This is a genomic window from Rhodanobacter sp. FW101-FHT13A11, from assembly GCF_058790335.1.
On record NZ_JBYTCN010000001.1, the window covers coordinates 305039 to 397780 of the forward strand.

General features: G+C 65.0%; 84 protein-coding genes and 1 pseudogene (1 of these 85 running past the window's edge). 35 read left to right on the forward strand and 50 right to left on the reverse strand.

The window, feature by feature from the left end; all coding sequences use genetic code 11:
* The 3 genes in view from AC3WRN_RS01355 to AC3WRN_RS01365 are tightly spaced (at most 12 nt apart) and all read left to right on the forward strand, a layout consistent with a single transcriptional unit that may run on beyond the window.
* Nucleotides 1–636 carry the 3' portion of an FTR1 family protein gene (locus AC3WRN_RS01355; protein ID WP_492621571.1) on the forward strand. The gene continues 1308 nt to the left of window position 1, outside the view, so the window shows 636 of its 1944 coding nt (coding positions 1309–1944); its start codon lies off the left edge, out of view; it ends in the stop codon at nucleotides 634–636.
* A gap of 12 nt (nucleotides 637–648) precedes the next feature.
* On the forward strand, nucleotides 649–1272 hold the full coding sequence (locus AC3WRN_RS01360) for a cation efflux transmembrane domain-containing protein (RefSeq protein WP_492621572.1): 624 nt from the start codon (nucleotides 649–651) through the stop codon (nucleotides 1270–1272).
* A complete protein-coding gene (locus AC3WRN_RS01365) occupies nucleotides 1269–1838 on the forward strand; it encodes a phosphatase PAP2 family protein (RefSeq protein WP_027485207.1) in 570 nt (189 codons plus the stop codon). Before AC3WRN_RS01360 ends, AC3WRN_RS01365 begins: the two co-directional genes overlap by 4 nt.
* 211 nt (nucleotides 1839–2049) lie before the next feature.
* Here AC3WRN_RS01365 and AC3WRN_RS01370 read toward each other — a convergent pair whose 3' ends face one another.
* The 10 genes from AC3WRN_RS01370 to AC3WRN_RS01415 all read right to left on the reverse strand — a co-directional run bounded on the left by AC3WRN_RS01370 (nucleotide 2050) and on the right by AC3WRN_RS01415 (nucleotide 11013).
* Nucleotides 2050–2955: a cation diffusion facilitator family transporter gene (locus AC3WRN_RS01370; protein ID WP_043795557.1), complete on the reverse strand. Its 906-nt coding sequence runs from the start codon at nucleotides 2953–2955 to the stop codon at nucleotides 2050–2052.
* Nucleotides 2955–3575 (reverse strand): cation efflux transmembrane domain-containing protein, encoded by a 621-nt coding sequence (locus tag AC3WRN_RS01375; protein ID WP_027485206.1) that lies wholly within the window; start codon nucleotides 3573–3575, stop codon nucleotides 2955–2957. The genes AC3WRN_RS01370 and AC3WRN_RS01375 overlap by 1 nt, the downstream gene beginning before the upstream one ends.
* Before the next feature lie 133 nt (nucleotides 3576–3708).
* Entirely contained in the window at nucleotides 3709–4038 is a 330-nt protein-coding gene (locus AC3WRN_RS01380) for a P-II family nitrogen regulator (protein WP_027485205.1), read from the reverse strand.
* Complete coding sequence (locus tag AC3WRN_RS01385) at nucleotides 4035–7169, reverse strand: efflux RND transporter permease subunit (protein WP_063107839.1); 3135 nt, start codon at nucleotides 7167–7169, stop codon at nucleotides 4035–4037. Before AC3WRN_RS01385 ends, AC3WRN_RS01380 begins: the two co-directional genes overlap by 4 nt.
* Nucleotides 7169–8230, reverse strand: a complete 1062-nt coding sequence (locus AC3WRN_RS01390; RefSeq protein WP_407071447.1) for an efflux RND transporter periplasmic adaptor subunit — start codon at nucleotides 8228–8230, stop codon at nucleotides 7169–7171. Before AC3WRN_RS01390 ends, AC3WRN_RS01385 begins: the two co-directional genes overlap by 1 nt.
* Nucleotides 8231–8262: 32 nt before the next feature.
* Nucleotides 8263–9441 (reverse strand): TolC family protein, encoded by a 1179-nt coding sequence (locus tag AC3WRN_RS01395; protein ID WP_043795569.1) that lies wholly within the window; start codon nucleotides 9439–9441, stop codon nucleotides 8263–8265.
* A 212-nt stretch (nucleotides 9442–9653) separates the two neighbouring features.
* Entirely contained in the window at nucleotides 9654–9977 is a 324-nt protein-coding gene (locus tag AC3WRN_RS01400; RefSeq protein WP_492621573.1) for a hypothetical protein, read from the reverse strand.
* Nucleotides 9978–10153: 176 nt separating this feature from the next.
* Nucleotides 10154–10369, reverse strand: a complete 216-nt coding sequence (locus AC3WRN_RS01405) for a GDCCVxC domain-containing (seleno)protein (protein ID WP_027485201.1) — start codon at nucleotides 10367–10369, stop codon at nucleotides 10154–10156.
* Nucleotides 10359–10646 (reverse strand): heavy-metal-associated domain-containing protein, encoded by a 288-nt coding sequence (locus AC3WRN_RS01410; protein ID WP_027485200.1) that lies wholly within the window; start codon nucleotides 10644–10646, stop codon nucleotides 10359–10361. Before AC3WRN_RS01410 ends, AC3WRN_RS01405 begins: the two co-directional genes overlap by 11 nt.
* A gap of 10 nt (nucleotides 10647–10656) precedes the next feature.
* A complete protein-coding gene (locus tag AC3WRN_RS01415) occupies nucleotides 10657–11013 on the reverse strand; it encodes a mercuric transporter MerT family protein (protein WP_492621574.1) in 357 nt (118 codons plus the stop codon).
* A 40-nt stretch (nucleotides 11014–11053) separates the two neighbouring features.
* Here AC3WRN_RS01415 and AC3WRN_RS01420 point away from each other — a divergent pair, with 40 nt between their 5' ends.
* Nucleotides 11054–11452 carry a MerR family DNA-binding protein gene (locus tag AC3WRN_RS01420; protein WP_492621575.1) on the forward strand — a complete coding sequence of 133 codons (399 nt, stop codon included), beginning with the start codon at nucleotides 11054–11056 and terminating at the stop codon, nucleotides 11450–11452.
* A 231-nt stretch (nucleotides 11453–11683) separates the two neighbouring features.
* Here AC3WRN_RS01420 and AC3WRN_RS01425 read toward each other — a convergent pair whose 3' ends face one another.
* The 6 genes from AC3WRN_RS01425 to AC3WRN_RS01450 all read right to left on the reverse strand — a co-directional run bounded on the left by AC3WRN_RS01425 (nucleotide 11684) and on the right by AC3WRN_RS01450 (nucleotide 15624).
* Nucleotides 11684–12871 (reverse strand): MFS transporter, encoded by a 1188-nt coding sequence (locus tag AC3WRN_RS01425; protein ID WP_492621576.1) that lies wholly within the window; start codon nucleotides 12869–12871, stop codon nucleotides 11684–11686.
* 86 nt (nucleotides 12872–12957) lie between these two features.
* Nucleotides 12958–13653 carry a cytochrome c biogenesis CcdA family protein gene (locus AC3WRN_RS01430; RefSeq protein WP_492621577.1) on the reverse strand — a complete coding sequence of 232 codons (696 nt, stop codon included), beginning with the start codon at nucleotides 13651–13653 and terminating at the stop codon, nucleotides 12958–12960.
* A gap of 1 nt (nucleotide 13654) precedes the next feature.
* On the reverse strand, nucleotides 13655–13915 hold the full coding sequence (locus tag AC3WRN_RS01435; protein ID WP_492621578.1) for a thioredoxin family protein: 261 nt from the start codon (nucleotides 13913–13915) through the stop codon (nucleotides 13655–13657).
* Nucleotides 13916–13919: 4 nt separating this feature from the next.
* Nucleotides 13920–14342, reverse strand: a complete 423-nt coding sequence (locus AC3WRN_RS01440) for a heavy metal-responsive transcriptional regulator (RefSeq protein ID WP_492621579.1) — start codon at nucleotides 14340–14342, stop codon at nucleotides 13920–13922.
* A gap of 91 nt (nucleotides 14343–14433) precedes the next feature.
* A complete protein-coding gene (locus AC3WRN_RS01445) occupies nucleotides 14434–14700 on the reverse strand; it encodes a thioredoxin family protein (RefSeq protein ID WP_492621580.1) in 267 nt (88 codons plus the stop codon).
* Between the two features lie 363 nt (nucleotides 14701–15063).
* Complete coding sequence (locus AC3WRN_RS01450; RefSeq protein ID WP_492621581.1) at nucleotides 15064–15624, reverse strand: hypothetical protein; 561 nt, start codon at nucleotides 15622–15624, stop codon at nucleotides 15064–15066.
* 128 nt (nucleotides 15625–15752) lie between these two features.
* On the opposite strand from AC3WRN_RS01450, the gene AC3WRN_RS01455 reads away from it, so the two are divergent.
* The 16 genes from AC3WRN_RS01455 (at nucleotide 15753) to AC3WRN_RS01530 (ending at nucleotide 33682) form a co-directional block, all read left to right on the forward strand.
* A complete protein-coding gene (locus tag AC3WRN_RS01455) occupies nucleotides 15753–16082 on the forward strand; it encodes a DUF2933 domain-containing protein (RefSeq protein ID WP_492621582.1) in 330 nt (109 codons plus the stop codon).
* Nucleotide 16083: 1 nt separating this feature from the next.
* Nucleotides 16084–16755, forward strand: a complete 672-nt coding sequence (locus tag AC3WRN_RS01460; RefSeq protein WP_492621583.1) for a methyltransferase family protein — start codon at nucleotides 16084–16086, stop codon at nucleotides 16753–16755.
* 195 nt (nucleotides 16756–16950) lie between these two features.
* Nucleotides 16951–19428 carry a heavy metal translocating P-type ATPase gene (locus AC3WRN_RS01465; protein ID WP_492621584.1) on the forward strand — a complete coding sequence of 826 codons (2478 nt, stop codon included), beginning with the start codon at nucleotides 16951–16953 and terminating at the stop codon, nucleotides 19426–19428.
* A gap of 26 nt (nucleotides 19429–19454) precedes the next feature.
* Entirely contained in the window at nucleotides 19455–20840 is a 1386-nt protein-coding gene (locus tag AC3WRN_RS01470; RefSeq protein WP_492621585.1) for an MBL fold metallo-hydrolase RNA specificity domain-containing protein, read from the forward strand.
* A gap of 2 nt (nucleotides 20841–20842) precedes the next feature.
* Entirely contained in the window at nucleotides 20843–22357 is a 1515-nt protein-coding gene (locus AC3WRN_RS01475; RefSeq protein WP_492621586.1) for a thymidine phosphorylase family protein, read from the forward strand.
* Nucleotides 22354–23268 carry a ribose-phosphate diphosphokinase gene (locus AC3WRN_RS01480; protein ID WP_492621587.1) on the forward strand — a complete coding sequence of 305 codons (915 nt, stop codon included), beginning with the start codon at nucleotides 22354–22356 and terminating at the stop codon, nucleotides 23266–23268. The genes AC3WRN_RS01475 and AC3WRN_RS01480 overlap by 4 nt, the downstream gene beginning before the upstream one ends.
* On the forward strand, nucleotides 23265–25724 hold the full coding sequence (locus AC3WRN_RS01485; protein WP_492621588.1) for a phosphoketolase family protein: 2460 nt from the start codon (nucleotides 23265–23267) through the stop codon (nucleotides 25722–25724). Before AC3WRN_RS01480 ends, AC3WRN_RS01485 begins: the two co-directional genes overlap by 4 nt.
* Nucleotides 25724–26020: a hypothetical protein gene (locus AC3WRN_RS01490; RefSeq protein ID WP_492621589.1), complete on the forward strand. Its 297-nt coding sequence runs from the start codon at nucleotides 25724–25726 to the stop codon at nucleotides 26018–26020. The genes AC3WRN_RS01485 and AC3WRN_RS01490 overlap by 1 nt, the downstream gene beginning before the upstream one ends.
* Complete coding sequence (locus AC3WRN_RS01495) at nucleotides 26017–27606, forward strand: ABC1 kinase family protein (protein ID WP_492621590.1); 1590 nt, start codon at nucleotides 26017–26019, stop codon at nucleotides 27604–27606. Before AC3WRN_RS01490 ends, AC3WRN_RS01495 begins: the two co-directional genes overlap by 4 nt.
* On the forward strand, nucleotides 27603–28763 hold the full coding sequence (locus AC3WRN_RS01500; RefSeq protein ID WP_492621591.1) for a hypothetical protein: 1161 nt from the start codon (nucleotides 27603–27605) through the stop codon (nucleotides 28761–28763). The genes AC3WRN_RS01495 and AC3WRN_RS01500 overlap by 4 nt, the downstream gene beginning before the upstream one ends.
* Complete coding sequence (locus AC3WRN_RS01505; protein WP_492621592.1) at nucleotides 28760–29242, forward strand: hypothetical protein; 483 nt, start codon at nucleotides 28760–28762, stop codon at nucleotides 29240–29242. The genes AC3WRN_RS01500 and AC3WRN_RS01505 overlap by 4 nt, the downstream gene beginning before the upstream one ends.
* Nucleotides 29239–30099, forward strand: coding sequence for an alpha/beta fold hydrolase (locus tag AC3WRN_RS01510; protein ID WP_492621593.1), 861 nt, complete (start codon nucleotides 29239–29241; stop codon nucleotides 30097–30099). The genes AC3WRN_RS01505 and AC3WRN_RS01510 overlap by 4 nt, the downstream gene beginning before the upstream one ends.
* A complete protein-coding gene (locus AC3WRN_RS01515; protein WP_492621594.1) occupies nucleotides 30096–31283 on the forward strand; it encodes an MFS transporter in 1188 nt (395 codons plus the stop codon). The genes AC3WRN_RS01510 and AC3WRN_RS01515 overlap by 4 nt, the downstream gene beginning before the upstream one ends.
* Before the next feature lie 233 nt (nucleotides 31284–31516).
* Nucleotides 31517–32479, forward strand: a complete 963-nt coding sequence (gene cfa / locus AC3WRN_RS01520; protein ID WP_492621595.1) for a cyclopropane fatty acyl phospholipid synthase — start codon at nucleotides 31517–31519, stop codon at nucleotides 32477–32479.
* 13 nt (nucleotides 32480–32492) lie between these two features.
* Entirely contained in the window at nucleotides 32493–33140 is a 648-nt protein-coding gene (locus AC3WRN_RS01525; protein ID WP_492621596.1) for a DUF6629 family protein, read from the forward strand.
* A 32-nt stretch (nucleotides 33141–33172) separates the two neighbouring features.
* Nucleotides 33173–33682, forward strand: coding sequence for a DUF1269 domain-containing protein (locus AC3WRN_RS01530; protein WP_492621597.1), 510 nt, complete (start codon nucleotides 33173–33175; stop codon nucleotides 33680–33682).
* Nucleotides 33683–33872: 190 nt separating this feature from the next.
* On the opposite strand, the gene AC3WRN_RS01535 is transcribed toward AC3WRN_RS01530, so the two are convergent.
* Complete coding sequence (locus AC3WRN_RS01535) at nucleotides 33873–35168, reverse strand: hypothetical protein (protein ID WP_492621598.1); 1296 nt, start codon at nucleotides 35166–35168, stop codon at nucleotides 33873–33875.
* Between the two features lie 44 nt (nucleotides 35169–35212).
* On the reverse strand, nucleotides 35213–36508 hold the full coding sequence (locus tag AC3WRN_RS01540) for a type II restriction enzyme NmeDI-related protein (RefSeq protein WP_492621599.1): 1296 nt from the start codon (nucleotides 36506–36508) through the stop codon (nucleotides 35213–35215).
* Nucleotides 36509–36608: 100 nt separating this feature from the next.
* Here AC3WRN_RS01540 and AC3WRN_RS01545 point away from each other — a divergent pair, with 100 nt between their 5' ends.
* Nucleotides 36609–36887, forward strand: a complete 279-nt coding sequence (locus tag AC3WRN_RS01545) for a metal-sensing transcriptional repressor (RefSeq protein ID WP_492621600.1) — start codon at nucleotides 36609–36611, stop codon at nucleotides 36885–36887.
* Here AC3WRN_RS01545 and AC3WRN_RS01550 read toward each other — a convergent pair.
* The 4 genes from AC3WRN_RS01550 to AC3WRN_RS01565 all read right to left on the reverse strand — a co-directional run bounded on the left by AC3WRN_RS01550 (nucleotide 36877) and on the right by AC3WRN_RS01565 (nucleotide 42747).
* Nucleotides 36877–38709: an NADH:ubiquinone reductase (Na(+)-transporting) subunit F gene (locus AC3WRN_RS01550; protein ID WP_492621601.1), complete on the reverse strand. Its 1833-nt coding sequence runs from the start codon at nucleotides 38707–38709 to the stop codon at nucleotides 36877–36879. The two genes, AC3WRN_RS01545 and AC3WRN_RS01550, sit on opposite strands and share 11 nt — an antisense overlap.
* On the reverse strand, nucleotides 38706–39401 hold the full coding sequence (locus AC3WRN_RS01555; RefSeq protein WP_492621602.1) for a PepSY domain-containing protein: 696 nt from the start codon (nucleotides 39399–39401) through the stop codon (nucleotides 38706–38708). The genes AC3WRN_RS01550 and AC3WRN_RS01555 overlap by 4 nt, the downstream gene beginning before the upstream one ends.
* A gap of 85 nt (nucleotides 39402–39486) precedes the next feature.
* Nucleotides 39487–42207 carry a TonB-dependent receptor gene (locus AC3WRN_RS01560; RefSeq protein WP_492621603.1) on the reverse strand — a complete coding sequence of 907 codons (2721 nt, stop codon included), beginning with the start codon at nucleotides 42205–42207 and terminating at the stop codon, nucleotides 39487–39489.
* A 123-nt stretch (nucleotides 42208–42330) separates the two neighbouring features.
* Nucleotides 42331–42747: a CopL family metal-binding regulatory protein gene (locus AC3WRN_RS01565; protein WP_492621745.1), complete on the reverse strand. Its 417-nt coding sequence runs from the start codon at nucleotides 42745–42747 to the stop codon at nucleotides 42331–42333.
* 94 nt (nucleotides 42748–42841) lie between these two features.
* On the opposite strand from AC3WRN_RS01565, the gene hutC reads away from it, so the two are divergent.
* From hutC to hutG, 4 genes are read left to right on the forward strand one after another with little or no spacing between them, the layout of a single operon-like run.
* Nucleotides 42842–43567, forward strand: a complete 726-nt coding sequence (gene hutC / locus AC3WRN_RS01570; RefSeq protein WP_449425563.1) for a histidine utilization transcriptional repressor HutC — start codon at nucleotides 42842–42844, stop codon at nucleotides 43565–43567.
* 26 nt (nucleotides 43568–43593) lie between these two features.
* A complete protein-coding gene (hutU, locus tag AC3WRN_RS01575; RefSeq protein ID WP_492621746.1) occupies nucleotides 43594–45270 on the forward strand; it encodes a urocanate hydratase in 1677 nt (558 codons plus the stop codon).
* Between the two features lie 7 nt (nucleotides 45271–45277).
* Nucleotides 45278–46807 carry a histidine ammonia-lyase gene (gene hutH, locus AC3WRN_RS01580; protein ID WP_492621604.1) on the forward strand — a complete coding sequence of 510 codons (1530 nt, stop codon included), beginning with the start codon at nucleotides 45278–45280 and terminating at the stop codon, nucleotides 46805–46807.
* Entirely contained in the window at nucleotides 46807–47754 is a 948-nt protein-coding gene (gene hutG / locus AC3WRN_RS01585; RefSeq protein WP_492621747.1) for a formimidoylglutamase, read from the forward strand. The genes hutH and hutG overlap by 1 nt, the downstream gene beginning before the upstream one ends.
* 259 nt (nucleotides 47755–48013) lie before the next feature.
* Here hutG and AC3WRN_RS01590 read toward each other — a convergent pair whose 3' ends face one another.
* From AC3WRN_RS01590 to rpoZ, 21 genes and pseudogenes are all read right to left on the reverse strand, one after another.
* Nucleotides 48014–48361, reverse strand: coding sequence for a copper-binding protein (locus AC3WRN_RS01590; RefSeq protein WP_492621605.1), 348 nt, complete (start codon nucleotides 48359–48361; stop codon nucleotides 48014–48016).
* A gap of 3 nt (nucleotides 48362–48364) precedes the next feature.
* A complete protein-coding gene (locus AC3WRN_RS01595) occupies nucleotides 48365–51541 on the reverse strand; it encodes an efflux RND transporter permease subunit (RefSeq protein WP_492621606.1) in 3177 nt (1058 codons plus the stop codon).
* Nucleotides 51538–52833 carry an efflux RND transporter periplasmic adaptor subunit gene (locus AC3WRN_RS01600; protein WP_492621607.1) on the reverse strand — a complete coding sequence of 432 codons (1296 nt, stop codon included), beginning with the start codon at nucleotides 52831–52833 and terminating at the stop codon, nucleotides 51538–51540. Before AC3WRN_RS01600 ends, AC3WRN_RS01595 begins: the two co-directional genes overlap by 4 nt.
* Before the next feature lie 11 nt (nucleotides 52834–52844).
* Complete coding sequence (locus AC3WRN_RS01605; RefSeq protein ID WP_492621608.1) at nucleotides 52845–54119, reverse strand: TolC family protein; 1275 nt, start codon at nucleotides 54117–54119, stop codon at nucleotides 52845–52847.
* Nucleotides 54120–54202: 83 nt separating this feature from the next.
* Nucleotides 54203–54616: a hypothetical protein gene (locus AC3WRN_RS01610; protein ID WP_492621609.1), complete on the reverse strand. Its 414-nt coding sequence runs from the start codon at nucleotides 54614–54616 to the stop codon at nucleotides 54203–54205.
* Between the two features lie 143 nt (nucleotides 54617–54759).
* Nucleotides 54760–57105, reverse strand: a complete 2346-nt coding sequence (locus AC3WRN_RS01615; RefSeq protein ID WP_492621610.1) for a heavy metal translocating P-type ATPase — start codon at nucleotides 57103–57105, stop codon at nucleotides 54760–54762.
* 45 nt (nucleotides 57106–57150) lie between these two features.
* Nucleotides 57151–57693 (reverse strand): DUF411 domain-containing protein, encoded by a 543-nt coding sequence (locus tag AC3WRN_RS01620; RefSeq protein WP_492621748.1) that lies wholly within the window; start codon nucleotides 57691–57693, stop codon nucleotides 57151–57153.
* 11 nt (nucleotides 57694–57704) lie between these two features.
* Nucleotides 57705–58817 (reverse strand): c-type cytochrome, encoded by a 1113-nt coding sequence (locus AC3WRN_RS01625; RefSeq protein ID WP_492621611.1) that lies wholly within the window; start codon nucleotides 58815–58817, stop codon nucleotides 57705–57707.
* 11 nt (nucleotides 58818–58828) lie between these two features.
* Complete coding sequence (locus AC3WRN_RS01630; RefSeq protein WP_492621612.1) at nucleotides 58829–60112, reverse strand: copper resistance protein B; 1284 nt, start codon at nucleotides 60110–60112, stop codon at nucleotides 58829–58831.
* Nucleotides 60109–61884: a copper resistance system multicopper oxidase gene (locus AC3WRN_RS01635; RefSeq protein WP_492621749.1), complete on the reverse strand. Its 1776-nt coding sequence runs from the start codon at nucleotides 61882–61884 to the stop codon at nucleotides 60109–60111. The genes AC3WRN_RS01630 and AC3WRN_RS01635 overlap by 4 nt, the downstream gene beginning before the upstream one ends.
* 575 nt (nucleotides 61885–62459) lie before the next feature.
* Nucleotides 62460–62789 (reverse strand): hypothetical protein, encoded by a 330-nt coding sequence (locus AC3WRN_RS01640; RefSeq protein WP_492621613.1) that lies wholly within the window; start codon nucleotides 62787–62789, stop codon nucleotides 62460–62462.
* Between the two features lie 108 nt (nucleotides 62790–62897).
* Complete coding sequence (locus AC3WRN_RS01645; protein WP_492621614.1) at nucleotides 62898–63269, reverse strand: HU family DNA-binding protein; 372 nt, start codon at nucleotides 63267–63269, stop codon at nucleotides 62898–62900.
* A gap of 29 nt (nucleotides 63270–63298) precedes the next feature.
* Nucleotides 63299–64651: a site-specific integrase gene (locus tag AC3WRN_RS01650; protein WP_492621615.1), complete on the reverse strand. Its 1353-nt coding sequence runs from the start codon at nucleotides 64649–64651 to the stop codon at nucleotides 63299–63301.
* Nucleotides 64648–66660 (reverse strand): DEAD/DEAH box helicase, encoded by a 2013-nt coding sequence (locus AC3WRN_RS01655; protein ID WP_492621750.1) that lies wholly within the window; start codon nucleotides 66658–66660, stop codon nucleotides 64648–64650. The genes AC3WRN_RS01650 and AC3WRN_RS01655 overlap by 4 nt, the downstream gene beginning before the upstream one ends.
* Nucleotides 66661–66683: 23 nt before the next feature.
* Nucleotides 66684–67292 carry a hypothetical protein gene (locus AC3WRN_RS01660; RefSeq protein WP_492621616.1) on the reverse strand — a complete coding sequence of 203 codons (609 nt, stop codon included), beginning with the start codon at nucleotides 67290–67292 and terminating at the stop codon, nucleotides 66684–66686.
* On the reverse strand, nucleotides 67289–69577 hold the full coding sequence (locus AC3WRN_RS01665; protein WP_492621617.1) for a hypothetical protein: 2289 nt from the start codon (nucleotides 69575–69577) through the stop codon (nucleotides 67289–67291). The genes AC3WRN_RS01660 and AC3WRN_RS01665 overlap by 4 nt, the downstream gene beginning before the upstream one ends.
* Nucleotides 69574–72159 carry a hypothetical protein gene (locus AC3WRN_RS01670; RefSeq protein WP_492621618.1) on the reverse strand — a complete coding sequence of 862 codons (2586 nt, stop codon included), beginning with the start codon at nucleotides 72157–72159 and terminating at the stop codon, nucleotides 69574–69576. The genes AC3WRN_RS01665 and AC3WRN_RS01670 overlap by 4 nt, the downstream gene beginning before the upstream one ends.
* Nucleotides 72160–72198: 39 nt before the next feature.
* Nucleotides 72199–73140, reverse strand: a pseudogene (locus AC3WRN_RS01675) (ATP-dependent DNA helicase RecG); the annotation flags it as partial.
* An 82-nt stretch (nucleotides 73141–73222) separates the two neighbouring features.
* The gene (locus AC3WRN_RS01680; protein WP_068092601.1) at nucleotides 73223–73606 is read right to left on the reverse strand and encodes a RidA family protein; all 384 of its coding nucleotides are present in this window, start codon (nucleotides 73604–73606) and stop codon (nucleotides 73223–73225) included.
* Nucleotides 73607–73776: 170 nt separating this feature from the next.
* On the reverse strand, nucleotides 73777–75942 hold the full coding sequence (locus AC3WRN_RS01685) for a RelA/SpoT family protein (RefSeq protein ID WP_068092600.1): 2166 nt from the start codon (nucleotides 75940–75942) through the stop codon (nucleotides 73777–73779).
* 127 nt (nucleotides 75943–76069) lie between these two features.
* Nucleotides 76070–76360 carry a DNA-directed RNA polymerase subunit omega gene (gene rpoZ, locus AC3WRN_RS01690; protein WP_068092597.1) on the reverse strand — a complete coding sequence of 97 codons (291 nt, stop codon included), beginning with the start codon at nucleotides 76358–76360 and terminating at the stop codon, nucleotides 76070–76072.
* Between the two features lie 199 nt (nucleotides 76361–76559).
* Between rpoZ and AC3WRN_RS01695 the strand changes: the two genes are divergently transcribed.
* Nucleotides 76560–77390 carry an MlaA family lipoprotein gene (locus AC3WRN_RS01695; protein ID WP_068092595.1) on the forward strand — a complete coding sequence of 277 codons (831 nt, stop codon included), beginning with the start codon at nucleotides 76560–76562 and terminating at the stop codon, nucleotides 77388–77390.
* A gap of 81 nt (nucleotides 77391–77471) precedes the next feature.
* Here the strand turns inward: AC3WRN_RS01695 and AC3WRN_RS01700 are convergent, their stop codons facing one another.
* The 7 genes from AC3WRN_RS01700 to AC3WRN_RS01730 form a co-directional block, all read right to left on the reverse strand.
* Nucleotides 77472–77780 (reverse strand): STAS domain-containing protein, encoded by a 309-nt coding sequence (locus AC3WRN_RS01700; RefSeq protein WP_068092593.1) that lies wholly within the window; start codon nucleotides 77778–77780, stop codon nucleotides 77472–77474.
* Nucleotides 77777–78448, reverse strand: a complete 672-nt coding sequence (locus AC3WRN_RS01705) for an MlaC/ttg2D family ABC transporter substrate-binding protein (RefSeq protein ID WP_068092590.1) — start codon at nucleotides 78446–78448, stop codon at nucleotides 77777–77779. Before AC3WRN_RS01705 ends, AC3WRN_RS01700 begins: the two co-directional genes overlap by 4 nt.
* A gap of 50 nt (nucleotides 78449–78498) precedes the next feature.
* Nucleotides 78499–79350 carry an outer membrane lipid asymmetry maintenance protein MlaD gene (gene mlaD, locus AC3WRN_RS01710; RefSeq protein WP_492621619.1) on the reverse strand — a complete coding sequence of 284 codons (852 nt, stop codon included), beginning with the start codon at nucleotides 79348–79350 and terminating at the stop codon, nucleotides 78499–78501.
* A 48-nt stretch (nucleotides 79351–79398) separates the two neighbouring features.
* Entirely contained in the window at nucleotides 79399–80175 is a 777-nt protein-coding gene (gene mlaE, locus AC3WRN_RS01715; RefSeq protein ID WP_492621620.1) for a lipid asymmetry maintenance ABC transporter permease subunit MlaE, read from the reverse strand.
* Complete coding sequence (locus tag AC3WRN_RS01720) at nucleotides 80172–81008, reverse strand: ABC transporter ATP-binding protein (RefSeq protein WP_492621621.1); 837 nt, start codon at nucleotides 81006–81008, stop codon at nucleotides 80172–80174. The genes mlaE and AC3WRN_RS01720 overlap by 4 nt, the downstream gene beginning before the upstream one ends.
* A 78-nt stretch (nucleotides 81009–81086) precedes the next feature.
* The gene (gene gmk, locus AC3WRN_RS01725; protein ID WP_068092580.1) at nucleotides 81087–81716 is read right to left on the reverse strand and encodes a guanylate kinase; all 630 of its coding nucleotides are present in this window, start codon (nucleotides 81714–81716) and stop codon (nucleotides 81087–81089) included.
* 82 nt (nucleotides 81717–81798) lie between these two features.
* Nucleotides 81799–82656, reverse strand: a complete 858-nt coding sequence (locus AC3WRN_RS01730) for a YicC/YloC family endoribonuclease (protein ID WP_068092577.1) — start codon at nucleotides 82654–82656, stop codon at nucleotides 81799–81801.
* A 92-nt stretch (nucleotides 82657–82748) separates the two neighbouring features.
* Between AC3WRN_RS01730 and rph the strand changes: the two genes are divergently transcribed.
* From rph to cydB, 9 genes are all read left to right on the forward strand, one after another.
* Complete coding sequence (rph, locus tag AC3WRN_RS01735; protein ID WP_492621622.1) at nucleotides 82749–83477, forward strand: ribonuclease PH; 729 nt, start codon at nucleotides 82749–82751, stop codon at nucleotides 83475–83477.
* Between the two features lie 19 nt (nucleotides 83478–83496).
* On the forward strand, nucleotides 83497–84096 hold the full coding sequence (rdgB, locus tag AC3WRN_RS01740; RefSeq protein ID WP_492621751.1) for an RdgB/HAM1 family non-canonical purine NTP pyrophosphatase: 600 nt from the start codon (nucleotides 83497–83499) through the stop codon (nucleotides 84094–84096).
* Nucleotides 84093–85304 carry a radical SAM family heme chaperone HemW gene (gene hemW, locus AC3WRN_RS01745; RefSeq protein ID WP_492621623.1) on the forward strand — a complete coding sequence of 404 codons (1212 nt, stop codon included), beginning with the start codon at nucleotides 84093–84095 and terminating at the stop codon, nucleotides 85302–85304. Before rdgB ends, hemW begins: the two co-directional genes overlap by 4 nt.
* Before the next feature lie 90 nt (nucleotides 85305–85394).
* Nucleotides 85395–87686, forward strand: a complete 2292-nt coding sequence (locus tag AC3WRN_RS01750; protein WP_492621624.1) for a DUF1631 family protein — start codon at nucleotides 85395–85397, stop codon at nucleotides 87684–87686.
* Nucleotides 87683–88033, forward strand: coding sequence for a PilZ domain-containing protein (locus AC3WRN_RS01755; protein ID WP_068092561.1), 351 nt, complete (start codon nucleotides 87683–87685; stop codon nucleotides 88031–88033). Before AC3WRN_RS01750 ends, AC3WRN_RS01755 begins: the two co-directional genes overlap by 4 nt.
* Before the next feature lie 177 nt (nucleotides 88034–88210).
* Nucleotides 88211–89527, forward strand: a complete 1317-nt coding sequence (gene pepQ / locus AC3WRN_RS01760; protein ID WP_492621625.1) for a Xaa-Pro dipeptidase — start codon at nucleotides 88211–88213, stop codon at nucleotides 89525–89527.
* A gap of 208 nt (nucleotides 89528–89735) precedes the next feature.
* Nucleotides 89736–89966 carry a cytochrome oxidase putative small subunit CydP gene (gene cydP / locus AC3WRN_RS01765; RefSeq protein ID WP_068092552.1) on the forward strand — a complete coding sequence of 77 codons (231 nt, stop codon included), beginning with the start codon at nucleotides 89736–89738 and terminating at the stop codon, nucleotides 89964–89966.
* Nucleotides 89963–91534 carry a cytochrome ubiquinol oxidase subunit I gene (locus tag AC3WRN_RS01770; RefSeq protein ID WP_492621626.1) on the forward strand — a complete coding sequence of 524 codons (1572 nt, stop codon included), beginning with the start codon at nucleotides 89963–89965 and terminating at the stop codon, nucleotides 91532–91534. The genes cydP and AC3WRN_RS01770 overlap by 4 nt, the downstream gene beginning before the upstream one ends.
* A 10-nt stretch (nucleotides 91535–91544) precedes the next feature.
* Nucleotides 91545–92675 carry a cytochrome d ubiquinol oxidase subunit II gene (gene cydB / locus AC3WRN_RS01775; RefSeq protein ID WP_492621627.1) on the forward strand — a complete coding sequence of 377 codons (1131 nt, stop codon included), beginning with the start codon at nucleotides 91545–91547 and terminating at the stop codon, nucleotides 92673–92675.
* The last annotated feature ends 67 nt before the right edge of the window (nucleotides 92676–92742 follow it).

The following is a 92742-nucleotide window of genomic DNA, read 5'->3' on the forward strand; positions in this document are numbered from 1 at the left end:
GCCATCTCCATCAGTGGTGCCGGTCGTGAATTGACCGAGGGACTGTCGTCGCTGTTTGCGGCGTTCGTACTGCTCGGGGTGGGTCTGTGGATGCACCAGAAGAGCATCGGCGGTCGCTGGCAGGCGTACCTGAAGGAAAAGATGGCGGCCGCGCTCAATCGACGTTCGGCGTGGTTCCTGTTCGGGCTGGCCTTCATCTCGGTGTACCGCGAGGTGTTCGAGAGCATCCTGTTCTACGCCGCGCTGTGGAACGACGGCCAGGAAGTGGGGCTACTCGGCGGCATCGCCGCCGGTGCGGCAGTGCTGGGGCTGATCGCCTGGGTACTGCTGCGTACCAGCCGGCGACTGCCGATCGGCACGTTTTTCTCCGCCAGTTCGGCGCTGATCGCCGTGCTCGCCATCGTACTGACCGGCAAAGGTGTCGCCGCCCTGCAGGAGGCTGGTTGGGTCGCGGTGAGCGTCGCGCCGGTGCCGCATATCGAACTGCTGGGCATCTATCCGACCTGGCAATCCTTGCTGGCCCAGTTGACGATTCTGGTGCTGCTGGCGGTCGGATTCGTGTTCAATATCCGTCGTGGCCGTCAATCATCACCGTCAGCCACAACTGCCAGAGAAGTTCTCCCCGATGCAGAGTGAAGGCGATCCGGCATGAGTGAGTGTGGCTGCCACGCGCAAGCGACCAATGAGGCGGAACGCCGGATCCTGCGCTTGGCCTTGGGACTCAATGCCACGATGTTCGTGGTCGGCATCGTTGCGGGTCTGATCGCCCAGTCGATGGGACTGATCGCCGATTCGCTGGATATGCTGGCCGATGCGAGTGCCTACGGCATCGCCCTGCTGGCGTGGGCGCGCAGCGCGAGCTTCAAGGCCTCGGCGGCACAACTGAGCGGAACACTGCTTTTGGTGCTGGGGCTAGGCGTCTTGCTCGGTGTCGTGTGGCGCCTTGTGATGGGAAGCCACCCCGAGGGCTTATGGATGACGGGCATCGCCTTGGTGGCTCTCGTCGTCAACACCACGGTGCTGCGCTTGCTGGAACGCTTTCGTCATGGTGAGGTGCATTTGCGAGCGACTTGGCTATTTACCCGGGTCGATGTCCTCGCGAACTTGGCGGTCATCGTCTCCGGTGTGCTGGTGCTTCTATGGCACAGCGCGGTGCCTGATCTGGTGATCGGTACGGCCATCGCCTGCTATGTACTGAAGGAGGCGCTGGGCATTCTGCGCGAAGCGAAGGAAGCGCGGGTTGCCGCCAGCGAATCGATCGTCAAACCATGACCGCTCCGGCATTGGGGCTTGGCCCGGTGGTGTATGCCGTTGACCTTCGACTGTTCCACGCCATCCATCCGTCTACACCGCCGTCGCCCGCGATGCTGCATCTGGCGCGCGGTCTGGCCGATGGGCCGTTGATCCTGACCGCTGCTCTCCTTGGGACGATGCTGATGTTTCCTCGGTGGTCGATGCGCTCGATCGCCCTGAAAGCGGTGGGTGTCGCTGCCGTGGCACTACTCCTGAATCTGGTCATCGGCGCTGTCTGGGATCGAGCGCGCCCCTTCGTGGCCGGTGTCGGCCAAGCATGGGTCTCCCATGCGGCGACCGGCAGCTTTCCCAGCGACCACCTGACCGTGCAGTGGGTCGTCGCCGGCATACTGTTGCTGAATCAACGCAGCCGAGTTTGGGGCATCGGGATCGCACTGCTTGGTCTGCTCATGGCATGGGCACGCATCTACCTGGGCGTGCATTATCCCGGCGATATGCTGGGAGCCCTCGCGATAGGTGGGCTGGCCATGCTGAGTGGCTGGGCTGGGGTTGCGAGCCAGCCCCACGCCGTCCAACGGCGGTGACCACGTAGCCGCGCATACTGTCGGCCTTCCACCGTGGCCAGCGTCGCCAGCGGCGCACGCGATCGCCCAGGTTCATCGGCATCGCACGCACAATGACGTGCGCAGGCTTGAGACAGGACGACGGTTCCCGTCGCAGCCACGCCACGCCGACGGGGAGTCATCGCGTGGAAGCGGCACCGGGCTCGCGGTTTGGCAAAGCGACTGTGTGAGGTCAAACCTTTTGCGGCTCCTCGCACCCCAGCCCGCACGACGTTGTTTCGACCTGCAGCGTCACGTGATGGATGTCAAAGCGCGCCTCCAGCATCTGCGCCAGCCGGAGCCGCAGCGCTTCTGCGTCTGATGCGTCGCCATCCATGATCACATGCGCCGCCATCGCCGAACGCGTGCTGCTGAGCGCCCATACGTGCACATCGTGCAGCGCAGCCACGCCCGGAGTGGCCAGCATTTCGGCGCGGACCCGTTCAGTATCGACGCCACGAGGCGTCCCCTCCATCAGGACATTCCCGGCCTCTCGCAGCAATGTCCATGTCCGCGGCAGCACCCACAGACCAATCAACACGGCGATGATTGGATCGGCAATGTAAAAGCCGGTGAACTTGATGATCAACGCGCCGATGATTACGCCGACCGAACCGATCATGTCGGCCCAAACTTCCAGATAGGCGCCTTTCACGTTGAGGTTTTCACCGCTGCCGGCCTTGAGCAATCGCATCGAGATGAGGTTGATCACCAGCCCGAGCACCGCGATCACCAGCATGCCGGTGGAGGCCACCGACGGCGGTTCGCTGAAACGCCGCACCGCCTCCCACAAGATGTAGCCGGCGACGAGGAACAGCAAGCCACCATTGACGAGTGCGCCGATGGCTTCCATGCGCGCGTAACCATAGGTGCGTTTCGCATCGGGGGGACGTCGTGCCAGGCGCACGGCGGTCAGCGAGATCGTCAGCGCGATCACATCGGTCGCCATGTGTGCCGCGTCCGACAACAAGGCCAAGCTGTTGGTAAGCAGACCGCCGATGATCTCGGCGACAAGAAACATACTGGTCAGGCCGAGTGCCCACCACAGCGGCGTCTCGTGCCTGATCTCCGTACCCACATGATCGTGCCCGGCATTCATCAGTTGTCTCCACTCACGTAGCTTCGCCACGCCATGCGGAACACCCGCCATGCCGAGCGCAGAAACATCAACAACAACGCCGACGCAACCAGCAGATCGGGCCAGCCGGCGCCGAAGAAGCCGACGCCGGCGGCCGCTGCCAGCACGGCGACACCTTCGAACACGTCATTGCGCGAGCATTCCCAGGCCGAGGCCATGTTGACGTCGCCTTTGCGGTAAGGCAGCAGCAGGCGCAGGCATGCGGCATTGGCGACCAGGTTCAGCAAGGCGGCGATACCGATCGCCTCGAAGATCGGCACGCCAGGATGCAGGAGACGCCAGCCAATCTGGATGGCGACTGCAAGCGCCGCACCAAGAATCAGTGCGCCCTTGAACAGCGCCACCCGGGCCTTCGCGCGGTCACTGGCACCAACAACCGCAAGGCTCAAGAGGTAGGTGAGCGCATCCCCAAGATTGTCCAACCCGCCGGACAGCAGCGACGACGAACCGCTGTAGATCGCCGCGGCCAGCATCATCGTGAAAGTAGCGAGGTTGATCGCCAGAACGATCATCAACACCCGACGCTGCCGCGCCTGCAACGCGGCAATATCGATGGTGGTGGCACAACACGTATCAGACATGAGCCGGTAACCCGATGGATTGGATGCATGCTTCAGGTATTGGAATCCCTCATGGCGGCGACCACTCTACGCGGCCGCCGCCGTGTTATGAAATGACACCGATGCAGCGACGTGAGTACTCCCGCTGCCCCGATTAGTCGTTATCCACACGCCCGTCGATCGGCCACGCCCGATCCACCGTGCTCTGGTAGACCCAGCCCGCAACACTCTGGCCGGTGCGTCCGTGCAAACGGATCAGCTGCACGGCCCGTTCGGCTTGGTCGTCCTCGCAAAACACTTCGAGCTTGATCTGCTTGGTCACCCGTTCGCCCAGTTCCATCGAATAGATCTGTTCCTGGGCACTGAGCGCGGTCAACAACCCTTTGACGTCGCTCACCGAGAGATAGCGGAACCCACCGTCCTCCAGGGCATGGATGACGTCGACCACGCGGCCGCGATGGATGAATGCCTTTACTTCTTTCATGGGGTGTTCTCCTTGGCGAGGCGCCGGGCGGCGCGTTCTTCGATCCAGTCGTAGAGCACCGGCAGCAGCACCAGCGTCAGCAACGTCGAGGTGATCAGCCCGCCCACCACCACGGTGGCGAGCGGACGCTGGGTTTCGGCACCGACGCCGCTGGACAACAGCATCGGCACCAGGCCCAGGATCGCCACGCTGGCGGTCATCATCACCGGGCGCATGCGTAGCGCGGTGCCGCGGATCACCGCCTCGCGCACGGGCAAGCCTTTCTCACGTTGCTCGTTCAAGAAACTCACCAACACGATGCCGTTCAACATCGCCACGCCGAACACCGCGATGAAGCCGATCGCCGAGGGCACCGACAGGTACTGCCCGGTAATCGCCAGCCCGACGATGCCGCCAATAGTGGCGAACGGCACGTTGGCCAGGATCAGCGTGGCGTGCTTTACCGAGTTGAACGCGGTGTAGAGCAAGACGAAGATGAAGAAAATCGTCGCCGGCACGATCAGCGACAACCGCTTCAACGCCCGCTGCTGGTTCTCGAATGCGCCGCCCCATTCGCTGTAGTAGCCGGTCGGCAGCTTCACCTGCTGCGCGATGGCGGCATTGGCCTCCTTGACGAAGCCGTCGATGTCGCGACCACGCACGTCCATTTGGATCACCGCATAACGCTGCAGCTGTTCCCGACGGATGAACGAATAGCCTTCCGCATCACTGACCTCGGCCACTTGCGACAACTGCACCAGCGCGCCACTGGCCGTGCGGATCGGGATGCGCTGGATCGCCGGCAAGGACGCCTTGTCCGCATCGTCCAGCCGCACCGCGATGTCGAAGCGTTTCACGCCATCGAGCAGGGTCGTCACCGGTTCGCCACCGATGCCGTTCTTCACCACGGTCAACACGTCGTCGGCGTTCAAGCCATAGCGGGCCAGTGCATCGCGATCCACCTTGATGCGGATCTGTGGCTTGCCGATGTTTGCCTCCAGCGCGAGATCGGCCACGCCGGGCACCCCGGCCAGCGCGTTTTTGATGCGGCCGCTCAGGCGATCCAGCTCGCCCAGATCATCGCCGTAGATCTTCAGCGCCAACGTGGCGCGCACACCGGAGATCAGTTCCTCGATACGCATCTGGATCGGCTGGGTGTAACTCACCACCGCGGTGGGCAAGGCCGCCGACAGTTCTTTCTGCATGGCCTCCTCGATGCTCTCCAGCGTCTCGCCCTTGCGCCATTGATCCTTAGGCTTCAGCGGGGTGTACACCTCCATGTAATTCACGTCGGCTGTCTCGCCTTTCTCGGCGCGACCGATCATTGCCAGCGTGGTTTCCACTTCCGGAAACTTCTGTTTGATCAGCGTCGACACCTGTTTGGAGATGGCGATCGACTCGTCGAGCGATGCCGACGGGATCGAGGTGATCCGCCACATGATGGCGCCTTCCTTCAGGTTGGGCATGAACTCCTTGCCGAGGAACGGGAACAGCGCGAGGCTGCCGAGCAAGGCACCGGCGGCGATGCCCAACACCAGTTTGCGACGTGCCAACGCCCAGGCGAGCACCGTGGCGTAATGGCGTTTCAGGAACGCCACCAACCAGGTGTCCTTCTCTTCCTTCGGTTTCAGCACCAGCGCGGCGAGTACCGGGATCAACGTCAAGGCGAGAATCAGCGATCCCGCCATCGCGAAGCTGATGTTGAACGCCATCGGCTTGAACATCTTGCCTTCCAGTCCTTGCAAACTGAACAGCGGCAGGAACACCACGATGATGATCAGGATCGCAAACGCCATCGGATTGGCCACCTCGCGGGCAGCCGCCAGCACCGCGGCGGTGCGATCCACCGGGAGCCCATGCGCCTTGCGCTCGGCCATGATGCGGTAGGCGTTCTCCACCATCACCACCGCGCCGTCCACCATCATGCCGATGCCGATCGCCAGGCCCGCCAGCGACATCAGGTTGGCCGAGAGGCCGACCTGATTCATGCAGATGAAGGCGATCAGCATGGCCAGCGGGAGCGCCACCACCACCACGATGGCGCTGCGGAACTCGCCCAGGAACAGGAACAGGATGATCGCGACCAGGATCGAACCTTCGATCAAGGCACGCACGGCGGTTTCCACGGCCGCATTGACCAACTCGGTGCGTTCGTACACTGGCTTGACCACGACGCCGGGCGGCAGCGCCTGCTTCACCGTGTCGAGCTTGGCTTTCACCGCATCGACCACGCTCTTGGCGTTCTCGCCGATGCGGGCAAGCGCCTGGCCCATCACCACTTCCTTGCCATCGCGGGTCACCGCACCGGTGCGCGGTGCGCCCGCTTCGGTGATCGTGGCCACATCACGCACGTAGACCGGGGTACCGTCCTCGGTCTTGAGCACGATGTTGCCCAGATCCTTCGCGTTCTGGATCAGGCCCAGTCCACGCACCAGGTACTGCTCGCGGCCCACATCGACGAAGTTGCCGCCGACCTGGGCGTTGTTGGCCTGCAGCGCCTCGATCACGTCCTTGAAGCCGAGCTTGTGCGCGATCAGCTTCATCGGGTCGATGCGTACCTGGAACTGCTTTTCCTGGCCGCCCCAGGAGGTGACGTCGTCGACGCCGGGGGCGGTGCGCAGGATCAGGCGGATGGTCCAGTCCTGCAGGGTGCGCAGGTCCATGTCGTTCGGCGCGGTGCTGGCGGTAGCACCCTTGAGCTTGTTGTCGGCTCGCTCGACGGTGTACCAGAACACCTGGCCGAGGCCGGAGGTGTTCGGTCCCATCGCCGGTTTGCCGTAACCCGCCGGCAAGCGATCGCCGACCTGCTGCAGCCGTTCGTTGACCAGCTGACGGGCGAAGTAGATGTCCATGCTGTCGTCGAAGTACACCGACACGTAGGACAAGCCGAACAGGCTGACCGAGCGGATCTGTTCCACCTTGGGCAGGCCGGCCAGTGCCGACTCCACCGGCGTGGTCAGCAGTTGTTCCACGTCCTCTGCCGCAAGTCCCGAGGCTTCGGTGTACACATTGACCTGCACCGGTGTGACGTCCGGGAAGGCATCGATGGGCAGCTGACGCACCGCCTGAAAACCAAGGAAGCCGATCACCACGAAAACGATCAGCACCAGCACCTTGTAGCGCAGGGAGAATTCAACCAGACGTTCCAGCATCATTCTTCTCCCAACTGCGAGCGCAGCAAACGGGCCTTCAAGGCGAAGGCGCCCTTGCGCACGTAGGTGTCGCCGGCCTTGAGGCCCTGGGTGACCATCGTCCAGCCATCACGGGTGTCGCCGACCATCACCGGCGCCGGCTCGAACGTGCCGTTGCCTTTGGCCAGGAACACGGTCGGCTGGTTTTGCAGCAACACGATCGCTTCGGCCGGTACCGCCAGCTTCGGCACCGCCTCACCGACCGCGATGCGCGCTTCGACCAATTCGCCCGGGCGCAGGAGGTTGTTCGGGTTGGCAACTTCGATGCGCACCGGCACGGTGCGGGTGCGTTCGTTCGTCTGCGACGAACTCAGGATGACCTTCCCCGTCAGCGTCTGGTCGTGCGCCAGCACGCGCGCGTCCATGCCGGGTTGCGCGCGGGCCGCATCGCCCGGCGCGAGTTGCGCCTCGACCCAGACCGCGTCGTCGTTGACCAAGGTAAACAGGGTACGGCCGGGCTCGACGCGTTCGCCGATGAGGAACTCGTCACTGGCGATGCGCCCGGCGGTCGGCGCCAGCAATGCATAGCTGCCATCCGCCTTGGCGGAACCCGCGCGCAGCATGCCGCGGATCTGGCCGTCGGATAGCCCGTAGGCACGCAGCTTGGCACGCGCCTGATCGCGCTGCACCTTCGCTTCGTTGTAGCGTCGTGCCGACACCGCCTGCGGTCCCAGCGACGCGATCCGTTGCCAGTCCTGTTCGGCCACGATCAACGCGCCTTGCGTCTCGGCGACCTGCACGCTGGAGAGCACCACCAACGGCGCACCGGTTTTCACCACGTCGCCGAGCTTGGCCTTGCGGGCCAGCACCTGCGATTCGACGCGCGGCGACACCAGCACGGTGGAATACGCATCGGCTTTCACTTCGCCGGGGGCTTTCAGTTCATCGGTCAGGGCGCGCGTGGCGGCCTTGTCGAGCACGATGCCGGCGTCCTTGATCGCCTTGGCATCCAGCGCGAGCGGATTGGCGGGTGCGGGTTCCTGCGCCATGACAGGGCCGGCCAACGCGGCCAGCAGCGCCATGCCCAGCAGGCTGCGTTTCAAAAGAGAGAGATTCATCGGGGGATATCCTGATTAAGGCCGTCCTGAGTAGGACCGTCCTGAGTGCGGCCATCGAGCCAGTCGGTCAGACGGCCCGCAGCGGTGAGGTAGTCGAACCAGGTCTGCCAGGTTTGGCTTTCCAGTTCCTGGCCGGACAGCGCGGTGTCCAGGCTCTGTTTGAGCTGCACGAGGTAATCGGACGTGCTGATTTCGCCGGCACGCCAGAGCTTCTCCAGCAACGCGGTGCGATCCTCGAATGCAGCGGCCCGGCCGCTGCGAAAGGCTTCGGTCGCACTGCGCAAGGCGGCGTAACGGGCTTGCGCTTCCTGCAGTCCGGCGCGCAGCACAAACTGGCGTGAGCGCACACCGGCCGCCGCTGCATCGGCTTCCGCACGGGCGGCATCCACTTCGGCACGTCCGGTGTTGAGCACCGGCAACGGAATGGACACGCTCAGACCGATCACCTGATCGGTGCGCGGCCCGCTGCGTACCTGTCCGCCGGTCAAGCTCAGCGTGGGATCGGGGATACGTGCCCGGCGGGCGACTTGCACCCCGGCCTCGGCACTCGCTTGCTGGGCGCGGGCCTGGCGCAGTTCGGGCAGTTCATCGACGGGCAACGGCGTAACACTGCCCGCCGCCGGTGACATACCGTTGGGCAACGGTGGCAACGCGGTCAGTTGATCGCCACTGATGGCCAGCAACGCCGCACGAGCTGCCGCTTCATTGCCCGCGAGTGTGGCTTGTTGCACCTGCGCCTCACCGAGCGCCAAGCCGGCCAAGTCGCGTTCCGGACTGCTGATGTCGCCCACCTTCAACCGCTGTGCGGCCAAGTCATCGAAGCGCTTCATCAGCGCCAGGCGGCGTTGCCCCAGTTCGCTCTGTCGGGCTGCGAGTGCGGCCGTCGACCAGGCTTTCAGCCAGCGGGTGGCCACATCGCGACGCAGCAGGTTGTAGCCAGCTTCGGCCGCCAACAGGTCGGCCTCGCCCTGGCTGGCGCGAGCGCGGCGTTTGCCGGACAGATCCAGCGGCAGGCTGATGCCGGCCGTGCGCCGATTGGCGTCGGCATTCTCCGCATCAAGCGACAGCGAGGGGTTGTACAGCGGCTGCGCAGCGGCACGCGCACGGGCCTGGGCAGCATCCAGATCCGCGCGCGCGGCCTGCACCTCGGGACTGGCTTGCCAGATACGGCGCACCGCATCCTGCAAGGGCGACGTCGACAACGATGTCGGCAGGGGAGCTACCGGTGGGGAGAAAGGGGATACGGGCGCGGCACTGAGCATCGCCGCGTACAACAGACACACGGCGCCGATGGGCACCGAACGAAAAACAGACATGAAGCGATCTCCTGAAAACGGTCACGAAGCGACGAACTGCACCGGCGGTGGCGTCGCGTAACGGAGCGGTTTCAGGCGATCGGAGGGCGCAGCAGCGAGCCGGTCGTGGCCGGCGTGAATCCCGAATGGAGGGTGAGCGGTGCGAAGCGTGCTTCCATCATGGCGATGGGAAGCGATGCGCTGACGGGGAACGTCACCGAATGGGCACAGGCACAGTGGCAACTGCGCCCTTCACCCAGAAGACAGGAGTTCGCATCGTCAGCCGATACCGAACTGACGGCGGTGTCCGCCAACAGGGTGGTCGGGGCAGCAGCGGTCGCCGACGCGAATCGCGCTCCCGGTCCATCGCCCACGCAGATCGATCCGCTGACCAGTTTGATCAGCAACACGGCCACGGCCAACACCCACAATCCGCGGTGGCGGCGCAGGCGAGTCAGCAGTGATGGCGCAGACCGATACATCCCATGATCCTATACGACAGCCACGCTGTTAGACAATTTCACTTGGGCGCCGGTCGTGATGAATTCAGACAACCCCCTACCGGCACCGTTTGACCCCTATGAAGGATGGTCTACCCGCAGCACGACTTCTGTTGCTGGATCGGCGGACACGGCACGCTGCCGTACGAGCAGAACACGCAGCAGTCGCCCGCCTTGGGCCGGAGCAATTCGCCGCAGCCCTCACAGTCGTAGAAGAACTGGCAGGCGTCGGTCGGCATGGTCTCGGTGGCCTGATGGTCGCAATGCGGGCACGTCAGCGTGCTCTGCAGGATGGGCTCAACCGCCATGGTTTTGCGCCGTAGCCGGAAAACCCGCCTCGGTAACCGTGCGCGCCAGTGTCGACTCCGTCGTGCGATCGGCATCGAACGTCACAGTGACAGTCTCGGCCTTGAGATCGACCTTCGAGCTCGTGACACCCGCTATGCGGCTCAAGGCTTTCTTGATCGTCACACTGCAGCTCGGGCACGTCATGTTCGCCGCATGCAGCACGGCCGTGGTGGGTGTTGCCGCATGAGCCATGCCCAGCCCCAAGATGGCGACCATTACGAATAGCCACTGACGCATCGTTCGTCTCCTACAAAAACCAGCCAATGAAATAGGGAAACAGCAACAACGGCACGGTCAGCACGGTGGCTGTCCACAGCCAAAACCGCCGCCGCCGCAAGACCGTCGGCTCGACGCAGGTGCCCTCGGTGCGGCAACGCGACCATGGCCCATAAAGCATCCAGAACGCGAGACCCAGGCAAAACAAGGTGGCCGTGACGAACCATGGACGCCAGGGATCGAGCGCCGTGAGATGGGCGATCCACGCGCCACTGATGCCCATCAGCACCAGTATCAGTGGCACCACGCAACACACGGATGCACCGATCGCCGCAAGCAGTGCGACGATCACGGCGGGAAGCGACGATTTGGCCGGCAACGTAGTCATGAGCGCATACTAACTTCCGTACCCGACTACGGAGTCAAGCATGACTTCTGCTCTCACCATCGGCCGATTGGCCTTGGCCGCTGACGTGCACATCGAGACCGTGCGCTATTACCAGCGTGTGGGCCTGCTGCGTGAGCCCGAGCGGCCGTTAGGCGGTGTGCGTCGCTATGAACACCAGGATCTGGCGCGCCTTCAGTTCATCCGACGCGCCAAGACGATGGGCTTCACGCTGGGCGAAATTGCCGGCTTGTTGGAGCTCAAGGGCAAACGGGCCTGCGACCAGACCCGCCGACTGACCGAACACAAACTCCTCGACGTGCGCCGCAAGTTGGATGATCTGCAGCGGCTGGAAACGGAGCTCATGCAGCTCGCTGACGACTGCGCACATGCTCCGCGTGGCGGGCATTGCCCGACCTTGGATTTTTTGCATCAGGCGTAGCGCGAACCTCTGAAATGAGAATTCGGGCGCGTGCCAGTGGGCCGATGAGGAATAGTAAAGCGAAGGGGAAAGTATCTTGGCAGTCTGTTACGAGCCAGATAACACCGAACCATGGCTTCCCGATCACCACCCCCCTGCTGGAGCCAGCCGCTTAAGCAACGCGGCCCCGTCAACAGGCTCGTGATCAAGGATATGTATTCGGCGCACATCCGTGGGTTTCGCGCTGGCAGGCTACCTGTTGACCGGAACCTCCGCGCTGAACCATCCGATGGACAGCGCGGTCGCCAACGCTTGAACCATGACGAAGATGCCAAGCGCCATCCCGAACCCAAGCCGAAGCGCCTCGCCGAACAGGAGGCTACCCACGCCGAATCCAGCGAACAGTGCGAAGACGTTCAAGCCCATCGCCTGTCCCGGGCGCTTTCCTCCAAGCGCGGTGACGATGCCCCCGAAGAGGGGCTGCGTCATGTCGTAGCCGAGAGAAAGGACGGTCACGGCCACAATCGCGAGTATCAGGGGACCGTTGAAAATTAGGGTAGCGGCACCTAGGGCACCCAGCCCGAGCCCGATGGGCAACAACCTGGCGCGCCCCCAGCGATCGGCGGCCCGGCCGATCAGCGGGCCGAACAAGAAACCAGGAATCCCGTAACCGAGCAGGGCTACACCAATCCCTACCGGACCAAGACCGTAACGCTGCTCGAAATAGACACCGAGCCACGTGAAGACGCCAGAGTGAAAAATCGAATTGACGAAAACATAGCCATAAGTGCGCTGCCCTCGCGGAGTGCCGATGAGATCGCGATATCCGCGGAATAACTCTTCCATCGTCTCGGGAACAGCCTTCCTCGTCGACGAAATAAGTGAACGGTGGAGCAGCAACACCACGAACACACCCACGGCGGCCAAGGCGACCAAAAGAAAGAGGCCGCGCCAACCAAGCAGAGGCTCCAGCACAGCACCGAAAGTCGAACCGAAAGCCATGCCACCGGCCATCGCTCCGAACAGCCAGCCGAGGGGCCGTCCGCGTTGTTCGTACGGATACAGACCGCCGATGAGCACCAAGGCGAGCGGCACGACGCCACTGGCACCCAGACCGGTCAGGGCACGCCAGAGAGTCAGCTGCCCGATCGATTGCGCACCTGCGGTGAGTGCTGTGAGCACCGCGAACATACCCAGCGACGCAAAGATGAGACGCTGAATGCCGATTCGATCCGCAAGGAGACCGAAGGCCAGCACCGTCACGCCGTACGGGATGAGGTAGGCGGGAACAATCACGCCAGTCGCTTGGACGGACGTTCCAAAGCTCGTCGACAGCACCGGAATGATCGGCGCCACCATGTAAGCCTGAAAAAAGATAATGAAGGTTGCCAGCGCGAGCGCCCTGAGTAGGCGTTCGCGTTCGTCGCTGGTGGTCGGCATCAGGCTTCGCCTATGTGCGCAATCAAATTCATTCGCGAGGGACTGTCTGGTTCGCTCTACGGGAAGCTCGTGTCCTTGACGTCAATTCAGCTCGCCAAGGCCGGTAGCCAGAAGAAGTACGCATTGAGCATGTACAGCCCCGTAGCGATGAGGGTCGCTGCACCGGCAATTTCGAAGACACGACGGTAGGCCGAGACGAACCGGAGGTTCTCCAGCCAGCCCAGCGACCACGCACCCACGGCCAGCGGTACGGCACGCCCCAATGCAAAGGCCAGCAACAGCAGTGCGCCAAGCCAGGGCGATCCGAGACTTGCTACCACCCCCAACAGCACGGCCAACGCCGGCGTGCATATCGGGCAGATCGCGATTGAAAAAGGGACGCCCAGAAGGAACGCGCCGAAGGAACTGTTCGGGCGCTTCACTTTGAAGGCGAACGCTGGCAGCGGAATGCGTAGCCATCCCGGCCACATCAGTCCGAGTACGATCAGCGCCGGACCGATCAGCACGCCCCACTTGCGATCCAGCAGCTTCTGTACGCCCAAGCCGCCGAATCCGGCGACGAGGCCGAGCACGACATGGATCACGACCATCCCGAAAATGAACATGGCGGCGAAGACAAACGCCTGCCGGCTCGTGCGGGCTTTGGTCACATAGGCCAGCGAGACCGGGATGGCAGCCATCGCTACCGGGTTGAAACTGAAAACCAAGCCCGCAAGAAAACTGGCCACGACGGCCGCGGGACCGGCGTGTTCAAAGGCGAAGCGAAGCGAGTCGACGTCCACGTTAATTCACTTTCTTGCAGCGTTCGGAAAGCGCTACCCGGAGCTGCCGTCGGGTGGGCAACGAGGTGAAGACCAGCTCGCCGTCAATGGCAACCGCCGGCAACGTCAGAACGCCCAATTGCACGGCGTAGTCCAGCTCATCGAGCACATTGAGTTCCCGCCACTCCAAATCCGCGACGATCTCAAACGCAGCGGTCTTGAGGCCATCGCGCGCTTCGGCACAGCGGACGCAGCCAGGCGAGTAGAAAAGTTCGAGCTTCATGCAGTCATCGGCCAGTCGTCGTTGCAACCTTTGCTTTCTCCAGCGCAGCGAGGATCGGACACTCGACGACGGGATGACTTTCCTCGTTGCAATCGTTGATCAATTCGTCGAGTGCTTTCGACATCGATTTCATGAGCCGTATCTTGCCTTCGATCTGCAACTTTTTCTCGACGGCAAGTCGGCGCACATCCCCACAGCATGCGGCCTGCTCAGATCGCAACGCCAGCAGTTCGCGAATTTCGGCCAGCGTGAAACCGCATTGCTGCGCCTGACGAATGAAGCCGACGCGTTGCACGGACTCCGGCCGGTAGAGCCGGTAGCCGGCGTCGCTCTTCGCATCCGGCACGATCAACCCTTCCTGCTCGTAGTAGCGCAAGGCCTCGGTGCTTATGGTGGCGAGGCCGGCCAGTTTGCCGATCGTGAACATGATGATCTCGACGGTGATGGACAATTCAAAGAAATAAGTGGTGACCGGCCGCGGAGCGTTTCGGCGACTCCCCCCGCTGGTCACTCACCGGTTACGAGGCCCGACCCAGACCCGCAACGCGCAGGATCGCTTCATCGATCCCGCGCCCTTCACAGCAGGCCGCGAGCTTGCCATCGATGACCACGGCCGGCACCGATCGAATGCCAAGGGTCTTTGCCCGTTTGGCGGCGTAGATGTCCTTCATGTCGTGTACGGTGACCTCGCAGGACGAACAGGCCACACGCTCGACCAGCGCAACCGCCTCATCGCAGACTGCACAGCCGGCACTGAATACTTCCACTTTGCATTTCGTGTTCATGGTTTTCTCCTTGAATAGCTATGGCCCTCGACTCTCTCTCGGCACGGCAGCGAGGCGAACCGCTGTCGGGCCATATCGCGATAGTCACAGGCTAAACCTTCAAGGTAACCCCAGAGTCAAGAGGTTCTATTGGGTGCTCCTGCCAAAGGTGTCATCACTTCTCTGGGTCTACGACAACGCGCTCGCGGACACACCAAAGCGCCCTTCTGAGTGATAACCGGGCTTCACGCACCGATGGCGGATGGCAGGATGCGGCAGGCAAGACGCCGGTGAAGCGCATCGCCTGGATGTTGTAGCCACACCCTGGCCGCTCCGCCATGGCTGGCGCGGAGCATGCCTTGGCGGCATTGTCATCGCGTCCGTTCAGTCCGCGCGCCGCGCGTGATCGGTCCGCTTCGCCGTGCCCTGGGTCAACTCGGCACGCACGCAGTGCGCTTCGACGATCGACGTCACCGTGGCATACCCCGCCACCGCGAATTGTTGAAGGGGCAGTCCTTTGTTGGGAATCACGAAGGATGTCCGCATGACCTCCGGTCGCGCACCAACCGCTGGCAACGGCGTGACACGATAACAGACGTCCAAATGCGAGCCATCCAAATGGCCAACCCAACCATCAGTGTAAGAATCGGCCGCGTACGCGACACGGCCGATGGCGAGGCACGCGAGCAGCAGCGGAGGCTGAGACAAGCAGCAAACGATTTCATCGTCGTTCTCCGAAATGACAACCGCTACAAACACCGCCACGCGCACGCATAACGTGCGTGGCGGTACTACCTTCACGACCGCCGGCTGGTGCATGCAACGTTTGGATATTAGCAACCTTATCCACGCGCCATTGACCCAAGGTTTGCATACGCCGCTGCCTGATTGAGCACACGCGTTCGTTCGAACCAGGCAACCGTCGTTCCATTTGACGTCGATCAAGTTAGGTCTTGCGGCAAAGACCTAACATCGCAGTCGTAGCCAGCCGCACATTCCAGCGATGGCTTCCAACCCCAATTGCAGGGCGGCGCGATGGGACCCACCCGGCCGCCATAATCGGAGGACATGACATGTCTGCCACGCACGCGCGTTCCGCACCAACACCGGCTAGACGGTGGATATTCTGGTCACTTCTGGCACTGGCGGCGTTCTACCTCGTCGTCGAACACGGCGACCACCTCTCCGGGTGGATGAGCTGGCTGCCACTGGGCTTCCTGCTGCTGTGCCCCCTCCTTCACATGGGCATGCATGCCGGCCACGGTTCCCATGGCGGGAGCACCCGTCACGGGAATACCGAAGCATTCCCCAGTCGAGATGCCGACACCGAAGGATCGGATAACGGTGCGGTGGGCCACACCACACCGGCACGTCGCCCGGGCCCGCATATGGGAGGGCACTGACATGCACGGCGCCGCGTATGGCTATGACCTCTGGTTGCTCGCCCTGATCAATGTAGCGTTTTTTACGTTCTTTGCCTGGAGTTTCTATAAGCCGCTCACGCGGTGGGACTGGCGTGCCTTCAGCATGTTTACAGCCTTCATCGTGGCTCTGTTCGCCGAGATGTACGGCTTCCCGCTCACGCTGTACCTCCTGTCCGGCTGGCTCGCGGCGAAGTACCCGCAGGTGAACTGGCTCAGCCACGACGCCGGCCACCTGTTCGAGATGCTGTTCGGATGGCGTGCAAACCCACACTTTGGCCCGTTCCACATCGCGAGCTTTGTGTTGATCGGCGGAGGCTTCTGGCTGCTGTCAACCGCTTGGCCCGTACTCTATCGCGCCCAGCGCGAGGGGCGGATTGCTCGCGAGGGAATCTACGCACGGATGCGACATCCGCAGTATGTCGCGTTTGCGTTGGTCTTGACCGGCTTCCTGATCCAATGGCCAACGCTCATCACGCTTGTGCTGTACCCGGTATTCCTGTGGGCATACGCGCGGCTTGCGCGTCGGGAAGAGCGCGACAGCCTCGCTCGCTTCGGTGAAGACTATACCTCGTACATGCGTGAGGTGCCGGCGTTCATTCCCCGGCGGCGCACCGGCACGACAGGCCCGCGCGGCCACGTCCCTCGCACGTGAGTATTCTCCGATACCGCTCATTGGAACCCGCATGCACTGCCACAGGCCCACCGTGTCCATGTCCGGGCGCCCTGCGATGGTTACTACCCGCGGACTTGGCGCCACACCATGACGCCCATGTCTTTGTCCCTGCCACCCCATGCTCCACACCACGCAAGCGGTGACCGGCGCTGATGCCGTCGCCAAGGACCGTCGATGCTCCACGTCAACCAAACCCAACTCCGCCGCCACACTTGGCCCATCGGCGACATGGTGTCTACGGGCTGCGCGCGCACACTCGAACGCGCGGTGCAGGCACTGCCCGGCGTGCACGCGGTCGTCGCGCAGTTCACCACCGCACGGCTCGCGGTCAATTACGACCCCGCGCGCCTAGCACCCGGCGAGATCGCCGCCGCGGTCCGTGCGTGTGGCTTCCACTGCGACGCCGGCATGCCCGCTGGAACGAAGCATGAGGGAACGCACCCGTCCGCCGCGGTCGGTGCGAGTGCGAAACGGGCGGATTGCGTGGTGCAGGTCCCGACCGGGAAGGACCCTCACCACGGCCACGCCGCACATGAGGCGGAGTCGATGCGATCGGTGGCCGGATCCGCAGCTGGCGCCGTGCACGAGTCCCACCCGCCCCCATCGCATGACGCCGATTCCCATGCCGGTGGCGATCCACACGAAGGCATGCACCACGGCGGCGACCTGCACGCGGCGGCGCGCGACATGCGCCGCCGTTTCCTAGTCGCGCTCGCCTTCGCGATCCCGGTGTTCGTATGGTCGCCGATGGGTCTGACGGCATCACCACCGGTGCCCTTCGGCCTGCGCGCGAACATCTGGCTGTTGCTGCTAGCAACCGGCGCGGTACTGTATCCCGGCTGGCCGTTCTTCAGTGCGGCGCTCCGTTCTCTGCGGCGCGGCGTGCTGGACATGGCGGTGCTGGTGCTGCTCAGCGTCGGTACCGGCTACGGCTTCAGCATCGCATCGACGTTCTTCTTCGACGGCCCGAACTTCTTCGAGGCATCCGCGGTTCTGCTCACCTTCGTCCTGTTGGGCCACTGGCTGGAAATGCGGGCCCGCGCCGGTGCCTCGGATGCGATGAAGGCGCTGTTCAAGCTCTCGCCGCCGCGCGCGGTGGTGCGCCGCAACGGGCAGGATGTCGAGCTCTCGACCGCGGAGGTCGTGGTCGGCGACGTGGTCGTTGTCCGACCCGGCGCGAAAATCCCGGTCGACGGCACCGTGCTTGATGGCAGCTCGCAGGTTGACGAGTCGATGCTAACGGGCGAGTCGATGCCAGTGCGCAAGGATCCGGGCGCAGCGGTGGTCGGCGGCTCGATCAACAAGAGCGGGGCGTTCACCTATACCGCGACCAAGATCGGCAGTGACACCGCGCTTGCGCAGATCATCAAGCTGGTGCAGGACGCGCAGAACTCCAAGGCGCCTGCGCAATTGCTCGCCGACCGCGCCTCGCAGTGGCTGGTGCTTGCGGCGATCGTCATCGGCCTGGCGACCTTCGCGGTCTGGTTCTGGTGGATCGGGCAGACGCTGCTGTTTGCCCTCACCCTGACCATCACCGTCTTCGTGATCGCCTGCCCCGATGCGCTCGGCCTCGCCACGCCGATGGCGATCATGATCGGCACGGGCCTGGGTGCGCGCCACGGCATCCTGTTCAAGCACGCCGAGGCCATCGAGCAGAGCGCGCGGCTCGACGTCGTGATCTTCGACAAGACCGGCACGCTGACCGTGGGTGCTCCCGAGGTCGTCGACATGGCCCTGGCGCCAGGCTGGACGGCCGAACAGTTGCTGGCCAGCGCCGCCGCGGTCGAGGCGCATTCGGAGCATCCGCTGGCGCAGGCGATCCTCAAGCGCGCGGGCACCGTCGCCGAGCGCGCCGCGGCTTTCACCAACATCGACGGCCAGGGCGCGACCGGCGTCGTGGGCGGCCGGAGGGTGCTGCTTGGCAACCGCCTGCTGATGGACGAGCACGGCATCGACCTGTCCGCACTGGACACCGACGCCCAGAGCCTGGCCGGCGCCGGTCGCACCGTCATCTTCGTCGGCGTCGATTCGTCGCTGGCAGGCCTGTTCGCGATCGCCGATGCGATCCGCGAGACCTCGCGGGCCACCATCGAGGAACTGCACCGGCGCAACGTCAAGGTCGCGATGATCACCGGCGACAACCGCCCGACCGCCGAACGCGTGGCGCGCGATCTCGGCATCGACATCGTACTGGCGGACGTCCTGCCCGGTGGCAAGGCAGACGAAGTGAAAAAACTGCAGGCCCAGGGGCAGAAGGTCGGCATGGTCGGCGACGGCGTCAACGACGCGCCCGCGTTGACCCAGGCCGACGTCGGCTTTGCGATCGGTGCCGGGACGGACGTGGCCATCGAGAGCGCTGACATCGTGCTGATGCGCAGTGATCCGTACGACGTCGTGCGCGCGATCACCATCGCCCGCGCCACGCTGCGCAAGATGCACCAGAACCTGGCGTGGGCGGTCGGTTACAACGTCGTCGCTTTTCCGCTCGCCGCTGGCGTGCTCTATCCGTTCACGCTGTCGCCGGAGATCGCGGCGCTGTCGATGTCGGGCAGCTCGGTCATCGTCGCCGTCAACGCGCTGATGCTGCGGCGGGTACGGCTGGCGCCGCGCACCGAAGCGGCACCTTCTCGTTCACTCGAGGCTGCGGCCTGAGCCGCTTGCCTCTCACTGGAGTACCCATGAACGACTCAACGCCATCCACCCTGCAGTTTCTCGGCGCCGCCGGCACCGTGACGGGCTCCCGTTACCTGATCGAAGCCGGCGGGCACCGCGTGCTCGTCGACTGCGGGCTGTTCCAAGGCTACAAGCAACTGCGCGAACGCAACTGGGCGCCTTTTCCGGTCGAGCCGGCTTCCATCGACGCGGTGGTGCTTACCCATGCGCACCTCGATCATTCGGGCTATCTGCCGGTACTGGTCAAGCAGGGATTCCGCGGTCAGATTCACTGCACCGAAGGCAGTGCCGCCCTGTGCGGACTGCTGCTCCCGGACAGTGGGCACCTGCTGGAGGAAGAGGCGAAGTACGCGGCGCGCAAGGGTTATTCCAAGCACAAGGAGCCGCTCCCGCTTTACACCGAGCGTGACGCCGAGCTGAGCCTGCGGCAGCTGCAGGGGCACGACTACGAACGCGACGTCGAGGTGGTGCCCGGCATCCGCGCCCGCTTCCACCCCGCTGGCCACATCCTGGGCGCTGCCCATGTCAGCCTGGACGTGCATGGCCGGCGCCTGCATTTCAGCGGCGACCTCGGACGGCAACACGAGTCGCTGATGAACCCGCCCTCGCCGCTTCCCGCCTGCGACGTGCTGGTCTGCGAATCCACCTACGGCAATCGGGCGCATGTCCCCATCGACCAGGAGGCCGAGCTCGCGCCCATCGTGCGCCGCGTGGCCTCCCGCGGCGGCGTGATCGTGATCCCGGCGTTCGCCGTCGGCCGTGCCCAGGGGTTGATGCTGCATCTGGCTCGGCTGCGGGAGCGGGGCGAGATTCCGGCGGTGCCGGTCTTCCTAAACAGCCCGATGGCAGTAGACGCCACGCGGCTCTACCACGACCATCACGGCGAGCACCACGTGTCGGACGAGGAATGCCGGCGCATGTACGAGCTGGCGACCTTCGTCAACAGCGTCGAGGAGTCCAAGGCGCTCAACCGCCGGCGCGGGCCGATGATCATTATCTCCGCCAGCGGCATGGTCACCGGTGGGCGAGTGCTGCACCACATCGAAGCCTTTGGACCTGACGACCGCAATGCCATCCTGCTGGCCGGCTATCAGGCGGGCGGCACCCGAGGGGCAGCGCTGTCCGCGGGCGCGCGCACATTGCGCATGTTCGGCCGCGAGGTGCTCATCCGTGCCGAGGTCGTGCAGCTGCAGGGCTTCTCCGGCCATGCCGATGCCGATGAACTGCTGGCCTGGATGCGCACCGCGCCGTCGGCACCGGGCGTCGTCTACGTCACTCACGGCGAGCCGGACGCCGCCGACGCGTTGCGTGCCCGGATCCAGCGCGAACTGGGCTGGCGTGCGCGCGCGCCCGAGCATCTGGAGCAGGTGCTGCTGGAGGCAGCGCGCTGATCATGGACGTACTGACACATACCCGCCTGCGCGTCATCCGCGCCGGCATCGACACCTACCAGCAACCGGTGGTGTACATGCACCGCGACTGCGAGGTATGCCGCTCGGAAGGTTTCGCGGCCATGACCCGGGTGGAGATACAGGTGGGCGGGCGCTCCCTCATCGTGACGCTGAACGTGGTGGTCGGCGACTTCGTCTCCGTCGACGAAGTGGCGCTGTCAGAGGCTGCCTGGCTGGCCTTGGCGCCGGAAGCTGGTGCGCTGGCCAGCTTCCGGCATCCCGTTCCCGCCGCCTCGGCGGGAGCGCTGCGCGCCAAGGTGTTCGGTGCGCGCCTCGACGATGCGCAATACCTCGCCCTGATGCAGGACACCGTCGCCAGCCGCCTGTCGGATTTGGAACTCGCTGCGTTCGTTACTGCTTGTGCCGGCGAGCGCCTGGATCAAGATGAAACGACCTCGCTCACCCGCGCGATGGTGGCCGTGGGCCAGCGGCTCGACTGGGGCGTGGGCCCCGTTCTGGACAAGCACTGTGTCGGCGGCCTGCCCGGCAACCGCACCACGCCCATCGTCGTTGCCATCGTTGCCGCACTCGGCTATCGCATTCCCAAGACATCCTCGCGGGCGATCACCTCGCCAGCCGGCACCGCCGACACGATGGAGGTGATGGCACCGGTCGCACTTGACCTGCCGGCGATGCGCCGGGTGGTCGAGCAGGAGGGTGGCTGCATCGTCTGGGGCGGCAACGTGCGCCTGAGCCCGGCGGACGACATACTGATCCGCGTCGAACGTCCCATGGACTTCGACAGCGACGGGCAGCTGGTAGCGAGCGTGCTGTCGAAGAAGATCGCGGCGGGCTCCACCCACGTGCTGATCGACATGCCGGTCGGGCCGACTGCGAAGGTGCGCAGCGACGCCTCCGCCGACAGTCTTACCGTGCGCCTGGGCGGCACCGCCGCGGCGCTTGGCCTGCATCTGGGCGTCTATCGTTCGGACGGCACCCAACCAGTGGGCGTAGGTATCGGCCCTGCGCTGGAAGCGCGCGATGTGCTCAAGGTGTTGCGCAACGACGCGGATGCACCGGCCGACCTGCGCGAGCGCGCAATTGTCCTGGCGGGCGCGTTGCTTGACCTGGCGCCTGATGGTGTCGCCGGAACCGGCATGGTGCGCGCCCACGCCGCCTTGCAATCCGGGCAGGCCCTGTCGAAGTTCATGGCGATCTGCGAAGCGCAGGGCGGCTTCCGCGAGCCAACGCGAGCGCCATTCACGGCCGAAGTCGCAGCCACCATGAGCGGACGCATCGCCGCGATCGACAACCGCCGGCTGGCGCGCATTGCCAAGCTGGCAGGTGCACCCGCCTCGCCCGTCGCCGGCCTGGAAACGGCTTTGCGCATCGGCGATGTGGTCGCGCGCGGGCAGGCGCTGTTCAAGGTACACGCGCAATCGCGCGGAGAGCTGGCCTATGCACTGGAGCACGCTGCGAGAAGCATGCCGTTCGACATCGCCATGGAGGCCACATGAACCGTGTACTGATGTCCTTCCCGGCCGATGCTTCGCTGGCCGCCACGATCGCGCCGGCATTGCAGGCGCGTCTCGCCCCAGTCGGCTGGCGTCACTTTCCGGACGGAGAGTCGCTGGTCACCCTCGATGACTCACTGGAGGGCGCGGATGTCGCGATCCTGGTCAGCCTGCGCGATCCCGATCCACTGGCACTGCCGTTGCGCTTCGCGGCGCAGTCGGCGCGCGAGTTCGGCGCGCGCTCGGTCGGATTGATCGCCCCGTACCTGGCCTACATGCGGCAGGACAAGCGTTTCCACCGCGGCGAGGCGATCAGCGCACCGCTGTTTGCACGCTTCCTCGAAGAGAGCTTCGACTGGCTGGTGACCGTCGACCCACACCTGCACCGCTTCCATCGGTTGCAGTCGCTCTACAGCATCCCGGCGACGCACGTTTCAGCCACGCCTGCTGTCGCGAGCTGGATCGCGAATGCAATCCCCGACGCCATGCTGATCGGTCCCGACAGCGAAAGCGAGCAGTGGGTGGCCCGCATCGCCGCGCAGGCCGGAATGCCTTGGCAAGTGTTGAGCAAGCATCGGCATGGCGACTACGAGGTGCGCGTCAGCCTGCCGGATGCGGCTGCCGCGACCGGACGCACGCCGGTGCTGGTGGACGACATCGTCTCCTCGGGGCGCACCATCCTGGAAACGTTGGCGCACCTGCAGCGCCTGGCCTTGCCGCCGCCGGTGCTGGTTGCCATCCATCCGGTCTTTGCAGGCGATGCCTATGCGCAACTGCAAGCCGCGGGCCTGGCGCGCATCGTCAGTACCGACACCATCGCCCACCCGTCGAACGCAATCCCGCTCGGCGCCGCGCTCGCGGCGGCCGCGTCGACGCTGATGTCATCTTCGACCGATTCGCGGGAGGACTCATGAACCTGCATCTCAACTGCTGCACCGCCAACCAGCTGTCCGCGGCCGAACGCCAGCGGATCTCGGAACTGGCAGCAGCCCATCGGCAAACAGACCCCGCGTTCGCGCATTGGGCTGCCGGTTATGGCGTAATCCGTCACGATCCGCTGACCCAGATCCGAGTCCACCAGATGGTGGACGAACTTGCAGCCCGGGGCCGCACGCCCGACGCCGCCACCGCCTGGCAGCGTTTCGCCGCCGCCGACCGCATTGCCAGCGCCGGCATGTGGCTGGTTGCGCACATGACCTACGCCCAACGCGTGCACACCAATGGCGCCGCGCTGGACGCGACCGACTTCAAGGGCACGCCAGAAGGCCATACCGGCGGGTCGCTCAACATGGTGCCGGCCTACGTCGGCTACCTGCTGCTGGACGCGCTCGACGGCGTGACCCGCGCGTGGATGATGGGCCAGGGGCACTGCGTCGCCGCGATCGATGCGCTCAACCTGCTGGTTGGCAACATGACGGATGCACATGCGTCACGCTACGACCGCTCCGATGCCGGCCTGGGCCGCTTCGTCAGCGACTTCTACGCCTACACCCTCAATCCCGACGGCACTCCAGCCTCGCCGCTCGGCTCGCACGTCAACGCGCACACCGCCGGTGGCGTGCTGGAAGGCGGCTACCTCGGCTTCGCCGAGCTGCAATACGTTCATGCGCCACTCATGGGCGAGCGCCTGGTCGCGTTCCTCAGTGACGGCGCCTTCGAGGAGCAGCGCGGCAGCGATTGGGCACCGCGCTGGTGGCGTGCCGAGGACAGTGGTCTCGTCAGCCCGATCATCATCCTCAACGGGCGGCGCATCGAGCAGCGCAGCCAGATCGCCCAGCAGGGCGGCGAGCGGTGGCTCGACCGACACCTGCGCCTGAACGGTTTCGATCCGGTGTCGATGGACGGTCGCGATCCAGCCAGCATTGCCTGGGGCATTCACGCCATGGAGGCGCAGCTGCAGGCGCAAAGCCGTTCGCCCGAAGGCGATGTCCGCCTTCCCTACGGGATCGCGGAAACCATCAAGGGCTACGGATTCCCTGGCGCGGGAACCAACGCCGCGCATAACCTGCCACTGCCCGGCAACCCGGCGCACGATGCGCAGGCGCGTGCGCTGTTCAATGAAGGCGCAGCCGCGCTGTTCGTGCCGGCACCGGAGCTCGACCAGGCCATCGCCGCGCTCGACACCCACCAAGCCCAGCAGCGCCCACGCGAGCGCGATCATGCACTCGCCACGCGCCAGGTCGCGACGCCCCGGGTACCGTCGATCGCGGATCGGCCCCGCGGCGGCACGAGTTCGCCGATGTCCGCCCTGGACGAGCAGTTCGTCGCGATCGCCGAGGCCAATCCGGCCCTGCGCGTGCGCGTCGGCAATCCGGATGAACTGCGCAGCAACAAGCTCGACCGCACCCTCGATGCACTCAAGCACCGGGTGCAGGTACCCGAGCCCGGTGTCGCCGAATCGACGACCGGCGCCGTCATCACCGCGCTCAACGAGGAGGCCGTCGTGTGTGCGGCGCTTGGCAACAAGGGTGGGCTGAACCTTGTGGTCACCTACGAGGCGTTCGCGCCGAAGATGCTCGGCGCGGTGCGGCAGGAGCTGATCTTCGCCCGCCACTTGGCGCAGGCGGGGCGCCCGCCCGGCTGGCTGGGTGCGCCGCTGGTGCTGACCTCGCACACCTGGGAGAACGCCAAGAACGAGCAGTCGCACCAGGACCCCACCATGGTCGAGGCATTGCTTGGTGAAATGGCCGATGTCGCGCGCGTGGTGTTCCCGTGCGACGGCAACAGCGCAGCGGCCGCGCTGGCGCACGCCTACAGTCAGCACGGCACCATCACTGCACTGGTCGTGCCCAAGCGCCCGGTGCCGCACGTGCTGACAACAGCACAGGCGCAGGACCTCGCGTCCATCGGCGCCGTGCGTATCGAGGGCGATCCGGCAACGGCCGCGCTGCTGCTCGTCGCCACTGGCGCCTATCAATTGCAGGAAGTGCTGCGTGCGCAGTCGCGTCTGGTCGAGCGCGGGGTGGCAGCCGCCGTGATCTACCTCGGGGAGCCAGCCCGCTACCGCGCGCCCCGTGATTCCGACGAAGCCCGCTACGCGCATGCCGACGCGCGGGTGCAAGCGCTGTTCCCACTGAGTCGACCGCGGGTGTTCCTGACGCACACCCGTCCGGAGCCCTTTCTTGGTGCATTGCGCCGGCTCGACACCGGTCCGGCCACGACCGCAGCGCTGGGCTTCATCAATCGTGGCGGCACGCTGGACGTGCCCGGGCTGCTGTTCGCCAACCGCAGCACGTGGGCGCACGTCATCGAAGCAGCGGCGCGCGTGCTCGCTGCTCCGCGGGAGGACTTTCTGTCCACGGCCGAACTTGCAGCGATCGATGGCAACGGCGAGCCAGCCACGCTCCTGCGGACACAGGGGTCGGCGTAATGGCCGATTCGTTGCGATTGCGCAAACGCGCAGACCTGCTCTCGGTTGCGGGCGCGGCAGTCGCCGGCTTGGCTACTGGAGCGTGGCTTGCAGATGCGATCCAGCCGGTGTTCCTCCCGATGCTGATCGCCGGGTTGCTCGCGCACGCCGTGGGCATGACCACACGGCATCGCCTGGATCGCAAGTCCGGCGCATTGCCGGCCGTGTGGCAGTGGCTGTACGCGATGTGCTGGATTGCCATCGCCGCGGGACCCGTCCTGGCGGCGTGGCTGTGGCTTGGGGGTGGAGGCTCATGACTGGAACGATCACGCGAGGTCTGCAGATCGCAGGGGCGGCGCTGCGCCTGGGGTTCGATGTCCTGCGCCTGCGGCGACGCGCGCCCGAACAGCTGCCAGGACGCGTCAGCGCCACGCTGGTGGGCTTGGGTACGACCTTCGTCAAGCTCGGCCAAGGCCTGAGCCTCCGGTGGGACCTGTTGCCGGCGCCGTACCGGGAGGCGCTCTCCCGCCTGCACAGCGACGTGCCACCGTTTTCCGCAGAAGCCGCGGTACGGGCCATCGAGGCCGCGTTCGGGCAGCCGGTCGATACGCTCTTCGCCGCGTTCGACCGCACGCCGCTCTCGGCCGCCTCGGTCGCGCAGATCCACCGCGCGCGCCTGCCGGACGGGCGCGACGTGGTGGTCAAGATCACGCGACCCGGAATTCAGGCGCAGGTCCACGCCGATTTGCGCCTGTTGCGCCGCACAGTACGGATCGCGCAGGCGTTGTGGCCGCCGCTACGGCGCCAGCAGCCCGTGGAACTCGTCGACGAGCTGTCAGCATTCCTGCACGCCGAGATCGACATGCGGCACGAGGCGCAGAACATGCGCCGCATGGCTCCGGTGCTGGACGGGCAGCCAGACGTCGCGCTCCCTCACGTCATCGAGCCGCTTGTCGCTCGCGACGTGATGGTGCAGGAAATGAGCCATGGCCAGCGCCTCGAATCCGCTTACGGAACCCCGCAGGCGCCCGTGCTCGCCGAAGCGCTGCTCGGCACCTACCTGTATCAACTGTTCGACGCTGGGGTGTTCCACGCCGATCCACACCCGGGCAACCTGTTCGTGATGGACGACGGACGCCTGTGCTTCCACGATTTCGGCTCGATTGGTGTACTCGACGCCGGCTCGCGCCTCGCGTTCGCCGGGCTGCTCGAGGCGATCGGGGCAGGCGATCCACCGGGGGTGCTGGACGGCGCCATCGGCCTCGGCTTCTTCCCCGCCCATGTCGAGCGCCGCATCCACGAGCGTGAGATCGACCTGATCCTCGGCGAGCTCGCGAGCCGCCCGCTCGCGCAGTGGTCGGTCGCCGAGGCCGTCTGGCGCGTGGCGCGCATTGGCCACGGCACAAGCTTCCGCCTGCCGGCGCACCTTCTGGTCCTGATGCGCACGCTGTTCCTGGTGGAAAACACGCTGCGCACGCTCGATCCGCAACTCGACCTGCTGGGTGCGCTGACGCGCAGGGCGCCCGAGATCGCCGAGTTGCTCGACCGTGCGCGCCGGCCGGGACGTCCCATCGCCGTGCGCTTGGCCCGCGCGGCGCGCCAGTTGCCCGAGCTCGTGGCCGATATCCTGCGGCAGGCGCAACTGCACGGCGGCCGCCCCGCCTTCACCGTGCATCACCGGGGCCTGGCGGCCACCCAAGCCGCCGTCGCCCGCACCGGCAATCGCCTTGCGCTCGCGATGGTTACCCTCGGTTTGTACGTGAGCGGCGCGCTGCTTGCCCTGCACGACGCCGGTCCGCGCATCGCAGGCCACCTGCCGTGGCTGTCTGCGATCGCGTTCGCCGCGGCAGGCCTGCTCACGCTGCGCCTGGTCATTGCCATCAGCCGCTCGGGGCACCTGTGAACACGGGCCGCCTTCTTGCCTTCAATCTCGGCTCGGTCACGCTCAAGGCCGCCTCGTTCGCGTTCGACGCGCAGGCGCCCGCTGCCGACGCCGCATTTGGCGAAGACGCGCGGATCGAACTGGCCGCCACGGGCGACGCGGGTCGCGACCTCGAGGCTGCCCTCGACGCACTGCCGACGCATGCGCGAACGCCGGACGTCGTCGTGCACCGCATCGTGCATGGGGGCCCGTTCGAGGCCGGACGGGCGCTCGACGAGCCCACCTTCGAAGTCCTCGATGCACTCGCAGCTCTCGCGCCCCTGCACCAACCCGGGGGGTTGGCGCTGGCGCGCGCGGCGCGCCTGTGCTGGCCGCAGGCGCGGCACGGTGCGGATTTCGATACCGCATTCCACGCCCACCTCGCACCATGGAGCCGGCGCCTGCCGCTGCCCGCCGACCTGGACGCCGCCGGCGTCCGGCGCCATGGCTTCCACGGCCTTGCGTTTGCTTCAGCGCTGCGTCGGCTCGAAGCGCTCGCGCCCGGCGCCTCGCGCGGCCGTGTGGTCATTGCCCACCTCGGCGGCGGCTGCAGTGTGGCCGCGATCGAAGATGGGCGCAGCATCGACACCACGATGGGCATGACCCCCCTAGGCGGCGTGCCGATGCCCACGCGCAGCGGCGACCTCGATCCGGGCGTCATCTTCCACCTGCTGCGCGGCGGCGCCGATGCCGCGCTGCTGGAACAGCGCCTGCTGCACGAGGCCGGCCTCGCGGGCATCGCCGGGTACGGCGACATGCGCCGGCTGCTCGACGACACGCGGCCAGACGCCGTACTCGCCCTGGAGCAGTTCACCGTGCGCATCGCACAGGCCATTGCGGCGATGGCGATCGCGATTGGCGGCATGGATCACGTCGTGTTCTGCGGCGGCAGCGGCAGCCGGGCACCCCGGTTGCGCGATCGCATCGCCGCCCGGCTGCTGCCGCTCGGTCTCGTGCTCGATCCGGAGCGCAATCGCACGGGCGCGGCACGCCTCGATGCTGGCCGGGGCCCGGGCGCCTGGCGCGTGGATGTGGATGAAGAGCTTGAACTGGCCGAGTCGACGCGCGCATGGGCGTTCCCCGTGCCTGCATACGGCCCGTCCCCCCTGCCAGATGACACCACGGAGGTTGCACCATGAAGCGTGTCCTTGCCTTGCTGCTGACCGCACTGCTGTCGGTGCTTGCAGATCCTGCCCGCGCCGCAACGGTGCCCGTCGGCGGCTCCGTCCAGCAGGTCGGTGCCTACACACTTTACTTCGGCATGGTGCCGGTCGCGATCGCCGCGCCGGCGGTTGGCGGCCACAGCGAAGGGCCGCGGGACGCCCACGGGCTGCCGCGCGGGGACTATGCGCGCGAGCACCACCTGCTGGTCGCTGCCGAGCGTCGGCGCGATGGCGCGCGCGTGGCCGATGCACAGGTCACCGCGAGCGTGCCGATCGCCGGGCGGACCGTGAGCCGTACGCTGGCGCCGATGCCGATCAACGGTGTGATGAGCTACGGCGCCGTGTTCGTGCTCCCGGGCCCGGGGCGCTATGTCTTCACCACCGTCTTGCGCGTGCCTGGCGAACCCAAGTCGATCGTCGCCCGCTTTGCCTATACGCTGGCGCACGATCCATGACCCTGCTGCCAGGCTTCGCCGACCCCGCACATCCGCAGCGCCCCCAACGTCTGCATATGGAGTCTCTCGGCCGGGGACCACTGCGGGTGACCTTCCTGCCGGGCCTCGGTGGCACCACGCGCTACTGGACCTCGACGCCGGTGGCGCCGGTGTTCCGGCATGCGCAGACGGAACTGGTCGATCTCTACGGTTTCGGGCACTCGCCCCGGCCCTGGTGCCGCTATACGGTCGAGCGGCACGTCGACGCGCTCGCGCGCACCCTCCAACCAGGTGTGCCCCGCGTCCTCGTCGGCCATTCGCTCGGCGCGGCACTGGCGGTCGCCTTGGCCGCCCGCCACCCCGACCGGGTCCAGGCACTGTGCCTGCTCGGCCTGCCCGACTACGGCTCACGCGCCGGTGCAGTCGAATGGTTCGCCAGCCAGCGCGGCGGCTGGGTCTACACGAACATGCTGGCGACTGCACTCGCGTGCCTAGTCACCCGCCGAGTGGCGGGCCACTGGCTGCCGCATCTGGTGCGCGACGTCCCGCCGGAGGTCGCACGCGACCTTGTGCTCCACAATATGGCTTCGTCTACCACCTCGCTGTGGGAGGTGCTCTACCGGCATGACGTGCGCGTCGAGGCGGCGGCCCTACCACCCGGCCTGCCTGTGACGTGTGTACACGGCACACGCGACCTGACGGCACCGCCGGCGCGGGTAACCGAGCTCGCGGCGCGGTTCCCGCAGTGGCGCCATGTAATGCTGGACGCCGACCATCATCCCTGGCTGCGCGCTCCGGGAGCCTGCCATACGGAAGTCAACGTGCTCTGCGAAGCGGTATGGCCCCGCAGCGTTCGCGCCGGGGCGATCGCGCCATGACCGTGCGCGCACCCGGCGGCATCGTGAACACGTTGCCAGCCTTGGCAGCCAGCGCAGCGGTCGCGCTCGCCTACGCTGTGGTGCTGCCGGTCCTGCCCACAGTTGTGGCCACGGCGCAGTCGCCGGCACGCATGACGGCCGAGCTGATGGCGGTCTACAGCGCCGCCATGGTCGTAACCGCGCCGATGTGGGGAAGGGCCTGCCGCCGTCTCCCGGCACACCAGCTCGTGCGACTCAGTCTGCTTGGCCAGGCCGTCGCGATGACCATGCTCCTGTGGCCTTCCGGAACAACGATGCTGCTGTTCGCGCGCGGCCTGCAGGGCGTCTTCGCAAGTGCCGCGCTACCGGCACTGCAGACCGCGGCTTCGCATGCGGCCACGAGTGAAGGCGACCGTTCACAGCGGCTGGCCAATCTGAGCCGCGCCGCGCTCGTGGGCGGACTGTTCGGTCCCGGCGTGGGTGGCGCGATAGCGACCGACGGAGACCTGACCGCGCCGGTCCTAATCGCTGTCGCGGTACTCGTGCTGGCGGCCGCAGCACAGCTGCCGGGGATCTCGTCGACAGCCATTGTCTTGCCGGGCTTGAGTGCGCGCCCGCGCCATCGCGACGTCGCAGTGTTGCTCGCGCTGGCCGCACTGGCGGCCGCGGCAATGAGCGTCTACGAGGTAGGGCTCGCGACGCGGGCGCGCCTGGTGGAGGGCTTGTCCGCCCGCGAGGTCGGCTTCATGTTCACCGGCTGCGGGGTTGTGATGCTTCTCAGCCAATCGATCGTGTTCCGTCCGCACCACGATCCGCTGCGTGCATTCGGCTGGGTCGGGCCTGCCTTCGTTGCCACCGCCGCCGGCCTCGCATTGCTCGCTTGGCTTGGAGGAACGTGGCCGAGTGCGGGCGGGGTGGTCCTGGTGGCGGCTGGCGCCGGCGTGTTGCAGCCGGCACTCACTTACTGGATCTCCCGCGCAGCGGGTGACGCCCAAGCCACGAGCCTTGGCTGGCGCGCTTCGGTCACAACCGCAGGACAGACGCTCGGCAGTCTTGCAGGTGGCGTTGCCTTCGCCGCGACCATCGCTGGGAATACTGCCCTGGGGGCCCTTCTCGTGGCCCTGCTCGCCGCCGCCCTTCTCGCGCTGGCGCGACGGCGCTCGCCAGCTGGTCTTCCCCTTCCCATCCCGACCCACGCACGATGACCATGTCCCAGACCACTCTCCCTGCCGCCCACCGCGCCGCGCCCTCCGGTGACGCCCCCCATACCGCCCCACCGACGCGCAGCCCGGTTCCCGGCCAGGCTGCCGTCGCTGCTGTCCTTCTACGTGCCGACGTCCGCATCGACGGTCCGCGCCCTTGGGACATGCGCGTGCACGATCCAGGTATTCATCCCCGTCTCTTGCGGCAGGGCGCACTCGCGCTCGGCGAGACCTAAATGGAAGGCGCCTGGGACTGCGAGGCGCTGGACGAGATGCTTACGCGCCTGCTGCGCGCGGGGCTGGAGGAGGCCGTCATCGGCTGGGCCGACCGCTGGGATGCCTTGCGCGCGCGGCTGTTCAACCGCCAGAGCGGTCGGCGCGCATTCGAGGTCGGGGAGCGCCACTACGACCTGGGCAACGATCTCTACCGCGCCATGCTCGGCGCGCGCCTGGTCTACAGCTGCGCCTACTGGCCCGAGGCGAACGAACTAGACACCGCGCAGGTCGCCAAGCTCGACCTGATCGCGCGCAAGCTGCAACTCGCGCCGGGCATGCGTGTGCTCGACATCGGCTGCGGCTGGGGCGAGGCCCTGCGCCACTTCGCCGAGCACTACGGCGTGAGCGGCGTGGGCCTGACCGTCTCCAAGGAGCAGGCGGTCTTCGCGCGCGAGCGCTGCGCCGGGTTTCCAGTGGACATCCGTGTGCAGGACTACCGCGAGGCGCGTGGCGAGTTCGACCGGGTGTTTTCCGTCGGGATGTTCGAGCACGTCGGCGTGCGCAACTACCGCGCCTACTTCAAGACCGTGCATCGCTGCCTGCGGCCCAATGGCCTCACGCTGCTGCACACGATCGGTACAAACCGCTCGACCGACCGCACCGATCCGTGGATCGAGCGCTACATCTTTCCCAATTCGATGCTGCCGTCGGCGGCGCAGATCACCGGCGCCAGTGAGGGCCTGTTCGTGCTCGAGGACTGGCACAACCTCGGCGCCGACTACGACCGCACGCTGCAGGCCTGGCAGGAGAACATCGAGCAGGCGTGGGACCGGCTACCCGCACGCTATGACGAACGCTTCCGCCGTATGTGGCGCTACTACCTGCACGCCAGCATGGCCGCGTTCCGCAGCCGCCATGCGCAGCTCTGGCAGGTCGTCCTTTCCCGCGACGGCGTGCCGGGCGGCTACGCCGCACCCCGCTGACCGGAGATCCTCCATGTGCTTTTCCGCCACCGCCAGCGTCACCGCGAGTGTCGCGCTCACCGGCATTGGCGTGCTCGCGCTGCGCGCCGCACGCACTCGGGGCGAGCGCCTGTTCGCGCTGATCCCGCTCCTGTTCGCCGCGCAGCAGGCGACCGAAGGCCTCATCTGGATGAGTTATACGTGGGAGGCGCCCACGCTGCGTGCCTGGGCGACGCAGATCTATTCGGTCTTTTCGCACCTGCTATGGCCCGCGTTCGTACCCTGGACGGTGCGTGCGCTGGAGCCCGTGCCATGGCGGCGCCAGGTGCTCGCCTTGCTTGGTTTCGGTGGGCTCGTGAGTGCGCTGTTCCTGCTCGCGAGCATGGTGGCAACGCCTATCGAGGTCGCCCCGATCGGTGGCCACTTGGAGTACCGCTCGCCGCACTTCTTCCTGCCCCTATCGCTGACGCTGTACCTCGCCTCGACGACGCTTGGGCTGGGCATGTCGAGCCGCCCGGCAATCCGCTGGTTCGGCGTGCTCGCGTTGGTGTCGGCCGGCCTCGCCTACGCGGTGTACGCGCACTGGTTCATCTCGGTCTGGTGCTTCTTCGCCGCGGTGTTGAGCGTGATGGTCTACATCGCGCTCGCCTCGCGGCGGGCTGCCGCACCCGTTACACCCTGATACTCATCCCCCGGTCCACAAGGAGACTTGCCATGAAGACGCTGATCGCCGTGATCTACAACCACCGCCCCGACGCCGCCGCGCAGGTGCTGACGACGCTGCAGGACCTGCAGCGCGAATACCTGATCGACCTCGACGACGCCGTCATCGTACGGCGCAACGACAAGGGCAAGCTGTTCCTGCAGCAGTCGGTCAACCTCGCGGCTGCCGGCGCGTGGACGGGGGCTTTCTGGGGCATGCTGATCGGACTGATCTTCGCCGGCCCGCTCGGTGGCACGATTGCTGGCGCCGCGGGTGCCGGACTCGGCGCGCTTTCAGGCAGCCTCGACGACTACGGCCTTGACGATGAATTCGTCCTAGAGCTTGGCCACGAGGTTAACTCGTGCTGCTCGGCGCTGTTCGTACTCGCGCGCTCGATCACGACCGACAAGGTCATTGAAGCGCTCGAAGGCTCCGGCGGCCGTGTATTGCGCACGTCGCTACCGATGGACATCGAAGAACGTCTGCAGGCCGCGCTCGACGCTACGCCGAAGACCACTTGAACCCGCCGTCCGCCCCGAGCACGTGCGCTTGGCGCATCCTGGTGCCGATCCATCCACCGGGCCGCGCCCGGCGCCACGTGCAAGTGGCGGTCGAAGAAGAAGAAGAAGAAGAAGAAGAAGAAGAAGAACGAGCTGCTCGATCGACGCTATCTTGGCGCCGACCGCCGACCGCCGGCTCGGTTCCGCACCGCTATCCCCGTGGATCAGGCCGTGCTGCACGCGAGGTCAACACGGCCGCAAAGCCGCCGCTTGGCGTGCGCATGTTCGTGGTCTGGCCCTGGTAGAGTCTGGCCGCGAACAAAAGCACACCCGACTCTGACGCAAAACAGCGCACATCGGCTTTAAGCGAAACGTCGCCGTGCACGATGCGCGCACCCGGCGGTACGATGGCCTGTGCCACGTAAGGAGCCAAAGCCATGCTATCCCAGACCCGCCGGGTCAGTTTGTCGCCGCGGTAGCTCCCGCGACTACCAAATCCAGATGCAGGCTTGAAGAAATACCCGTTACGATTTCTCCACAGGGCTTCCCGGTTCCCGGGTACTACCTCGACGGTCGGCGGAATCACTTGCACCAGCCGTTCGGTCGACGCTGTATCGATCCCCCACCCCCGCAGCAGCCAGGAGTCGCCAAGCGCTATGAGATTGCGCTTGTCCGCGAACAGGGCATGCGCCCTGGGGTGCGGGGTCAGCGCGATAGCGCGTTTGAGATAGGCATTCTGTAATGGCGCACTCGCCGGATCCGCTAGCGCAAAGTCGGTCAGGCGGTTGTAGACGGCGTCGATTTGCCCGTGGGCGTCCCGCAGGCCCTTCGGGCTAAATGACAGAGCGTCGGGGGCCCGGATCACGCTATCCACCCCACGCTCCTGGAACGCCTGTGCATAGAGTTCGAATTCAGGAAACAAGAACTGCTCGCGCGGCGCGACGTCCACGACAGCCAGGCGCGCTGGCATCCGCCCGCACTGTTGCCGCGCATCCTCCAGCCAAGCCGTCAAGGCGGCCTCGCACGCCAGCGTTCTGCTCGTCCAGGGTGCCCAGGCAGCCGGCGCACAGGACCGGACGTCATCAAGTAGCAGCGCGTTGAGCAACAGCCCCCCTGGGTTCGTGTTGATTTCGATCAGTCGCGGACCTGCAACTGTCAAATGGAAATCCAGTCCAAGAACACCCCCTGCCGAGTTTGGGTCATGCCGGCCTATGGGAGGCGCCCAGCGCAGGACGTGCGCGATGTAATCGAGATTCTTGGCAACTTTGAAGAGGGCTGCCGCGACTGCGCCCATGGCCGTAAGGGCGGCACGGTCGACGAACAACGCATAAGGCGAGAAAAGATGTGCGTGCTTGTGGGGATCGACCGCGTGGGGGATTTGCAGGCGAGACAGTAATGTGTCGCGCACACGGCCTACATCGACCACGGAACAGGCACATCGTCGGTTGAGTACATCACCATGGGCGCTTGTGCAGTCGACGTCGCACGGCAGTGGGTCATCGGTCACCTGAATGCTCCCTTTTTTTCAACATCAGTACGGTGCTACGCTGTCTAGCCAGACGCAGCCACGTGCTGGACCATGGGTAGCGCGATGGCGTCGAGCGCCTTCATCCCGAAGCCGAAGCGTGCCATGGCCTCGCGATGCTCCTCCAGCGCGTTGTAGGGAAGGAATCGCAAATCGAGTTCGCTCACCCGGCTGAATGCCGGGCGGGCGAACTGGGCCCGTACATCATTCTCCCGTGTCTTGGGTGCCACCAAAAAGTAGCGGGCGCCGAAGTGGTCGGGCACGCCCAAGGCCAGGTCGAGCATCCGTACGATGCCGGAGTAGATGCTGGTGGTGTGCTCGACCTCGAAGGCCGCCACTACCTGGTCACTGATCGGGTCAAGCCAGAGCACGTCGATCAGACGGATCGCGTCGGCTGCGCGGTGTGTTTCCAATGCGGCAGGAAGGCACGGCAGGCAGCCCTCGCCAAGCGTGCCCTGGGCATGAGCCCGCCCTCGATCATTGGCGGCAATCCACACGGCATAGCCCAAGGCTCTTCCAAGGTCCCGTAGCCAGCCTTGCACTTGGGTGTGGGTCAGGTCCTCTTCCCGGGCGGCCGCCAATGCCTTGCGGCTGGCGACGCTTTCCTCGCGGACGCGGGCCAGATCCGCCTCCCACTGCGAAACCGCATCTGGTGTGTTGGCCCCCGACGGCAATGGGTACCGGCCGCTGCCGATGTCGAACAGGAAGCCTGCGATTGCCCCCAGGTCGTTGGAAAGCTGTGTCCGGTATTCGACGTTCAGGGCGAGGATGCCTTGGCGCATCGCAAGGTACGCCTCCCAGCGACCCAACTTCACCTTGGCGCCGGTAAGCGCGTTGTAGCCGTTGACGATGGCCGTGTTGAACGGCACCGCCAAGGTCGGATGCAGGAAGTAGAGAAGGTTGGCGGCGGCCGGGCCGAGACCCTTGATGGCCTGGCGATCCAGCTCATGGATGGCCTCGACCAGTCCTGCCTCCTCCGTACAGCACAGGCAGGCGCCAAGGAAGCGCCCGAAGGCTTGCTGGTTGCTCCGGTGTTCGTAGATGTCCGGGATGCGCAGCTTCGGCTTCCACAGGAAAGCATGATCCGCGCCTCGGAAGATTTGTCGCTGTTCGGCAATCGAGTGGATCACTGTCTCCAGCGAGGAGCCACGGTAGGCATTACCGAACGAGCCGGCCTCGATCTCCGCCACCACCGCCAGCAGGCCGCGGCGGATCGAGCGGAAATTCTTCAGGCGTTGATCCCACAGGAACCAGCTCTGGTAGGTGCCACCCGCATCATCACGCCAGTGCTCGACCAGCCGCCCGACTGCTTTCGTGTCCACCCTTGTTGCTCCTGTAACCTGGGAGGCTCTCGCCGCGAATTTCTATCATCGTACACGCGGGCGCACGCTGTCGCCGACAGGTATCACTACGGAGGCACCTATGAAACCGCTGGTCGTAATCCATAAGCAGCTCATTGCGTGCGTGCGCCGTATCGGCGGCCAGGTCGCCACACTGGAGCGCGGCTTGGAGACGCAGGCCGATTGCGGTGCGATTCTGCACTGGATGGCTGCCGTGCGGAGTGCGATCCAGGGCTTGATGGTTACCTTCTCTTGTGTCATCAAGGCCGGCACGAATTCAGGCCAGAAATCTACAGTGGTGGCAACAAAACGGGATAGCTTTCCCCGCTCGCTCCACGACCGGCCGCGTGTCAGATCTTGAAGTCATCGAAGGCTATGCGCTCATCATCAATACCCAGGCTTCGCAACAGCTTGATGGTGGCCGACAACATGCCTGGAGGACCGCACAGATAGAACTCGCAGGACTGCAGGTTCGGATGATCACGCAGCAAGCCCTCGTGGGTAGCCTCGTGTACCAGACCTTGAATTGACCCAGCACCCTGCCCGGCTACTTCCGACAACACGAGATGCCAGGTGAAGTTGGAATGACGCGACGCCAGTTCGGCCATCTCATCGATGTAGGGTGCCTCCCCGCGATGACGCGCTCCATACCAGAAATGGATCCGCTCCCGCCCCCCCTGATCGAGCCGAGAGTGGATCATCGCCCGCAATGGGGCCATACCCGCGCCTCCACCGATAAAGATCTTTTCGCGATCGCCCGGACGGAGAGCAAAGTCACCGAATGGTCCGCTGAAGCGAAGCGAATCGCCGGGTTTGAGCGAGTACAAATACGCCGAACCCTTGCCCACGAACTGACGTTTGCTGCTGGAGCTTCCCACACTGAAGCGGGCCAGCAAGGTCAAGTGTCCGTCGGCTTTCTCCACCGGCAGCGACAGCGAATACGAGCGCCGGATCGGCTCCTTGCTGACCAGGGTTGCCGGCAAATCCAGCGCGCTCCATTCGTCACGATGTTCTTCCGGGTGCGCAATGTGCTGTCGCGGCAATGCGTAGTCGGGAATGTGAACCTGAAGATACGAACCGGGCTGAAACTCTCGTCCAACGGGCGATGACGGCAACAGCCTGATCTCGCGCAGGAACGGGGTTACTGCGGTGATACGCTCGACGATTGCCGTCTGCTCAACCCACAGCTCGGCATCGCCGGGCACCTCCACTTCGAGATCGGCATGTACCGGCAAATTACAGGCCAAGCGATAACCGAGCTTCAGGCGGCTGGCAGTGAGGTGCTCGCGATCAGAGCTCGTTGAGGGAGGCGCATGGCCGCGCACACGGACCGCGCACAAGCCGCAACTCTGGCCGCCGCCGCAATTGGATGGCAGGTGCAGGCCGCTTCGCCCCAACGCCAGAAACACGCTGTCGCCTTCGCGCGACTCCACGAGTCGAAGCTTCGTTCCATCCGGCGCGTAGACCCCCAGGTCTCGCTTCCGACGCCAGCGAACCGGGGTGAACTCACTCAGGCGGAAACTTGCGATGAGCAGCCACATCCCCGATAACGCCATCCACAGTCCGCCGGAGCCAGCCAATATCGCCAAGGGATTGTTGAAGTTCTGTCGCCCCGAGTAGTCCATGAAATGCAGCATCATGACCGTATCGAACAACCGCCAGGTGGCGTTGCGGCGTTGAAGGATGCGGCCATCCTGAGCCGACAGATATATCGTCGTGTCATCGCCATCGGAAAACGATACGCGCCAGGCGGGGCCATCGTAACCACGGGTCTCGGTATTGGCCTTCGGCAGGAACTCCGGCGTCTCTGGCCTGCCGCCGCCGATGTAGTCGCGGGCGGCGATGATCGCCGCGACCGCGGCAGCCACGGTCACGCCGTGCCCGGTACGTGCATCCACCAGCCACACATCGGCCTTGTCGGCAAGCCGGTAGACCGGGCGATCCGCAAGCCATGTGGTTTCCAGCGTCTGCACCGGACGCCCCGCATCCGCCAGCACGCGTTGTGGTGCAAGCATGCCTGCGGGCCAACTCGGCATTTCACGCGGGTGGGCGCGGTGGACTCGACCTTCGACGGCGTCGTGATCGAGCAGGCTCATGATCAGGCCGCTTCCCGTCCAGATCGCGAATTGTGCCGCGATGATCAGGCCGACCCATTTATGCAATTTGCGGATCCATGGCTTCATATCGCCGCCTTCCGCTTGCGGAAACTGTAAATCAGCAGCCAGATCCCGCTGATCGCAAAAAGCAGGCCGACCGAAGCCGCCACTCGCATCAGGCCGTTGTTCACGTTTGAACGCGTCTCGTAATCCATGATGTGGAACATCCAGAGGAAATCGTACAAACGCCAAAAGCTGTGTCGCCGCGCAAGCAGTTCGCCCGTCGTCGCGGACAGATACAACGTCGTATGGCCGCGATCCGAGAAGTTGGCCTGCCACAGAGGGACAGGTCGCTTGGCCACCTCGCTCGGCGCTTCCTCCAGCAGGTGCATGGATTGAATGGTGCCGTCGCCGCGGTAGAACGACGACGCCAACTGTCGCGCCTGATGCTCGTCCAGCGGAGGCAGCTCGACACCGGTCGTGGAATCAACCAAGGTGGTTTTCCCGCCCTGATGCAGCTCGTATACCGTCTGCCCCATCAACTGCTTGAGCCTGAAACCAGTCAGGTCTGGATAACGCTCACTCAACACGCTGGTATCGGCCCGCACCGCCACCTCGGAAAGCGGTTCAGCTTCGACATGCGCCAGATGATCGCCATGGATAAGCTCGATCGGTATGGCGGTCATGTAAAGACCGCTCAGCATCCAGAGAAGTGCTTGCACACCCACGACAAGAGCGATCCATCGATGGGCGCGCCGCGCCCAAAATGCGAGTTTCATTGAAAATATCCTGCTAACAAGCAACCCAGAGATGCACGTGATCGGATAGCTGCCGGCACTATCACACCGGCAGCTCCCGACGAACTCACCAACGATAGGTGAGCTTCGCGTTCCAGCGCCGACCGAGCAGGTCATAGGTCATGGTGTCGGTATTTGCGTCGGTATAGCTCTGGATGAATGGCGCTTGCTTGTCCCAGAGATTGTCGATGCCGAAAGCAATGTCGAGGGACTTGTTCGCAACGTACTTCAATTGCACGTTGTGATAGGTCAAGCCCGGTGCGCGATCGCCGATGTCGCCGCGCGAGGCGTTGATGTCATCGGCAGCGCCGATGTACTGCACGCTATAGGAGCCTGACCATGACCCACGCATCATCGTCAACGAAGTAAACGAACGCCAATGCGTGTAGCTGCCGCGACCACCGGTGATTTTCCCTGCATAGTTAATGTCATCCGCACCCGGGAACGGTTTCACATCGTAGTTCTTCAAGTACGACACGTCCGCACTGATGGATGCCTTCCAACCGGCCAGATCGAACTGATAGATCGCCCCCAGGTCGATGCCCGAAAGCCTCTCGCTCGCCGCGTTGACCGGCTGAGCCGAAAGGAAATCGATCTCGCCGGTCTGCCGATTGCGGGTGAAGTTCGATGCAGAACAGAACGGATGCGAAAGACCGGGCGTGTTGTAGCACACCGCAAGCTTGGTCGAGCCGTCAATACGCTGAATCGCGTTGTCGATCTTGATCTTGTAGTAATCCAGCGTAACCGTCAGGTCGTTCACCAGGGTTGGCGTCCACACCACCCCTGCCGTCATCGTCTTTGCGGCCTCGGGCTGCAGTTTCTGGTTGCCACCGACAGTTGTCAGAACCGTATTTCCCAGCTGGGTATAACCAGTCGGTACGCCAGAAGCGCGACAATTCTGCGCAACCACCGATGATGCCGGCAGGTTGCTCCATCCATTGCAGGGATCGGTCGTGGTCAAATTCCCCTCCGAGACTCCACCGAAGAGCTCGGGCACATTGGGGATGCGAAATGCCGTGGCGTAATTCGCACGGAGCTTCAGCGACGGGACGACCTGCCAGTCCAAGCCAACCTTGTAGTTACTGTCGTTGCCGAAGATATCGTAGCTGGAATACCTCACTGCCGCGTTGAGATTCAATGACTGTGCGAGGAACTTGTCTTTCAATAGTGGAACTGCAACCTCGGCAAAAGCCTCTTTGGCCAAGTATTCGCCAGCTATCGGATCCTGCTTGTTGGTATTGGCGATGCCCAGCACCGTGAGTTGATCCGGGTCACGCCAACCGCGTTCCTTGCGGATCTCGATGCCGGTAGCCATGTCGACAAAGCCAGCCGGCACCTCAAACAGCTCACCACTGATGTTCGCCGTGAAACTCTTCTGATCGTTGCCACCATTGTCACGACTCTTGAAGAGAATATAGTCGAGCACCTTGGGAGTCAGGTTGCCGTAGCCGAGGTAGTTGCCACAGGGAATCTCCGCGCCGGGCGCATTGCTGCAGATGTTCGTATTCAACGTCTGATCGACGCGATCCAAATTGGCAATGTTGGTCGAGCCATCAACGCCTGTACTGCGTCCCCAATTTATCGCCGCAGACCAATCCCAGCCAGTACCGATCCGACCTTCCAGCCCTACCACCGTGCGAAAAGTGTCGACCTCCTGATAAAAGTGACGAGGACCCGACTCCTGCAACCTTCTGCGCTGCAACAAGAGATCCTGACCTGTCGGATTGGTCGGGTGATCGGCTGCGATGCGAATGGGGCGGTATATGCCTATTGCGCCCGGCGTGGCGAGCTGATCCGAACGCCGATTCGTATACATCAATTCGGTAAAGACACGAACTTCGTCCGTCAACGCGTAATTGCCGAACGAACTGAGGCTCAAACGCTTGATCGGATTGACCGCATTGAGGTATGGGTTGGAGTTGTAGTTGTCGCGTGCCGGTGAATAGGTGTGAAAGGCATTGGCCGCGCCGTTGGGATCCTGATTGAAATTGACTCTCTGTCCATCAGCCAGCAAGGCGCGACCGCCGATAGTGGAAGAGCTGCCGACGCATTCGAGCTTTCCATCGACCTCGCCGAGCGAGCATGGCGCGCGATCCGCCATGTTGACTGCCCCGGTTTCGGCGTAGTTGATCGCCGCCATCAGCGAGCCCCGGTCAGAGTTCACTCCCCAAGCCAGATCAATCGCCTTCTCGTCACCGTCCTGTTGGAAGGTCTGGCCGTAGCGAACCGATGCTTCGACACCATTGAATTTCTTCTTGGTGATGATGTTGACCACACCGGCCACGGCATCCGCACCGTAGATCGCCGAGGCGCCATCTTTCAGCACCTCGATACGATCGATCAACGCCACGGGGATATTGTTCAAGTCAACCGAGCTATTGGCTCCGGTGCCTCCGTTGACGATCCGCCGACCGTTGAGCAGAACCAGTGTCCGGTTGATGCCGAGGCCACGCAGATTCACCTGCGTGGTGCCATAGCCATTGTCGGCCCAATAGGCATTGGTCTGGTTGCCGGCAAAACCGGCCGAAGCTGGCAGCCGCTGAAGCAAATTTTCCACCGACACTACGCCGGAACGCGCGATTTCGTCGGCGTCAATGACGGTTACCGGGCCGACGCCGGAGATTTCGGCTCCCTTGATATGGCTGCCGGTCACCGCAACCGCCTCGAGATTGGTGGCCTGCGGCGAGGCGGGCCGCGTGTCAGTAGACTGGGCAAAGGTGGTGCTGGCAAAACCGGCGGACAACAGCGCGCCGATAGCCAGCGCAAGGTGATTGCGCTTGTAAGACATGAAAGGACTCCCCAATTCGGTCTGGAATGATCTGATCGGTGAACGCCTGCAGCACCGTCTGCGCAGCTGCGCGACAGAAAATTGCTCGGGCAAACATGCCGTCACAGAGGACGGCCGACGAGATCAACCGATAGGAGGTCGAAAGACGGAGGAGATGGCCGTGCGAACAGTACTCGTGACTGCCATCGTAGAGGGATGCGCATCGAGAGCGTGCTGGGCGGCAAATACTACAGCTTGGTCGACGGATGCGACCGGGGATACGCACATGCAAGTACAGCCCTGGGTGCAGTCACAATCCGTACCCGCCTTGCGTTCGCGCCCCGAGTCGGCACTGCTGTCACATCCGCTGTCATGCACCATCGAACGATTGCCGCTCTGGGCGTGTTGAACCTGTACTCCTGCCATCGCAGTCGAGCGCCATTGCACTGCACTGGCATTGAGGCAAAAAGCCGCAACCAGAAGGCACCGCAACAGTAGGACGCAGGGGGACATGAAGTGGTAGCTGCCGACTGGAAAGTTGTCTATACCATCTAGTACCATGCCCAAATTCAACCTGTCAACCCCCGGCTGCAACACATCGATCGATATGCGACGACGACTTCCACAAGTTGTATAGACATGCGATGCTGTGGCGATGAACGAACGTCCGCCGCAGTACCTCAAACTCAAGCGCCATATCCTGCGCCATATCAACAACGGCGACTGGCCGCCACTGAGTAAAGTGCCTAGCGAGAACGAACTAGTCTCCAAGTTCGGCATCTCCCGTATGACCGTCAACCGCGCCATGCGCGAACTGGCCGATGCCGGCATGGTCACCCGCACGCAGGGTGCAGGAACGTTTGTAGCCGAGCGCAAGGCCGAGTCGGCGATGTTCGAAGTACGCAGCATCCGAGATGAAATCATCTCGCGCGGACAGAAACATACCGTGGAGATCTTGATCCGTGAACTCGTTTCCGCGCGCCCCGTCACGGCGCGCCAATTTGCCATGTCTACCGGAACCGAGCTCTACCATTCACGCCTGCTGCATCGGGCCGACGATGAACCACTGCAGCTGGAAGACCGCTTCGTGAATCCGGTCTGCGCGCCGGACTATCTGGAGATCGATTTCTACAAGGAAATTCCGCATCAGTACCTGATGCGCACGGCACCCTTGCAGCGAATCGAGCATGCAATCGAGGCCGAGGCCGCGAGCAAACGACTGGCGCGCCTGCTTGCTGTCGAGCCAGGCAGTCCATTGCTGACACTGACACGCCGCACCTGGTCGCACGACCATGTCGCCAGTTACGTTCGCCTCAGCTACCCGGCCGGCAAGTTCCGCTTCGTCGGCGCCTTCAATGCCGGCGACTTCAAAACCTCCTGAAGGAAACACCCATGGATACGCTTGCCATGCCCAAGTCGGGGCCGCGCACGGTACGGGCGCCGCACGGTACCACACTGACCTGCAAGAACTGGCTCGCTGAAGCCGCCTACCGAATGCTGCAGAACAATCTCGATCCGGACGTGGCCGAGCGACCGGAGGATCTCGTGGTTTACGGAGGGATCGGTCGTGCCGCAAGGGACTGGCGCAGCTTCGACCTCATTCTCGAGTCGTTGCGCGTGCTGGAGGACGACCAGACACTGCTGGTGCAATCCGGCAAACCCGTGGGCGTCTTCCGCACCCACGTCGATGCTCCGCGAGTGCTCCTGGCCAACTCAAATCTGGTGCCGCACTGGGCCACGTGGGATCACTTCAACGAGCTCGATCGCAAGGGTTTGATGATGTACGGCCAGATGACGGCCGGCAGCTGGATCTACATCGGCTCGCAAGGCATCGTGCAGGGCACCTACGAAACCTTTGTCGAACTCGGGCGGCAACACTATGCCGGCGACTGGTCAGGCAAGTGGATTCTCACGGCCGGCCTGGGCGGCATGGGCGGCGCGCAATCGCTCGCCGCCGTGCTGGCCGGCGCGAGCTGCATCGTGATCGAGTGTCAGGAGTCGCGCATCGACTTCCGTCTGCGCACGCGCTACATCGATCGCAAGGCCCACACCATCGAGGAGGCACTGGCGATCGTTGAAAACGCGACCACGCCAGTCTCGGTCGGCCTCCTCGGCAACGCCGCCGAACTCTTGCCTCGCTTCGCTGAACTGGCGAAAGCCGGCATCGCGCGCCCCAGTGCCGTCACCGACCAGACCTCGGCACACGATCTGATCAACGGTTACCTGCCCGCTGGCTGGACGCTTGCCCAATGGGAATCCGCTCGCCGTGGCAACCCGGCGCAGCAACAGGCGCTGACCCGGGCCGCCGCCGCCAGTTGCGCAACGCACGTCAACGCGATGCTCGCTTTCCATCGCATGGGAGTGCCGACGATCGACTATGGCAACAACATTCGTCAGGTCGCGTTGCAACAAGGCGTCGAGGACGCGTTTGCCTTTCCCGGGTTCGTGCCTGCTTGTATCCGTCCGCTGTTTTGCCAGGGCAAGGGACCATTTCGCTGGGTCGCCCTGTCCGGCGACCCGGAAGACATCTACCGCACCGATGCGAAGATCAAGGAGCTATTTCCTGAAGACGCACACCTGCATGGCTGGCTCGATCAAGCGCGTGAGCGCATTGCCTTCCAGGGCTTGCCGGCACGCATTTGCTGGCTCGGCCTGGGTCAGCGCCATCGCGCCGCGTTGGCCTTCAACGAGATGGTGCGCACCGGAGAGCTGAAGGCTCCCCTCGTCATCGGTCGCGATCACCTCGATTGCGGCTCGGTCGCCAGCCCCAATCGCGAAACCGAAGCCATGCGCGACGGATCCGATGCCGTTTCCGATTGGCCGCTGCTCAACGCATTGCTGGCCACGTCCGGTGGCGCTACCTGGGTCAGCCTGCACCACGGTGGCGGCGTCGGCATGGGCTTCTCGCAGCACTCGGGCGTAGTGATCGTCTGCGATGGCACAGATGCAGCAGCCAGACGCCTGGAGCACGTGCTTTGGAACGACCCGGCAACCGGCGTCATGCGCCATGCCGACGCCGGCTATGAAACCGCGTTGCAGTGCGCACGCGAACACGGCCTGAACCTGCCCGCCATCACCGGATGATCATCCCATGCTGACTCTTACCCCCGGCCGGCTGATGCTGGCTCAATTGCGCGGTCTCGCCGCTTCGCACACGCCGATCGAACTGGCAGCGGAGTGCGAAGCACCAGTGCGCGCAGCCGCCGCCACTGTGCAAACCGTGGTCACCGCAGGTGTGCCGGTGTATGGCATCAATACCGGCTTCGGCAAGCTTGCCCACGTCCAGATTGCTGACGACCAACTTGAGCAATTACAGACCAATCTCGTGCGCTCCCATGCTGCAGGAGTGGGCCGCTTGCTCGAAGATGCCACTGTCCGACTGATCCTGGTGCTGAAGATCGTCTCCCTGGCTCGCGGCTATTCAGGCGTGCGCTGGGAGGTAGTGCAGACACTCGTTGCCTTGCATAACGCGCAGATATACGCCTGCATCCCTGCACAGGGTTCCGTCGGTGCCTCGGGTGACTTGGCCCCCTTGGCTCATCTGACCCTGGCTGCGATGGGCGAGGGCGACGTGCGCGTGAACGGCGTGCGGATGCCAGCCGCAGATGCCCTGGCGCAAGCCGGTATCACGCCGATACGCTTGGCCGCCAAGGAAGGTCTGGCCTTGCTCAACGGCACCCAAGTCTCCACCGGCATCGCGCTGATGGCATTGTTTGCAGCCGAGCAGGCGTTTTCCGCCGCCGTGGTCGCCGGCGCGCTCTCGGTCGACGCGGCTGCCGGCTCGGACATACCCTTCGATCCCCGCATCCATATCGTGCGTGGCCAGCCTGGCCAGATACGTGTCGCTGGGTTCTACCGGCAATTGCTGGCGGGCAGCGCGATTCGCGAGTCGCATCGACAGAACGACACGCGCGTCCAGGACCCCTACAGCCTACGTTGTCAGCCTCAAGTCATGGGGGCATGTCTGGATCTGCTGAACCAGGCAGCCACCACACTGCGGATCGAAGCCAACGCGGTTTCCGACAACCCGTTGGTCTTTCCGGACGACGGCGACGTGCTATCCGGCGGTAACTTCCACGCCGAGCCGGTCGCGTTCGCAGCCGACCAGATCGCCATTGCGATTGCCGAAGTCGGCGCGCTGGCCGAGCGCCGGATCGCGCTGCTTGTCGATGCCACGCTGTCCGGCCTGCCTGCGTTTCTCGTCGATGATCCGGGCATCAACTCCGGCTTCATGATCGCCCACGTCACTGCCGCGTCTCTGGCCAGCGAGAACAAGACACTCGCGCATCCGGCCAGCATCGACTCGATTCCCACCTCGGCCAACCAGGAGGATCACGTCAGCATGGCCACGTTCGCCGCGCGCAAGGCAATCGACGTGGCGACCAATGTCCGGCGCATCGTGGCGATCGAGTTGCTGGCCGCTTGCCAAGGCCTCGACTTCCGACGCCCGCTGCGATCCTCCGAACCGCTCGAAGCCGCCCATGCTCTCGTGCGCCGTGTAGTGCCACGCTACGCCAAGGATCGCTATTTCGCCGCAGACATCGCCCAAGCCGACGATTTGATCACCGTTGACGCCTTCGCGACGGTACTCGGGAATGTCTTTGTCGAGCCGTCCGCGTGATGGAGGGATGGCGGGGCCGTGTCGACTCATCTGACGACTCGGAGACGTTTCGTTGGCACCAAGTGGTGCGTCCAGTCACGCCAGGCGCCGCTCCCGGCATTGCACTGGCAGGTTTCGCCAGCGATGAGGGCGTCACACGCAACGGCGGGCGTACCGGCGCAGCGGAAGGACCAGTTGTACTGCGACAGGCATTGGCCAACCTGCCGGTTGTGCACGACGGGCCGCTATACGACGCCGGCGACGAAGTCTGCTCCGAGGGCAACCTCGAACACGCCCAGCACCAGTTTGCCGCACGCATATCCGCATTGATCGATGCCGGGCACCTGCCCATCGGGCTCGGTGGCGGACACGAGATCGCGTATGCGAGTTACCTGGGACTGGCCGGCAGCGCAAGCTGCCGCAGCCAGCGCATCGCGATCGTCAACCTGGACGCCCACCTGGATCTGCGTGACGGTCCGACGGCAAACTCAGGCACTCCATTCCTGCAAGCCATCCGGCACGCCCAGACGAACGGAATCGAACTCGACTACTTGTGTCTAGGCGTCAGCCCTTCAGCCAACACCCGTCGTCTGTTTGCCACCGCCGACGCCGTCGGCGCCCGTTACTGGCGCGATGAGGAACTCACCCTTCCCCAGGTGGAAGCGGTCATCGCCGCAATGATGGATCGATTGAACTCCGCCGACGTCATCTACCTCACGATGTGCCTGGACGTGCTTCCCGAAGCCACCGCACCTGGCGTCAGTGCACCGAGTGCACGAGGCGTCGCCCTGGAGGTCGTGGAGCCCATCGTGCACGCCATCGCGCGAACCGGGCGGTTGCGCCTGTTCGATGTCGCGGAACTTTGCCCGCGGCTGGATCCCGCAGGCGCCACGGCTCGTGTCGCGGCACGCCTGGTTCATGGCGTAGCGACGTATCGCCATGGCAACCAAAGCCAGCCGCGGAACTGACTGCGCAGCCGGGCATCATGACGACGGTACATGGAGGCGCCAACAAGCATCGGCCAGCATGATCTCCGCGACCGGACGTCCGCCATGCGGAAAAACCAGCGTGTACCGCAGAAACGAATTCGGCCAACATGCGGCCATCACGAGCTTCGATTACCGCAGATCCAGTCTCCGTCCACCGCGATAACCAGTGCCGGCACATTCGGGCGATGCAGCTCGTGACACGGAAGGCCACCTGTCACGAGCTGCGCAGGGCGCCTGCTTATTGCTGCTGCACCGGCTTGATCGCCGTCACCGTGCTGTTCATACCCGCCGGATGAAAGGTGAATTTCACCTTGTCGCCCACCTTCACGTGCGTCAGTAGCTCCGGCGAAGCTACCTTGAACGGCATCGTCATGGCCGGCCAGCCTATGGCGGCGATGGCCTCGTGCTGCAGCGTGACGGTGCCCTTGGCCATATCGATCGTCTTGACCACGCCGACGCCCTGCACATCGGCCGGTTTGGTGTCATGCATGCCGGCCATGTTGGGGTCCATCTGTTGAGCACCGACCATGGCGGAAATCGAGGCCAGGGCCGCGGTGAGTGCGATGGTGAGGATGTGCTTTTTCATGTATCAGTTTCCTTTCAGGTTGGGGTGGAAAGCGGGGTCCGTTTGCTTGGCTCGGCGCAGTCGGCGCAACACCAGCAAGTGGAACGCGGCGGGGATGACCAGCATCGACAGCAACGGCGCAGTGAGCATGCCGCCGATCATCGGTGCGGCGATGCGCTGCATGACTTCCGATCCCGCGCCGTGGCCGAGCAGGATCGGGAACAGGCCGGCGAGGATCACCGCCACGGTCATCGCCTTGGGCCGCACGCGCTGCACGGCGCCTTCGCGGATCGCTTCGTCCAGTGCTTCCGGGCCGGCGTGCGGGTCGAGCGCGAGCTGGTGATCCCAGGCATGGCGCAGGTACAGCAGCATCACCACGCCGAACTCGGCGGCGACACCCGCCAGCGCAATGAAACCGATCATCGTCGCCACCGACACCGCGTGACCGAGCAGCCAGATCAACCACAGCCCGCCGACCAGCGACAGCGGCACGCTGGCCATGATCAGCGCGGTCTCGCTCGCACGACGAAATACCACGTAGATCAGGCCGAAGATGATTAGTAGCGCCAGGGGTACCACCAGTTCAAGGCGCTTCATGGCGCTGGCCAGGTATTCGAACTGGCCCGACCAGGCCACGGTGACACCTGGTGGCAACCGGACTTGCTGCGCCACGGCGCGTTGCAGGTCAGCGACCACCGCACCGAGGTCGCGACCCTTGTTGTCAACGTAGACATAGGTGGCCAGCTGGCCGTTCTCGCTCTTCAGCATGGAGGGCCCTTCGTCAATACGGATGTCGGCGACCTGGGCCAGCGTGATCTGTGCGCCATTCGCAGCGACGATGGGAAGCTGCCGTAGCGCCGCCACCGAGTCACGCCGGACCCGCGGGTAGCGCACCACGATCGGATAGCGTTCACGTCCCTCTACCGTTTGTCCGATCGGATCGCCGCCAACGACGGCGGCGATCAGCTGCTGCAGTTGCTGCTGGGTTAATCCATAGCGCGCCGCCTCGTCACGGCGGATATGCACGTCCACATAGCGCCCGCTGGCGGCACGCTCGGCAATCGCCGAACCGACCCCGGGCACACCTTTCGCCACCACTTCGATCTGATCCGCGACCGTTTGCAGGACCGCCGGATCCGTGCCCAATACCTTGATGCCGATAGGGCTCTTGATGCCGGTGGCCAGCATGTCGATGCGATTGCGGATCGGTGGCACGAACAGGTTGGTCAGTCCCGGTACGTGCACGGCCTTGTCCAGCTCCGCCTTGAGCTTGTCCATCGTCATGCCCGGCCGCCATTGATCCTTCGGCTTGAAGGTGATGGTGGTCTCGAACATCTCCAGCGGGGCCGGATCGGTGGCGGTCTCTGCACGCCCGGCTTTGCCGAACACGTGATCGACCTCCGGCACGGTCTTGATCATGCGATCGGTCAGTTGCAGCAATTGGGCCGCCTTGCCGGCCGACAGTCCCGGCAAGGCGGTCGGCATGTACAGCAGCGTGCCTTCGTCCATCGCCGGCATAAATTCGCTACCCAGGCGGCTGGAGGGAACCACGGCGCTGAGCAGCAGGATTCCGGCCAACAGCAGCGTGGCTTTCGGATAACGCAGCACCGCCTCCAGGATCGGGCGATACAGCGCGATCAGGCCACGATTGAGCGGGTTGGTGCGCTCGTCGCGGATGCGACCGCGCACCAGATAGCCCATTAATACGGGCACCAGCGTCACCGCGAGGCCAGCCGCCGCGGCCATCGCATAGGTCTTGGTGAACGCGAGCGGCTTGAACAGCTTGCCTTCTTGCCCCTCCAGCGCAAACACCGGCACGAACGACAACGCGATGATCAGCAGGCTCACGAACAGCGCCGGACCCACTTCGGCGCTGGCCTCCGCGATCAGCGACCAGCGCGCGGCCCCCTGCGGTTCCTCGCCATCGTGCGCATGCCGCCAATGCTCCAGATGCTTGTGCGTGTTCTCGATCATCACTACGGCTGCATCGACCATCGCGCCGATCGCGATCGCGATGCCGCCGAGCGACATCAGGTTCGCCGTCACGCCCTGCAGGTGCAGCGCGATGAACGCGACCAGTACACCCAGTGGCAGCGTGATCACCGCGACCAGCGCCGAGCGCAGATGGCCGAGGAACAGCGCGCAGACCAGCGCAACCACCAGGAACTCTTCCAGCAGCTTGCCCCACAGGTTTTCCACCGCGGCATCAATCAACTGCGAGCGATCGTAGGTCGGCACGATTTCGACGCCTGCCGGCAGGCTGTGCTTGAGCTCGCTCAGCCTGGCCTTCACCGCCTCGATCGCGGCCTTGGCGTTCTTGCCCGAACGCAGCACGACTACGCCGCCGGCGACTTCGCCTTGGCCGTCCAGCTCGGTGATGCCACGGCGGAACGTTGGGCCACGGCGTACCGCCGCCACGTCGCGCAGCAGTACCGGCACACCGCCGACATTGCTGGCGATCGGCACCTTCTCGAAATCCTCCCGGCTGCGCAGATAGCCTTCGCTGCGCACCATCATTTCCGCCTCGCCCTGCTCGATCACCGAACCACCATTGGCGCCGTTCGCACCGTTCACCGCATCCACCAGTTGCGCCACGGTGATCCCGCGCGCCGCCAGCGCTTGCGGATCGGGCACGATTTGCCACGCGCGCTCCATGCCGCCGAGGCTGGCCACCTCGGCCACGTCCGGCACGGTCTTCAACTGATAGCGGAGAAACCAGTCCTGCAAGGCACGCAGTTGACCGAGGTCGTGCTTTCCGGTGCGGTCGACCAGCGCGTATTCATAGATCCAGCCCAGGCCGGTGGCGTCCGGGCCCAATGCCGGCGTGACACCGGTCGGCAGGCGGTCGCGCACCTGGCTCAGGTACTCCAGGACGCGCGACCGCGCCCAGTACAGATCGGTGCTGTCGTCGAACAACACGTAGACGAAGGAATCGCCGAAGAACGAATAGGCGCGCACGCTCTTCGCCCCCGGCACCGACAGCATCGTCGTCGCCAGTGGATAGGTGATCTGATCCTCGACCACCTGCGGCGACTGGCCCGGCCAACTGGTGCGGATGATCACCTGGGTGTCGGACAGATCCGGCAGCGCATCGACCGGCGTGCGCGTCACCGAGTACACGCCGATCAGGGCCAGCGTCAGCGCCGCCAGCAGCACGAACAGCCGATGCGCGATCGCAGCACGAATCAGGGCGGCAATCATGGGTGTGCTCCGTGCATATTCATGTTCGGCATCGGCGTGCCGCTGGCGGGGGCCGGGTTCGTCGCAGGATCGTTCAACCGCTCCAGCGCACCGGACAAACTCGCCTCCGAATCGATCAGGAACTGGCCGGAGACCACCACCTTCTCGCCGCCTTCGAGGCCAGCGAGAATTTCCGTGTAGCCGCCGGCCGCACGCCCGATCCGCACCGCGACGGCACGAAAGTGCCCTTCGGCATCGGCAACGATCACCCGTGCCTGGTTGCCGGTGGCAATCAACGCGTCGTCGGGTATCACCGGCATCGCGGCGCCGGGGGTCGGGTTGAGTTGCACGGTGGCGAACATGCCGGGACTCAACACGGCATCGGGGTTGTCGAGCACGATGCGCGCCCGCTGCGTGCGTGTCGCGCCGTCGATATCCGGCAGCACGGTTTCGACCGTGCCGTGGAACATGCGATCCGGCAGCCCATTGACCGTGACGGTGACCGGCGTGCCGCGGCGCACCGTCGCCGCCACCGCCTGCGGCAATGCCGCCTCAATCCACACGGTGGACAGGCCGTTCAAGGTCATCAGCGTCTGCCCCGCACTGACGCGCTGACCTTCGCGCACGTCCAGCGTGGTGACGACGCCCGCCGCCGGCGCATGCAGCGTGATCGCGGCACCCGCACCATGGCGCGCTGACCGGATGTCCGCCGCAGTGAGACCCAGCACCTGCAAACGCTGCCGTGCCGCAGCGCGCAGGTCGCGCGCATCGGCCGACTGTGCCTGCTCCAACGCTGCGTATTCAGCCAGCGCGCTGTTCCATTGCGGCGCCAGCAACTCGGCCAGTGGCGCACCGGAAGCGACCGCGGTGTACGGCGCACGCACATCGAGTCTGGCGATCACCGCATCGACCCGCGCACTGATCGTGCTGGCCTGGCGCAGATCCCAAGTGATGGTGCCGGGTACCTCGATCGCCGACGCCAGCACCCGCCGCTCGACCGGCGCCGTACGAACACCCAGATTTTGCACCGTGGCCGGATCGATCTGGATGCCGTCCTTGGCCACTCCTTCATCGGCATATTTGGCGATCATCTCCATGCCCATCGGCGACAGGCCTGGTTTGTCAAAATGCTGTTGAGGCACCATCGGGTCGTACCAGTACAGAATTTTTCTGTCGCCGGCCGACTTGGCCGACGCAACACTGCCGGTGTGCGCCGGTGTCGACGGTGCATGACGACGACCACCGAAATAGCCGACCACCAGCAGTACCGCCGCGAGCAAGACGCCGGCGAAAATCATCAGGACAGGTTTCATGGGCGCGCGCTTCATGGCGTCGTCTCCGAATTGGGTAGCAGATAAGCCAGCGCGGCCCACAGGCGCGCATGGGTCGCCAGCGCCTCGGCATAGGCCAGCCGCTGTTCGATTTCGTCACGACGGGCGTCGAGCCATGGCTGCATCGCACTGCCGCCACGGTATCCGGCGAGCGCCGTACGCGCGCGATCACGGGCGAGTGGAAGCAAGGTGTCTTGGTAACGCTGGATCTGTCGACCCCAACCCTGCCAACTGGTGATTGCGCGTGCGACCGCCTCGCGCTGGGCGCGGCGGGCATCTTCGTGGTCGGCCTGTACCGCGTCCCACTGCGCCTGTTTGGCGCTGATACCGCGATCCTGCCGGTTGCGGGTGAACAGCGGCAAGCTCACACCCACTTGCAATGTCACCATGTCGGGAAGCCCCGGCGCACGCCGGCCATAATCCACCGACACGTTCCAGTCTGGGTGTCTGGCCGCCCGCGCCTGTGCCAGCGCGGCCTGTGCCACCTGTTCGCGTGCCTGCCACGCCTGCATCGGCGCCTGTTGGTCGATGTGCAGCTCCAGGCGATCCGCCGTGACCGGCAGATGACCAAAATCCGGCGCCTCGGCTAGGACGGGAACACTTGGGCCCAGCCACCGCTGCAGGCCCGCTTGGGCGGCGATGAAATCCGCATCGACGGCCTCCAGCCGGTTGTCCAGTGTGGCCGCCTCGGTACGCGCTGCCAGCGCATCGGTGGCGCCGCCTTCGCCGCCGCGCAGGCGCGCCTGCGTGATCTGCACGGCCAGCGCGCTCTCGCTGCGCAACTCGTCCAGCAGCGCACGCTTCTGCTGCGTGGCCCACACCTCGATCCAGGCATCCGCAATGCGTTCGCGCACCGTCTGGGCGGCGGCCACATGCTCACTTTCGGCGGCATCGATTTGTGCAGCGGCCAGCGTGCGATCGGCAGCGCGCGCTGCCCGTGACGGGATGGTCTGTCCGATCCCGATCGTGCGCATGGTCATGCCGTCCGCGCGCAAGTTGAACGCCTCGGCGCCCGTCACCGGATAGTTGGAGAGCCCGGCCGTCAGCGACGGATCCGGCAACCGACCGGCGCGAACGGCTTCCTCGCGAGCAGCCCGAATATCGGCGGATCGGGCATCCAGCAAGGGCGCACGCGCCAGACCTTGGCGAACCGCCGCTTCGAGCGTCAGCGGCGATTGCGCGGCATGCGCCGTGACAGCCACGGCTCCGCAAAGAACCATGGCCAGTACCGACACCCTACGGCATCGGAAAACATGAGAGAACCACATGAGTCAACACTCCCGTGAACCTGCGACTTGCGACGCGCCCGTGCGGACACAACGCCACCTCGGCAATACCGCGGCGTGTCAGATCAGATCAGGAGTGAGCAAAACAACAATATGGGCGGCGGGGGTGGCGCTCGCAGTTCATCGATTCGTTGGATCGATCGATCCGACGGAAGCGCAACAACCGCTACCGACATCAGCAACGGCGGTATCGCCGTCAAAGTGCTGAGCGGCACGGACGCCGTGCGCGTGTCGACCTGGGTGACGCGGTCCGGCAGGCAATGTTTCTGGCACAGCGGGCTGGCGGAGGTGCCCTGCATCTGTGCGCAGCCGTCGTCCATGCTCGGCATCGAGTTCATCAGCGCAGCCGCCGACGTCGCTTCAGGCACCGTCGGACAAACGTAGGCAGCCAATGCCGTCTGCTGCCAAAGCATCAGCAGCGTCACCAACCAGATAAGGCGGCAACGTGTGGTGCGATGCATGCGGAAAGGACGGGCCATGAGCAACAATTTATCCCGAAATACCCAGGATTGCCTTGACTTGAATCAACTAGGGGTTGTCAGCCGGGTCACACATTGCGTCGATGTCGGCGTCACGCGCCCTCAGCAGCGGCATCGAGGCTTCATTCGTCGGCGTTGGCATCTCAGCCATGCCGCTTCCGGCCCAGCCGCAATGCGTTGGCAACCACCGACACGGAACTCAAGCTCATCGCCAAAGCGGCAATCATCGGGCTGAGCAACAGGCCCGTCACGGGGTACAGCACGCCGGCCGCAATCGGTACGCCCAGCGCGTTGTAGAGGAACGCAAAACCCAGGTTCTGCTTCATGTTGGCGACGGTGTCGTTGGAAATCGACCGTGCCCGCACGATGCCGCGCAAGTCGCCCTTCACCAGTGTCACCTGTGCGCTCGACATCGCCACGTCGGTACCGGTGCCCATCGCGATGCCAACATCGGCGCCGGCAAGCGCGGGTGCATCGTTGATTCCGTCGCCGGCCATCGCGACCCGGTGTCCCTTGGCTTGCAACTGTTGTACCAGTTCGATTTTGTCCTTCGGGCGGACCTCGCCATGGACCTCGTCGATGCCCAGGGTGCGTGCAACCGCATGGGCGGTGGTGACACCGTCGCCGGTGGCCATCACGATTTTCAGGCCCGCCTCGTGCAGCGATGCGATGGCGGGGGCGGTGCTGGCCTTGATCGGATCGGCCACCGCAAGCAGGCCGGCCAGGACGCCATCGACCGCCAGATACATGACGCTGGCACCGGCTCGGCGCAGCTCTTCGGCCGGTGTGGAAAGAACGGAGGCATCGACCCCGACCTCGTGCATCAGCGCGGTATTGCCGATCGCCAGGATGGCGCCACCCACCTTGCCGCGTACCCCGATGCCGGTGGATGACTCGAAGCTCTCCGGCGTTTCCAGCGTCAGGCCGCGACGACGGGCTTCCGCGACGATCGCGTCGGCCAGTGGATGCTCGCTACCCTGATCGAGGCTGGCCGCCAGGCGCAGCACCTCTTGCTTGGTGAACCCTTCGGCTGCGAGCGCGGTGTGGAACGCCGGACGTCCCTCGGTCAGGGTTCCGGTCTTGTCCACGATCAGGGTGTCGATCTTGCGGAGGTTCTCGATCGCCTCGGCATCGCGGAACAACACGCCTTCCCCGGCGGCACGGCCGGTCGCCACCATGATCGACATCGGCGTGGCCAGTCCCAGCGCGCAGGGGCAGGCGATGATCAGTACCGAGATCGCGTTTAGAACAGCGAACGTCCACGACGGTTCCGGACCGAACAGCCCCCACACGAAGAAGGTGGCAACGGCAATCGCCAGGACCGCCAGCACGAACCAGTAAGCCACCTTGTCGGCCATGCGCTGCATCGGTGCGCGCGAACGTTGCGCCTGCGCGACCAGTTGTACGATCTGCGACAGCACCGTCGCCGAACCGACTTTCTCCGCCCGGATCACGAGGCTGCCGGTGCCGTTAAGGGTCGCGCCGATCACGCTGGAACCAACACTCTTTTCGACCGGGACGGGCTCCCCAGTCAGCATCGACTCGTCGACATGGGAGCGCCCTTCGACCACTTCGCCGTCCACTGGCACCTTTTCACCAGGGCGTACCCGCAGGCGGTCACCGACGTGAACGTGGCTGAGTTCGACATCCTCCTCGCCGCCATCGTCGCGCAGGCGGCGTGCGGTCTTTGGCGCCAGCCCCAGCAGGGCCTTCAGGGCCGTCGATGTCTTCGAGCGGGCACGCAGTTCGAGTAGCTGGCCGAGCAGGGTCAGCGAGACGATCACCGCAGCGGCCTCGAAGTAGACGCCCACGCGGCCGTGCTCGTGGAACGACTCCGGGAACAGGTCCGGTGCCATGGTGGCGACGATGCTGTAGCCGAACGCCGCACCGACGCCAATGCCGATCAGGGTCCACATGTTGGGGCTGAAGTTGCGGACTGACTGCACGCATCGAACGAAGAACGGCCAGCCTGCCCACAACACCACCGGCGTGGTCAGTACCAGTTCGATCCAGGTCCGGGTGTCCACCGGCAGCCGGGGAAAGCGGTGGCCGAACATCGCCAGCACGAGCACCACCAGCGTCGCCGGCAAGGTCCACCAGAAGCGACGGCTGAAATCACGCAGTTCGGGGTTATCTTCATCCTCCAGCCCTGGCATTTCCGGCTCCAGCGCCATGCCGCAGATCGGGCAGATGCCGGGGCCTTCCTGGCGCACTTGCGGATGCATCGGGCAGACATACAGTGTTCCCGCCGGTGCCTGCGCGGGGGCGTCATCGGGACGCGGGGTCAGATATTTGGCCGGATCCGCCACGAAGCGTTCCAGGCAACGCGCCGAGCAGAAATGGTGCGTTACCCCTTCATGCTCGGCGTGATGGGCGGTCCGATCTGGATTGACCTGCATGCCGCACACCGGATCGATCGCGGTTGTCCCCGGACCGAGGTGGGTGTGACGTCCGTGGTCGGCGCCCGCGTGGTGATGGTGGGTGTTCATGCATCCTCTCGTGACAGCGGCAAAGGCTTGACGTTGATCGGCGTGTCAATGCCCGTGGTGGGCGAAGTCGGACGTCGTGCCGTCGCGGCTGACCAGCTCAACCACGTAAGGCTGGACGCGGCCATCGGGCATCTCCATGCCCGGCGAGCCGGCCGGCATGCCCGGCACGACGAGGCCCTTGGCATCGGGCTTTTCAGCCAGGAGCCGCTTGATGTCCAGCGCCGGCACATGGCCTTCGACGAAATAGCCGCCCACTTCGGCGGTATGGCATGACCCTTTGCCGAACGGAATGCCGACCCGACTCTTCACCGAATCGAGGTCGTCGACATCGCGCACGTCGACGTTGAAGCCGGCGGCACGCATATGGTCGACCCACGCGCCGCAACATCCACACGTAGCGCTTTTGTACACCAGCATGACCGGAAGCGATGCGTCCGGTGAGCTTGCTGTTGCGGCATGGATTGTCGCGGAGGATGGCTGGCTGGACGGCGCATCGACGGGGTGGGTGCAGGCACCAAGCGCGCTGAAGGAAACAACGGCGATTGCTGCGAACAAAACGTTTCTTGCATTCATGGCTGAGAGGCTCATTCGTTTCACGGTCACTCTCCCGATACCGGTGCGGATTGCCACTGGATGGACACGATCTTCCAGTCTTTGCCATCCTTCTTGAGGTTGAGCAGTTCGCGGCTGCGCAGCGTGGTCGGCTTGCCCTTGACCGTGGCCTGGATGTCGCTCTCGCTGCCGACCATGGCGGTGTCGCCCATCGGCATCGAGCCCAGCGAGACCGGGGTGATCTTCGCGGTTTTCAGGAAGGCGATGTCCTCGCCCAGGTGACCGCTGGCATACGCTTCGCGCGACTGCACCTGACCACCTTCGCTGATGCTGACATCGGGCGCCAGCAACGCCAGAACGGCGTCCCGATCGCCGCTGTGCAGCGCCCTGTGGAAGGCCTCTGCCACGGCCTCGGCCGCCGGCACCGCGTGCGGCGTCAGCCCATCCATCGACAGTGGAGCTTCCACTGTCGATGTCGCAGCAGCGTCTTCGTGATCATGACTGTCCGCGGCGGCCGCACCGTGGCTGTGCCCGGACTCGGGCTTGGCAGGCATCTGCATGCCCGGCATGTCCGCCGCGTCGTGCGCGTCTTCATCGGCGGACCCACCATGGCTGTGTCCACCCTCGTCGTCCATGTCGTGGTCTACGGGAGCCCTGGCCACCATGTCCTTGTATTGCGCCGGCGTCATGTCGGGCAACTTCTGCAGGAAGGCGACCATGCTCCACATCGTCGGGTCATCATGGCTGAGTCCCCACGCGGGCATCGCGCTCATCTTGATGCCGTGCTTGATCACCCAGAAGGCTTCCTTCGGTTCGACTCGCACTTGCGACAGGTTCGGCGGCTGCGGGTACAGCCCGGGACGGATTTCCGAATCCTTCATGCCGGGCTTGAGATGGCATTGGGTGCACATCGCTGCGTACTGGCCGGCACCTTTCAGGATCAGCTGCTCGTCATTGAGGTCGGGTACCGTGATGTCTTTCGAGCGGGCGTGGATGGATCGCTCGCGCAGGGTCTGCAGGACCGCAAAGACCGGCTTGGTGTGGTGATCGTCGGCACCGATGTTGTAGATACCGGAGTAGACGAACACGCCGGCACCGGCAGCGAGGATGGCCAGGACGGCGACGACGGTGATGCTGTGATGCTTGATGTGCTGCTTCATGATGTTTCCCCTTAAAACCAGATGCGGACGCCGGCCACAATCTGCCGGTCGAGAACGGGTTGATGATCCTGCCGCGCGTAGTCGGCGGTGGTACCGATGCGGCGCACCCAGTTCACGCCGATGTACGGCGCAAACTGCCGACGGATTTCGTAACGCAGACGCAGGCCGAACTGCACATCGGACACGCCGCTGCCGATCCGACGCTGCGGATCGTTCTTGCCGTAGAGATTGATCTCCGCTTCCGGCTGCAGGATCAGACGCTGGGTGAAGAGCATTTCGTATTCGGCCCGCAGGCGGGCCGCGGTACGACCGGAAGCTCCGACGTATCCGGTGGCTTCTACTTCGAACCAGTACGGTGCCAGGCCCTGCACGCCGAAGGCCGCCCACGTACGCTTGGGACCTTCGCCCACGTCCTGGCGACCGCCGAGCTGGGTGCTCCAGAACGTGGCGATGTTGTGGTTCCAGAATGCTTCGAGATCGCCGTCTTCCAGCTTGCCGCGGCTGCGTTCACCCTCGGTGCGAATCCACAGTTTGTTCTCGTCGTTGCCGTACCAGCCTTCGGCTTCCCAGCTCTGACCATTGGCATCGCGGCCATGAAAGGCTTCAAGCTGATCGATCAACAGCATACCCAGCGGTGCGTTGTCGGCCATGTCCATGCCCTTCATGGAACCGTAGCCCACGCCGTCGGAGTAATCCGGACTGCGTGCATTCGGCGGCGGACTGCCGCCCTGCATCGGACCCATCGTCATGCCCGGCATCGCGCCCATGCCGGCCATACCGCCTTGATCCTTCTGCGGCATCGCGCCGTGATCCATCCCGTCCATGCCACCATGTTTCATCCCTTGCGTCGCTCCCGGACTCATGCCGGGCATCGACGCGTGATCCATCCCTGACATGTCGCCGGTGGGTACCGCCGACGCGGCAGGCTTCGCGGGCATCGGCATGCCTTGCATCGCGCCGTGGTCCATACCTGGCATGGTGCTGTGATCCATACCCTTCATGCCGCCCATGTCGTGGGAAGCGGGCGTCGACGGGGCCGGGGCGGGTTTCTTCCTAGCCTTCTTGGTAGGTGCTTTCGTTGCTGGTTTCGCGGTGCTGCTCGCAGCAGCCGGCATGGTCATACCCGGCATGCTGCCGTGGTCCATGCCGGGCATGGAACTCATGTCCATCGACGATGTGCTGCTGGACGCGGGTGCACTCTGCGCCGTGACCACCGGTGGCAACGCCAGCAATAGTGCGGCCAGCAACGCGGAACGCAGCGGGACGACTGAGGTGTTGCGACGATGCATGTTCATGAGACCACCACCTCGCGGAACATGCCCGCTTCCATGTGATACAGCAGATGGCAGTGGTAGGCCCACCGACCGGGGTTGTCGGCCGACACCGCATACGTGATGCGCTGGGCCGGCTGCACGTTGATGGTGTGCTTGCGCACCTGGAACTGGCCTTCGGGATTCTCCATCTCGCTCCACATGCCGTGCAGGTGGATCGGGTGGTTCATCATGGTGTCGTTGACCAACACGATGCGCAGCCGTTCGCCGCTGTTGAAATGCACCGGCTTGGCGTCGGAAAACTTCACGCCATCGAACGACCAGATGAAGCGCTGCATGTTGCCAGTCAGGTGCAGCTCGATCTCGCGGCCGGGTTCGCGCGCGTCGATCGGTCCGCCGATGGTGTGCAGGTCGGCGTAGGTCAACACGCGCCGGCCGTTGTCGCGCAGGCCGATGCCTGGATCGTCGAGGTTGGTGCGCGGCATGTCGACGTGCATGTCGACGCCTGGGCCGTATTCGGTGCGGGCGTGGCGCACCACCGGAGCAGCGGGTGCCATGCCCGGCATCGCACCGTGATCCATACCGGGCATACCCTGCATGCCGCTCATGCCCGACATACCCTGCATGCCACCATGTCCGGAGTCACCCATCGCCATCGCACCCATCATGTCCTGCATGGCCAGCCACTGGATGGGGTCGGGCTTAGGCACGTCCGCTTCCATGCCAGCGCGTGGTGCCAGGGTGCCGCGAGCGTAGCCCGAGCGGTCGATCGACTGGGCGAACAGCGTGTAAGCGCGCTCGTCCTGCGGCTCGACGATGACGTCGTAAGTTTCGGCCACCGAGATGCGGAATTCGTCGACTGCGACCGGCTCGACGTCCTGGCCGTCGGCCGAGATCACCGTCATTTTCAGGCCCGGAATGCGCACGTCGAAAATCGTCTGCGCCGAGCCATTGATGAAGCGCAGCCGGATCTTTTCTCCGGGTTTGAAGATGCCGGTCCAGTTGCCGGCCGGTGCCGCACCGTTCATCAGGTAGGTGTAGGTGTAGCCGGAGACGTCGCCGAAATCGGTCGGGTTCATGCGCATCTCGTTCCACATCTTGCGCATGGCCAGCGCCTGGCTCAGCCCTTTCTCGCGCACGTCGCGGAAGAAGTCCGGCACCGTCGGCTGGGCGAAGTTGTAATAGTCACTCTGCTTCTTGAGCTTGGCGAAAATCCGTTCGGGATTTTCATCGGTCCAGTCGTTGAGCATCACCACGTAGTCGCGATCCGTTGGGTAGCGGTCGGGGCCGGCCGGCTCGATCACCAGCGGGCCGTACAGCCCGGTCTGTTCCTGGAATCCCGAATGCGAGTGGTACCAGTAAGTGCCGGCCTGGCGGACCTGAAAGCGGTAGACAAAGGTTTCACCGGGGGCAATACCATCGAAACTGATACCCGGCACGCCGTCTTCCTGGAACGGCAGGATGATGCCGTGCCAGTGGATCGATGTCGGCACGCGCAAGCGGTTGGTCACGCGAAGGTTCACTGTGGTGCCTTCCTTCCAGCGTAGGAGCGGGCCGGGAATGCCGCCATTGACGGTGGTGGCCAGGCGCGTGGCCCCGGTGTAGTTGACCGGCGTCTCGGCAATATCGAGCGCGAAGTCGGTGCCACTCAGCACCGTGGGGTGGCCGGGGCTGGTCAGCGCCCACACGTTCGGGGGGCGCAGCAAGCCGAGGCCGGCCACGGCGCCGCCGATGGCGACACCCTGGACGAAACGACGACGCGAAAAATCCACCGGTGGGCGGGGAAACATGTTCATGGACTCTCTCCTGGACAGACGGTATCGATCACGCCGATACCGATCACAGCCGATTGCCGCAGCCATCGATACGCGACAGCCGCAAGCAACGCTCATCAACAATGAGGAAGAGTCAGACCGCCGGTGGTCGCAAGGGAGGGGCAGTATTCAACGAGGGTGCGCTGCTGGGCAGCGGCATGGCATAGCGGGCAGTAGTCGCGACCGAGGCCATAATGACAGCCGCTGCGGGTGGCAACGTGGTACTGCACATTGCCGCACAATTGCATCCGTGTCCCGTCATGCCATCGCAGCAACCGGCCTGATCGTCGCAACAGGATCGGGATCCCTTGACCGCGACGTGGTGATGACAGTGTTCACTGACCGCCGCAATCGTTGTATGCACGACATGGGAATGAGGACTTCCCATCATGCCCATCGGGGCAGCGGCCAATGAGTTGATGACCAGCATCAGCCACGCCAGCGCGCCCATCGCCCGGAGGCGACGTGAACGGGCGAGCAGACGTAGCGAGAAGGTCATGAAGCGAGCTTACCCGTGTGACTTGACACGCTCAACCCTGGAGGTGGGTTCAGCTGTCTCACGGCTTGCTGAAACCCATGTGCAGCGTGATCTTGTCGCCGGCTTTCAGGCCGGCCATGGTGGCTGGCGGGAAATGCAGCTTGAGCGCCATGCCTTCGGATTCCGCCTCGACCAGGCCGGTCTTCGCATCTGCTTCCGTCACGGTCGCTGGCATGCTGTGCATGCCCATCATGCTGCCGTGCATACCCTTCATGTCCGAGTGCATCGCACCCATCTTGTCCATGCCGCTTGTGGGCGTGCCGTCCTGGGCTACGGCGACACCACTGATGACCAGCGCGAGCCCCAATGAACCGAGCATCGAAACCAGAGGTTTGCGAGAAATAATCATTGACCGTCTCCAACAGTGATCGGTTTGGCCCCCTGTGTTACTCCACGCGCTTGGCGTGGCCAGAGGATTAGTCCTTGCCCTTTCTTGCCAAGTACGGTGTCGCCCAGATCATGGCGTGGCGGTTTGATGCGTGCGCACTCGGCGCAGGGCATTCCTTAACTTTGCAGCCGCACGAATCTTGATGCACATCTTTTCAGGCGTGGCTCCTCGCATGCGCGCTTCATTAGTGTAGGGATCCGTCGTTTCCCTAGGTGGCTTGGCCGGTATGGTTTCAATGGTGATCCTGAGCAAACCTGGCAAAATGAACTCGCCGGCGCTACCCGGTATCAGGGACTGCACCACGATGTCTTCCAGTTCCCTGAGTACCATCACGGTCTTGTTTGCGGACAGGCCTGTCGCCTTGGCAAGTTCGATGATGAGCCCAGCCCTAGCCAAGGGTTGCTTGAACGGGGGGCCGAGAGAGCGTCGTGGATGAGCCATAGTCAGAAACCTTCGATCTAGGTGACGTGTCAACGAGTTGCACGGCGAACACGGGTCTTTGCCGCTCGACCTGAATTCGTCTTGTTTGTTTTGGCTTGCTCTTGGATCTGTCGCTCCAACGCCGCGATCTTTGCGTCCTTGCTCGCAAGCGAGGCTTCCATTTCCTGTAGCTCAACTCGGAGTCGATGCGGTTCTGCTTGGCGGGTACCGTCGCGGACGGCCCGCTGATAAGGCGTTTGCGATGCAATGTTGCGCTGTCCCAAGCGCATGGCCGTTGCATGCATTACATCCTCAACCGCCGTAGACAGGCCCATGCTTCGCCGCGCGACCAGGTCATCCCGAGTTGATTCGTCGGCGAACTTGCGACGCAGACTGTGGTGACCAGCCCCGATCTTGGCCACGACCCCGATTGCGCGAAACGCGCTACCCATCAACTGCACGATGGTTTTACCGCCCAGAGGGCGTCCCGTCTTTCCGCTCAGAAAGAGGCGCTGCTGTGCCTGCTGCTCGGTCCACCGATGTTTGGCAAGCCATCGTTGCCTGGCCTCGATGTGACGCGCAATACGAAGAACAAGTGTGAGTGGAACAGTGAAATTGTTCTGATAGGCGAATTTCTGCACCGAGGGTGTCACCACCAGACCCTCCTCCTCGGCCTTTTCAATCGCCTCCTCGCTGAAGGCGTCGACCGTGAGGTATGTAAGCGTTCCTGCACGCCAACCTACGCGATCGGATAACTCCAGGATGATCTGATTGCGTTCGACGATGAACGGATCTGTACCCTTGGCAAAGAACCTGGCGATGCGCTGCTTGTCTTTTCCAGTTGCAAAATACTGGGAGCCGCCGGCCGTGCCGCTGACTCCGGTGAAACATAGCGGATAGAGATCAAGATCGACCTCGCGCTTCTTGCGTGAGCGGGGGCGTTTGCATTTGGGCTGGGTAATCGCGGAGTTGATGGCCAGGCCTGGCCCAATGACGCCATTGCACAAGCCCGCGTCCTGCTGCGCCCACCTGTAGTAGCGATAAATCCATTGCAATCGCACATTCACCGTGCGCTTGGCGGTGCGTTCATTCCCCTTGCTACGTTGCGAACCGAGCACCTGCTTGAGCGCAGCTTCACGAAACTTCTGCAAAGTGTCGTCACTCGCTCGCTCCCAAGTCACCTTCGCTTCCTCGAGATGGCGCAACCACGCGAGCAGCGCATAGGCCGCGGCCTCTACCGCTGCGGTGTATGCCCCTTGCGGCGCCGCCAACCTCTTTCTGCCAGCCAGCGAATCGACATAATCGTGGAACGGATCGAACAAGCGATGCTTCCGGTCGAAGAACACGGGCACTTTGCCTGTGCCGTTATCCACCCACTCAATGGTAGCCACGCGCTGGGTCATGACGCCCCCAAGATCTCCAGGACGTCGAGGAATGTCGACATCGGCACGGCCCGATTCATGAGCAGACTGCCAGCGCTTCCGTGCTGGCGTTCGCCCATGGCGGAGATATCCCCAATGCCGCGGATCCGCATGTCGTGATCAGCCAGTACGAAACCGTCACTGGTGGCAACCAATGCCTGCAGACGGGTGGCCGCGTCGGCACCCACGGGCTGAGGAAGATACAGAAAGCACTCACCGCTGCCACCCTCGCGCGCTAATCGACCGCGCAACTGGTGTAGTTGCGACAAGCCGAAGCGTTCGGCATTCACGATCACGACCGCTCGCAGATTACGGATGTTAAGACCTACTTCCACCACCGTAGTCGCCACGAGAATCTGTGCATGACCGCTTGCCAAGTCAGCGAACGCGATCTCCACATCGTCCGGATCAGATTCCCCGTGGAGCGATCTCACCAGCCCGGGGAATAGCCACTCCCACTTTTCCGCTACGCGCGCGACCGAAGGCAGGGAGCCGCCTTCATCCTCCTCATCCTCCTCGCGCCGGGGACAGACAATCAGCACCCGGCCTCCCTGATCAATGATCTGGTGCAGCCGATCCACCATGCGCGAGGCGCCGGCACGCTCCACGATCTGGGTGCGTATGTCCTGCGGGCTGTGACGCTGGGTCAAGCGGATCACGTCCAGTTTTCCGTACATCAGCAATGCCTGGGTACGCGGAATTGGCGTCGCGCTGATTTCTACCAGATGAGTGCCATCCTGGGATAACGCCCGTCGCTGATCAACCGAGAAGCGGTGCTGCTCGTCCACGACGCAGATATCCAGACGCCCGACGTCGCGGAACAACATGGCAGTCGTACCGATCAGCCACCGGGCGTCAGCCACGTCACGCACACCGGATTTTCCGGTTACGAGTGTGGCACCCCATTCCGGGAACAGCCGGGAGATCTCTTCGTGGGCCTGAACGGCCAAACGCTCGTTCGGGAGCAGGACCGCGGCCCGCGCACCCACACGAACTCCGGCGGCCGTCGCGAGCTGGTAGACGATCGATTTACCCATGCCTACGTCGGCGTTGATCAGCGTAGACGAGGTCATCTCTCCCCCAAAGCGGCGCACCAGTTGCGCCACAGCGCTCCTCTGCTCGTCTGTGAGTTGGAACGGGGTACGGGTGAGTAAGTCCCTCCACTCGTCGATATGAAGCTGCTGGCGAACCGGTGGATGTTCGTGTTGCAACTGCCGCAGTTCACCGACTGTCAGTAAGGCCGACAACCGCTCCAAGCTCCACTGTGCACGCTCTCCTGCCGCGGGCGAAGTCGGCAGGTGCGCTTCCCAGAGCAGGTCTTCCAAGGTGCCATGTGGCCGCGCCAGCAGCTGGCGCAAGGCCGACTCGTCAACAAGGGTACGAGCGTCCGCGCGAAGCTTTGCCGCGCAGGCGGGAATCGCCTGAGGCAGGAGCGCCGGAATCACGCGCCTGGCCATTGCCAACGACAGGACTCGGGCTTTGCCCGGATAGTGCGGCACCACCCGTCCCAGTACGTTCGGGTCCAACAAGACCGGATTATTCAAATAGACATGCGCACCGACCTGGTTCAACGTGCCGGCAAGTGCGACCTGTTCGCCCGCCTCCTCCAGAGCCTTTTGAAAGGAACGCGCATCTCCGAATAGGGAAAACTTGATCCGCATCCCATGCGTGTCGACGAGCGAGCCCTGTGCTTGCGGACTGTGGCGCCCGCCGCGACGCCCTGCATGCCAACGGGTGCGGAAATCTCCCGCATAGTGGCCAATGAGGACCTCTTCGCGATCCGAAGCAGTCAGCCCGAAAAACCGGCTGATCGGCTCCCTGGCATCCAGGAATCGCGAAGGCAGATACAGTGGCACCTGCCATAGATCGGCCACACCGACCGCCTGCAAGCGTTTCAAGGCCTTGGCTGCATCCACATCCGCACCCAAAGCTTCCGCCAGTGCCTTGGCCTGTTCGGAAAGAGTCGTGTTGGCGCGGGGGGGCGTCGCCATGGTATTCACGTAGGCATCCTTGTCTACTGTACCTGTCGAATGGGTGTGGCCTTGCGCAATGTGTCAGTGAGTTCCGCTACTTGTTTGCGCAAGTCCATAATTTCCCTGTCTTGTTGCTTGAGACCTCGGTCCATCTGCTCGATCGATTGCTTGTGTGCACGCTGTTCCGCAAACAAGGAAGCTCGCAGTTCGCGCGCCTCTTGGCGCGCCCGTCGATAGCCCAGGAGTGCGCCGGCGCGCTTTTCACGCTCGATGCGGATGCGCTCCTCGGCCGCGTCCACCACCACACGTGGATCTAGGCGCTTTCGCGCATTCATGGCCTGCTCGGCGATTGTCTTGAGTAGCGCTTTAACCTCCCGCAACCGCTTGGCATCGGAGGTCAGCGTCTGGAAAGCATTGCGCCTCAAAAGCCTGCCTTGCGCCTGCACTGCCTTTCCGTTCTGCGATCCGTCCCAAGCACAAAACGTTCGCAGGCTGGTCGGAAACCACTCCAATTCCAATGCCTGCCCGGCATTCCGGCACAACGGAATGCCATTGCGAGCCCACTTCTCCAGCAGGATGCATTTTGCGTCGATCGACGACAAGGCCTCATCGCGAAGTCGTCGGGAGATATGGTTCTTGGAGATGTTCATGATGTGGTTGAGTCAGGCGAGGCATGGGCCAAGGGCCGATACCGGGCCATCAACTCCCGTTCCAGATCGATCAGTTCGTGAAGTCGGCGCGAAGCCGCTAGTATCGCCTCACGTTCGATGGCATCCACTGTTGTTTTTGCCTGTGCCTCCAACTCCATGGCTTCCTGTTCCACGTTACGAAGGAATGCTTCGGATGTGCTGTGGAAGGGACACGCACTGCAGATGCCTATATCGGCTTGTTCGCGATGAAGCTGGCCGTTACTCCCGCAGCGCGCGCGGCGCGCCATGCGAGCTCCGGTCGCCCAACACGCGCCATGACGGAAAGATGTCGATAGGTAGCCGCGCCGGTCCACGTTGCTACGCACGGCAGCAAGCGCCTCATCCAGGTCAGAATCAGCAAATTCAACCCTGCGAGCGAGGCGCTTGACCCACTGGCGGACGCGGCGGGTCATCGGCCCGCCTGCGGAGGTCGATGTGAGCATCGCGTGCAACAAGTCGTCGGCGTACTGCCGCTGCGCCTCTGTCAGTTCCTCGATTGGGAAACAGTCTGCGCGAAGGCGATAGACCTTCTCAATCCGCTCCGCTTCTTCCCGCATGCTTGGATCGGTGATATAAACCCGCGTGGACTCCATGTCCATGTGGCACAGGTACTCGGATAACGCCTGCAACAAGGGATGTTCCCAGCGATACACATAGATCAATGCGAAAAAGCGGCGGAATGAATGACTGCGACGCGCTTCTTCACCCACACCGGCTTCCTTGAAAAAGCGTCCGCTATGGCATTCGAAAGCGTATTGATGAGGAACGACGTCCTCACCCAGCAATACCCGATATGTTGGAAATACGAATAGCTTGCGCTTTCGCAATTCATCCAGTGACAGGCTTGAACTGTCCTTCTCCTGCGGAAACATGGCCAGACGCAGCCGCTCCAAAACCCGGATGGCATCCACCGTAAGCTTATTCGTGGACATCCGCATCCACTTGCGCCAGGTCTTTTCGATATAGATGTCCAGTTCATGGGCATCAATAAATGGATCCGAAGGCAGCAGGCAGCCGAGATACAACCCCCACGGGCGGCTGCCCTCACCCAGCACCTCATTCTTGCGCCTACCCTGGTTGATGCCAACGATGATCATGGCTGCAGTCTGCAAGTCCTGAATCAACTCCACGACCGTAGTGTCTTCGTCTCCTTCTCCCGCTCGTACGGCGCCTGTGAGCTGACCCGGCAAACCATTTTTCGCCTGAATTGCCGGATACGCTTCGCGCAAACGCTGTGTCGCATAGGCTTGGATGGAAGACGCTGCACACCAGCGATATCGAGCCTCTTCGAGAGCATCGCGCCATACGTGCACCAGTTCTATGACGCCGTCACTACGTTCGTAGATCCACTTCAGCGCCAAGCCCAGTAGCTTGGCGGCCTCCTCTACTGGGAGATTTCGTGTGCGGCCATCAGGCCGTCCACCTGACTGCCGAGCGTGCTTCCGGGTGTTTGGAAAAGGCTCGAAAGTCAGGCGATCCAGGATTTCTGGCATTTGCGCCAAACGATTCAGAGCAACGAAGCAATTCTTGAAGGATGACTCCGACCAGCCCTCTCCTCTCTTGGCCACCTTTCGCGACTGGCGGGACGGATAACCGGTCAGTGCGGCCATGGCCTCGCGGAACTCCAAGGGAAACTCACGACTCGTGATCAGGAAACCCACCTCCCGCGACAGCGCATCGGCCGAAACGCAGCAAACCTTGTTCTTCACTGAGACGATGGAATTGAGAATATGCGCGTCCTTTCCGGCGCGCTCGACGACTTGATCCAGTCGCTCGGGAACAGACAGAGCAGAGAACCACCCATACGGCCTGAGAGCAATGGCGAATTCCTCAAGGTCTTGCGGGCGAAGGGCCGAAAGCTTGTATACGCGTTGTTCCACGCACCATGCAAAGAAACGAAGCACATGATTCAAGCCATTGATCGCCGCCCCCAATGCATCATGTCCGCTAAATTCGTTGAGCGAGAGGACCAAGTGCGTCCGCGCAGTATCTAGCCAATGCGGGAACTGGCCCAATGTGAGTCCGTGATCAAACGGCCCTCCCAGCGCGCGATTTGCTGGAAGTGGCACCTTTGCCAAGTCGATGATCCGCTCCACTCCCTTCTCACCGCGCAAACGCAAGAGGCTGTCACCCCAAGCACTCAAGATGCGCGGATTGAAGGGCACGTCTTCCGGCCACGCTGAAGCCCGTTCCATCCCTCGGATTTCAGTAGCGCCCGCGGGAATCAGCTTGGCTTGAACATTCATGTCGACATCTCCAGCAGCGCTGCATATGGCGAATCGAAGACGACCGCCCACAATGCAGCCGTAAATTCAATCCGGGGGCGATGAATGTGCTCAAACCGATCGGGAGCCTGTGCGCGCAGTCGCTGCCAATGAACTGCGTAATACGCACGTTGCCGTGCCAGGTGTTGGATCCGCAGCAGGTCCAACGTCAACGGCGCTGCCGGATTCGCCATCCAGACATCGCACGTCGCAGGCATTGCTTGCTCGGCGGTGGCGTGGTCGCTGATTGGGAACAACAGCCGTCGATTCACCTCGCTTCGATCCATTCCGCGCTTTTCAACGTAGTCGTCGCCCTCGACGGCCCATACGATGGTTACGGCCAATTGCCGTTGGAACTTCGCAATATTCGCCCGATTCAGGATGCTGATGACCGAATGACGGAGATAGGTCGAAGTGGTTGCCAGATCGGCATGCCCCATGCTGGCCTGGATCTCATGCGGGTCTTCATCGATGAGAAAGCGCGTCGCCATTCTCTGGTTGCGCAATTGCTCGCGTGTGAAGTGCGGTAGATCATGCTTCGCGATGAACTTCTTCCGAAGCTCCTCTTCCGTCCCCAAGCCAAAAACACGACGGTAGTCTTTCTTGGCCACCATGGCGACAAACACGCCTTCCCGCTCCCGCCCCCAATACGCGTCCACGTGGTGGCTGTGCTCGAGCATTAACTTCAGGCCGGACAATAGGTGTCTATCCGCATTGTCGGTACCACCGTACTGCATTTTCCCTGTCTTTTCCTTCATTGCCTGCAGATCTACTACCGACCCTCGGATCGATATGCCATCGGCTTGCAGATTGCGCACAGTCGCGCGATTCCAACCAGTCTCGGCCTGAATCTTGATTTCTATGGCCAGCTGCACCCAACGCGGCACGTACCAGGCGCTCAGCGCCACCCAGGCCAGACGGGCCGGACCGTTTGATACCGCACCACACCAGTCGATCAACGCCAGGAACCGCTCGGCCAGACGCGGAAAAGCAGGCGAAATGCGGAACAGATATTTCTTGGATCGCCATGCGAAGTCCTGCGCCTCCCGGTAAAGCTCCCTTGAGCTGGTAGCCGCGACAATGACGCGAGCGATATCCGCCAAGTCTGCGGTCTTCATCCAGTGCGAAAGCCATTTCGGACTCGAACAAACGCCGATGATCGTATCGACATGATGTTGCATATCCGCAGGCAAAGGATCGCGCCCCGCATTTTCGAGAAATAATCGCCAATCCAGAAATGCGTCGATTTCTTCATTGCACGCGGCGTGCACACGTGCGAGCCGATCTTCGAGATGCGCTGTCGCCTTCTCCCTGGCTTCCTCTGGCGAGCCCCAAGCGACATTAATGATGGCTGGTCTATTCGCCGGATCGATTGCGCGGACATCAGGCTGATCGCTCAGCAAGCCACGATTTTTCCGCGCTATTTGGACAATTTGCCTGCCGGGAAACCTGAGGATTTTTCCCTGACGCGCGAAGACCGCGATGATGTGCGTCTTGAACGTTGCGACGTAGCCGCTTTTCGTCCGAATCGTGTACGCGCCCTTGCTCAAGCGTTTTTCTAGACCGTCAACGAGATGAATTGCATCCGCCTGCGTCAACTTGGATCCCTTGGTCCCAAGTACGCGCCGCGAGTCTTTGCTGATTCCATCCCATAGCTTCCCAGCTTCCGGTGTTACGAGCCATTGGATCCACCGTAACATCGACTGCGCTTCATAGTGATCAGCTGGTGTTGGAAATGCCTCCAGCATATCGTCAAGCAACCCACCCCTCTCAATACGTAGGGCCTTGAAGTCGACGACCATGCCGGGAAATGTTTCACGACCATGCGGCTTATTACGCGTGGGCAGGAACAGCCGGCGCTGATCCGACCAGCGCAACCGAATAGCGAGGGCATCGAGGTCACGCTGTAAGTTGTCTGAGCCGCCATAACGCCCGATGCTATTCAGCGAGACTCGAGCCAACGATGACAACACAAAGAGGCTGACGCGAGGCCCAGTATCCGTTATCCGAATGGCACGCGCGGGCAGCCCTTTGGATTCGACATAGCGAAGGATTGCGTCAACATCTCTCGCAGCTGTCGCTTCGCGGTAAGTCGAAAGCGAATGATCAGCCAAGAATGCCTTGATCTGGCTATCGACGTACTGGATCCGCTTTTGCATCGCCTCCTTTCCAAGGAAATATTCGACGATCTTCTTGACCAAAGGGTAGCTGGATTTCCCATTGGCAAGACAACGCTCCAACCTATGGCAAATTTCCACTCCATGGCTTTCCATGACGTCGACGAAGTGCCGGGGATACTTGCTGTTCCAGGCACCAGCGCTACACATGAACATCCCGATGGAGACTGGGCCATAAGGGCTAGGCATCTCAATCCTGCGTTTCCACTTGCATGGACGAATGCGGGAAACACCGGGAGTCATCGCATCGTGAATCGCCTTGAGGAAGCAGACCAGCAATCCCTCGCCTAAGGCATGAATTCGGCGCTCATCACTACCCTGAACGCTCAGGGAAGGGTTTTCATCTGCTACAGAAGGTGCAAGTTGTATTTTTCCGCTGGTTGACATGGGCTGTTGTTACCATTAACGGCCCGCCTAGCCTAACATTCCCGTCCCGACGTCGCCCTGCACCAGCCGCAGCATCGGCCGCACTCCGGCGAGGTCGCGCACGACCTCGGCGACGACGCGCCGCTGCGCCGCAGTCAACTCGAACGGCAACCCGGCCATCAGCCGCCGGCGCAGTTCGCCGGTACCGCCCAGCGCCGGCGCACGCCGCCGCCGCACCGCCGCACGCATGCGCTTCAGGCTGAGGTGCTGGGTCAGCAGTTCCTCGAAGGCCAGCCGCTGCTGCGCCGGATGCCGCCCCAGCATCAGCTGGCCCAGGTGGGCGTCCGGCGGCGGACGGTGCACGTACAGCAGCGCGTCGCGCAGCGAGGTGAGCCCGTGCCGGGCACACCACTCCGGGGGAATCAGCTCCAGTTGCGCGGCCGGCGGCAGCAGCGCCAGCGCCTTGCCGATCACCCCGGCCAGCCGCTTCGGGCCCAGGCCTTCGGTGGTCGGATAGACCGGGCTGAGCAACTCGTCGACCGCGGCCGCCGCATCCCCGTTCAAACGCTGGTAGTTCGGATGCACCATCTCCAGGCCCTGCGCGCCGTGGCGCACTTCGCCGTAGCAGAGCAGCCGCGTGCCCGGCAGCAGTTGCTCGGCCTGCGCGCGGTTGAAATGGAAGAAGCGCAGCAGCAGGGTCTGCCGGCTGGCGTCGCCGATCGCTACCTTCAGCTGAGGCCGATAGCGGAAGCCGCGCTCGACCGCCTCGACCACGCCTTCGACCTGCGCCCGCCCGCCCACCCGCAGGTCGGCGATCGCGGTGATCCGGGTCTTGTCCTCGTAGCGCAGCGGCAGGTGGAACCACAGGTCCTGCACCCGCTCCAGCCCCAGCCGGGCGAGCGCCGCGACCAGCGCCGGGCCGACGCCCGGCAGCGCGCCGACCGGGGTGAGGCCCGGGTCGACGTCAATGGCGGGAGAAGGACGGACGGTGCGGGTGGCCATGGCCTGCAAGCCTAACCGAGCACCGTCTCCCGTCGTAAGCCGCCCGCCGACAGCCGGTGTCGGCGCGCGGCGCTCATGGAACTCAGTCCAGCACCATCACCGCGTCGACCTCGACCTGCGCCGCCTTCGGCAGGCCGGACACTTCGATGGTGGAACGCGCCGGGTACGGCTGCCGGAAGTACTCGGCCATCACCGCATTGACCGCGGCGAAGTTCGCCAGGTCGGTGACGTAGATGCCCACGCGCACGACCTGCGCCAGCGAGCCGCCGGCCGCCGCCGCCACCGCGGTGAGGTTGTCGAACACACGCCGCGTCTGCGCCGTGATGTCGCCATCGACCAGCGTACCGGTGGCCGGATCCAGCGGGATCTGGCCGGAGAAGTACACGGTATTGCCGGCACGCACGGCCTGCGAGTACGGGCCGATCGCGGCCGGCGCCTGTTCGGTGGAGATGATGCTGCGGGACATGGATGGCCTCGGGATTCGGGATTCGGGATTCGGGATTCGGGATTCGGGATTCGGGATTCGGGATTCGGGATTCGGGATTCGGGATTCGGGAAGATTACCGTGTCACGGCTCGCGTGCACATATTCCGGCACGTCGAGGCTCTGCACGAATCCCCGGTCCCCAATCCCGAATCACAAAGGATAACGATACGCCCCGCTCACCACGCCGGTGCGGCGCACGCGGCGGATCACGTCGGCCAGGTGCTTGCGGTTCTTCACTTCCAGCGCGAACAGCAAGGTGGCCGCGGCGGCGTCGCGCTCGACGTATTCCACGTTCTCGATGTTCGAGTCGGCGGCGGCGATCGCGGCGGCCACGGTGGCCAGCACGCCGGGGCGGTTGATCACCTCGATGCGCAGTTCGGCGCGGTAGTCGCCCTGCACGTCGCGGTCCCATTCGATCGCCACGCAGCGCTCGGGCGACTTGCGCAGCTCGATCACGTTCGGGCACTCCTCGCGGTGTACCACGATGCCCTTGCCCGAGGACAGGTAGCCGATGATCTCGTCGCCCGGCAGCGGATGGCAGCAATTGGCGAAGCTGAGCACGCCGCGCTCGGCGCCGGTGATGCGGATCTTCTCGTGCGCGTGCGCGGATGCCTGCGGCTTGCCGGCCTTCCTGCCGCGCGAGGCGAGCAACTGGCTGGCGACCACGTCGGGCATGCGGTTGCCCAGCGCGATGTCGGACAGCAATTCCTCCAGCCGCTTAAGCTTGGAGGTTTCCAGGAAACGGTCCAGCACCGCCGGCGGGATGCCGTCCAGGCTACTGCCCTGCGCGTCCAGCGCGCGGTCGAGCATGCGGTGGCCGAAGTCGACCGCATCCTCGTGCTGCAGGTGTTTCAGGTACTGGCGGATCGCGGTGCGCGCCTTGCCGGTGACCACCACCTCCAGCCATGCCGGGTTCGGCACCGCCGACGGCGCGGTGATGATCTCCACCAGCTGGCCCGACTCCAGCTTCGTGCGCAGCGGCAGCAGCTTCTTGTCGACCCGCGCCGCCACCGCGTGGTCGCCCACGTCGGTGTGCACCGCGTAGGCGAAGTCCAGTGCAGTAGCGTTGCGCGGCAGCGACAGGATGTCGCCGCGCGGGGTGAACAGGTAGACCTCGTCGGGGAACAGGTCGATCTTGACGTTCTCGATGAACTCCGACGAGGACACCGTATTCGCCGAGCTGTCGACCAGCGAGGACAGCCACTCGCGCGCCCGTGCCTGCGCACTGTTGGCCGGGCCCGAGTCGGTCTTGTAGGCCCAGTGCGCGGCGACGCCGCGCTCGGCCACCGAGTCCATCTCGGCGGTACGGATCTGCACCTCGATCGGCGCGCCAAACGGCCCCAGCAGCACGGTGTGCAGCGACTGGTAGCCGTTCGCCTTGGGAATCGCGATGAAATCCTTGAAGCGGCGGTCGACCGGCTTATACAGCGCGTGCACCACGCCCAGCGCCATGTAGCAGCTCATCGCGCTGTCGACCACCACGCGGAAGCCGTAGACGTCCATCAGCTGGGCGAAGCTCTTGTGGTCCCCGCGCATCTTCGAATAGATGCTCCACGGCGACTTGATCCGGCCCACCACCATCGCCGGCAGGTGCTCGGCGGCGAGCCGCGCGGACAGCGCCGCCTCGATCTTGCCCATCGCCTCGCGACGGTTGCCGAGCGCGGCGCGGATGCGCTCGCTGATCACCCGGTAGCGGTCCGGGTACAGCGCGCGGAAGCCCAGGTCCTGCAGCTCCGCCTTGAACTTGTTCATGCCCAGGCGCTGGGCGATCGGCGCGAAGATCTCCAGCGTCTCGCGCGCGATGCGGTGGCGCGAATCCGCATCCTTGGCGCCCAGCGTGCGCATGTTGTGCAGCCGGTCGGCCAGCTTGATCAAGATCACCCGGATGTCGCGCGCCATCGCCAGCAGCATCTTGCGAAAGCTTTCCGCGTCGGCTTCTTGGCGGCTGCCGAAGCGCATCTTGTCCAGCTTGGTGACGCCGTCGACCAGCTCGGCCACCACCTCGCCGAACTCCTCGGCGATGGTCTCGCGGCTGAGTTCGGTGTCCTCCAGGGTGTCGTGCAGGATCGCCGCGATGATCGTCTCGGCGTCCAGCCCCAGCTCGGCCAGGATGCCGGCCACCGCCACCGGATGGGTGATGTAGGGCTCGCCGCTCTTGCGCTCCTGCCCGGCGTGCGCCTGCGCGCCAAGCTGGAACGCGCGCAGCACGCGCTCGACCTGCGCCTCGGGCAGGTAGGCGATGCGTTCCTTCAGGGCCAGCACGTACGGCGGCAGCGCGGACAGGTCGACCGTGGCGGTAGGGGTGGCCGCAGTCATCGGTTGCCGGCGCCTGCTCAGGCGCCTACCTCGCGGCAGGCAGGGCATGCGGCTGCAAGGCGCGCGCAGGCCGTCGCGCCGGACGCGCCGGCGCGGCGGATGCGCGTGCTACAGCAGCCGCCATCCATCAGTCGTCGCCGCCCTTGGAAAGGTCGTCGTCCACCTCGGCCGCGGCCCACTCCAGCGCCTCGCGCTCGGCGCGCTCGCGCTCGGCCTTGTCGATCTGGTCGATGGTGGCCTGGTCGATGCGGCGGGCGGCGATTTCGCGCAGCGCCAGCACGGTCGGCTTGTCGTGATCGGGATTGACCGCCGGCTCGGCGCCCTTTTCCAGCTGGCGTGCGCGCTTGGTCGCCATCAGCACCAGCTCGAAACGGTTGTCGATCACCTCGAGGCAGTCTTCGACGGTAATGCGTGCCATGTGAAATCCTCAGGGAATAAATGACTTATGTGGTCTTGCAGTGTAGCCAGCAGGTGCTTTGCTGGCAATGAGCACGCGCGTATGATGGCGGGCCGGCCACGAACCGGCAGTGCCCGGGAAAGCACGCCGAAAGCCGTGCAGGATATAAAACCAGACAGTACACTTAACTGTCTCCCCCCGACGCGAATTCTCTGCGCCAATGACCCCACAGCTTCGATTCCCCCTGTTGCGCCGCTGGTTGCCGGTGCTTGCGCTGGCGTTGCTGGCCGGCTGCACGATCGCCAAGCCGCGCACCGACGATCCGCTGGAGAAGTACAACCGCAGCGCGTACAAATTCAACGACACGCTGGACAAGGCGGTGGTGCGCCCGGTCGCCATGGGCTACCGCAAGGTGACCAATCCGCCGGTGCGCCGCTCGTTCAGCGACTTCTTCACCAACATCCGCATGCCGATCACGGTCGCCAACGACCTGCTGCAGGCGCGGCCGAAGCAGGCGCTGCAGAGCACCGGCCGCTTCCTGGTCAACCTCACGCTCGGCATCGGCGGCTTCTTCGATCCGGCCAGCCAGCTCGGCCTGCCGCTGGAATCCAACGACTTCGGCATCACCCTGGCGCGCTGGGGTGCGCCGGAAGGCGATTACTTGGTGGTCCCGTTCCTGGGCCCGAGTACCGTGCGCGACATCTGGCAGGCCCCGGTCGACAGCTATTTCTTCGACCCGCTGACCCTGTACGCCCACAACCACCACTACAACGGCCTGCAGTACCTGCCGACGGCGATCTACCTGGTGACCCTGCGTTCGCGCGCGATCGATGCGGAAAGCTTCCTGCAATCCGCCTACGATCCTTACGTATTCATCCGCGACGCCTACCGGCAGCAGCGCCTGTACAAGATCTACGATGGCAACCCGCCGCTCGAAGTCATCCAGCAGATGCAGGGCCTGAACGATCAGAATTTCGACCCGGAGCAGCTGCTGGAACAGCAGCACCAGTGGGAAAACAAGCATCCGGGCCAGGCAACCAAGCAGCCCTAGGAGCATCCGGGGCACGGCCATGGATATGAAAAAAGGGGCCTGCGGCCCCTTTTTCGTACCCGCCGTTGCCGCCCGCACGGGTCAGGCGATCAGGCGGTCGACCTCGCAGACCTGCGCCAGCGCCTGCATGCCGGCCGGCATGTGGACGACCTGCAAGGGCCGTCCGCGCCGGGCGGCCCCGGCCATGACCGCCAGGATGCAGGCGAGCCCCGCACTGTCGCTGCGGAGCACGCCGGCCAGGTCCAGCCGCGACGCCGAGCCGTCCGCCAGTGCGGACTGGATCGCCTGCAGCGCGGCGGCGGCCGTGTCGAAACTCAGCTCGCCGCCCACGCCCAAGGTGGCGGGCGTGGCGGTATCGAGCTGGAACCCCCGCGCGGCCTGGTCCGTCATGACGCGCTCTTGCTGTCCTTGTCCATCGTCTCCAGCGCCTTCGAGCCCTGGGTTTCCAGGTTCGTGATCAGCTTCTCGATGCCGGCCTTGCGGATTTCCGCGTCCACCTGGTTGCGGTAGTTGGTGACGTAGGAGATGCCCTCGATGATCACGTCGTAGGCCTTCCAGTCGCCGCTGCGGCTCTTGCGGAACGCGTAGTCGACCGATACCAGCTTGCCGTCGTCCAGCACCACCTGGGTGCGCACCACGGTGCGCTTGTCGTTGAGGTCGCCGTTGAACGGCAGCACCTTGACCCGGCCGCGGGTGTAGTTGAGCAGGCCCTCGGCATAGCGGTGGGTGATCGAGTTGTAGAACGCGTGGGCGAAGCGCTCGCGCTGCTCCGGGGTGGTTTCGCGGGCATGCTGGCCGAGCACCAGGATCGAGGCATAGTCGACGTCGAAGTGCGGCAGGAACGCCTCGTCGATCACGCTGATCAGTTTTTCCTGGTTTTTCTTCAGCTCGTCGCGATGCCCCTCGATCGCCGAAGCCAGCTGGTCGGCGATGCCTTGCACGACCTGCACCGGTGCCCGCGCGGCGGCGGGCGCCGCCGTGGCTGCCTGGGCAAGAACCGGGGCGGCGATGACGCTGCCGAACGCGATGGCGGTGGCAAGAGCCAATCTGCGCAACATGGGTAACTCCTTCAGCGGAACCGGCTCGGCGAGCCGGTGGGGATGGCGGGCTATTTGCTGCCGTTGCCGGCGTCTTTCTTGTCGCTGGGCGAACCATTGACCAGGAACTTGCCGATCAGGTCCTCCAGTTGCATTGCGGACTGGGTGAGGATCATCTCGTCACCGTCCTTGAGCATCTCGGGGGAACCGCCCGGCTGGATCGCAACATACTGGCTGCCGATCAAACCGCTGGTGAACACCGCGGCGGACGAATCGTCGGGGATCGCGTTGTAGCGCTTGTCGATCGACAGCACCACCTGGGCGTTCAGCTTGACCGGATCGGCGTGTACCGACTGCACGCTGCCGATCACCACGCCGGCCATCTTCACCGGCGCACCGGCCGAGAGCGTGCCCACGTTGGAGAAGCCCGCCTTCACCGCGTAGCTGCCGCTGACGTTGTCGACCACGCCGCCGGCGCCGAAGAACTTGCCCAGCATCTCCTCCAGCGGCTGCGTGGACTTGGTCCGCGCCAGCGTGCCGCCGGCGGCCACCGCTTGCTTCGAGCTGCCGTACTCGATGCCCACGTACTGGTCGCCGAGCAGGCCGCTGGTGAAGATCGTGGCCACCGAGTCGAGCGGGATGTGGTCGTAGCCCTTGTCGATCGACAGCTTCACGTCGGCCACGTCGTGATCCGCCCTCAGCGTGATCGACTGCACCTGGCCGACCCGTACGCCGGCGATCTTCACCGGTGCGCGCTCCTTCAGCTGGCCGATGTTGGTGAACTGCGCATCGACGACGTAGCTGTCGCCCTGGTGCACGTTCGCCACCGAGCTGGTCTGGGTGGCCAGGTAGGCCAGTGCGGCGAAGCCGAGCACGATGAACAGGCCGGTACCGACGGCGTAGGAACTTCTCGGTTGGCTCACGGCAGAATCCTCGGAAAACGATGGGTCATGGCGGTCACATCAGCACACTCACATGAGAAACGCGGTGAGGACGAAGTCCAGTGCCAGGATCGCGATCGACGAGGCGACCACGGTACGGGTGGTGGCGTAGGCCACGCCTTCGCTGGTCGGCGGCGTGGTGAAGCCCTGGAACACCGCGATCAACGACACCACCGCGCCGAATGCCAGGCTCTTCAACAGCACGCCGTTGACGATGTCGGTGTGCACGTCGACCTGCGCCGTCATGTTCGACCAGAACGTGCCGTTGTCCACGCCCAGCCAGGTCACGCCGACCAGGTGGCCGCCGAAGATCGCCATGGCGCAGAACACGCAGCACAGCAGCGGCATCGCGATCAGCCCGGCGAGGAAGCGCGGCGTGGCCACGTAGGCGATCGGGTCCACCGCCATCATCTCCATCGCGTCGATCTGGTCAGTGGCGCGCATCAGGCCGATCTCGGCGGTGACCGCGGTACCGGCGCGGCCGGCGAACAGCAGCGCGGTGACCACCGGCCCCAGCTCGCGGTACACCGACAGCGCCACCACCATGCCGCTGGCCGAGGTGCCGCCGAAGATCGACAGCACGTGGTACAGCTGCAGCATCAGCACCATGCCGACGAACAGGCCGCAGACCATGATGATGGTGAGGCTCATCGCACCGACGAACCACAGCTGGCGGGTCGTCTCGCGCACATAGCGGAAGCTGCGCGGGATCGCCGCCAGCAGGGTCAACAGGAACAGTCCGCAGTTGCCGATCTGCGCCAGCGACTGGCTCACCACGTTGTTGGGTTGCGGCGCGCGTACGTTCATTTCGCCGCTCCGGCAAAACCCAGTTCGGCGGCGTAGTCGCCGGCCGGATAGCGGAACGGGATCGGCCCGTCCGCCTCGCCGCCGAAGAACTGCCGCGTCCACGGCGAGCCGTCGTCGGCGATGGTCTTCGGATCGCCCTGCGCCACCACCTTGCCCTTGGCCAGCAGGATCACGTGGTCGGCGATCTGCTGCACCGCGGCCAGCTCGTGCGATACCAGCACGCTGGTGATGCCGAGCGTCTGGTTCAGCGTCAGGATCAGCTTCAGCACCTGGTTCAGCGCCACCGGATCCAGCCCCACGAATGGCTCGTCGTACAGGATCAGCTGCGGATCGAACACGATCGCCCGCGCCAGCGCCACCCGCCGCGCCATGCCGCCGGAAAGCTCGTTCGGCATCAGCCGCGCCGCGCCGCGCAGGCCCACCGCCTGCAGCTTCATCAGCACCAGGTCGCGGATCAGCACTTCCGGCAGCTTCGTGTGCTGGCGCAGCGGAAAGGCCACGTTCTCGAACACGTCGAAGTCGGTCAGCAGCGCGGAATTCTGGAACAGGTAACCCACGCCTTCGCGCAGCTTGTACAGCTGCTCGCGCGACAGGCCGGCGACATCCTGGCCGTCGACGTGGATGCTGCCGGCGTCGGCGCGCATCTGCCCGGTGATGTGCTTGAGGAGCGTGGTCTTGCCGGTGCCGCTGGGGCCCATGATCGAGGTGATCTTGCCGCGCGGGATGTCGAGATCCAGCGCGTCGAAGATGGTCTTGCCGCCGAGCACCGTGGTCAGCCCACGGACCCGCACCAGGGTGGCGTCGTCAGGCGTGGCGCGAACGGGTTCGGTCATGGGCGGCAGAAACGATGGGGAGGAGGACAAGGTAGCGGAAGCGCGGTTCGAAGACCATGTGACGGAGGGAACGGGCTCTCAGGCCCCGGCGGCCAGCAGCTCGGCGATGAGCGCCTCGTGTCGCCGCCACTGCAGCGCGCTGCGCAGGCGCACCGCCCGCACGATCGCCTGCAGCCCGGCCAGCGCCTCGTCGAACACGTCGTTGACCAGGATGTAGTCGAACTCGTGCGCGTGGGCAATCTCGCCGCGCGAATTGCGCAACCGGCGCTCGATCACCTCGGCGCTGTCCGAACCACGACCGCGCAGGCGCCGCTCGAGTTCCGCCCGCGACGGCGGCAGGATGAACACGCTGACGCAGTCGGGCATGCTGCGGCGGATCTGCCGCGCGCCCTGCCAGTCGATCTCCAGCAGCACGTCGCGGCCCTGCCCAAGCAGTTCCTGCACCGTGGTGCGCGAAGTGCCATACAAATTGCCGTGCACCTCGGCATGTTCCAGAAAGATACCCTCGGCGACCTCGCGCTCGAACTCCGCGCGCTCGAGGAAGTAGTAATGCCGCCCGTACTGCTCGCCCGGCCGCGGCGGCCGCGTGGTGTGCGACACCGACAGCGAGATCGTGCCGTCGCGCTCGAGCAGCGCGTTGACCAGGGTGGACTTGCCGGCACCGGAAGGCGCCGCGACCACGAACAGGGTGCCCGCTTCAATATTCATGATGATGCGCAGCGCGTTCGCTCCCTCTCCCCCAACGGGGAGAGGGGTGGGGAGAGGGGCCGGAGCTCGCGTGGATTCCAGGTCATTCGATGTTCTGCACCTGCTCGCGCATCTGCTCGATCAGCACCTTCAGCTCGACCGCCGCGTTGGTGCTGCGCGCGTCGACCGACTTCGAGCCCAGCGTGTTCGCCTCGCGATTGAACTCCTGCATCAGGAAATCCAGCCGGCGGCCGACCGGCTCGGTCAGCCCCAGCACGCGGCGCGTCTCGCCGATGTGGGTGCTGAGCCGGTCCAGCTCCTCGTCCACGTCGGTACGGGTGATCTGCAGCACCAGCTCCTGTTCCAGCCGCCCCGGCTCGACCGGCTGCTTCAGCTCGGCCAGCCGCGTTTCCAGCCGGGTGCGCAGCGCGGCGCGGATCTCCGGCATCCAGCCGCGCACGTCGGCCACCACGCGTTCGATCGCATCCAGCTTGTCGCGCAGGATCCCGCCCAGCTTCTCGCCCTCGCGCTCGCGGGTGGCGGTGAGCGCGTCCAGTGCGCGGTCGAGCACCTCGAACAGCGCGGCCTGCTGCGCTTCCGGGTCGGTTTCGGCCTGCTGCAGCACGCCGGGGAAGCGCAGCAACTCGGTGAACTCCACGCGCATCCTCGGGAAACGCGCTTCCATGTCCAGCGACAGCTCGGACAACCGCGACAAAAGCGCATTGTTGACCTGCAGCGTTTCGCTGCGCGAGTCGCTGCGGCGCACGGTCAGATCGAGCTTGCCGCGCGACAGCTTTGCCGCCACGCGCTCGCGCAACTGCGGCTCGAGGCTGCGCAACTCGTCCGGCAGCCGCGGGCTCAGTTCGAGATAGCGGTGGTTGACCGTACGCAGCTCGCAACTGAGCGTACCGGCGGGGCCGGTGGTTTCGGCACTGGCGTAAGCCGTCATGCTGCGGATCATCGGCGCCTTCCGGAGGTGGGGACAAGGGCGCAATGGTAAACTCTCCCGTCCCGCCTTGCCCAATCCGGCCAAGCGACCCCAGGACCCGCCCCATGAATTCCGTCACCCGCCCCAGTGGCCGCGCCAGCGACCAGCTGCGCAGCGTCAGCATCGAACGCCACTACACCCGCCACGCCGAGGGCTCGGTGCTGGTGAGCTTCGGCGACACCCGCGTGCTGTGCACCGCCAGCATCGAGGATCGCGCACCGGCCTGGCTGCGCGGCAAGGGCGAGGGCTGGGTCACCGCCGAATACGGCATGCTGCCGCGCGCCACCAACACGCGTACCCAGCGCGAGGCCACCCGCGGCGGCCAGGGCGGGCGCACCATGGAAATCCAACGGCTGATCGGCCGCAGCCTGCGCGCCTGCGTCAACCGCCAGGCGCTGGGCGAGCGCGTGGTCACGTTGGACTGCGACGTGCTGCAGGCCGACGGCGGCACCCGCACCGCAGCGATCACCGGCGCCTACGTGGCCCTGGTCGACGCAGTGAACCTGCTGATGAAGCGCGAGAACCTCAAGCGCAACCCGGTGGTGGGTGCGGTCGCCGCGGTCTCCGTGGGCATTTACAAGGGCGTGCCGGTGCTCGACCTCGACTACGCCGAGGACTCCGACTGCGACACCGACATGAACGTGGTGATGAACGACGGCGGCGGCTTCATCGAGGTGCAGGGCACCGCCGAAGGCCACGCGTTCCGCCGCGACGAGATGGACGCGCTGCTGGCGCTGGCCGAGAAAGGCATCGGCGAGCTGGTCGCGGCGCAGCGCGCGGCGCTGGCGCTGTAAGGCCGGGAATCGGCAGATGATGCAACGCGTAGTCCTGGCCAGCAGCAACCGCGGCAAGCTCGCGGAGTTCAACGCGCTGCTCGCCGGCTGCGGATTCGAGGTAGTTGCGCAATCGAGCCTGGGCATCGCGGACGCCGAGGAAACCGGCCTCAGCTTCGTCGAGAACGCGCTGCTCAAGGCGCGCCACGCTGCCCGCGCCAGCGGCCTGCCCGCGCTGGCCGACGACTCCGGGCTGTGCGTGGAACACCTGCACGGCGCGCCCGGCCTGTATTCGGCGCGCTACGCCGGTGGTCACGGCGACAGCGCGGCGAACAACTTGAAATTGCTGCACACGCTGGACGGCGTGCCGGCGGCGCAGCGCGGCGCGTTCTTCATCTGCACGCTGGCGTTGCTGCAGGATGCCGACGATCCGGCCCCGCTGATCGCCGAAGGCCGCTGGCACGGCCGTGTGCTCGACGCGCCGCGCGGCGAGAAGGGTTTCGGCTACGACCCGCTGTTCCTGCCGCGCGGCCAGACGCTCAGCGCGGCCGAACTCGAACCGACGCTGAAGAATCGCCTCAGCCACCGCGGCCAGGCGCTGATGCAGCTGCACGCAGGGCTGGCCGAACGGCATCCATGAGCCTGACCGTGCCGCCGCTGTCGCTGTACATCCACATGCCGTGGTGCGTGAAGAAGTGCCCGTATTGCGACTTCAACTCGCACGGCCTGCGCAGCGAGCCGCCGCCCTACGCCGCCTACATCGACCACCTGCTGGCCGACCTCGACGCCGACCGCGCCGATTTCGCCGCCGCGCTGGAAGGCCGCCCGGGGATCAGCCGGCCTGTAATCAGCCGGCCCTTGATCAGCCGGCCCTTAATCAGCGTGTTCTTCGGTGGCGGCACGCCGAGCCTGTTCGCGCCGGAGCTGATCGCGCGCCTGCTCGACGGCGTGCGCGAGCGGCTGCCGCTGGCCGACGACGCCGAGATCACCCTGGAGACCAACCCCGGCACGGTCGAGCACGGCCGCTTCGACGGCTACCTGGCCGCCGGCGTCAACCGCATCTCGTTCGGCGTGCAGAGCTTCGACGACGACAAGCTGCGCCGGCTCGGCCGCATCCACTCGGCCGGCGAGGCCGAGGCGGCGGTGAAATCGGCGCAGGATGCCGGCTACGAAAACATCAACCTCGACCTGATGTACGCGCTGCCGCAGCAGAACCTGGACGGTGCGCTGGCCGACGTGGAGCGCGCCGTCGCGCTGGCGCCCACCCACATCTCGCACTACCAGCTGACGCTGGAACCGAACACCGCGTTCGCCGCCAACCCGCCGCCGCTGCCCGACGACGACCATGCCTGGGCGATGCAGGAAGCCTGCGAGGCGCGCCTTGCCGCCGCCGGCTACGGCCAGTACGAGATTTCCGCGTACGCGCAACCGGGCCGGCGCTGCGTGCACAACCTCAACTACTGGCAGTTCGGCGACTACCTCGGCATCGGCGCCGGTGCGCACGGCAAGCTCAGCGACGCGGCCAGCGGCCAGGTGCACCGTCGCTGGAAGAGCCGCCACCCGCGCGCCTACCTGGAAGCGAACGGCGGCCCCGCCCGGATCGGCGGCGACCACGTGGTCGGCGCGGACGAATTGCCGTTCGAGTACATGCTCAACGCGCTGCGCCTGGTCGATGGCGTGCCGATGGCCGCGTTTGCCGAACGTACCGGGCTGCCGCCGGAACGCATCGCCGCCGCGCTGGCGGCGGCGCGCCGCCGCGGCTGGCTGCATGACGATCCGCAACGCCTGCACACCACCGCGCTGGGCCAGCGATTCCTCAACGATGTGATCGGCGTTTTTCTGGACTGAAAGCCGCGTCCCGGCCACCCGGCACCCGGATGGCATAGCCACGGCAACCGGCATAGACTTGCCGCACCGGGGGAATTCACAGGTTGATGCATGGATGTCGGGCACGATCGGCGTCAATCGTCTGCGCCGCAGCAGGGCGGACGCATTGGGAACGCGCGCTGGCCGGCGCGGGCGCAGCGCCTGCTGGAAGCCAGCTACCGCCTCTGCATGGAGGGGTTGCAGGAGCCGCTGCGCCGTTGCCTGGGCGAATTCGAAAAGCAGCTTTTTGCGCTGGCCGAGCGAGCTCACCACGACGGCGAGCAACAGACTTGCTTTGCCAGCCGGCAACGCCTGCTACAGGGCCGCACCACCTTCGTGCAGCGTTTCATGGAAAGCCTCGCCGGCGAGTTCAACGGGATCGACAGCGTCAGGACCGCGCCGGCCGCGGCCGCCACCGGCGTGAAACCGTGGCAGGCACTGGCCCTGGTCGACCCCGGCGAGCAGGAAGTGTCGATGACCCTGGAGCAACTGGGCGCCCGTGGCGAAGTGCGCCACAGCAGCGTGCTGTACGAACTGGGCCACCGGCTGGCGGTACTGGTCGGCGCGCCGCCGCTGGAAAGCCAGGCGCTGCCGCTGGGACCGCACGCGCTGGCGCAGGCCTGCAGCGAAGCCGGCGCCGAACTGGAACTGCCGCTGAAGCACCAGCTGCTGCTGCTGCAGCATTTCGACCAGTGGGTGATCCAGGCGCTGGCGCCGCTGTACGACACCATCAACGCCCACCTGCAGGGCGACGGCATCCTGCCGCAACTGCGCAGCATTCCGATCCCGCGGCACCTCGGCAAGCGGACGCGCCCGGTCGCCGGCCGCGCCGAGGCCGCCGGCGAGCCGGCAACCAGCAGTACCGGCACGGTGCCGGGCGCCGGTTCGGCCGGCAGCCACGGCGCCCCGATCGAGGTGCTGGAATCCCTGCGCGACCTGCTGGCGCGGCAACGCGCCGGCCAGAGCGGCGCCAGCGGCCCGGCGGCCGGCCGCGCCGCCAGCGAGCAGGAACTGCAATCCGCGCTGGGCGCGCTGCAGCAGCACCTGGCCCAGCTCACCGACCAGGCCGGCCGCGAACTGCGCAGCGCGGCGCGGCTGCGCGAGGAACTGCTGGCCCAGCTCAACTTCGGCAAACCCGGCGACGCGCCGCGCACCCGGTTGAGCGACGAGCAGGGCGACAAGGTGGAACTGGTCGCGCGGCTGTTCGAGCAGCTCGGCCAGCAACTGCAGCAGGGCGGCAATGCCCACCAGTTGCTCGGCGACCTGCAACTGCCGGTGCTGCGCATGGCGGTGACCGACCGCGGCTTTTTCGAGCAACGCGAACATCCGGCGCGCCGGCTGCTCGACACCGTCACCGCCGCGGCGAACGACTGGCTCGACGGCAGCGACGACGAGAGCAACCGGCCGCTGGCGACCAAGCTCGAGCAACTGGTGGCCCGCGCCAGCCGGGAGCCGCCCAGCGCGGGCCTGTACACCACGCTGCTGGCCGACATCGAGCATCACCTGGCCCTGCTCACGCGCAAGGCACAGGCCGCCGAACGGCGCCACGTGGAGGCGGCGCAGGGGCGCGAGCGGCTGGACCAGGCTCGCCACCGCGCCGGCGAACTGATGGCCGAACGCTTCGCGCAGTCGCCGCCGCGCGGCCTGCTGCGCGCCCTGCTCGATCGCGCCTGGTCCGACGTGCTGGCGCTGACCCTGTTGCGGCACGGCGAGGACAGCGAGGCGTTTCGCGCACAACTGGCGATCACCGACCAGTTGCTCGGCCGCCTGCCGACGGGTGACCGCCTGCGGCTGCAGGTGGACGTGGAGTCCGGCCTGCAGCAGATCGGCATGCACGCCGAGGAAGCGGTCCAGGTGGCGCAGCGGCTGCTCGGCGCGGGCAAGCCCGACCCGGCCGCGGAACTGCCCAGCGCCACGGATCTTGCGCTGCGCCTGAAGCAGCACCAACGGCTGGGCGAGCAGCAAGCCGGGCATGAGCCGGTCGCCGCCGCCGCGGCGGGCGCAGCACCGGCGGCCGCGGCGGCCGACCCGCGCGAGCAGCGCATCGAACAGCACCTGCGCGAGCTGCCGTTCGGCAGCTGGTTCGAGTTCGTCGACCCGGTCACCGGGCAGATCGCCCGGCGCAAGCTGGCCTGGCATTCGCCGATGTCCGGGCGCTGCCTGCTGGTCAGCCGGCGCGGCCAGCGCGGCGAGGAGATGACCCTGGCCCAACTGGCCCATGAAGTGGCCAGCGGCCGCGCCTGCGAGGTGCCCGCGCAGTCGGAGAGCCTGCTCGACCGCGCCTGGCGCAGCCTCACCGGCAGCCTGCGCCAGCCGCCCGCCACCCGGCGCCCTCCTGCCCCGACGGAGCTCCCGCGCCGATGAACGACGCCTTCAACCAGCGCCGCGCCGAGCGCAAGCGCACCACCGTCAACGCCATCGTCACCGACGCGATCAGCGGCCTGCCGATCGGCCACCTGGGCAACCTCTCCAGCACCGGCATGCTGCTGATCGGCGCGCAGGCGCCGCGCAGCGAAGCGCTGTACCAGGTCAGCATGACGCTGCCCGGTTCGGAGCGGATGCTGGCCCAGTCGCAGCCGATCGAAGTCGGCATCCAGGAACAGTGGCACGAGTCCGCCGCCAGTTCGGGACAGGTCTGGGCCGGCTACCGCATCGTGGCGATCACCGACGCCGACGCCGCCCGGATCGAGAGCTGGCTGGCGCAGGACTGACCCCGCGCCGGCGCGCTGCCCGCTGGCGGCCGCCGCACGTACGCGCCATCATGGGCGCCTGCTTCCCCTTCCCCAGTTCACCACGGGCTGTACCGGCCCTGCGCGCATGCGGCCACCAGCGGCCGCGACAGGCGCATGCGACCCGGCAGCAGGATGGCCCGCCGCCGAGGAGTCACCATGCACGACCAACCCGCCTCGCTGTACCCGCACCACCTGGCCATCCTGCGCGAACGCGCCGACAAGGCCCTGGCGCTGGGCGGTTTCGACCATCTGCTGGTCGCCGCCGGCGCGCCGCTGCGCAAGTTCCTCGACGACCAGGACTACCCGTTCGTCGCCAGCCCGCACTTCAGGCACTGGCTGCCGCTGACCGACACGCCGGGCAGCTGGATCGCCTACACCCCGGGGGCGAAGCCGAAGCTGGTGTTCGTGCAGCCGCGCGACTACTGGCACGTGGTGCCGGAAGCGCCGCACGGCTACTGGGTCGAGCACTTCGACATCGTCATCGTGCGCAGCGCGGCGGAAGCCGTCGCGCAACTGCCGGGCGGCAAGCGAGCGGTAATCGCGCCGGCCTGCCCCGGCATCGACGGCGTGGAAATCAACAGCCCGCAGCAGGTACTTGACTATCTGCATTGGTACCGCTCGTACAAGACCCCGTACGAACTGGCGCTGATGCGCGAAGCCAGCCGCATCGGCGCCCGCGCGCACCGCGCCGCCGAGGCCGCATTCCGCGCCGGCGAGAGCGAGTTCGGCATCCACCTGGCCTACCTCGCCGCGGCAAGGCAGATCGACGCCGAACTGCCCTACGCCAGCATCGTGGCCTTGAACGAGCACGGCGCGGTGCTGCACTACACGAACTTCGACCGCACGCCGCCGGCGAAGAGCCGCTCGTTCCTGATCGACGCCGGCGCCAGTTGCGCCGGCTACGCCAGCGACATCACCCGCACCCATGCATCGCCGCAGTCGCGCGAGTTCCAGGCCTTGATCGACAGCATGGAAACGGCGCAGCTCGGCTACGTGGCGAAGGTGCGTGCCGGGCAGAGCTACCCCGAGCTGCACATCCACGCCCACCACGTGCTGGCCGGCGTGCTGCGCGAGCACGGTTTCGTCCGCATGAGCGCGGAGAGCGCGGTGGCTTCCGGCGTCACCTCGGCGTTCTTCCCCCACGGCCTCGGCCACCCGATCGGCCTGCAGGTGCACGACGTCGCCGGCTTCCAGCAGAGCGAGCGCGGCGGCAGCATCGCGCGCCCGGACGGCCACCCCTACCTGCGCATGACCCGCGTGCTGGAACCGGGGATGGCGGTGACGATCGAGCCCGGCCTGTACTTCATCGACATGCTGCTGGCCGAGCTGCGCGACAAGCCGGTCGCCGCCGACATCGACTGGGCGAAGGTCGACGCGTTCCGACAGTACGGCGGCATCCGCATCGAGGACGACGTGGTGTGCACCGACGGCGCGCCGGAAAACCTCACGCGCGACGCGTTCGCGCTGACTTGAGCCGAACCGGAGCCGCACTCGGCAACTTTTGCGAGAGCGACTTCAGTCGCGATGCCCTTTTCGCTTCGTTGCTGGTACGGAGCGAAGAGCCATCGTGGCCGAGGCCGCCTCGCACGAACCCGGCGAGCCGCCGCTGCGACATTCGTCCACGCTGCGCCCACATCCGCACGGCGTATGCTGACGGGCAGGCAATGCACGGATCCGTCGCATGTCCGGCCCCGATATCTCCAGCGCTCCGCCCGAAACCCCCGCACCACCGCCACGCCCGTTGCGGCGGCTGACGCTCGAACTGTTCAGCATCATCGCGCTGAAGATCGCGGCGCTCACCCTGATCTGGTGGGTGGTGTTCGCGCCGCAGGCGAAACCCGACACCAGCCCGGGCGCCATAGCGCAGCGGCTGGCCCCCGCCGTTCCCGCGTCGCCGGAAGCCCGCCCATGATCATCATCGACGCCGATGTCGTCACGCTGTCGCGCCTGCAGTTCGCGCTGACCGCGCTGTACCACTTCCTGTTCGTGCCGCTGACGCTGGGCCTGGTGTGGATCCTCGCCATCATGGAGAGCGTCTACGTGATGACCGGGCGCGAGGTGTGGAAGCGCATGGTGCAGTTCTGGGGCGTGCTGTTCGGCATCAACTTCGCGATGGGCGTGGCCACCGGGGTGACCATGGAATTCCAGTTCGGCATGAACTGGGCGTACTACTCGCATTACGTGGGCGACATCTTCGGCGCGCCGCTGGCGATCGAGGGGCTGATGGCGTTCTTCCTGGAGGCCACCCTGGTCGGCGTGTTCTTCATGGGCTGGGAGCGCATCTCGCGCATCAAGCACCTGCTGGTGACCTGGTTCCTGGCGCTGGGCACCAGCCTGTCGGCGCTGTGGATCCTGATCGCCAACGCGTGGATGCAGAACCCGGTCGGCGCCGCGTTCAACCCGCAGACCATGCGCATGGAGGTGACCTCGTTCTCCGCGGTGCTGTTCAACCCGGTGGCGCAGGACAAGTTCGTGCACACGGTGAGCGCCGGCTACGTGCTGGGCTCGATGTTCGTGCTGTCGATCAGCGCGTGGTACCTGCTGCGCGGGCGCAATATCGATTTCGCCCGGCGCTCGATGACGGTGGCGGCCAGCTTCGGGCTGGCGGCGGCGCTGTCGGTGGTGGTGCTGGGCGACGAGTCCGGCTACAGCGTGTCGCTGAACCAGAAGATGAAGATGGCCTCGATCGAGGCGATGTGGGAGACCGAGCCGGCGCCGGCCCCGTTCACCCTGTTCGGCCTGCCCGACGTGGCGCAGCGCACCACCCATTACGCGCTGAAGATCCCGTGGGTGATGGGGCTGATCGGCACCCGCTCGCTCGACCGGACGATGCCGGGCATCAACGAATTGGTGGACGATGCGAAGGGACGGATCGGCAACGGCATCCAGGCCTACGACGCGATGCTGATGCTGCGCCGGGACAAGGACGACGCGCAGGCGAAGGCCACCCTGGCCGCCCACGACCGGGACCTCGGCTACGCGCTGCTGCTGAAGCAGTACGTCGACGATCCGCGCCGGGCCACGCCGGCGGACATCCAGAAGGCCGCCGACAGCACCATCCCGAACGTGCCGGTGCTGTTCTGGGCGTTCCGCATCATGGTGGCCTGCGGTTTCTATTTCATCGCGCTGTTCGCGTTCTCGTTCTGGAAGGCCAGCACGCGCACGCTGGACAGCCAGCGCTGGTACCTGCGCCTGGCGCTGTGGAGCCTGCCGCTGCCGTGGCTCGCCATCGAACTGGGCTGGATCGTGGCCGAGTACGGCCGCCAGCCGTGGGCGATCGAGGGCGTGCTGCCCACCGCGCTGGGCGTGTCGGCGGTGAGCACGGGCCAGATCCTCACCTCGCTCGGCGGCTTCGTGCTGTTCTACACCGCGCTGGCGGTGGTCGACGTGGTGCTGATGCTGAAGTTCGCGCGCAAGGGGCCGGACGGGCTGGGCATCTGGCCGCCGGCGATCGCCGCCATCCCCTCCGACCGGCCCTGAGGAGACCGCCATGCTCGACTACGCCACGCTGCGGGTGATCTGGTGGGCCCTGCTCGGCACGCTGCTGATCGGTTTCGCGATCATGGACGGCTTCGACTTCGGCGTCGCCGGCCTGTTGAAAGTGCTCGGCCGCGACAACGAGGAACGGCAGGTGCTGCTGGAAGGCATCGAGCCGACCTGGGAGGGCAACCAGGTGTGGTTCATCCTGGCGGCCGGCGCCACCTTCGCGGCATGGCCGATGCTCTACGCGGTGGCGTTCTCCGGCATGTACCTGGCGATCGCGCTGGTGCTGCTGGCGCTGATCCTGCGCCCGGTCGGCTTCAACTTCCGCGGCAAGATCCACGATCCGCGCTGGGCCTCGCTGTGGGACTGGGTGCTGACCGGCTCCGGGCTGGTGGTGATGCTGGTGGCCGGCGTCGCGTTCGGCAACCTGTTCCTGGGCCTGCCGTTCCGCTTCGACGACGACCTGCGCATGGGCTGGCACGGCGGCTTCCTCGACCTGCTGCACCCGTTCGCGCTGCTGTGCGGGCTGGTCTCGCTGGGCATGCTGCTGGCGCACGGCGCCTGCTTCGCCGCGCTGAAGGCCGATCACGCGATCGCCGCGCGCGCGGTGGCGATCGCGCGCTGGACGACGCTGGCGTTTGCCGTGCTGTACGTGCTGGCCGGCGTGTGGCTGGCCTGGGGCATCCCCGGCTACGCGATCAGCGGCCCGGCGGCGACCGCGGGCGTGTCCAATCCGCTGTACAAGCAGGTCGCGGTGGGCGGCAGCTGGTTTGCCGGCTACATGCAGTACCCGTGGTTCTGGGCCGCGCCGCTGCTGGCGCTGGCCGCGGCGGTCGGCGTGCAGGCGCTGGTGGGCCGGCGCAGCGTGGCCGGCTTCATCGCGAGCAGCCTGATGGTGGGCGGCACGATCGCCTCGGCCGGCTTCGCGCTGTTCCCGTTCCTGCTGCCATCCAGCCTCGATCCGCGCTCCAGCCTCACCGTGTGGGACGCCTCGTCGAGCCACGGCACGCTGCGACTGATGCTGGTGGTCACCCTCGCGCTGCTGCCGGTCGTGATCCTCTACACCGGCTGGGTGTACCGGGTGATGCGCGGGCGGGTCACGCTGGAGCAGGTGCGCAAGGCGCACGGCGGTTATTGAATGCTGTAGGAGCGGGGGGGGGGGGGGGGGGGGGGGGGGGGGGGGGGAGGGGGGGAGGGGGGGGGGG

Bases quoted from the DNA above. Each gene is read 5' to 3' on its own strand.
- AC3WRN_RS01360 (WP_492621572.1), top strand. From the start codon at position 649: ATGAGTGAGTGTGGCTGCCACGCGCAAGCGACCAATGAGGCGGAACGC.
- AC3WRN_RS01365 (WP_027485207.1), top strand. From the start codon at position 1,269: ATGACCGCTCCGGCATTGGGGCTTGGCCCGGTGGTGTATGCCGTTGAC.
- AC3WRN_RS01370 (WP_043795557.1), bottom strand. From the start codon at position 2,955: ATGAATGCCGGGCACGATCATGTGGGTACGGAGATCAGGCACGAGACG.
- AC3WRN_RS01375 (WP_027485206.1), bottom strand. From the start codon at position 3,575: ATGTCTGATACGTGTTGTGCCACCACCATCGATATTGCCGCGTTGCAG.
- AC3WRN_RS01380 (WP_027485205.1), bottom strand. From the start codon at position 4,038: ATGAAAGAAGTAAAGGCATTCATCCATCGCGGCCGCGTGGTCGACGTC.
- AC3WRN_RS01385 (WP_063107839.1), bottom strand. From the start codon at position 7,169: ATGCTGGAACGTCTGGTTGAATTCTCCCTGCGCTACAAGGTGCTGGTG.
- AC3WRN_RS01390 (WP_407071447.1), bottom strand. From the start codon at position 8,230: ATGGCGCTGCTGGCCGCGTTGGCCGGCCCTGTCATGGCGCAGGAACCC.
- AC3WRN_RS01405 (WP_027485201.1), bottom strand. From the start codon at position 10,369: ATGGCGGTTGAGCCCATCCTGCAGAGCACGCTGACGTGCCCGCATTGC.
- AC3WRN_RS01410 (WP_027485200.1), bottom strand. From the start codon at position 10,646: ATGCGTCAGTGGCTATTCGTAATGGTCGCCATCTTGGGGCTGGGCATG.
- AC3WRN_RS01415 (WP_492621574.1), bottom strand. From the start codon at position 11,013: ATGACTACGTTGCCGGCCAAATCGTCGCTTCCCGCCGTGATCGTCGCA.
- AC3WRN_RS01420 (WP_492621575.1), top strand. From the start codon at position 11,054: ATGACTTCTGCTCTCACCATCGGCCGATTGGCCTTGGCCGCTGACGTG.
- AC3WRN_RS01425 (WP_492621576.1), bottom strand. From the start codon at position 12,871: ATGCCGACCACCAGCGACGAACGCGAACGCCTACTCAGGGCGCTCGCG.
- AC3WRN_RS01435 (WP_492621578.1), bottom strand. From the start codon at position 13,915: ATGAAGCTCGAACTTTTCTACTCGCCTGGCTGCGTCCGCTGTGCCGAA.
- AC3WRN_RS01440 (WP_492621579.1), bottom strand. From the start codon at position 14,342: ATGTTCACGATCGGCAAACTGGCCGGCCTCGCCACCATAAGCACCGAG.
- AC3WRN_RS01445 (WP_492621580.1), bottom strand. From the start codon at position 14,700: ATGAACACGAAATGCAAAGTGGAAGTATTCAGTGCCGGCTGTGCAGTC.
- AC3WRN_RS01455 (WP_492621582.1), top strand. From the start codon at position 15,753: ATGTCTGCCACGCACGCGCGTTCCGCACCAACACCGGCTAGACGGTGG.
- AC3WRN_RS01460 (WP_492621583.1), top strand. From the start codon at position 16,084: ATGCACGGCGCCGCGTATGGCTATGACCTCTGGTTGCTCGCCCTGATC.
- AC3WRN_RS01465 (WP_492621584.1), top strand. From the start codon at position 16,951: ATGCTCCACGTCAACCAAACCCAACTCCGCCGCCACACTTGGCCCATC.
- AC3WRN_RS01470 (WP_492621585.1), top strand. From the start codon at position 19,455: ATGAACGACTCAACGCCATCCACCCTGCAGTTTCTCGGCGCCGCCGGC.
- AC3WRN_RS01475 (WP_492621586.1), top strand. From the start codon at position 20,843: ATGGACGTACTGACACATACCCGCCTGCGCGTCATCCGCGCCGGCATC.
- AC3WRN_RS01480 (WP_492621587.1), top strand. From the start codon at position 22,354: ATGAACCGTGTACTGATGTCCTTCCCGGCCGATGCTTCGCTGGCCGCC.
- AC3WRN_RS01485 (WP_492621588.1), top strand. From the start codon at position 23,265: ATGAACCTGCATCTCAACTGCTGCACCGCCAACCAGCTGTCCGCGGCC.
- AC3WRN_RS01490 (WP_492621589.1), top strand. From the start codon at position 25,724: ATGGCCGATTCGTTGCGATTGCGCAAACGCGCAGACCTGCTCTCGGTT.
- AC3WRN_RS01495 (WP_492621590.1), top strand. From the start codon at position 26,017: ATGACTGGAACGATCACGCGAGGTCTGCAGATCGCAGGGGCGGCGCTG.
- AC3WRN_RS01505 (WP_492621592.1), top strand. From the start codon at position 28,760: ATGAAGCGTGTCCTTGCCTTGCTGCTGACCGCACTGCTGTCGGTGCTT.
- AC3WRN_RS01510 (WP_492621593.1), top strand. From the start codon at position 29,239: ATGACCCTGCTGCCAGGCTTCGCCGACCCCGCACATCCGCAGCGCCCC.
- AC3WRN_RS01515 (WP_492621594.1), top strand. From the start codon at position 30,096: ATGACCGTGCGCGCACCCGGCGGCATCGTGAACACGTTGCCAGCCTTG.
- cfa (WP_492621595.1), top strand. From the start codon at position 31,517: ATGGAAGGCGCCTGGGACTGCGAGGCGCTGGACGAGATGCTTACGCGC.
- AC3WRN_RS01525 (WP_492621596.1), top strand. From the start codon at position 32,493: ATGTGCTTTTCCGCCACCGCCAGCGTCACCGCGAGTGTCGCGCTCACC.
- AC3WRN_RS01530 (WP_492621597.1), top strand. From the start codon at position 33,173: ATGAAGACGCTGATCGCCGTGATCTACAACCACCGCCCCGACGCCGCC.
- AC3WRN_RS01545 (WP_492621600.1), top strand. From the start codon at position 36,609: ATGAAACCGCTGGTCGTAATCCATAAGCAGCTCATTGCGTGCGTGCGC.
- AC3WRN_RS01550 (WP_492621601.1), bottom strand. From the start codon at position 38,709: ATGAAGCCATGGATCCGCAAATTGCATAAATGGGTCGGCCTGATCATC.
- AC3WRN_RS01555 (WP_492621602.1), bottom strand. From the start codon at position 39,401: ATGAAACTCGCATTTTGGGCGCGGCGCGCCCATCGATGGATCGCTCTT.
- AC3WRN_RS01560 (WP_492621603.1), bottom strand. From the start codon at position 42,207: ATGTCTTACAAGCGCAATCACCTTGCGCTGGCTATCGGCGCGCTGTTG.
- AC3WRN_RS01565 (WP_492621745.1), bottom strand. From the start codon at position 42,747: ATGGTACTAGATGGTATAGACAACTTTCCAGTCGGCAGCTACCACTTC.
- hutC (WP_449425563.1), top strand. From the start codon at position 42,842: ATGAACGAACGTCCGCCGCAGTACCTCAAACTCAAGCGCCATATCCTG.
- hutU (WP_492621746.1), top strand. From the start codon at position 43,594: ATGCCCAAGTCGGGGCCGCGCACGGTACGGGCGCCGCACGGTACCACA.
- hutH (WP_492621604.1), top strand. From the start codon at position 45,278: ATGCTGACTCTTACCCCCGGCCGGCTGATGCTGGCTCAATTGCGCGGT.
- hutG (WP_492621747.1), top strand. From the start codon at position 46,807: ATGGAGGGATGGCGGGGCCGTGTCGACTCATCTGACGACTCGGAGACG.
- AC3WRN_RS01590 (WP_492621605.1), bottom strand. From the start codon at position 48,361: ATGAAAAAGCACATCCTCACCATCGCACTCACCGCGGCCCTGGCCTCG.
- AC3WRN_RS01595 (WP_492621606.1), bottom strand. From the start codon at position 51,541: ATGATTGCCGCCCTGATTCGTGCTGCGATCGCGCATCGGCTGTTCGTG.
- AC3WRN_RS01600 (WP_492621607.1), bottom strand. From the start codon at position 52,833: ATGAAACCTGTCCTGATGATTTTCGCCGGCGTCTTGCTCGCGGCGGTA.
- AC3WRN_RS01605 (WP_492621608.1), bottom strand. From the start codon at position 54,119: ATGTGGTTCTCTCATGTTTTCCGATGCCGTAGGGTGTCGGTACTGGCC.
- AC3WRN_RS01610 (WP_492621609.1), bottom strand. From the start codon at position 54,616: ATGGCCCGTCCTTTCCGCATGCATCGCACCACACGTTGCCGCCTTATC.
- AC3WRN_RS01615 (WP_492621610.1), bottom strand. From the start codon at position 57,105: ATGAACACCCACCATCACCACGCGGGCGCCGACCACGGACGTCACACC.
- AC3WRN_RS01620 (WP_492621748.1), bottom strand. From the start codon at position 57,693: ATGAGCCTCTCAGCCATGAATGCAAGAAACGTTTTGTTCGCAGCAATC.
- AC3WRN_RS01625 (WP_492621611.1), bottom strand. From the start codon at position 58,817: ATGAAGCAGCACATCAAGCATCACAGCATCACCGTCGTCGCCGTCCTG.
- AC3WRN_RS01630 (WP_492621612.1), bottom strand. From the start codon at position 60,112: ATGAACATGCATCGTCGCAACACCTCAGTCGTCCCGCTGCGTTCCGCG.
- AC3WRN_RS01635 (WP_492621749.1), bottom strand. From the start codon at position 61,884: ATGAACATGTTTCCCCGCCCACCGGTGGATTTTTCGCGTCGTCGTTTC.
- AC3WRN_RS01640 (WP_492621613.1), bottom strand. From the start codon at position 62,789: ATGATTATTTCTCGCAAACCTCTGGTTTCGATGCTCGGTTCATTGGGG.
- AC3WRN_RS01645 (WP_492621614.1), bottom strand. From the start codon at position 63,269: ATGGCTCATCCACGACGCTCTCTCGGCCCCCCGTTCAAGCAACCCTTG.
- AC3WRN_RS01650 (WP_492621615.1), bottom strand. From the start codon at position 64,651: ATGACCCAGCGCGTGGCTACCATTGAGTGGGTGGATAACGGCACAGGC.
- AC3WRN_RS01655 (WP_492621750.1), bottom strand. From the start codon at position 66,660: ATGGCGACGCCCCCCCGCGCCAACACGACTCTTTCCGAACAGGCCAAG.
- AC3WRN_RS01660 (WP_492621616.1), bottom strand. From the start codon at position 67,292: ATGAACATCTCCAAGAACCATATCTCCCGACGACTTCGCGATGAGGCC.
- AC3WRN_RS01665 (WP_492621617.1), bottom strand. From the start codon at position 69,577: ATGAATGTTCAAGCCAAGCTGATTCCCGCGGGCGCTACTGAAATCCGA.
- AC3WRN_RS01670 (WP_492621618.1), bottom strand. From the start codon at position 72,159: ATGTCAACCAGCGGAAAAATACAACTTGCACCTTCTGTAGCAGATGAA.
- AC3WRN_RS01680 (WP_068092601.1), bottom strand. From the start codon at position 73,606: ATGTCCCGCAGCATCATCTCCACCGAACAGGCGCCGGCCGCGATCGGC.
- AC3WRN_RS01685 (WP_068092600.1), bottom strand. From the start codon at position 75,942: ATGACTGCGGCCACCCCTACCGCCACGGTCGACCTGTCCGCGCTGCCG.
- rpoZ (WP_068092597.1), bottom strand. From the start codon at position 76,360: ATGGCACGCATTACCGTCGAAGACTGCCTCGAGGTGATCGACAACCGT.
- AC3WRN_RS01695 (WP_068092595.1), top strand. From the start codon at position 76,560: ATGACCCCACAGCTTCGATTCCCCCTGTTGCGCCGCTGGTTGCCGGTG.
- AC3WRN_RS01700 (WP_068092593.1), bottom strand. From the start codon at position 77,780: ATGACGGACCAGGCCGCGCGGGGGTTCCAGCTCGATACCGCCACGCCC.
- AC3WRN_RS01705 (WP_068092590.1), bottom strand. From the start codon at position 78,448: ATGTTGCGCAGATTGGCTCTTGCCACCGCCATCGCGTTCGGCAGCGTC.
- mlaE (WP_492621620.1), bottom strand. From the start codon at position 80,175: ATGAACGTACGCGCGCCGCAACCCAACAACGTGGTGAGCCAGTCGCTG.
- AC3WRN_RS01720 (WP_492621621.1), bottom strand. From the start codon at position 81,008: ATGACCGAACCCGTTCGCGCCACGCCTGACGACGCCACCCTGGTGCGG.
- gmk (WP_068092580.1), bottom strand. From the start codon at position 81,716: ATGAATATTGAAGCGGGCACCCTGTTCGTGGTCGCGGCGCCTTCCGGT.
- AC3WRN_RS01730 (WP_068092577.1), bottom strand. From the start codon at position 82,656: ATGATCCGCAGCATGACGGCTTACGCCAGTGCCGAAACCACCGGCCCC.
- rph (WP_492621622.1), top strand. From the start codon at position 82,749: ATGAATTCCGTCACCCGCCCCAGTGGCCGCGCCAGCGACCAGCTGCGC.
- rdgB (WP_492621751.1), top strand. From the start codon at position 83,497: ATGCAACGCGTAGTCCTGGCCAGCAGCAACCGCGGCAAGCTCGCGGAG.
- hemW (WP_492621623.1), top strand. From the start codon at position 84,093: ATGAGCCTGACCGTGCCGCCGCTGTCGCTGTACATCCACATGCCGTGG.
- AC3WRN_RS01750 (WP_492621624.1), top strand. From the start codon at position 85,395: ATGGATGTCGGGCACGATCGGCGTCAATCGTCTGCGCCGCAGCAGGGC.
- AC3WRN_RS01755 (WP_068092561.1), top strand. From the start codon at position 87,683: ATGAACGACGCCTTCAACCAGCGCCGCGCCGAGCGCAAGCGCACCACC.
- pepQ (WP_492621625.1), top strand. From the start codon at position 88,211: ATGCACGACCAACCCGCCTCGCTGTACCCGCACCACCTGGCCATCCTG.
- cydP (WP_068092552.1), top strand. From the start codon at position 89,736: ATGTCCGGCCCCGATATCTCCAGCGCTCCGCCCGAAACCCCCGCACCA.
- AC3WRN_RS01770 (WP_492621626.1), top strand. From the start codon at position 89,963: ATGATCATCATCGACGCCGATGTCGTCACGCTGTCGCGCCTGCAGTTC.
- cydB (WP_492621627.1), top strand. From the start codon at position 91,545: ATGCTCGACTACGCCACGCTGCGGGTGATCTGGTGGGCCCTGCTCGGC.